At 71.1% G+C, this 111,111-nt stretch carries 102 protein-coding genes and 1 tRNA gene (2 of these 103 only partly in view); 58 read left to right on the top strand and 45 right to left on the bottom strand.

Annotated features, from left to right (window positions below; all coding sequences use genetic code 11):
* Positions 1-377: the start of an indolepyruvate oxidoreductase subunit beta family protein gene (locus tag WDZ95_RS03385; RefSeq protein WP_425776190.1), read on the bottom strand. Its footprint begins 1,210 nt before the window's first position; the window shows 377 of its 1,587 coding nt (coding positions 1-377); it begins with the start codon at positions 375-377; its stop codon lies off the left edge, out of view.
* A 4-nt stretch (positions 378-381) separates the two neighbouring features.
* A complete protein-coding gene (locus WDZ95_RS03380; protein WP_166227258.1) occupies positions 382-2,538 on the bottom strand; it encodes an indolepyruvate ferredoxin oxidoreductase subunit alpha in 2,157 nt (718 codons plus the stop codon).
* Between the two features lie 92 nt (positions 2,539-2,630).
* Here WDZ95_RS03380 and WDZ95_RS03375 point away from each other — a divergent pair, with 92 nt between their 5' ends.
* Positions 2,631-3,539 carry a LysR family transcriptional regulator gene (locus WDZ95_RS03375; RefSeq protein ID WP_425776189.1) on the top strand — a complete coding sequence of 303 codons (909 nt, stop codon included), beginning with the start codon at positions 2,631-2,633 and terminating at the stop codon, positions 3,537-3,539.
* Positions 3,540-3,554: 15 nt separating this feature from the next.
* On the opposite strand, the gene WDZ95_RS03370 is transcribed toward WDZ95_RS03375, so the two are convergent.
* The 5 genes from WDZ95_RS03370 to WDZ95_RS03350 form a co-directional block, all read right to left on the bottom strand.
* Positions 3,555-5,228 carry a tetratricopeptide repeat protein gene (locus WDZ95_RS03370; protein ID WP_425776188.1) on the bottom strand — a complete coding sequence of 558 codons (1,674 nt, stop codon included), beginning with the start codon at positions 5,226-5,228 and terminating at the stop codon, positions 3,555-3,557.
* 98 nt (positions 5,229-5,326) lie between these two features.
* Complete coding sequence (locus WDZ95_RS03365; RefSeq protein ID WP_425776187.1) at positions 5,327-7,429, bottom strand: hypothetical protein; 2,103 nt, start codon at positions 7,427-7,429, stop codon at positions 5,327-5,329.
* Positions 7,430-7,527: 98 nt separating this feature from the next.
* Complete coding sequence (locus WDZ95_RS03360) at positions 7,528-8,358, bottom strand: urease accessory protein UreD (protein ID WP_425776186.1); 831 nt, start codon at positions 8,356-8,358, stop codon at positions 7,528-7,530.
* A gap of 40 nt (positions 8,359-8,398) precedes the next feature.
* Positions 8,399-8,905 carry a nucleoside deaminase gene (locus tag WDZ95_RS03355; RefSeq protein WP_425776185.1) on the bottom strand — a complete coding sequence of 169 codons (507 nt, stop codon included), beginning with the start codon at positions 8,903-8,905 and terminating at the stop codon, positions 8,399-8,401.
* Positions 8,902-9,933, bottom strand: a complete 1,032-nt coding sequence (locus WDZ95_RS03350; RefSeq protein WP_425776184.1) for an ABC transporter substrate-binding protein — start codon at positions 9,931-9,933, stop codon at positions 8,902-8,904. Before WDZ95_RS03350 ends, WDZ95_RS03355 begins: the two co-directional genes overlap by 4 nt.
* Positions 9,934-10,249: 316 nt before the next feature.
* Here WDZ95_RS03350 and WDZ95_RS03345 point away from each other — a divergent pair, with 316 nt between their 5' ends.
* Positions 10,250-11,269: a Rieske 2Fe-2S domain-containing protein gene (locus tag WDZ95_RS03345; RefSeq protein ID WP_425776183.1), complete on the top strand. Its 1,020-nt coding sequence runs from the start codon at positions 10,250-10,252 to the stop codon at positions 11,267-11,269.
* Positions 11,270-11,376: 107 nt separating this feature from the next.
* Here the strand turns inward: WDZ95_RS03345 and WDZ95_RS03340 are convergent, their stop codons facing one another.
* Positions 11,377-12,246 carry an EamA family transporter gene (locus WDZ95_RS03340; RefSeq protein WP_425776182.1) on the bottom strand — a complete coding sequence of 290 codons (870 nt, stop codon included), beginning with the start codon at positions 12,244-12,246 and terminating at the stop codon, positions 11,377-11,379.
* Between the two features lie 114 nt (positions 12,247-12,360).
* Here WDZ95_RS03340 and WDZ95_RS03335 point away from each other — a divergent pair, with 114 nt between their 5' ends.
* The 3 genes from WDZ95_RS03335 (at position 12,361) to WDZ95_RS03325 (ending at position 14,170) form a co-directional block, all read left to right on the top strand.
* The gene (locus WDZ95_RS03335) at positions 12,361-12,858 is read left to right on the top strand and encodes a Fur family transcriptional regulator (RefSeq protein ID WP_425776181.1); all 498 of its coding nucleotides are present in this window, start codon (positions 12,361-12,363) and stop codon (positions 12,856-12,858) included.
* Between the two features lie 31 nt (positions 12,859-12,889).
* The gene (locus WDZ95_RS03330; protein WP_425776180.1) at positions 12,890-13,135 is read left to right on the top strand and encodes a hypothetical protein; all 246 of its coding nucleotides are present in this window, start codon (positions 12,890-12,892) and stop codon (positions 13,133-13,135) included.
* A 78-nt stretch (positions 13,136-13,213) separates the two neighbouring features.
* Positions 13,214-14,170, top strand: coding sequence for an AEC family transporter (locus WDZ95_RS03325; RefSeq protein WP_166227248.1), 957 nt, complete (start codon positions 13,214-13,216; stop codon positions 14,168-14,170).
* A 12-nt stretch (positions 14,171-14,182) separates the two neighbouring features.
* On the opposite strand, the gene WDZ95_RS03320 is transcribed toward WDZ95_RS03325, so the two are convergent.
* Both WDZ95_RS03320 and WDZ95_RS03315 read right to left on the bottom strand, forming a co-directional pair.
* Positions 14,183-14,635: a TM2 domain-containing protein gene (locus tag WDZ95_RS03320; RefSeq protein WP_166227247.1), complete on the bottom strand. Its 453-nt coding sequence runs from the start codon at positions 14,633-14,635 to the stop codon at positions 14,183-14,185.
* Entirely contained in the window at positions 14,635-15,165 is a 531-nt protein-coding gene (locus WDZ95_RS03315; RefSeq protein WP_425776179.1) for a GNAT family N-acetyltransferase, read from the bottom strand. The genes WDZ95_RS03320 and WDZ95_RS03315 overlap by 1 nt, the downstream gene beginning before the upstream one ends.
* 164 nt (positions 15,166-15,329) lie before the next feature.
* On the opposite strand from WDZ95_RS03315, the gene rpsP reads away from it, so the two are divergent.
* The 6 genes from rpsP to WDZ95_RS03285 all read left to right on the top strand — a co-directional run bounded on the left by rpsP (position 15,330) and on the right by WDZ95_RS03285 (position 19,312).
* A complete protein-coding gene (gene rpsP / locus WDZ95_RS03310) occupies positions 15,330-15,584 on the top strand; it encodes a 30S ribosomal protein S16 (RefSeq protein ID WP_166227245.1) in 255 nt (84 codons plus the stop codon).
* An 8-nt stretch (positions 15,585-15,592) separates the two neighbouring features.
* On the top strand, positions 15,593-16,180 hold the full coding sequence (gene rimM, locus WDZ95_RS03305; protein ID WP_425776178.1) for a ribosome maturation factor RimM: 588 nt from the start codon (positions 15,593-15,595) through the stop codon (positions 16,178-16,180).
* Between the two features lie 106 nt (positions 16,181-16,286).
* Complete coding sequence (gene trmD, locus WDZ95_RS03300) at positions 16,287-17,057, top strand: tRNA (guanosine(37)-N1)-methyltransferase TrmD (RefSeq protein ID WP_287468960.1); 771 nt, start codon at positions 16,287-16,289, stop codon at positions 17,055-17,057.
* 164 nt (positions 17,058-17,221) lie between these two features.
* Complete coding sequence (rplS, locus tag WDZ95_RS03295) at positions 17,222-17,578, top strand: 50S ribosomal protein L19 (protein ID WP_166227242.1); 357 nt, start codon at positions 17,222-17,224, stop codon at positions 17,576-17,578.
* Between the two features lie 67 nt (positions 17,579-17,645).
* Positions 17,646-18,332 (top strand): CoA pyrophosphatase, encoded by a 687-nt coding sequence (locus WDZ95_RS03290; RefSeq protein WP_425776177.1) that lies wholly within the window; start codon positions 17,646-17,648, stop codon positions 18,330-18,332.
* Between the two features lie 50 nt (positions 18,333-18,382).
* The gene (locus WDZ95_RS03285) at positions 18,383-19,312 is read left to right on the top strand and encodes a CobD/CbiB family protein (protein ID WP_166227240.1); all 930 of its coding nucleotides are present in this window, start codon (positions 18,383-18,385) and stop codon (positions 19,310-19,312) included.
* 10 nt (positions 19,313-19,322) lie between these two features.
* On the opposite strand, the gene rsgA is transcribed toward WDZ95_RS03285, so the two are convergent.
* Genes rsgA through WDZ95_RS03270 form a run of 3 tightly spaced genes read right to left on the bottom strand, consistent with a single transcriptional unit; the run spans position 19,323 to position 21,842 of the window.
* Complete coding sequence (gene rsgA / locus WDZ95_RS03280; protein ID WP_425776176.1) at positions 19,323-20,237, bottom strand: ribosome small subunit-dependent GTPase A; 915 nt, start codon at positions 20,235-20,237, stop codon at positions 19,323-19,325.
* A complete protein-coding gene (locus tag WDZ95_RS03275; protein WP_166227238.1) occupies positions 20,237-20,557 on the bottom strand; it encodes a 4a-hydroxytetrahydrobiopterin dehydratase in 321 nt (106 codons plus the stop codon). Before WDZ95_RS03275 ends, rsgA begins: the two co-directional genes overlap by 1 nt.
* 22 nt (positions 20,558-20,579) lie before the next feature.
* Positions 20,580-21,842, bottom strand: coding sequence for a M48 family metallopeptidase (locus WDZ95_RS03270; protein WP_425776175.1), 1,263 nt, complete (start codon positions 21,840-21,842; stop codon positions 20,580-20,582).
* A gap of 43 nt (positions 21,843-21,885) precedes the next feature.
* Here WDZ95_RS03270 and orn point away from each other — a divergent pair, with 43 nt between their 5' ends.
* The 3 genes from orn to WDZ95_RS03255 all read left to right on the top strand — a co-directional run bounded on the left by orn (position 21,886) and on the right by WDZ95_RS03255 (position 26,240).
* Complete coding sequence (gene orn, locus WDZ95_RS03265; protein ID WP_425776174.1) at positions 21,886-22,470, top strand: oligoribonuclease; 585 nt, start codon at positions 21,886-21,888, stop codon at positions 22,468-22,470.
* Between the two features lie 62 nt (positions 22,471-22,532).
* Positions 22,533-24,113, top strand: coding sequence for an inorganic phosphate transporter (locus tag WDZ95_RS03260; RefSeq protein WP_425776173.1), 1,581 nt, complete (start codon positions 22,533-22,535; stop codon positions 24,111-24,113).
* A 267-nt stretch (positions 24,114-24,380) separates the two neighbouring features.
* On the top strand, positions 24,381-26,240 hold the full coding sequence (locus tag WDZ95_RS03255; RefSeq protein WP_166227234.1) for a DEAD/DEAH box helicase: 1,860 nt from the start codon (positions 24,381-24,383) through the stop codon (positions 26,238-26,240).
* A 51-nt stretch (positions 26,241-26,291) separates the two neighbouring features.
* Here the strand turns inward: WDZ95_RS03255 and WDZ95_RS03250 are convergent, their stop codons facing one another.
* The gene (locus tag WDZ95_RS03250) at positions 26,292-26,915 is read right to left on the bottom strand and encodes a hypothetical protein (RefSeq protein ID WP_425776172.1); all 624 of its coding nucleotides are present in this window, start codon (positions 26,913-26,915) and stop codon (positions 26,292-26,294) included.
* 102 nt (positions 26,916-27,017) lie between these two features.
* Entirely contained in the window at positions 27,018-27,491 is a 474-nt protein-coding gene (locus tag WDZ95_RS03245; RefSeq protein WP_425776171.1) for a MarR family winged helix-turn-helix transcriptional regulator, read from the bottom strand.
* Positions 27,492-27,583: 92 nt separating this feature from the next.
* Here WDZ95_RS03245 and WDZ95_RS03240 point away from each other — a divergent pair, with 92 nt between their 5' ends.
* From WDZ95_RS03240 to WDZ95_RS03230, 3 genes are all read left to right on the top strand, one after another.
* Positions 27,584-28,558: a tripartite tricarboxylate transporter substrate binding protein gene (locus WDZ95_RS03240; RefSeq protein WP_166227231.1), complete on the top strand. Its 975-nt coding sequence runs from the start codon at positions 27,584-27,586 to the stop codon at positions 28,556-28,558.
* A gap of 5 nt (positions 28,559-28,563) precedes the next feature.
* On the top strand, positions 28,564-29,775 hold the full coding sequence (locus WDZ95_RS03235) for a flavin-dependent oxidoreductase (protein WP_425776256.1): 1,212 nt from the start codon (positions 28,564-28,566) through the stop codon (positions 29,773-29,775).
* Positions 29,776-29,931: 156 nt separating this feature from the next.
* Positions 29,932-31,959 (top strand): ATP-binding protein, encoded by a 2,028-nt coding sequence (locus tag WDZ95_RS03230; protein ID WP_425776170.1) that lies wholly within the window; start codon positions 29,932-29,934, stop codon positions 31,957-31,959.
* A 4-nt stretch (positions 31,960-31,963) separates the two neighbouring features.
* On the opposite strand, the gene WDZ95_RS03225 is transcribed toward WDZ95_RS03230, so the two are convergent.
* On the bottom strand, positions 31,964-32,788 hold the full coding sequence (locus WDZ95_RS03225) for a response regulator (RefSeq protein ID WP_425776169.1): 825 nt from the start codon (positions 32,786-32,788) through the stop codon (positions 31,964-31,966).
* 135 nt (positions 32,789-32,923) lie between these two features.
* Between WDZ95_RS03225 and WDZ95_RS03220 the strand changes: the two genes are divergently transcribed.
* The 4 genes from WDZ95_RS03220 (at position 32,924) to WDZ95_RS03205 (ending at position 36,198) form a co-directional block, all read left to right on the top strand.
* Complete coding sequence (locus WDZ95_RS03220) at positions 32,924-33,385, top strand: helix-turn-helix domain-containing protein (protein WP_166227228.1); 462 nt, start codon at positions 32,924-32,926, stop codon at positions 33,383-33,385.
* A gap of 95 nt (positions 33,386-33,480) precedes the next feature.
* Positions 33,481-34,062: a TetR/AcrR family transcriptional regulator gene (locus tag WDZ95_RS03215; protein ID WP_425776168.1), complete on the top strand. Its 582-nt coding sequence runs from the start codon at positions 33,481-33,483 to the stop codon at positions 34,060-34,062.
* Between the two features lie 88 nt (positions 34,063-34,150).
* Complete coding sequence (locus WDZ95_RS03210; RefSeq protein ID WP_425776167.1) at positions 34,151-34,852, top strand: SDR family oxidoreductase; 702 nt, start codon at positions 34,151-34,153, stop codon at positions 34,850-34,852.
* 2 nt (positions 34,853-34,854) lie between these two features.
* Positions 34,855-36,198, top strand: a complete 1,344-nt coding sequence (locus WDZ95_RS03205; protein WP_425776166.1) for an MATE family efflux transporter — start codon at positions 34,855-34,857, stop codon at positions 36,196-36,198.
* A gap of 12 nt (positions 36,199-36,210) precedes the next feature.
* On the opposite strand, the gene putA is transcribed toward WDZ95_RS03205, so the two are convergent.
* Positions 36,211-39,738, bottom strand: coding sequence for a bifunctional proline dehydrogenase/L-glutamate gamma-semialdehyde dehydrogenase PutA (putA, locus tag WDZ95_RS03200; protein WP_425776165.1), 3,528 nt, complete (start codon positions 39,736-39,738; stop codon positions 36,211-36,213).
* 95 nt (positions 39,739-39,833) lie between these two features.
* On the opposite strand from putA, the gene WDZ95_RS03195 reads away from it, so the two are divergent.
* The 4 genes from WDZ95_RS03195 (at position 39,834) to WDZ95_RS03180 (ending at position 43,548) form a co-directional block, all read left to right on the top strand.
* The gene (locus WDZ95_RS03195) at positions 39,834-40,307 is read left to right on the top strand and encodes an Lrp/AsnC ligand binding domain-containing protein (RefSeq protein ID WP_425776164.1); all 474 of its coding nucleotides are present in this window, start codon (positions 39,834-39,836) and stop codon (positions 40,305-40,307) included.
* A gap of 274 nt (positions 40,308-40,581) precedes the next feature.
* Positions 40,582-41,088 (top strand): TRAP transporter small permease, encoded by a 507-nt coding sequence (locus tag WDZ95_RS03190; protein ID WP_166227222.1) that lies wholly within the window; start codon positions 40,582-40,584, stop codon positions 41,086-41,088.
* Entirely contained in the window at positions 41,078-42,379 is a 1,302-nt protein-coding gene (locus WDZ95_RS03185) for a TRAP transporter large permease (RefSeq protein WP_287468945.1), read from the top strand. The genes WDZ95_RS03190 and WDZ95_RS03185 overlap by 11 nt, the downstream gene beginning before the upstream one ends.
* Complete coding sequence (locus WDZ95_RS03180) at positions 42,376-43,548, top strand: alpha-hydroxy acid oxidase (protein ID WP_425776163.1); 1,173 nt, start codon at positions 42,376-42,378, stop codon at positions 43,546-43,548. Before WDZ95_RS03185 ends, WDZ95_RS03180 begins: the two co-directional genes overlap by 4 nt.
* Here WDZ95_RS03180 and WDZ95_RS03175 read toward each other — a convergent pair.
* Positions 43,535-44,458, bottom strand: a complete 924-nt coding sequence (locus tag WDZ95_RS03175) for a LysR family transcriptional regulator (RefSeq protein WP_287468942.1) — start codon at positions 44,456-44,458, stop codon at positions 43,535-43,537. The two genes, WDZ95_RS03180 and WDZ95_RS03175, sit on opposite strands and share 14 nt — an antisense overlap.
* 112 nt (positions 44,459-44,570) lie before the next feature.
* Between WDZ95_RS03175 and WDZ95_RS03170 the strand changes: the two genes are divergently transcribed.
* The 3 genes from WDZ95_RS03170 to WDZ95_RS03160 are packed head-to-tail and all read left to right on the top strand — an operon-like array spanning position 44,571 to position 49,228.
* The gene (locus tag WDZ95_RS03170) at positions 44,571-46,691 is read left to right on the top strand and encodes a thiamine pyrophosphate-dependent enzyme (protein WP_425776162.1); all 2,121 of its coding nucleotides are present in this window, start codon (positions 44,571-44,573) and stop codon (positions 46,689-46,691) included.
* Entirely contained in the window at positions 46,688-48,178 is a 1,491-nt protein-coding gene (locus WDZ95_RS03165) for an indolepyruvate oxidoreductase subunit beta family protein (protein ID WP_425776161.1), read from the top strand. The genes WDZ95_RS03170 and WDZ95_RS03165 overlap by 4 nt, the downstream gene beginning before the upstream one ends.
* Positions 48,179-48,208: 30 nt before the next feature.
* On the top strand, positions 48,209-49,228 hold the full coding sequence (locus tag WDZ95_RS03160; RefSeq protein WP_425776160.1) for a TRAP transporter substrate-binding protein: 1,020 nt from the start codon (positions 48,209-48,211) through the stop codon (positions 49,226-49,228).
* A gap of 46 nt (positions 49,229-49,274) precedes the next feature.
* Here the strand turns inward: WDZ95_RS03160 and WDZ95_RS03155 are convergent, their stop codons facing one another.
* Positions 49,275-50,051: a helix-turn-helix transcriptional regulator gene (locus tag WDZ95_RS03155; RefSeq protein ID WP_425776159.1), complete on the bottom strand. Its 777-nt coding sequence runs from the start codon at positions 50,049-50,051 to the stop codon at positions 49,275-49,277.
* Positions 50,052-50,237: 186 nt separating this feature from the next.
* Between WDZ95_RS03155 and WDZ95_RS03150 the strand changes: the two genes are divergently transcribed.
* From WDZ95_RS03150 to WDZ95_RS03115, 8 genes are all read left to right on the top strand, one after another.
* Positions 50,238-51,218 carry a Bug family tripartite tricarboxylate transporter substrate binding protein gene (locus WDZ95_RS03150; protein WP_425776158.1) on the top strand — a complete coding sequence of 327 codons (981 nt, stop codon included), beginning with the start codon at positions 50,238-50,240 and terminating at the stop codon, positions 51,216-51,218.
* Between the two features lie 93 nt (positions 51,219-51,311).
* A complete protein-coding gene (locus tag WDZ95_RS03145; protein ID WP_425776157.1) occupies positions 51,312-53,168 on the top strand; it encodes an acyl-CoA synthetase in 1,857 nt (618 codons plus the stop codon).
* On the top strand, positions 53,165-53,977 hold the full coding sequence (locus WDZ95_RS03140) for an enoyl-CoA hydratase/isomerase family protein (RefSeq protein WP_425776156.1): 813 nt from the start codon (positions 53,165-53,167) through the stop codon (positions 53,975-53,977). Before WDZ95_RS03145 ends, WDZ95_RS03140 begins: the two co-directional genes overlap by 4 nt.
* A 26-nt stretch (positions 53,978-54,003) precedes the next feature.
* Complete coding sequence (locus WDZ95_RS03135; protein ID WP_425776155.1) at positions 54,004-54,825, top strand: SDR family NAD(P)-dependent oxidoreductase; 822 nt, start codon at positions 54,004-54,006, stop codon at positions 54,823-54,825.
* A 57-nt stretch (positions 54,826-54,882) separates the two neighbouring features.
* Positions 54,883-55,836 carry a LysR family transcriptional regulator gene (locus WDZ95_RS03130; protein ID WP_425776154.1) on the top strand — a complete coding sequence of 318 codons (954 nt, stop codon included), beginning with the start codon at positions 54,883-54,885 and terminating at the stop codon, positions 55,834-55,836.
* Positions 55,837-55,938: 102 nt separating this feature from the next.
* On the top strand, positions 55,939-57,354 hold the full coding sequence (gene tcuA, locus WDZ95_RS03125) for an FAD-dependent tricarballylate dehydrogenase TcuA (protein WP_425776153.1): 1,416 nt from the start codon (positions 55,939-55,941) through the stop codon (positions 57,352-57,354).
* Positions 57,341-58,516 (top strand): tricarballylate utilization 4Fe-4S protein TcuB, encoded by a 1,176-nt coding sequence (tcuB, locus tag WDZ95_RS03120; protein WP_425776152.1) that lies wholly within the window; start codon positions 57,341-57,343, stop codon positions 58,514-58,516. The genes tcuA and tcuB overlap by 14 nt, the downstream gene beginning before the upstream one ends.
* Positions 58,517-58,545: 29 nt before the next feature.
* On the top strand, positions 58,546-59,523 hold the full coding sequence (locus tag WDZ95_RS03115; protein WP_425776151.1) for a Bug family tripartite tricarboxylate transporter substrate binding protein: 978 nt from the start codon (positions 58,546-58,548) through the stop codon (positions 59,521-59,523).
* On the opposite strand, the gene WDZ95_RS03110 is transcribed toward WDZ95_RS03115, so the two are convergent.
* Positions 59,510-62,008 (bottom strand): cation-translocating P-type ATPase, encoded by a 2,499-nt coding sequence (locus WDZ95_RS03110; protein WP_425776150.1) that lies wholly within the window; start codon positions 62,006-62,008, stop codon positions 59,510-59,512. The two genes, WDZ95_RS03115 and WDZ95_RS03110, sit on opposite strands and share 14 nt — an antisense overlap.
* Positions 61,978-62,400, bottom strand: a complete 423-nt coding sequence (locus tag WDZ95_RS03105; protein ID WP_166227209.1) for a universal stress protein — start codon at positions 62,398-62,400, stop codon at positions 61,978-61,980. Before WDZ95_RS03105 ends, WDZ95_RS03110 begins: the two co-directional genes overlap by 31 nt.
* A gap of 162 nt (positions 62,401-62,562) precedes the next feature.
* Here WDZ95_RS03105 and WDZ95_RS03100 point away from each other — a divergent pair, with 162 nt between their 5' ends.
* On the top strand, positions 62,563-63,378 hold the full coding sequence (locus WDZ95_RS03100) for an alpha/beta fold hydrolase (RefSeq protein ID WP_425776149.1): 816 nt from the start codon (positions 62,563-62,565) through the stop codon (positions 63,376-63,378).
* 168 nt (positions 63,379-63,546) lie between these two features.
* Here WDZ95_RS03100 and WDZ95_RS03095 read toward each other — a convergent pair whose 3' ends face one another.
* The 3 genes from WDZ95_RS03095 to WDZ95_RS03085 all read right to left on the bottom strand — a co-directional run bounded on the left by WDZ95_RS03095 (position 63,547) and on the right by WDZ95_RS03085 (position 66,395).
* Positions 63,547-64,434: an SDR family oxidoreductase gene (locus WDZ95_RS03095; protein WP_425776148.1), complete on the bottom strand. Its 888-nt coding sequence runs from the start codon at positions 64,432-64,434 to the stop codon at positions 63,547-63,549.
* 37 nt (positions 64,435-64,471) lie between these two features.
* On the bottom strand, positions 64,472-65,332 hold the full coding sequence (locus WDZ95_RS03090; RefSeq protein WP_425776147.1) for a helix-turn-helix domain-containing protein: 861 nt from the start codon (positions 65,330-65,332) through the stop codon (positions 64,472-64,474).
* A gap of 139 nt (positions 65,333-65,471) precedes the next feature.
* Entirely contained in the window at positions 65,472-66,395 is a 924-nt protein-coding gene (locus WDZ95_RS03085; RefSeq protein ID WP_425776146.1) for a LysR family transcriptional regulator, read from the bottom strand.
* 100 nt (positions 66,396-66,495) lie between these two features.
* Between WDZ95_RS03085 and wrbA the strand changes: the two genes are divergently transcribed.
* Positions 66,496-67,134, top strand: coding sequence for an NAD(P)H:quinone oxidoreductase (gene wrbA / locus WDZ95_RS03080; RefSeq protein WP_425776145.1), 639 nt, complete (start codon positions 66,496-66,498; stop codon positions 67,132-67,134).
* Positions 67,131-68,453, top strand: coding sequence for a CynX/NimT family MFS transporter (locus WDZ95_RS03075; protein WP_425776144.1), 1,323 nt, complete (start codon positions 67,131-67,133; stop codon positions 68,451-68,453). Before wrbA ends, WDZ95_RS03075 begins: the two co-directional genes overlap by 4 nt.
* Before the next feature lie 533 nt (positions 68,454-68,986).
* On the opposite strand, the gene WDZ95_RS03070 is transcribed toward WDZ95_RS03075, so the two are convergent.
* A complete protein-coding gene (locus WDZ95_RS03070; protein WP_425776143.1) occupies positions 68,987-69,385 on the bottom strand; it encodes a tautomerase family protein in 399 nt (132 codons plus the stop codon).
* A gap of 138 nt (positions 69,386-69,523) precedes the next feature.
* Between WDZ95_RS03070 and WDZ95_RS03065 the strand changes: the two genes are divergently transcribed.
* Positions 69,524-70,444: a LysR family transcriptional regulator gene (locus WDZ95_RS03065; protein ID WP_425776142.1), complete on the top strand. Its 921-nt coding sequence runs from the start codon at positions 69,524-69,526 to the stop codon at positions 70,442-70,444.
* A 31-nt stretch (positions 70,445-70,475) separates the two neighbouring features.
* Here WDZ95_RS03065 and WDZ95_RS03060 read toward each other — a convergent pair whose 3' ends face one another.
* Both WDZ95_RS03060 and WDZ95_RS03055 read right to left on the bottom strand, forming a co-directional pair.
* The gene (locus WDZ95_RS03060) at positions 70,476-70,844 is read right to left on the bottom strand and encodes a DUF1428 domain-containing protein (protein ID WP_166227206.1); all 369 of its coding nucleotides are present in this window, start codon (positions 70,842-70,844) and stop codon (positions 70,476-70,478) included.
* A 95-nt stretch (positions 70,845-70,939) separates the two neighbouring features.
* Positions 70,940-71,212: a 2Fe-2S iron-sulfur cluster-binding protein gene (locus tag WDZ95_RS03055; RefSeq protein WP_425776141.1), complete on the bottom strand. Its 273-nt coding sequence runs from the start codon at positions 71,210-71,212 to the stop codon at positions 70,940-70,942.
* Positions 71,213-71,252: 40 nt separating this feature from the next.
* Between WDZ95_RS03055 and WDZ95_RS03050 the strand changes: the two genes are divergently transcribed.
* Genes WDZ95_RS03050 through WDZ95_RS03020 form a run of 7 tightly spaced genes read left to right on the top strand, consistent with a single transcriptional unit; the run spans position 71,253 to position 77,325 of the window.
* A complete protein-coding gene (locus tag WDZ95_RS03050) occupies positions 71,253-71,600 on the top strand; it encodes a hypothetical protein (protein WP_425776140.1) in 348 nt (115 codons plus the stop codon).
* Between the two features lie 46 nt (positions 71,601-71,646).
* The gene (locus tag WDZ95_RS03045; RefSeq protein ID WP_425776139.1) at positions 71,647-72,465 is read left to right on the top strand and encodes a helix-turn-helix domain-containing protein; all 819 of its coding nucleotides are present in this window, start codon (positions 71,647-71,649) and stop codon (positions 72,463-72,465) included.
* 12 nt (positions 72,466-72,477) lie between these two features.
* Positions 72,478-72,852, top strand: a complete 375-nt coding sequence (locus WDZ95_RS03040; RefSeq protein WP_425776138.1) for a VOC family protein — start codon at positions 72,478-72,480, stop codon at positions 72,850-72,852.
* A 13-nt stretch (positions 72,853-72,865) separates the two neighbouring features.
* Positions 72,866-74,278 (top strand): MATE family efflux transporter, encoded by a 1,413-nt coding sequence (locus WDZ95_RS03035; protein WP_425776137.1) that lies wholly within the window; start codon positions 72,866-72,868, stop codon positions 74,276-74,278.
* Entirely contained in the window at positions 74,275-74,868 is a 594-nt protein-coding gene (locus WDZ95_RS03030) for a uridine kinase family protein (protein ID WP_425776136.1), read from the top strand. Before WDZ95_RS03035 ends, WDZ95_RS03030 begins: the two co-directional genes overlap by 4 nt.
* A 34-nt stretch (positions 74,869-74,902) precedes the next feature.
* The gene (locus WDZ95_RS03025; protein WP_425776135.1) at positions 74,903-76,258 is read left to right on the top strand and encodes a hypothetical protein; all 1,356 of its coding nucleotides are present in this window, start codon (positions 74,903-74,905) and stop codon (positions 76,256-76,258) included.
* A gap of 2 nt (positions 76,259-76,260) precedes the next feature.
* A complete protein-coding gene (locus WDZ95_RS03020; protein WP_425776134.1) occupies positions 76,261-77,325 on the top strand; it encodes a hypothetical protein in 1,065 nt (354 codons plus the stop codon).
* Positions 77,326-77,336: 11 nt separating this feature from the next.
* Here the strand turns inward: WDZ95_RS03020 and WDZ95_RS03015 are convergent, their stop codons facing one another.
* The 7 genes from WDZ95_RS03015 to WDZ95_RS02985 form a co-directional block, all read right to left on the bottom strand.
* Positions 77,337-77,687, bottom strand: coding sequence for a DUF2894 domain-containing protein (locus tag WDZ95_RS03015; RefSeq protein ID WP_425776133.1), 351 nt, complete (start codon positions 77,685-77,687; stop codon positions 77,337-77,339).
* Positions 77,680-78,366, bottom strand: coding sequence for an OmpA family protein (locus WDZ95_RS03010; RefSeq protein WP_425776132.1), 687 nt, complete (start codon positions 78,364-78,366; stop codon positions 77,680-77,682). The genes WDZ95_RS03015 and WDZ95_RS03010 overlap by 8 nt, the downstream gene beginning before the upstream one ends.
* The gene (locus WDZ95_RS03005) at positions 78,366-80,063 is read right to left on the bottom strand and encodes a hypothetical protein (RefSeq protein ID WP_425776131.1); all 1,698 of its coding nucleotides are present in this window, start codon (positions 80,061-80,063) and stop codon (positions 78,366-78,368) included. The genes WDZ95_RS03010 and WDZ95_RS03005 overlap by 1 nt, the downstream gene beginning before the upstream one ends.
* 10 nt (positions 80,064-80,073) lie before the next feature.
* Entirely contained in the window at positions 80,074-80,700 is a 627-nt protein-coding gene (locus tag WDZ95_RS03000) for a DUF3348 family protein (RefSeq protein ID WP_425776130.1), read from the bottom strand.
* Positions 80,701-80,821: 121 nt separating this feature from the next.
* Positions 80,822-80,897: transfer RNA gene (locus WDZ95_RS02995), tRNA-Ala, on the bottom strand.
* Positions 80,898-80,924: 27 nt separating this feature from the next.
* Positions 80,925-81,833 carry an NAD(P)-dependent oxidoreductase gene (locus WDZ95_RS02990; RefSeq protein WP_425776129.1) on the bottom strand — a complete coding sequence of 303 codons (909 nt, stop codon included), beginning with the start codon at positions 81,831-81,833 and terminating at the stop codon, positions 80,925-80,927.
* A gap of 105 nt (positions 81,834-81,938) precedes the next feature.
* A complete protein-coding gene (locus WDZ95_RS02985) occupies positions 81,939-82,673 on the bottom strand; it encodes a GntR family transcriptional regulator (protein ID WP_166227194.1) in 735 nt (244 codons plus the stop codon).
* Between the two features lie 112 nt (positions 82,674-82,785).
* Between WDZ95_RS02985 and WDZ95_RS02980 the strand changes: the two genes are divergently transcribed.
* Positions 82,786-83,667, top strand: coding sequence for an alpha/beta hydrolase (locus WDZ95_RS02980; RefSeq protein ID WP_425776128.1), 882 nt, complete (start codon positions 82,786-82,788; stop codon positions 83,665-83,667).
* Between the two features lies 1 nt (position 83,668).
* Here WDZ95_RS02980 and WDZ95_RS02975 read toward each other — a convergent pair whose 3' ends face one another.
* Positions 83,669-84,646 carry a GMP reductase gene (locus tag WDZ95_RS02975; protein ID WP_425776127.1) on the bottom strand — a complete coding sequence of 326 codons (978 nt, stop codon included), beginning with the start codon at positions 84,644-84,646 and terminating at the stop codon, positions 83,669-83,671.
* 147 nt (positions 84,647-84,793) lie between these two features.
* On the opposite strand from WDZ95_RS02975, the gene WDZ95_RS02970 reads away from it, so the two are divergent.
* Positions 84,794-87,166, top strand: a complete 2,373-nt coding sequence (locus WDZ95_RS02970; protein ID WP_425776126.1) for a UvrD-helicase domain-containing protein — start codon at positions 84,794-84,796, stop codon at positions 87,164-87,166.
* A gap of 54 nt (positions 87,167-87,220) precedes the next feature.
* Here the strand turns inward: WDZ95_RS02970 and WDZ95_RS02965 are convergent, their stop codons facing one another.
* Complete coding sequence (locus tag WDZ95_RS02965; RefSeq protein WP_425776125.1) at positions 87,221-89,365, bottom strand: PhoX family protein; 2,145 nt, start codon at positions 89,363-89,365, stop codon at positions 87,221-87,223.
* Between the two features lie 78 nt (positions 89,366-89,443).
* On the bottom strand, positions 89,444-90,376 hold the full coding sequence (gene asd, locus WDZ95_RS02960; protein WP_425776124.1) for an archaetidylserine decarboxylase: 933 nt from the start codon (positions 90,374-90,376) through the stop codon (positions 89,444-89,446).
* A 65-nt stretch (positions 90,377-90,441) separates the two neighbouring features.
* On the opposite strand from asd, the gene WDZ95_RS02955 reads away from it, so the two are divergent.
* On the top strand, positions 90,442-92,091 hold the full coding sequence (locus WDZ95_RS02955; protein ID WP_425776123.1) for an aminotransferase class III-fold pyridoxal phosphate-dependent enzyme: 1,650 nt from the start codon (positions 90,442-90,444) through the stop codon (positions 92,089-92,091).
* Between the two features lie 205 nt (positions 92,092-92,296).
* Here WDZ95_RS02955 and WDZ95_RS02950 read toward each other — a convergent pair whose 3' ends face one another.
* Complete coding sequence (locus WDZ95_RS02950) at positions 92,297-92,902, bottom strand: hypothetical protein (RefSeq protein WP_166227187.1); 606 nt, start codon at positions 92,900-92,902, stop codon at positions 92,297-92,299.
* Between the two features lie 175 nt (positions 92,903-93,077).
* Between WDZ95_RS02950 and WDZ95_RS02945 the strand changes: the two genes are divergently transcribed.
* A complete protein-coding gene (locus tag WDZ95_RS02945; RefSeq protein WP_425776122.1) occupies positions 93,078-94,337 on the top strand; it encodes a glycosyltransferase family 4 protein in 1,260 nt (419 codons plus the stop codon).
* Positions 94,338-94,378: 41 nt separating this feature from the next.
* Complete coding sequence (locus WDZ95_RS02940) at positions 94,379-96,322, top strand: PhoX family protein (protein WP_425776121.1); 1,944 nt, start codon at positions 94,379-94,381, stop codon at positions 96,320-96,322.
* A gap of 66 nt (positions 96,323-96,388) precedes the next feature.
* Here WDZ95_RS02940 and WDZ95_RS02935 read toward each other — a convergent pair whose 3' ends face one another.
* Genes WDZ95_RS02935 through WDZ95_RS02925 form a run of 3 tightly spaced genes read right to left on the bottom strand, consistent with a single transcriptional unit; the run spans position 96,389 to position 98,503 of the window.
* The gene (locus WDZ95_RS02935; protein ID WP_425776120.1) at positions 96,389-97,183 is read right to left on the bottom strand and encodes a BPSS1780 family membrane protein; all 795 of its coding nucleotides are present in this window, start codon (positions 97,181-97,183) and stop codon (positions 96,389-96,391) included.
* On the bottom strand, positions 97,180-98,175 hold the full coding sequence (locus tag WDZ95_RS02930; protein WP_425776119.1) for a homoserine kinase: 996 nt from the start codon (positions 98,173-98,175) through the stop codon (positions 97,180-97,182). The genes WDZ95_RS02935 and WDZ95_RS02930 overlap by 4 nt, the downstream gene beginning before the upstream one ends.
* Positions 98,176-98,182: 7 nt before the next feature.
* Positions 98,183-98,503, bottom strand: coding sequence for a hypothetical protein (locus tag WDZ95_RS02925; RefSeq protein WP_166227182.1), 321 nt, complete (start codon positions 98,501-98,503; stop codon positions 98,183-98,185).
* A 77-nt stretch (positions 98,504-98,580) separates the two neighbouring features.
* Here WDZ95_RS02925 and polA point away from each other — a divergent pair, with 77 nt between their 5' ends.
* The 3 genes from polA (at position 98,581) to WDZ95_RS02910 (ending at position 103,308) form a co-directional block, all read left to right on the top strand.
* On the top strand, positions 98,581-101,370 hold the full coding sequence (gene polA / locus WDZ95_RS02920; RefSeq protein WP_425776118.1) for a DNA polymerase I: 2,790 nt from the start codon (positions 98,581-98,583) through the stop codon (positions 101,368-101,370).
* Between the two features lie 63 nt (positions 101,371-101,433).
* On the top strand, positions 101,434-102,333 hold the full coding sequence (locus tag WDZ95_RS02915; protein ID WP_425776117.1) for a dienelactone hydrolase family protein: 900 nt from the start codon (positions 101,434-101,436) through the stop codon (positions 102,331-102,333).
* A gap of 138 nt (positions 102,334-102,471) precedes the next feature.
* Positions 102,472-103,308 carry a ZIP family metal transporter gene (locus WDZ95_RS02910; protein WP_425776116.1) on the top strand — a complete coding sequence of 279 codons (837 nt, stop codon included), beginning with the start codon at positions 102,472-102,474 and terminating at the stop codon, positions 103,306-103,308.
* A 6-nt stretch (positions 103,309-103,314) separates the two neighbouring features.
* Here WDZ95_RS02910 and WDZ95_RS02905 read toward each other — a convergent pair whose 3' ends face one another.
* The 4 genes from WDZ95_RS02905 to WDZ95_RS02890 all read right to left on the bottom strand — a co-directional run bounded on the left by WDZ95_RS02905 (position 103,315) and on the right by WDZ95_RS02890 (position 108,963).
* Entirely contained in the window at positions 103,315-105,915 is a 2,601-nt protein-coding gene (locus tag WDZ95_RS02905; RefSeq protein WP_425776115.1) for a PAS domain S-box protein, read from the bottom strand.
* Positions 105,902-106,753, bottom strand: a complete 852-nt coding sequence (locus tag WDZ95_RS02900) for a sulfurtransferase (RefSeq protein ID WP_166227177.1) — start codon at positions 106,751-106,753, stop codon at positions 105,902-105,904. The genes WDZ95_RS02905 and WDZ95_RS02900 overlap by 14 nt, the downstream gene beginning before the upstream one ends.
* Before the next feature lie 69 nt (positions 106,754-106,822).
* Positions 106,823-107,713 (bottom strand): DMT family transporter, encoded by an 891-nt coding sequence (locus WDZ95_RS02895; protein ID WP_425776114.1) that lies wholly within the window; start codon positions 107,711-107,713, stop codon positions 106,823-106,825.
* 89 nt (positions 107,714-107,802) lie between these two features.
* Complete coding sequence (locus WDZ95_RS02890; protein ID WP_425776113.1) at positions 107,803-108,963, bottom strand: aromatic ring-hydroxylating oxygenase subunit alpha; 1,161 nt, start codon at positions 108,961-108,963, stop codon at positions 107,803-107,805.
* Positions 108,964-109,207: 244 nt separating this feature from the next.
* Here WDZ95_RS02890 and xseB point away from each other — a divergent pair, with 244 nt between their 5' ends.
* The 3 genes in view from xseB to dxs are tightly spaced (at most 16 nt apart) and all read left to right on the top strand, a layout consistent with a single transcriptional unit that may run on beyond the window.
* Positions 109,208-109,459, top strand: a complete 252-nt coding sequence (gene xseB, locus WDZ95_RS02885; RefSeq protein ID WP_166227174.1) for an exodeoxyribonuclease VII small subunit — start codon at positions 109,208-109,210, stop codon at positions 109,457-109,459.
* Positions 109,456-110,355 carry a polyprenyl synthetase family protein gene (locus WDZ95_RS02880; protein WP_425776112.1) on the top strand — a complete coding sequence of 300 codons (900 nt, stop codon included), beginning with the start codon at positions 109,456-109,458 and terminating at the stop codon, positions 110,353-110,355. Before xseB ends, WDZ95_RS02880 begins: the two co-directional genes overlap by 4 nt.
* Before the next feature lie 16 nt (positions 110,356-110,371).
* Positions 110,372-111,111, top strand: partial view of a 1-deoxy-D-xylulose-5-phosphate synthase gene (dxs, locus tag WDZ95_RS02875; protein ID WP_425776111.1) — the 5' portion only. 1,192 nt of this gene lie beyond the right edge of the window; 740 of the gene's 1,932 nt are visible here — the first part of the coding sequence; its start codon is at positions 110,372-110,374; its stop codon lies off the right edge, out of view.

Below are 111,111 nucleotides of genomic sequence, written 5' to 3'. Positions count from 1 at the left end.
CCGTCGCCCATCACCATCTTCTCGGCGGTGGTGAGTGCGCGCGAGGACGAGCTGATCACCAGCGTGTGCCCGGCCGAGGCCAGGCCGTTGGCGATCTGGCGGCCGGTTTCGAGCAGCTCGGACGACACCAGCGCGTCGAGCCGGCCCGGCAAGGGGTTCAGGCCGAACACCGGGCGGCGGCCGCCGAGCTGCGCGAGCGGCACCGGAAAGACCTCGAGGTAGTAGGTGGTGGCGCCGGTGCGCTGGGCCACGCCGGGGATGCTGGTGGCCTGGGCCGCGTAGCCCGCGTGGCGCGCGGTGTCCACGAGCCAGTCGGTCAGCGTGCCGCCGCCTTCACCGCCGAGGGCGCAGAGCAGGAGGGAAATGGGTTGGGTCATGGCGTCAGGCCTGCAGCATGCGGACGAAGGGGGCGCGCAGGGCGTCGAGCAGGCGCTCGTGCCAGCGCGGGTTCTGCACCACCTCGGCGCGGTAGAACGAGGGGCACAGCGTGGCGGCGTGCGCGTTGGCTCCGCACAGGCCGCAGCCCACGCAGCCGTCGATCACCGTGGCCACGGGGTCGACCTTGAGCGGGTCGGGGTTGTCCTTGAGCGTGAGCGTGGGGCAGCCCGAGAGGCGGATGCAGGCGTGGTCGCCGTTGCACACGTCTTCGTCCACGCCGTACTTCACGCGCACCACGCGCTCGCCGCGCTTGAGCAGGCCCGCGATCCAGGGCTTGATGCGGCGCTGGCGTTCGAGCTGGCATTCGCCCTCGGCGACGATGACCTTGAGGCCCTGGAAGTCGGTGGTGAAGGCCTCGGTGAGCGTGGCGCGCACCGTGTCGACCTCGTAGGTGTGCACCGTGCGCAGCCACTTCACGCCCAGGCCCTTCAGGGTGGTCTCGATGGTCTGGTTGACGTGGGCGAGGCTCTGCGCCTTGTTCTCGGCCTGCTCCTTGGCCTCGTCGGCCGGCGTGGAGATGATGTCCTGCGTGCCGGTGGCCGAGGTGTAGCCGTTCTTGAAGATCAGCAGCACCGCGTCGTCGCCGTTGAAGAGCGCGCTCTGCACGCCGGTGAGCAGGCCGTTGTGCCAGAAGCCGCCGTCGCCCATCACCGAGAGCACGCGCCGGCGCATCAGCGGCGACACGCCCGCGCGGCTGGCCAGGCTCATGCCGTAGCCGAGGATGGAGTGGCCGAACGAGAAGGGCTCGAAGGTGGCGAGCGCGTGGCAGCCGATGTCGCCGGCCACGTGCACCGGGCCCACGTCCTGCTGCGCGAGCTTGAGCGCCGAGAACACCGGGCGCTCGGGACAGCCGATGCACATGCCCGGCGGCCGCGCGGGCAGCGGCGTGCCCAGGGCCTTGGCCACATCGGCGCGGCGCTGCGCATTGCCCTGCAGCCAGGCGCGCGCCGAGGCCAGCGCGTTCGTGTCGTCGGCCAGGTAGCGCTCGACGAAGCCGGCCAGGCCCTGGGCCATGACCTCGGCCGTGTATTCGCCCGCGCTGGGCAGCAGGTCTTTGCCGTGCAGCGGGGTGGCGATGCCGGCACGGCGCAGCAGCGTGGCGAGCTCCTGCTCGATGTACTCGGGCTGGCCTTCTTCGAGCAGAAGCACGGCGCGCTTGTCGTCGCAGAAGCGTTCGAGCTGCTCGGGCACCAGCGGGCTCGTCACGTTGAGCACCAGCAGCGGGATGCGGCTCTGGCCGAAGGCGTCGGCCAGGCCGAACTGCTGCAGCGCGCGGATCAGCGTGTTGTAGAGGCCGCCCTGCACGATCAGGCCCAGGTCCTTGTGCTCGCCGTCGAACAGCTCGTTGAGGCCGTGCTCGGCGATGTAGCGGCGCGCCGCGGGGATGCGCTGCTCGCCCTTGAGCTTCTCGTGGCGGAAGGTCACGGGCGGGTGGGCCAGGCGCATGTAGTCGAAGCCCGCCGGCTCCTGCATCAGGCGCTGGGTGGAGATCGCGGGCGCGACGTTGTCCTTGGCCTCGAAGCTGCCGCGGACGTGGCAGGCGCGGATGCGCAGCTCCATGATGGCCGGCATGTTGGACGCCTCCGAGAGCCGGAAGCCGTGCTCGACCATGTGCACCATCTGCGCGAGGTCGGGCCGCGGGTCGAGCAGCAGCATGCCGCTCTTGAGCGCGTAGGCGTGGGTGCGCTCCTGGATCACGCTCGCGCCCTCGCCGTAGTCCTCGCCCACCACGATCAGCACGCCGCCCGTGACGCCCGGCGAGGCCAGGTTGGACAGCGCGTCGGCCGCCACGTTGGTGCCCACGATGGACTTCCAGGTGACCGCACCGCGGATCGGGTAGTGGATGGACGCGCCCAGCATGGCCGCGGCCGAAGCCTCGTTGGAGCAGGCCTCCACGTGCACGCCGAGCCGGTCGAGGTAGGGCTTGGCCTGCACCATCACGTCGAGCAGGTGCGAGACCGGCGCGCCCTGGTAGCCGCCCACGTAGGACACGCCCGACTGCAGCAGGCCTTTGGTGATCGCGAGGATGCCTTCGCCGTGGAAGGTATGGCCCGCGCCGAGCTGGAGGGACTGGATCTCCTCGCCGAATGAAACTTCCAAGCGCCTGTCTCCGTGGGGTGTTTAGCCGGACGAGTATGGGCGCTGACGCGCCATCCATCCATACAATGAGGCGACTATCGGATATGAACAACATGCATGTCAAAGACCTCGACCTGAACCTGCTGCGGTTGTTCGCCGAGGTCTACCGCGCCGGCAGCGTGAGCCGCGCGGCCGAGCGCCTGGGCCTGACGCAGCCGGCCGTGAGCCACGGCCTCACGCGGCTTCGCCTGCTCGTGAAGGACCCGCTGTTCATGCGCGCGCCCGGCGGGGTGCGGCCGACGCCGCGCGCGGTGGCGCTGGCCGACGCGGTGCAGGACGCGCTCGACACGCTCGAAGGCGCGCTGGGCCGCACCAGCGTGTTCGACCCCGCCACCTCGCGCCACCTGTTCCGCATCCACATGAGCGACATCGGCGAAGGCCGCTTCCTGCCCGAGCTCATGGCCTGGCTGCACGTGCAGGCGCCGGGCGTGCGCGTGGCCACGCTGCCGGTGCCGCACGCGGTGCTGGCCGAATCGCTCGACGCGGGCGCGATCGACTTCGCCTTCGGCTTCCTGCCGCAGGTGCGCGAGACGCGGCGCGCCGAGCTGCTGCGCGACCGCTACGTGGTGCTGCTGCGCAGCGGCCACCCGCAGCGCGCGCGGCTGCAGGGGCTGCGCGGGGCGGCGCAGCTGCGGGCGCTGCAACAACTCGATTTCGTGGCCGTGCGCGCGCACGCCGACACGCTGCGCATCCTGCAGCGCACCGGCCTGCAGGAGCGCCTGCGCCTGACCACCGAACACTTCATGGTGCTGCCCAGCATCGTGCAGGCCACCGACCTGTGCGGGGTGATGCCGCGCAACATCGCGCGCGGTTTCGTGCAGGCCGGCGGCTGTGCGGTGGTGGAGCCGGCCTTCGAGGGCGCGGCCTTCAGCGTGTCGCTGCACTGGAGCCACCGCTTCGAGGCCAACCCCGCGCACCGCTGGTTCCGCGAAGGCGTGGTGGGGCTGTTCGCCCAGGCTTGAGCGCCGCGCGCGGTCTCAGGCCGCGGGGGCCGCGTCGAGCAGGCCGGCACGCTCGGGCTTCCTGAAGCCGCTGGACAGCGGCACCGCGCCGGTGCTGTGGCCGGTGTGCTCGCCCAGGCGCAGCGAGGCCATGCGGTAGAGGCCGCGCAGCGTGTCCACGCGCTGCTGCAGCGGCCCGCGCGCGACGATGCGTTCGCCATAACGCTGCAGCACCTGGTGCGCCGATTCGATGAGCTTGGCGTTGCACAGGCGCTCGGCCTCGCTCAGCAACTGCTCCACGGTGCCGCCCGGGTCGCCCTTGAGGCTCAGGCGCATGGCTTCTTCGGAGATCTTGAGCACCTGCGCGTGGCCGCTGGCCAGGGCCTTGGTCCAGGCGGCCTGGCCCTTGGCGGCGCAGCCCAGCAGTTCGCTCATGGCGCGGCTGGTGCCAAAGCGCAGGGCGATCGCGTTGACCACGCCCTCGGCGTCGGGCGGCGCGGCGCCGCGATCGACCATGCGCGTCATGAGCGTGAGCAGGTTGCACGCGGTCTCGACGTCGAAGGCCGGATCGCGCACCTGCTTCATGAACTCGGTGGCGATGGCCTGCACCTCGGCGTTGTTCCTGTGGTGCAGCGCGTTGATGGCGGTGGCGAAGCGGTGCAGCCGGCGCGGGCGCTCGGGTTCGAAACTGCGGTCGGCGTTGCGCGCGAGCTGTTCCACGCAGCGCTGCAGGCCGCGCGTGTCGTTGTTGTCAAAGCGCGCGAGCGCGAGCAGCACCAGGGCCTGGGGGTCGAACAGCTTGGAATCGACGCCCAGGCGCGCGGCGCGGTCGAGCAGTTCCACGCCCTCGGCGCGGTCGCCGCCATAGAAGGCCAGCATGCCGTGCTTGAGCAGCCGGCTCACGGCCGAGGGCGTGAGCCGCGTGGCCATGGCGTAGGTGGACAGGGCCTGCTCGAAGTTGCCGAGCTCGAAATGCGCGCGGCCCATCACGTCGTAGGCGTCGGCGTAGCCGTCGTCGTCGGCGAGCAGGGCTTCGAGCGTGGTCACGGCCTTGGCGGGCTGGCCCGCTTCGAGCTGGGCCCGGGCCACGCCCAGGCGCGCCCAGGGCAGGGTCTTGGCCGCGATCACGGCTTCGTAGAGCTGGCGCGCTTCGTCCAGGCGGGCGCCGCGCAGCAGCAGCTCGGCGCCGATGCGCGCGGCGTAGAGCCAGTAGTCCTCGCGCGCGTGGAAGCGTTCGAGGCACAGCGTGGCGGCGCGCTCGAAGTCCTGTTCGTCGATGGCGCTGAAGATCGCCTGCAGCGCGCGCTTGCGGGCGCGCGCGCTCAGGATGCTCTCGCCCAGGCGCGCGCCGGTGTGCGGCTTGAGCAGGTAGGCGTCGAGCGCCGACTCGGCGGCTTCGGCCACCTTGCTGTAGCTGGCCTCGGCGGTGAGCATGATGAACACCGTGTAGAAGGGCAGGATCTGCTGGCGGCGCAGGTCGTCGAGCAGTTCCTGGCCCGAGCCGCTTTCCTTGTCGAAGCGCTGTTCGCACACGATGACGTCGAAGCGCTGGGCCTCGAGCTTGCGGCGGGCGTCGTTCACGCGCGCGCATTGCGACACGTGGCCCACGCCGAGCTCGCGCAGTTGCGCAACGATGATGGATCGCGATTGCGCGTTGCCCTCGATCACGAGGGCCTGCGATTCGTGCAGGGGGTTGTCGAGAAAGCGCATGCGGACACCTCGGCCCACCGGGCCGTGCCCGGATTCTGCGGCGGCGACCGGCGGTTGATCGCGGGAACTGGCGGGCAAGGGCCGGCCAGTTCAACGCTTCAGACGCGCTCGCCAGGCAGGGGCCCGGCGGGCCCGGCGGGCGTTTCGAAGGCCTCTGCGAACACGCGGCGCAGGCGCTCCCATTCGTCCGCGGTGTCGGCACCGGAGCGCACCGACAGGATGCGCGCCACGGTGTCGCGCCGCGTGCCGGCCGCGATGCGCGGGTGGAGCGCGAACGCGGTCTGCAGCGGCAGCGTGGTGCGCGTCACCGGGCCCGAGACGAGCTTGAGCTTGTCGGCCTCGTACAGCGCGTTGAAGGCGCTGAGCAGCACCGCGGGGTCGAGCTCGTCGAGCAGCGGGCCGGTGGCGAAGCGTTCGCCCTCGTCGGTGAGGCCGCAGCCGTGGCGCAGCGCGGCCAGCGTGCCGTCGTGCAGCGCGACGGGCAGGTCGTGCGCGGCGCTGCAGGGGGCGTCGGGCCACGGCGCCAGGGTCAGGGCGACGAGCTGGCTGGTATGCGCGAGCAGCGCGAGATCGGTCGCGGTCCAGGGTTCGTCGGCCGCGGGCAGGGCCTTCAGGAGCGCGAGCAGTTCGGTGGCCGTGCACACGGGGACGTCGGGCCCCAGTTGCCGCAGCAGGTCGGTCTGCTGCTGCACCGTGGTGGCGATCTCGATGGCCTTGGCCGCGAGGTCGGCGGCCTGGGCCGCCTCGGTGCCGGCGTTCTGGCGCAGCTGGTCTTCGAGGGTGGTGCTCTGCCGGATCTTGGGCGTGAGGGTCTGCAGCACGCCCAGCTGGGCGCTCACCTTCTGTTCGAGCGCGGTCACGAGCGGTGTGGAAAAGCGCTGCCATTCGCCGAGCAGGGGTTCGCCGGCCTCCTGGGCCAATGCGGTCCTCCAGCGCAGCGTGTCGACCTGGCGATGCAGACCGGGCATCTCGCCGCCCAGCTCGTGCACCATCGAGGCGATCTCCTGCACCTGGTCGGCACAGGCCTGGGCGCCCGCGTGCGACATGGCGCTGAGCCGCGCCATGTCGCACGCCTGTTCACCGAGCCGGTCGACGTTGTGGCTCAGCTGCCGGGTTCTCGCGTAGAGGTTGGCCTTGACCAGCTTCACCAGCGCCTGCCAGCGCGCCAGCGCCTGCCGGACCGCCGGGTGCTCGGGGTGGGTGGCGGCGAAGTCCGCCATGCGCAGCGTGTGGGCCTGGAGCGCCTGGACGTCGCGCAGGTGCTGCACACCGGCATCGCACAGCGCCTGGGCCTGCACGTCGATCGGGAACCGGGGCAGCGATTTCACGACGCGCTCGACATGCTCGTCGGTGGGGTTGTACTGGCTGGGCTCGATCGAGGGGTCTTGCACCCAGAACAGCACCATGAGCAGATCGATCGGCAGGCGCTGCAGCGGCAGGTGCGGCGCGTGCAGGGGCAGCAGGGCTTCGTAGACCTCGTTCAGCGAGATGAGGCAGCCCGGTTGCAGCGCCGCGACCAGCAGGCCCTGCAGGCGCATGGCGGTGGCGCGCGGGCCTTCGCGCTCGAGCCTTTCACTCAGCGCGTGGCCGGGCTGCATCAGCGGCCGCAGGGCCGCCACCAGCGCGTCGGTCTCGAAATGCGTCCAGCGGATGGCCTCGATCGCGGCCCGGCGCTGCGCGGCCCACTCGGGGGCCGCGGGCAGGGCGGGCGCGGGCCGGGCCTTTTCTGCAAAGCCGACCCCGACCTGGTCGTAGTCGTCGCCGTGGTCGATCAGGCTGCGCCGCAGCGCCTGGTTCAGGCAGAGCCCGCGCCAGGCGTGGTCGGCCAGGGGCCCGAGCGCTCGCTGGCCGCCGCCGGCCTGCACCCAGGCGATGAAGTAGTCGCACTGCACCGGTGTCAGGCGGTGGGCGGCCAGCACCGCGGCCGACCACAGGCCCGCGGGGGCGTGCGGCGGCAGCAGCCATCGCAAGGCATCGGTCAGGGCCTTGTCCGAGTCGCCCTGGGCGAGGTCGTGGAACAGCTGCTGGAGCGCCTGCTGGCACCGGGCCGGATCCTGGGCGAGGGCCTCGCGGGCCAGCTTGGCAAGCCCCTTGGGCCCGTCAGCGGGGTCGGGTTCATCACCGGTGCGGCGGCGTTTGTCGGCGGGCAGGGCGGAGGAACGGGAGCTTGATGTGGGGCTGGGGGAGCGGCTGCGGATCATGGGCGTTGACGGTTGGACGCACCGGGCGGTGCAGGCGGCGGGGTGCAGCCTGTGTCGTGCCATGCTCCGGGGAGTTCCAGGGCCGTGGGCCCGCGCGCTCACACGCGCCAGATGCGTGGCGGCTCGGCACCCGTATTCCAGGCGAGGCGGCGCAGCCGCGCCCAGGCCGCTTGAAAGGCCGCCATCAGCGGCTCGACCTGCGGCGCCAGCGCGCGCACCACGATCAGGCGCGCATCGGGGCTGGTGGCGCCCGCGAACACGCTGGCGTCGGCGCCGTGCAGGGCCTCGCGCGCGGCCTCGAGCAGGGCTTCGCGCGCCGCGGGCTCGCGGGGTGTGCCGCTGGCCAGCCACAGCGTGCCGAGCGCGCGCTGGCCCGCCAGGCCCACGGGGCCGTCGAGCAATCGCGTGTCGCCCGCATCGATGCGCGCGCGCTCCAGCCACACGCCGGGCCACTCGATCTGCTGGTGCAGCACGCCGCGCACGAAGGGCTCGCCCGCGGCCGGCAGGCCGAGCGCGCACACGTCCCAGCCCAGGCATTCGGCGCCCGGGTCGAGCTGCAGGCTCAGCGTGTTGCGCGCGATGCAGTCGGGGTAGGCGATGGTTTCGAGCGGCAGCCATTCGAGCCGCGCGCCTGCGGCGAGCTGCAGCCGCACGCGCTGCGCGGCCTCGGGGCCGTTGCTGCGGTAGAAGCGCGTCGCGCCCGGGGTGGCGATGAGGCCGTGCGCGCCGCCGTCCACGCGCACGCCGATGTCCAGCGTGTCGCCGCCCACGAGCCCGCCCGGCGGGTGCACCACCACGTTGTGGCAGATGCCCTGGCCTTCGGGGTAGAGGCTCTTGAGGATGCGCAGCGGGCCGCTGTGGCGGTGCTGCAGCGTGGTGCGCCCGCTGGCGCTCTGGTAGTGCAGGTCGAGGGAGGCGTGCCAGGGCATGCGGGGAGTGTAGGCGGCGCACCGCCCCGGGGTGGGTGGCTCAGGCCTTCCAGAAGCCGCGGTGCGCTTCGCTGGCCTCGCCGATCAGCGCGGGACCGATGCAGGCGATGGGGTGGGGCGAGGCCGCGAACACGTCGCGGCACGAGAGCTCGGCGTCGCGCTGCTCGGCGCGCTCGCCGCGGAACACGCGCAGGCGCACCGCGTCGATGCCGTACACCACGCGGCCAATCGCGCTCCAGAAGATCGCGCCCGCGCACATCACGCAGGGCTCGGCCGACGAGTACAGCGTGGCGCGCGCGAGCACCTCGCGCGGAAAACGGTTGCCGAGCTGGCGCACCGCGTTGGTTTCGGCGTGGCCGGTGCAGTCGCCGGTTTCGCCGGTGTTGCAATAGGCCTCGGCGAGCACCGTGCCGTCTTCGCCGATCACCACCGCGCCGAAAGGGCGGTTGCCGCGCTCCCGCGCGGTCAGCGACCAGGCGATGGCCTGGCGCAGGTAGCGGCCGTCGCGTTCGTCGACCGCGACCTCGTCGGGCAGATCGGTGCTCATGCCTTCAGCGTCCGCTCGTTGAGCGAGGGCAGGAAGCCGCGGTGGAAGATGCCCTCCGCGCCGGGGCGGGTCTTGAGCTTGTAGACCTCGCTCACCTCGTCCACCTGCTGCTCCAGCGTGCGCTTGAGCACGTCGCCCAGGCCGTGGCTGCGCGTGTCGGGCGCGGCGATGTACTCGCGTGTGATGCGCCAGCGTTCGAGCTCCACGGCTTCCACGAGGATGGGCTCGCGCGCCTTGGTGGCGGCGATGGCCGCGGCCGGGTCGTTGAAGGCTTCCTGGATGCCGCGGTTGGTGGCCCGCAGGAAAGCCGCGACCGCGCCCGGGTTCTGCGTGATCAGCGCGTTGCCCGCGAGGATGGCGTTGCCGTAGAGGTTCACGCCGGCGTCGGTGTAGCGCAGCACCGAGAGCTCGTCGAGCTTCATGCGCGCGAACAGCGAGACGGCCGAGTCGTGGAAATAGGTGGCGGCGTCCACGTCGCCGCGCACCATCACGTTGTCGCGCTGCGAGAAGTCGGTGGTGGTCCAGGTGAAGAAGTCTTCGTTCACGCGCAGCCGGCGCGCCACCATGGGCCAGGCGCGGCGGGTGGACTCGACCGCCGCGGCCGCGACCTTCTTGCCCTGCAGGCTCTTGAAGTCGCCGGTGATGCCGCGGTCCTTGCGGCCGATGATCGCGAAGGGCGCGCGGTTGTAGTACTGGTACACGGCCTGCACCGCGGGCGTGCCGCCGTTGGCGGCCTGGAATTCGATCAGCGAGCTGATGTCGCCCAGGCCCATCTGGTAGGCGCCGCTCACGATGCGCGTGATGGACGCGACCGAGCCCGAGCCCACGTCGATGCTCACGTCCAGGCCCTCGGCCGCGTAGTGGCCGCGCTGCTGCGCGAGAAAGAAGGGCGCGGTCTGGCCCGTGACGCGGAAGTCGAGCGTGAACTTGATCGGGGTGGGCTTGGGCGCTCCCTGGGCCCACACGCTGGGCAGGGCCAGGGTGGCAGAGGAGGCGAGGGACTGGGCGAGAAAGCGGCGGCGCTGCATGCGGTTCTCCGGCGGGCTGTGAGCGATCCGGCGCGCGCAGGCGCCGGGGCAACCGAGCAATTTCCGGGCGGTGCCTGGTGGGGCGGTCCGCTGAACGCTTCTACTCTTGCGGCTGGTGTTTGCACGAGCCGTGCCAGCCCGCGTTGCACCGCGCCGGTGCGCGCGGTGCACAGCCGTGGGGGGCCGCGGTGGTCTGCGTCTTGCTAGAGTGCGGGCTGAGAGTAGAAGCGTTCAGCCCGCCCCGTGCCCACGGCCCGCGCGAGCAGGAAATTGCTCTTGAGCCCCCCGTTCAAGCCATTTCCGCAGGAGTGCTTCCATGCTCGTCACCCAACAACCCGTCTTCCGCCGCCATTGGCACGCCGTGATGCCGCTCGCGGACCTGCAGGACGGCCCCAAACCCTTCACGCTGCTGGGCGAGAACATCGTGCTCTTTCTCGACGAGCACGGTGAGCCCGCCGCCCTCAAGGACCGCTGCTGCCACCGCACCGCCAAGCTCAGCAAGGGCTGGTGCAAGAACGGCAAGCTGCAGTGCGGCTACCACGGCTGGGTCTACAACCGCAGCGGGCGCGTGATCGAGATTCCGCAGTACGGCGCGGACCGTGAGATTCCCAAGGACTACGGCACCCCGGCCTATGCCTGCACGGCGCGCTACGGCTATGCCTGGGTGGCGCTGGAAACGCCCGAGGCCGAGATTCCCGAGATGCCCGAGTTCGGCGCACCGGGCTGGCGCACCATCTTCCAGTTCCACGAGGTGTGGCACACCAGCCCGGTGCGCGCGCTGGAGAATTCGTTCGACAACTCGCACTTCAGCTTTGTGCACCGCGCCACCTTCGGCGTGGCGGCGCAGCCCAAGCCGAGCAAGTACGAGATCGTCGAGAACGGGCAGGGCTTTTACGCCGAGACCGTGATCGACGCGGCCAACCCGCTGCGCTTCCAGCGCATCAGCGGCGTGAAGGACCCGATCACGCAGCGCCACATGCGCAACGCCTACATGCAGCCGTTCTCGCGCCGGCTCGACATCGAGTACCCGAGCGGGGTGCGGCACGTGATCATCAACTGCTTCACGCCGATCGATGATGGCCGCATCCAGCTGTGCCAATGGCTGTTCCGCAACGACACCGAAGAAGACTGCCCGGCGCAGATGCTGATCGACTTCGACGCCGAGATCACGCGCGAGGACAAGGAGATCCTGGAGTCGACCGACCCGGACGCGGTGGTGGACCTGCGGCGGCGCGGGGTGGAGTTTTCGATGGACTCCGACCGGCCGGGCATCCTGATCCGGCGGCAGCTGATGGCGATGCTGGCGGCTGCGGGCGAGGGGGAGGTGCATCGCTGAGGTGTCGGTGCTCGTGGCGTTTCGCGCGTGGCACCTCGCGCACCCCCGCGATCGCCGGGTGCGCCCCTGCGCGAATGGCCCCCGGCCCGCCGCGCCGGCCCGCTCGCTCAGTGTCCCTTCCGCCACCGCGGCCAGAACACGATCACCGCCAGGCCGCCCAGCACCAGCGCGCAGGCGCCCAGCTTCCAGGCCGGCATGGCCTCGCCCAGGCTCAGGGCCGAGGCGCTCATGCCGAACACCGGCACCAGCAGCGCCATGGGGGTGACCGTGGCCGCGGGGTGGCGTGCGAGCAGCCAGTTCCACGCGCCGTAGCCGAACAGCGTGTTGCCCACGGCCTGCCAGGCCACGCTGGCCCACACCACGCCATCGGCCGCGCGCAGCGACTGCGCGATGGCCGCGGGGCCTTCGGTGAGCAGCGAGAGCAGCAGCAGGGGCGGCACCGCGAACACGCTGCTCCAGACCATGAAGTGCAGCATGTTCACGGGCCCGAGCGACTTGATGACCAGGTTGGCGCAGGCCCAGAAGAAGGCCGCACCCAGGATCAGCCCCAGGCCGAGCAGGGTCACGGTGGCGTCGAGGTTGGCGACGATCACGCCCAGCCCCAGCAGCGCGAGCGCCAGCCCCGCCAGCTGGAAGCCGCGCACGCGCTCGCGCATGAGCCACAGCGACAGGCCGATGGTGAAGAACACCTGCATCTGCACCACCAGCGACGCGAGCCCGGGTGCGATGTGCCCGTTGATGCCCAGGAACAGCAGGCCGAACTGGCCCGCGCCCAGCAGCACGCCGAAGGCCGCCACCGAGCGCCAGGGCGCTGCGGGCCGCGGCACGAACAGCAGCCAGGGCAGGGCCGAGAAAGCGAAGCGCAGGGTCGCGAACAGGAAAGGCGGCAGACCGTCCAGGCCCCAGCGGATGACGACGAAGTTGGTGCCCCAGACCGCGACGACGGCGAGGGCGAGCAGCAGGTGCGAGGTGGGCAAGGGCGGGACCGGCGGTGGGTGAGCGGGCAGTGTAGTCAGTGGCCCGCGGGGCCGCGGTCCGGCCCGGGACATGCGGTTATTATTCGCAACTCGATTGCATTAAGAGAGCTGCCCATGCCCCGCCCGTCCGCCGAAGCCGACGCCGTTCCCGAGCACGTGCAGGCCCGGCTCGACGCCGCCGGCCTGCGCCGCACGCTGGCCACGCGCGCCGTGCTGGGCGTGTTCCTCGCGCGGCCGGGCCAGGGGCTCACCCACGCCCAGGTGCTGCAGGCGCTGCACCAGCGCGGGCACGAGCCCAACCGCGTCACGCTCTACCGCCTGCTCGACCGCCTGGCCGCCTGCCAGGTGCTCGCGCGCCACAGCGACGACCGCCGCACCTGGCGCTTCACGCTGCAGGGCGCCGAGGCCGGCGCGCGCGCGGCGCCGCTGGTGCCGCGCTTCGAGTGCCGCCGCTGCGGCCAGGACCGCGCGCTCGGTGCACTGCCGGCCGCGGGCCGCGGCTGGCTGCGCGCGTTGCAGCGCGGCCTCGCCCGGCAGGGCGACAGCGTGGAGCGCGTGGAGCTCGCGCTGCGCGGCGTGTGCGCGCCGTGCAGCGCCGGCGGCGGCGCCTGATCCTTTTCTTCCGGAACCCATGACCATGACCATGATCAAGACCCTTGTGCTCTGTGCCCTGATCCCGCTGCTGACCCTGGGCAGCGCCCACGCCCAGCATTCGCAGCAGGAAACGCAGGAAGACGTGCAGCGCCACCGCGCGATGGCCCGGGCGCACGAAGCCGCGGCCAAGTGCCTCGAAGCGGGCAAGGGCGAGAAGGTCTGCCACGCCGAGCTCGCGATCGCCTGCAAAGGCCTGGCCATCGGCAAGACCTGCGGCATGCGTCATGCGCACTGAGCCGATGCACTGAGCCGATGCACTGAGCCGACGCACTGAGCCAGCGGCCGGTGCGCAGCGCGGCGATACCATCGCCGGGTGAACCTCGCCTCGCACCCCGTCTTCGTCTCGCTCACCCCCGTGTTCCTGCTGGTCGGCCTGGGCTTCATGGCCGGCCGCCTGCAATGGATCCGCGAGGCCGCGCTCAAGGACCTGTCCAACCTGGTCTTCATGGTGCTGATCCCGGCGCTGCTGTTTCGCACCATGAGCGCGGTGCGCTTCGAGCAGCTCGATCTGCGGCCCATGCTGGCGTACTTCCCGTCGACGCTGCTGCTGCTGGGCCTGTGCGTGTGGCGCCACGGCGCCACCACGCGCAGCGTGGTGCTGGGCCTGGCCGCCACCTTCTCGAACATGGTCATGATCGGCATCACGCTGATCGAACTGGCCTATGGCAAGCAGGGGCTGGTCACGCTGCTCACGCTGGTGTCGGTGCACGCGCTGATCCAGTTGAGCGTGGGATCCATCGTGCTCGAGCTCATCGTCGCGCGCGAAGCGCGCGCCCAGGGCGGCGAGGCGCGCCGCCTCTGGGCCACGGTGGGCTCGGTGGCGCGCGGCACCTTGATACACCCGATTCCGCTGCCCATCATCAGCGGCCTGCTGTTCGCACAGACCGGCTGGTCACTGCCCGGGGTGGTGGACAAACCGCTGCAGCTGCTGGGCAGCGCCTTCGGCCCGATCGCGCTGGTGCTGGTGGGTGTGAGCCTGGCGGCCACGCCGCTCAAGGGCCACTGGCGCGCCGCGCTCGAGGTGGTGGCGGCCAAGAACCTGCTGCTGCCGCTGATGGTGGCGGTGGGCGCGTGGTCGGTGGGGGTCACGGGCCTGCCGCTCACGGTGGTGGTGGTCACCGCGGCGCTGCCCGTGGGCGCCAACGTGTTCCTGTTCGCGCAGCGCTACCAGACTGCGCAGGAACTCACCACCGCGACCATGGGCCTGTCGACGCTCGCGGCGCCGCTCACGCTGAGCCTGGTCATGGGGCTCATGGCCTGGCTCAACTGAGACCGGGGTGCGTCACTGGCTGATCTTGCGCGCCTCTTCGACCTGGTACTCGAAGTAGCGCTGGATGCCGAAGGCCAGGCTGCCCATGAAGGCAATGGTGCCCACGAGCAGCGCCATCACGAGCGCGCCGATGGTGAGCCAGTTGGTGCGCGCCGCGGCCTGACCGGGCGCCTCGGGGTTGAACCAGCGGTCCCATTTTTCGGCGTCGCTGAGCGCGTAGACGATGCCCGTGAGGCAGGCGGCCGCGATGCTCAGGCCCAGGAAGGGGATCAGCACCCACGAGAGCTTGTCGTCCTGACCGTAGGCGAGCACGCGCTCGACGCCGTACCAGCCCAGCGCCGTGGGCAGCGGGTGCAGCCAGCCGATCCAGTCGCCCAGGCCGCGCAGGTAGAAGCGGTGCAGACCCAGCGAGCCGCCGACCAGGGCCAGCCAGACCGCCACGGTCTTGTTCTTCGCGCGCGCCATCAGCCCTCCTGCGGCGGTGTGGTGTCGGCCGCGCCGATGGCTTTTTCCATCAGCACGATGTCCAGCCAGCGGCCGAACTTCCAGCCGCAGGCCCTGACCACGCCGATCTCGCTGAAGCCGAGCGCGCGGTGCACGCCCACCGAGCCCGCGTTCGCGGAATCGCCGATCACGGCCATCACCTTGCGGATGCCCGAGCGTTCGAGCACCGCGATGAGTTCGGCCAGCAGCAGCCGGCCCAGGCCGCGGCCCGCGGCCTCGGGCGCGAGGTAGATCGAGTCTTCGACCGAGAAGCGGTAGGCCGGGCGCGGCTTGAACCAGTTGCCATAGGCGTAGCCGATGACCGTGCCGTTGTCGTCTTCGAGCACCAGCCAGGGCAGCTGCTTGCCCAGCACGTCGGCGCGGCGCTGCGCCATCTCGGCCTCGGTCGGCGGGGTGGTTTCGAAGGTGCCGGTGCCGTGCAGCACGTGGTGGGCGTAGATGCGGGTGATGGCGGCGAGGTCTTCGTCGCGGCTGGGTCGGATGAGCGGCATGCGGCGTGGGAATCTGGGGTGCGCGCGGGCACCGGGCTATAATCGCGGGCTTTGCAGCGTTTCGCTGGCCGGGTGGTCAGTCGTGTGTCTCAAGCGCTGCAGGAATCAACCGGGGTGTGTGCACAAGCCAAACCCCCGGTGAGCAACCACCCGAAGGATAAATCATGGTCGTCATTCGACTCTCCCGCGGCGGCGCCAAGGCCCGTCCGTTCTACAACATCGTCGTGGCCGACAAGCGCGCCCGCCGCGATGGCAAGTTCATCGAACGCATCGGCTTCTACAACCCCCTGGCCAAGGGCGGCGAAGAAACCCTGCGCATCGCCCAGGACCGCCTGACCCACTGGATCGGCGTCGGCGCCACCCCGTCCGACACCGTGGCCCGCCTGGTCAAGCAGGCCGCCGCCAAAGCCGCGGCCTGATCGCGGCCATGAGCGACGCCCTGGTCGCGTCGGCCCTGCCGGCCGACGCCGTCGAACTGGGGCGGATTCTCGATGCCTGGGGCATCAAGGGCTGGGTCCGCATCCAGCCCCACAGCGCCGACACCGAGGCGCTGTTCGCCAGCTCCGACTGGTTCCTGCAGCCGCCCGAAGCCCGCTTCGCGCGCGGCTTTTCTGCTTTCACGGGCTGTGTGGCCGTGCGCGTGGCCGACCTCAAGGTGCATGCCGATGGCCTGGTGGCGCGCTTCGACGGTGTGGCCGATCGCAACGCGGCCGAGGCGCTCAAGGGTTGCCGCATCAGCCTGCCGCGCAGCGCCTTTCCCGAGCCCACCGAGGGCGAGTACTACTGGGTCGACCTGATCGGCCTCGAGGTGTTCAACCGCGAGGGCGTGCACCTGGGCGTGGTGCGCGACCTCATGAACACCGGGCCCACGTCGGTGCTGGTGCTCGAATACACCGAGACCGTGGACGGCGCCGAGCGCTCCGCCGAGCGCATGATCCCCTTCGTCGATGCGTACATCGACGCGGTCGACAAGGCGCAGCGCCGCATCACCGCCGACTGGCAGACGGACTACTGACCCCCACGCTCCGCCGCTGCGCGGGTCGCTGCCCCCCGAGGGGGCTGACCCGCCTTGGGGCGGCCCGGCGGCGGATTGTCTCTCTCGAACCGCACAATCACCGTCCATGCGCTTCGACGTCATCACCCTGTTCCCCGAGCTCTTCGAGCCCTTCCTCGCGCACGGCATCAACCGCCGCGCGTTCGAATCGAAGCAGGTCGACGTGCGCCTGTGGAACCCGCGCGATTTCGCCGATGGCAACTACCGCCGCGTGGACGATCGCCCCTTCGGCGGAGGCCCGGGCATGGTCATGATGGCCGAGCCGCTGTGGCGCTGCCTGCAGGCGATCCGCGCCGAACGTGCCGAGCCCGAGGCGGCGCGCGCGCCCGTGGTGCTGTTCTCGCCCATCGGCGAGCGCCTGGCGCACGCGGGCGTGGAGGCCTGGTCCGCCAGCGCCGGCGCGGTGCTGGTCTGCGGCCGCTATGAAGGCATCGACCAGCGCTTCATCGACGCCTGCGTCGACCGCCAGATCAGCCTGGGCGACTTCGTGCTCTCGGGCGGCGAGATCCCGGCCATGGCGCTGCTCGATGCCGTGGCCCGGTTGCAGCCCGGCGTGCTGGGTGACCAGGGCAGCCACCAGCAGGACAGCTTCAACCCCGCGCTCGACGGCCTGCTCGACAGCCCGCACCACACGCGGCCCGAGGTCTGGCAGGGCCCGGCCGGCCCCATGGCCGTGCCCGAGGTGCTGCTGGGCGGCCACCACGAGCGCATCCAGCGCCACCGGCGCGAGCAAAGCCTGGCGCTCACCGCGCGCCTGCGCCCCGAGCTCATCGCACAGGCCCGCGCGCAGGGACGCCTGGGGCCCGACGACGAGCGTTTCCTGCGCGGCCTGGGCTGAGCCGGGCGCCTGGCTTTCCCGGGGTTGGCCAGTCTGGCTATAATGATCGGCTTTTCGATCCTCTGGCCGGCCGCCGCGACCGGGATCGCGCCCGCCGTTCAGGCGCTGGCGCACCGGATTCGCGGCCTTTAGTGCAGCGCGGCCACGATCGTGGAACAGGAACCATGAACCTCATCCAGACCCTCGAGCAGGAAGAAATCGCCCGTCTGGGCAAGACCATCCCGGCCTTCGCCCCTGGCGACACCGTGATCGTCAGCGTGAACGTGATCGAAGGCACCCGCAAGCGCCTGCAAGCCTATGAAGGCGTGGTGATCGCCAAGCGCAACCGCGGCCTCAACTCCAGCTTCATCGTGCGCAAGATCTCCAGCGGCGAAGGCGTGGAGCGCACCTTCCCGCTGTACAGCCCGCTGATCGCCAAGATCGAAGTCAAGCGCCGCGGTGCCGTGCGCCGCGCCAAGCTGTACTACCTGCGCGACCGCAGCGGCAAGTCGGCCCGCATCAAGGAAAAGCTGGGCGCCTGATCGCCGCATGTCCCCGAAAGCCGCTCTCCGGAGCGGCTTTTTTGTGCGCGCCACACCCTGTTCCACCATGTCCAGCACGCGCCTGCCGCCTTTTGATCCCCGCACCGTGCCCGTGGTCGCCACCGGCGCGAGCGAGGGCCTGCTGCCCGCCCCCGCGCACCGGCTCACGCCCGAAGGGTTGCGCAGCCAGTTCCAGGTGCCGCCTGCGTGGGCGCCCGAACTCGTGCGCGAGCGCCGCTTCGCCGACCGCGAACCGGCCGACGCCGCGGTGCTGCTGCCCCTGGTGCAGCGCGAGCACCTGAGCCTGCTGCTCACGCAACGCACGGCCCACCTGTCCACGCACTCGGGCCAGATCGCGTTCCCGGGCGGCAAGGTCGACCCCGAGGACGCCGACGCCGTGGCCGCTGCGCTGCGCGAGGCCCATGAGGAGATCGGCCTGAGCGCCGACCACATCGAGGTCGTGGGCACGCTGCCCGAGTACATCACCGGCACGGCCTTTCACATCACGCCCGTGGTGGCACTGGTGCGGCCCGGCTTCGAACTGCGGCCCAATCCGCACGAGGTCGACGACGTCTTCGAGGTGCCGCTGCCCTTTCTGATGGACCCGCGCCACCACCGCCGGCACGCCTTCGCTTTCGAGGGTGCGGTGCGCGAGTGGTACTCCATGCCCTGGCACGACGGTCGCCAGGAGCGCTTCATCTGGGGCGCGACCGCGGGCATGCTGCGCAACCTCTACCGGTTCCTGTCGGCCTAGTTCGTGGCCCGTGCGGCGCACCGATACGGTGCCCCACTATCATGCAGGGCATGGGATTCCTGGCCATTCTGTTGGCGCTGCTGATCGAACAAGCGCGCCCCTTGTCTTTCGACAACCCCGTTCATGCGGGCCTGCGCGGCTGGAGCCGCAGCGTGCGCCGCAACCTTGACGCGGGCGAGCGCTCGCACGGCTGGATCGCCTGGCTGCTTGCGGTGGGGGTACCGGGTCTGGTGGCGGCGCTCGTGTACCACGGCCTGTGGCAGATCAGCGGCTTCCTCGCGTTCGCCTGGACCGTGGCCGTGCTCTACGTGACCCTGGGTTTCCGCCAGTTCAGCCACCACTTCAGCGAGATCCGGCGCAGCCTGGAGGAGGGCGACGAGCGCACCGCGCGCGAGCAGCTCGCGTCCTGGTTGCGCGTGGACGCGAGCAGCCTGCCGCGCGCCGAGTTGCTGCGCCAGGTGATCGAGCATTCGGTGCTGGCCGCGCACCGCCACGTGTTCGGCGTTTTCGTGTGTTTCATCGTCTTCTGGATCGCGGGCCTGGGCCCCGCGGGCGCGGTGGTCTACCGGCTCGCCGAGTACCTCTCGCGCAACTGGCGCGCGCGCCCCGACGGCACGCCCAGCCTGCCGCTGCGCGAGGCCGCCACCACCGCGTGGCGCTGGCTCGACCACATCCCCGCGCGCATCACGGCGCTGGGGTTTGCGGTGGTGGGCAACTTCGAGGAAGCGGTGGGCAGCTGGCGCGCCGATGCCGAGCGCTTCGCCCCGGGCAGCGACGGCGTGGTGCTGGCCGCCACCTCGGGCGCGATGAACGTGCGCCTCACGCCGCAAGACCCCACGGTGGTCGAGCCCGACGAGACCGACCCCGGCGCGCGGCCCGAGCCGCAACTGGCCCACCTGGGCAGCGTGGTGGGCCTGGTGTGGCGCGCGGTGGTGCTGTGGATGCTGCTGCTCGCGCTGCTCACGCTCGCGCGCGTCTGAGCCCGCGGCCTCAGTAGGTGGGTTTGGCCGCGAGCTCGTCGAACAACTCGCCGTACAGGCGGTAGCGGGTTTCGTCGATCGCGAGCGGATCGCTCGCCGGGTCGGTGCCCACGTGCGGCCGCAGGCCGCAGCCCGGCTCGTGCCGGTGAGTGCAGTTGTGGAAGCGGCAATCGCCCAGCGTGGCGCGCAGGTCGGGCATGAGGCGCGCGAGTTCGGGCGCTTCCAGGTGGTACAGGCCGAAGGCCTGGAAGCCCGGCGAGTCGATGAGCGCGCTCTGGCGCTCGGCGTCCATCCAGTACCAGGTGGTGGTGGTGGTGGTGTGGCGGCCCGAATTGAGCGCGCGCGAGATCTCGCCGGTCTGCGCGCCCGCCTCGGGCACCAGCCGGTTCACCAGCGTGCTCTTGCCCACACCCGAGGGCCCGAGCACCAGCGTGCTGCGGCCGCGCAGCCGCGCATGCAGCGCGTCCAGTCCGTGGTCGGTCTTGAGGCCCAGCGGCAGCACCGGCGTGCCCATGCGCCGGTGCGGTTCGAGCCGGGCCCAGGCCTGTTCGAAGGGCGCCCCGAGGTCGTGCTTGTTGAGCACGATCAGCGCTTCGATGCCCGCGGCCTCGGCCGCGATCAGCGCGCGCGCGAGCTGCATGTCGGAGAACACCGGATCGGCCGCGAGCAGCACCAGCACCTGGTCGAGGTTGGCCGCAAACGACTTGGTGCGCATCTCGTCCTGCCGGTAGAGCAGGTTGTCGCGCTCGAGCACCTGCTCGATCAGGCCCTCGTCGCCGCTGTGCGACCAGCGCACGCGGTCACCCACCACCACGCTGCTTTTCTTGCCCCGCGGGTGGCAGAGGATGCGCTGGCCATCGTCGCCTTCGACGAGGCAATGGCGGCCGTGCGCCGCCACCACCCGCCCGGCGAACGTGCTGCCCATCAGCCCTTGAGCAGCGCGTTGACGGCCGCGGCGCAGAACATGTCGCTGACCGAGATGCCGTTGACGTCGTGGGTGTTGAAGCGCACCGTGACTCGGCTGTAGCCGAAGGCCACGTCGGGGTGGTGGTCCTCGCGGTGCGCGATCCAGGCCACGGCGTTCACGAAGGCCATGGTCTCGTGGAAATTGGCGAAGCCGAATTGGCGCTCGATCGCGCCGTCGATGAGTTTCCAGCCGTCGGCGGTGTCGCCGTTGAGCTGGCTCAGCTGCGTGACGATCTCGGTGGCATTGAGCGCGCGGCGGTTCTGGTGGATCGGATTCATGGCGGTGCGGGAAACGGGCCGCTCAGGCGGCCGACAGGCGCGCCAGGCGTTCGCTGGCGGGCGGGTGGGAGTAATAGAAGCGCGCGTACACCGGGTCGGGCGTGAGCGTGCTGGCGTTGTCCTTGTAGAGCTTGAGCAGCGCGCTCGCGAGGTCGCTGCCGCGGGTCTTTTCCATCGCGAAGGCATCGGCCTCGAACTCGTGGCGGCGCGAGAGCTGCGCCATCAGCGGCGACAGGAAGTAGCTGAACAGCGGCACCACGAGCAGGAACAGGATCAGCGCGAGCGCATCGTTGGGCGTCTGCATCGAGGGCTCGACGCCCAGGCCGTTGTAGAACCAGGCCTGCGACGCGGCCCAGCCCAGTGCCGCGAAGCCCAGCAGGCTGAGCGCGAACAGCAGCGCGATGCGCTTGTGGATGTGGCGGCGCTGGTAGTGGCCCAGCTCGTGCGCGAGCACGGCGTCGATCTCGTCGGCGTTGAGCTGCTGCAGCAGCGTGTCGAAGAACACCACGCGCTTGGCCGCACCGAAGCCGGTGAAGTAGGCGTTCGCGTGGGCGCTGCGCTTGCTGCCGTCCATCACGTACAGGCCTTGCGCCGAGAAGCCGCAGCGCGCCATCAGGGCGTTCACCCGGTCCTTCACCGCCGCGTCGGTGAGCGGCTCGAACTTGTTGAAGAGCGGGGCGATCAGCGTGGGGTAGAGCACCAGGGCCAGCAGGTTGAAGGCCATCCACACGCCCCAGGCCCAGAGCCACCAGGTGGGACCGGCCGCGCCCATGAGCCAGAGCACCAGCGCCACCACCGGGCCGCCCACGAGCACGCCCACCAGCAGGCCTTTGAGGCCGTCGGCGATCCACAGGCCCAGGCCCATCTTGTTGAAGCCGAAGCGCGCTTCGAGCCGGAAGGTGGCGTACCACGACAGCGGCAGGCCGATCAGCCCGCCGATGAGTGCGAAGGCGCCGATCAGGGCGAGCTGCTGCCACAGGCCCGGACCCAGCAGCGCGAGCAGCGCCTGGTTGAGCAGGTCGAGGCCGCCAAGCAGGGTCCAGCCCACGAGCACCGCGGCCTCGAAGGCCGTGGTGAGCAGGCCGAATCGGGTCTTGGCGATGGTGTAGTCGGCCGCCTTGCGGTGCGCTTCGAGCGGGATGGTGGCGTCGAAGGGGGCGGGCACGGTGTGACGGTGGCGCGCCACGTGGCGGATCTGGCGGCTGGCCAGCACGGTGCGCGTGAGCAGCCCCAGGGCGAGCAGGGCGCAGAAGACGGCGGTGAAGGCGAGGGCGGCGGTGTCCATGAGGGTGCCAAGTCTAGCGGGGACGATCAGAGACAATCGCCCGATGACTTCGAATCCCGCCACGGACATCACCCCGCCCGCCACCCTGGCCAAGAGCGACCAGAACCTGGTCTGGATCGACTGCGAGATGAGCGGCCTCGACCCGGAAAAGGAGCGCCTGCTCGAGATCGCGGTGGTCATCACCGGCCCGCAGCTCACGCCGCGCGTCGAAGGCCCGGTGATCGTGATCCACCAGAGCGAGGCCGTGCTCGACGCCATGGACGCCTGGAACAAGGGCACCCATGGCCGCAGCGGCCTGATCGACAAGGTGCGCGCGAGCACCGTGAGCGAGGCCGAGGCCGAGCAGCAGCTGATCGACTTCATTGCCCGCTTCGTGCCCAAGCAGGCCTCGCCGCTGTGCGGCAACACCATCGGCCAGGATCGCCGCTTCCTCGTGAAGTACATGCCCCGGCTCGAGGGCTACCTGCACTACCGCAACGTGGACGTGAGCACGCTCAAGGAGCTGGCCAAACGCTGGAATCCGGCCGTGGTCGATGCGTTCAAGAAGCGCCAGCTGCACACCGCACTGGCCGACGTGCACGAGTCCATCGACGAGCTCGAGCACTACCGCGCGCACTTCCTGCGCTGACCCGGCGCCGGGGTGCTCCCGGCGAATACATGACAATACGGTGACATTCACACCGTGTTCACATGAAGAAGAAGTCCCGTACCTTCCTGGATCGCCACTTCGAGGCGCTGCAACTGGCCACCGCGGTGGCCTTTCTTCTGCTCGTGGGGCTCTACGCCTCGCTCACCGGTGCGTCGGGCACCGGGCTGGGCCAGGGCGCCGTCTGGCTGCTGATTGTCGCGGCCGCCGTGGGGGCCTACATGGCCATGAACATCGGCGCCAACGACGTGGCCAACAACATGGGCCCGGCCGTGGGCTCGGGCGCCATGACCATGGGCTGGGCCATCGTGGTGGCCGCGGTCTTCGAGGCCCTGGGCGCCATCGTGGCCGGCGGTGACGTGGTGGGCACCATCAAGGGCGGCATCATCGATCCGGCCGACATCGCCGACCCGACCCTGTTCGCCTGGGTGATGTTCTCCGCCCTGCTCGCGGGCGCCCTGTGGCTGAACCTGGCCACCGCGCTGGGCGCGCCGGTGTCGACCACGCACTCCATCATCGGTGCGGTGATGGGCGCAGGCATTGCCGCGGGCGGCTGGGGGCTGGTGAACTGGTCCACCATCGGCGCCATCGTGGCGAGCTGGGTGATCTCGCCGCTGGCGGGTGCGCTGATGGCTGCGGCCTTCCTCTACGTGATCAAACGCAGCGTGACCTACCGCACCGAGAAGACCGAGGCCGCCGCGCGCGTGGTGCCCATCCTGATCGCGCTCATGGTCTGGTCGTACACCACCTACATGCTGCTCAAGGGCGTCAACCAGGTGGTGAAGATCGACTTCGTGGTGGCGGTGATCGCCGGCCTGCTGTTCTCGGTGCTGGTCTGGGCCCTGGTGCGCGGGCCCATTGCGCGCGCGGCCCTGCGCCAGGACAACAGCAAGGACGGCGTGAACCAGCTGTTCATGTGGCCGCTGGTCTGCTCGGCCGCCTTGCTGAGCTTCGCGCACGGCGCCAACGACGTGGCCAACGCCGTCGGCCCGCTGGCCGCCATCTACGAGGCCGTGAAAGCCGGCGCCATCGCCACCAAGGCCGGCACGCCGATGTGGATCATGGTGCTGGGCGCGCTGGGCCTGTCGGTCGGTCTGGCGCTGTACGGTGCCAAGCTGATCCGCACCGTGGGCAAGGAGATCACCGAGCTCGACCAGATGCGCGCCTACTCCATCGCCATGGCCGCCACCGTCACGGTCATCGTCGCCTCGCAGCTCGGCATGCCGGTGTCCACCACCCACATCTCGATCGGCGCGGTGTTCGGCGTGGGCTTTCTGCGCGAGCTGCTCAAGGTCAACTACGCCAAGATGGAGGCCACGGTGCGCGCCGGCCACCAGGGCGCCGACCGTGAGGAGGTCGAGGCCTACATGCAGCGCTTCGAGGCCGCCGAGGTGCAGGAGAAAAAGCGCATGCTGGCCGAGATGAAGCAGCGCGCCAAGGTGCGCGGCCTCGATGGCGCGGTGTTCGCGAAAGACGAGCGCAAGGCCTTCAAGAAGGCCTACAAGAAGGAGATCGTCAAGCGCTCGGTGGTGATGCGCATCGTGGCGGCCTGGATCGTCACCGTGCCGGCCACCGCGGTGCTCGCGGCCCTGCTGTTCCACCTGGTGGCCGCGGTGCTCGGCTGACCGAAGGCTAGGGTTTTCCCGCGATCTGTGCGACAATCGCGGGCTTCGCTGGCAACGGCGAAGAAACTTGTGCATTGGCCTCACACACCCGGCCCCTGAACACCGCCACCGATTCCGCGTGCGCGAGCAGGGGCCACCGCTTCCGGGCGGACCGTTTGTGGTTGATGTTTTGTAACCACGAACGGATCCGACGCCCCGGGGCTTGAATCTCCCCTTCGCGCGGCATTCGGTCATTGGCGCCCATTTTTTCCGGGCGCAGGAACGAACATGAGCGACGCTTTCGAAGCGCGCGGCGACGCATCGCCCGCGACCTCCCCTGAACAACAAGCCCCCGAAGCGCCCGAGATGGCCGCGACGCCGGTGGACGCGAGCGCGTTCGCCGAGCTGGGCCTGGCGCCCGAACTGGTCGCCGCGGTGGCCGACCTCGGCTACTCGCAGCCCACGGCCGTGCAGGCCCGCGTGATGCCCCTGGCCATCAAGGCCGAAGGCGCCGAGCGCTACGCCGACCTGATGGTGTCGAGCCAGACCGGCAGCGGCAAGACCGCGGCCTTCCTGCTGCCCGTGCTGCACACCCTGATCCAGCAACAGGCCGCACGCGCCGAAGCCGAGCGCGCCGAGCGCGAACGCCTGGTGGCCGAGGCCCTGGCCCGCGGTGAAGCGCCGCCCAAGGCGCCCAAGCGCCAGAACCCGCTGCTGGCGCGCAACTTCAAGGCCGCCACGCCCGGCGCGCTGGTGTTGTGCCCCACGCGCGAACTCGCCCAGCAGGTGGCGCACGACGCCATCGACCTGGTGCGCCACTGCCGCGGCCTGCGCATCGCGAGCGTGGTGGGCGGCATGCCCTACCAGCTGCAGATCCAGCGCCTGCAGAACGCCGATCTGGTGGTCGCCACGCCGGGCCGCCTGCTCGACCTGCAGCGCTCCATGCAGCTCAAGCTCGACCAGGTGCAGTTCCTGGTGGTCGACGAAGCCGACCGCATGCTCGACCTCGGCTTCTCCGACGACCTTGCCGAGATCAACGCGCTCACCGCGCAGCGCCGCCAGACCATGATGTTCAGCGCCACCTTCGCGCCGCGCATCCAGCAGCTCGCCATGCGCGTGATGCACGACGACGGCGCCCACGTGCAGAAGGTGCAGATCGACTCGCCGCAGGAAAAGCACGCCAACATCAAGCAGGTGCTGTTCTGGGCCGACAACGCCGAGCACAAGCGCAAGCTGCTCGACCACTGGCTGCGCGATGCCTCCATCGACCAGGCCATCGTGTTCGCGAGCACGCAGATCGAGTGCGACGGCCTTGCCGGTGAACTGCAGCAGGCCGGCTTCGCGGCCGTGGCGCTGCACGGCGCGCTGAGCCAGGGCCTGCGCAACCGCCGCCTGATGGCGCTGCGCAATGGCCAGGTGCAGATCCTCGTGGCCACCGACGTCGCCGCGCGCGGCATCGACGTGCCCACCATCACCCACGTCTTCAACTTCGGCCTGCCCATGAAGGCCGAGGACTACACGCACCGCATCGGCCGCACCGGCCGCGCGGGCCGCGACGGCATCGCCGTGACCTTCGCGGAATTCCGCGACCGCCGCCGCGTGTTCGACATCGAGGCCTACACCCAGCAGCGCTTCAAGCCCGAGGTCGTGCCCGGCCTGGAGCCGCGCGAGCGCGCACCCCAGCCCGAGCGCGCCGGTGGCCGCGGCCGCCCCAACGGCGGTGGCGGCGCCGGCCGCTTCAACGCCCGTGGCGGCAACGACCGCTTCGGCGGCGACCGCCGCGGTGCGCCCGCGCGCGGCCCGCGCTTCGAAGGCCGCGACAGCGCGCCGCGTTTTGAAGGCCGCGACAGCGCTCCCCGCTTCGACCGTGACAGCGCCCCGCGTTTCGACCGCGATGCCGCGCCGCGTTTCGAACAGCGCTTCGACCCGCGCGACCGCGCGCCGCGCTTCGAGCAGCGCGACGCCGCGCCGCGTTTCGAGCCCCGTGGCGGCGAGCGCGTCGACGCCCGTGGCGAGCGCGCCGCGCCGCGCCAGGACAAGCGCTTCGATCCGCGCTTCGACAACCGCGCCCCGGCGCGCCCCGGTGCACGTCCGAGCGGCTTCGGTGACCGCCCGGCGTTCAACGACCGCCCGCGCCGCGGCCGCTGATCCGGCGCCTTCCTGCTGCAACGGGCCTTCGGGCCCGTTGCCGTTTGCGGCTCAGGCGTCGCTCCACTCGAGCACCTCCCAGGCGCCCTCGAGCAGCGGCGCGCCGAGCACCCGTGCCAGGTCCAGCCCCAGGCGCTGCAGCTGCCAGGGGTGCTCGCAGCCGTCCAGCGCCGTGTCGCTGGCGCGCTCCACCGTCCAGGTGGCGCGCGCGCTGTCGACGCGGCCGAAGCTCAGCGCCGGTGCCGCGCCCGCGCGCGGCGCCACGTGCAGCAGGTACTGGCCGCACAGCAGCAGGCGTTCGTCGGTGGGCTGGCCCGCGTCGTCGCGCCGCGCGAGCGCGATGCGCGGCCCCTGCGATGCCGGCAGGCGCTCCCACACCGCGAGGTGGCGGTCGTGCAGACCCGTCTGCACGATGCGGTCGGGCGTCTGGAACACGTTGTGCGGCGCGCCTGGTCCTTCGTCGCACACCGAGGCGGCCTCGGCGCTGCGGCCCAGCGAACCGTGGTGGCCCGCGGTCTGCACCCAGCGCACCCAGGTGCCGGTGTCGCGGCCGGCCGGCGTCTCCAGCAGGGTGCGCGCCCACACGCCCTGGTAGGCAGGCGGCACGCGCGCCGGGGCCAGCGGCGGCGCGCCCATGCCCGCCATGGCGGTCTCGCGGTTCTCCCTGATGTGCACGGCGCTGCCTCCTGCGGGTGTCGGTTGTCCGAATCGGTGCGGGCTTGGCCGCACCGGCTTCGCCCCCAAGCAGGCATAGCAATCAGCGGGCCAACCCCGCCCTCAGGCCTTGGGCGCGTGCAGCGGCACGAAGGGCGCGCGCGCCTCGTCGGCCAGTCCGTCGGTGAGGGTCTGCAGCAATTCGATCAGCTGGCGGCGCTGCTGGGGCGACAGCGGCGACAACAGCCGCTGGTAGGCGCGCTCCGCGGGTTCGCGCGCGGCCGCGTGCAGATCGCGCCCCTGCGGTGTGAGGCTCACCGTCATCTGGCGCCGGCTCACGCGCGAGCGCTCGCGCTGCACCAGACCGCGTTCTTCCAGGCCCTTGAGCACCCGCATCACCGTGACCTTGTCGAAGGCCAGGGCGCGCGCCAGGCGCGTCTGGTCCAGCCCCGGCTCGGCCGCCAGCACCGTGAGCACGCCGTACTGGGCCGGCGTGAGGCCGACCTCGGCGCACGCGCTTTCGAACACGGCGGCCGAGATCTGGTGCGTGCGGCGCAACAGGAAGCCCGGCCGTTGGTAAAGGTCGCTCAGCGTCATGGTGGTGGTGTGGAGGGACGCGGGATTCTACGGATGATGCGGTTCGTGATTCGGCGGATAGTAGGAAGCATGCTTACGTTTGGAGTGTGTCCATGGCCTTGCTGAACTCCCCTGCTCGCCGCCGCCTGCTGGGTGCGGCATTGTTGGCTTCGGCCGGCGTGGCGGCCGCCCAGAGTGCCGACGCACCGCTGCGGTTGATCGTGCCCTTCACCCCGGGCACGGGCATCGACCTGATCGCGCGCACGCTGGGGCCGCGCCTGTCCGAGCGGCTCAAGCGGCCGGTGGTGGTGGAAAACCGCGCGGGCGCGTCGGGCAACATCGGCACCGAGGCGGTGGTGCGCGCCGCGCCCGACGGCAGCACGCTGCTGGTGAGCGTGAACACGCTGGTGATGAACCGCAGCCTCTACCCGCAACTGGGCTTCGACCCGGTGCGCGACCTGCAGCCCATCGGCCTCACGAGCTGGGGCCAGCTGATCCTGGTCACGCACCCGCGCACCGGCTACAAGAGCGCGGCCGACCTCGTCGCCGCCGCCCGCCAGGCACCGGGCAGGCTCAACTACGCCTCGCCGGGCGTGGGCACGCCGCACCACCTGTCCATGGAACTGTTCAAGAACACGGCCCGGGTCTTCCTCACGCACATTCCCTACCGCGGCACCGGCCCCGCGGTGAGCGACCTCATCGGCGGCCAGGTCGACGCCATGTTCCTGCCGATCCACGTGGCGCTGCCGCAGGTGCGCAGCGGCCGCCTGGTGGCGCTGGGCATCGGCAGCGACAAGCGCCACCCGCTGCTGCCCGATCTGCCCACGCTGGCCGAAGCGCGCGCGGGCAACGTGAACGTGGACATGTGGTACGGCGTGTTCGCGCCCAAGGGCATGCCCGCGTCCCAGGTCGCCATGCTCAACCGCGAGATCAACGACATCCTGCGCAGCGACGAGGTGAAAAAGGCCTTCGAAGGGCAGGGCATGGATCCGGCCACCGACACGCCCGAGGCCTTCGGCCGTCTGGTGGCGCAGGACGCGGACCGCTGGGCCGCGCTGATCAAGGCCCAGAGCATCAAAGCCGAATGAGCGCGCTGAAGATCGCCGTCGTCGGGGGCGGCATTGCGGGCCTGGCGTTCGCGCTCGCGCTGCACCGGCGCGGCCTGGCCTGCGAGGTGTACGAGGCAGCACCCGAGATGAAGGAGCTGGGCGTGGGCATCACGCTGCTGCCGCACGCCGTGCAGGAGCTCGACACGCTGGGCCTGCTCGGCGAGCTCGAGGCCATCGCCATTGCCAACCGCGAAAGCGTGTTCTTCAACCGCTGGGGCCAGTTCGTCTACAGCGAGCCGCGCGGGCGGCACGCGGGTTATGCGCTGCCCGAGCTGGGCATCCACCGCGGCCGCCTGCACGGCGTGCTCTGGCGCGCGGCGCTGCAGCGCCTGGGCGCCGCACGGCTGCACACCGGCCGGCGCCTGCAGGGTCTGTCGCTGGGCGGGCGCGACGCCACGCTGCGCTTTCACGACGGCAGCCAGGTGCAGGCCGATCTGGTGGTGGCCTGCGACGGCGTGAACTCGGCCGTGCGCCGGCACTTCTTCCCCGAGGACCGCGTGTGCTACGCGGGCATCAACACCTGGCGCGGCGTCACGGTGCACAAGCCCATCCTCACGGGCCAGAGCTACCTGCGCATCGGCAGCATCGACACCGGCAAGATGGTGATCTACCCCATCGTGGACAACGTCGACGGTCAGGGCAACCAGCTCATCAACTGGGTGGCCGAGATCCGCGACCCCGCCGCGCGCATGAACGACTGGAACCAGCCCGGCCGGCTCGACGACTTCCTGCCCACCTTCGCCGCCTGGCGCTACGACTGGCTCGACGTGCCCGCGCTCATCACCGGCGCGCAGCAGATCTTCGAGTACCCCATGGTCGACAAAGACCCGCTGCCGCGCTGGCGCCACGGCCGCGTGACCCTCATGGGCGACGCCGCCCACCCGATGTACCCGCGCGGCTCCAACGGCTCGGCCCAGGCGCTGATCGACGCCCGAACCCTGGCCGACGCGCTCGCCGACACCCCCGCCGACCCCGAAGCCGCGCTGGAGCGCTACGAGGCGGCGCGCCGGGAGGCCACGGCGCGCGTGGTGCAGACCAACCGCACCCTGCCGCCCGACTTCATCATCATGAAGGCCGACGAGCTCAGCGGCGGCCAACCCTTCGGCCGCATCGACGACCTCATCAGCCAGGACGAACTGCGCGCCATTTCGGAGCATTACAAGCAGGTGGCCGGGTTCTCGCTCAAGGCCCGCTGAGGCGCCGTGGCGCATTTCCGACGGATGCGCCGGTGCTTGCGCTTCAGCGGTGGCGTACCGGGCCGGTAATGTGGCAATGTCCGCGGTCGAGACACCCCCATGGGTGTCGGAGCCCCTGTGCCCCAACCCACGCCCTCTTCGTCGCCCGCACCTGCCGTGCGCGTCCTGCGCTACGGTGGCGATGAGGCCTTTCCCCCATTCGAATCGCTCGACGCCCAGGGCCGCCCCGTGGGTTTCCACGTCGACCTGCTGGCGGCCCTCGGGCGCGAGCTGAACGCCACCATCGAGGTGTCGCTGCAGCCCTGGCCGGCCACCATCGAGGCCTTCCGGGCCGGGCGGGTCGACCTGGTGGCCATGGTCGAAACCACCAACCGCCGCGCCTTCGCGCGCTTCCTGCGCAGCCACGCGGCGCCGCTGCACGCGGTGTACCTGCCCGCCGGCGCCGCGGCGCCGCGCGCGCTGCAGGACCTGCAGGGCGTGCGCCTGGCCGTGCTCGACTCCGAGCCCATGCGCGAGAGCCTGGCGCGTTGGCTCTCGGGTGTGCGCGACCCGCTGCGTGTGGCCTCGCCGCAGGCCGCGCTCGACGCCGTGCAGCGCGGCGACGCCGACATGGCCCTGCTGCCGCGCTCGTACGGCGATCCCCTGCTGGCCGCCATGCCCGGCCTGGTCGCCGGCGAGCGCAGCTTCAGCCTGCAGACCTATGCCTTCGCCGTGCCGCCGGGCCGCGAGGCGCTGCGCACCGAACTGCAGGCCGCGATCGACCGTCTCGAAGCGAATGGCACGCTGCCGGCGCTGCGCGAACGCTGGCTGCCGGGCGAATCGGCCTTTGCGCACACGGAGCGGCTGGCCATGGCGCGCGACCTGCGCGTGCAGCAGCGCTGGACCTGGGGCCTGGCCGCGGGCGCCTCGGTGCTGCTGCTCGGATCGGCCTGGGCGCTTGCGCGCCGCGGCCGCGCCGTGGCGCGCGAGCGCCGGCAGCGCCATGCCGCCGAGCAGGCCCTGCGGCACGCGCAGGAACTGCTGGACCGCACTTTCCAGCGCAACCCCGAGCCCATGCTGCTGATCGACCACCGCAGCGGCGTGGTGCGCGACGCCAACGCCGCCCTGGCCGCGCTGCTCGGCGTTCCCGTCGAAGACCTCGTGGGCCAGACCCTGCGCGGGCTCGCCCACCACGCCGACCGCCTCGCGCTGCAGGGCATGGTGAACGCCATCAACACCGACGGCCTGTTCGACGGCCTGCCGCTCACCGTGACCCACCGCGACGGCACGCGCCGCGCCTGCCTGGTGCACGCCGAGCGGCTGCACGTGGGCGAGGCGAGCGCGGTGCTGTGCATCGTGCGCGACGTGAGCGGCCGCCTCGCGAGCGACGCGGGCTTTCGCCTCGCCTACGAGCAATTGCGCGACGAGGCCGCCCGCGAGGTGGGCGAGGCACCCCAGGCCCTGCAAGCGCCCGAGCCCCTGCCCGGCGAGGAGCGCGCGCGCGAGTTCACGCGCGCCGTCGCCCACGACCTGCGCGCGCCGCTGCTGGCCATCCAGGGCTTCGTGAGCCTGCTGCGCGAGCGCCTGGCGCTCGGCTACACCGACGAGGCGCTGGAGTACAGCGAGCAGGTCGAGAAGGCCACGCGCCGCATGAACGCCATGATCGAGGCGCTGAGCCACCTGGCCCAGGTGGAGCAGCGCGAGCAGGTGCGGCAGACCATCGACATGCGCGCCTTGTGCGAAGACACCTGGCGGCTGGTGCAGGCAGCCGATCCGCAGCGGGCGGTGGATGTGCGCATCGACGCACTGCCGCCGGCGCTGGGCGACCCCGACCTGGTGGCGCAGGTGTGGCAGAACCTGTTGCACAACGCCTGGAAGTACAGCCGCCGCAACCCCGAGGCGCGCGTACGCATCGACAGCCACAGCGAGGGCCTGCGCACCTGGTACCGCGTGACCGACAACGGCGTGGGCTTCGACATGGCGCGCGCCCAGCACCTGTTCCAGCCGTTCCGGCGCATGCACCCCTCATCGCAGTTCGAGGGCAGCGGCGTGGGCCTGAGCATGGTGCAGCGCATCGTGCGCCACCACGGCGGTCAGGTGCACCTGCGCAGCCAGGTGGGGGTGGGCACGGTGGCCGAGTTCACGCTCGACCCGGAACCCCCGGCGGCGCGGCCGCCGCAGACCGCCGCGCCGGCCGAGGCCTGAGGGCTCAGCCTTCGCCGCTGATGGTGACCAGCAGCTGGATCACCTCGGCGCACTCTTCCTGAATGCGCTGGATCGGGTAAACCTCGTCCGCGCCCGCGTCGGCGGGCAGGCGCTCGCGCAGCACCTCGGCCTGCGACAGGATGGCCGACATGCGCTCGAACAGCTCCGAGGTCACGGCGTGCACGTCGATCGGCGGGGCCGCGTCGGCGGCCGCAGCGGGCGCGGCCGGCGCGGTCGGCGTGGCAGGCTCGGCCTGGGCCGCTTCGGCCGCCGCCTGCGCGCGCGCCGTGGGCGACTCGGTCGGCCAGTTGATCATGGTGGGTTCGAAATCGGGCTGGTCGCCGCGGGCGGCCGCGGGCGGCGCCGGCCGCGGAGCCACCGCCGGTGCCGCGGCCCGGCGTTCGGGCAGCGGGCGGTCGTCGAGTTCGATCAGCTCCATGCCCTCGCCGCTGAGGATCTGCTGCACGCGCATGCGGATCAGGTCGCGGTCGATGGGCTTGGTGAAGAAGTCGAGCACGCCCGCGGCGAAGGCGCGCTGGCGGTGGCTGGCGTCGTTGTGCGAGGTCACCATGACCACCGAGGTGTGGTCGAGCTCGCGGTTCTCGCGCATGCGCTCGATCACGGCGTAGCCGTCGAGGTCGGGCAGTTCGGCGTCGACCACCAGCAGATCGGGCTTGTGCTGGGCCAGCTTGGCCAGGGCGTCGTCACCGCGCACGGCGAAATGCAGCTGGGCGAAGTCGAGCAGGGTGCGGGCCAGCAGGTGCACCATGCCGGGATCGTCATCGACGATCAGCACCTTGTGGCGTTGGGGCGCCGCGGGGGTGGTCATCGGCAAACTCCTGGTAGTGACGGCAAAGGCCGCATGGTCGCACACGAGCGCGCATTGAGGGGGACCCAAGGGGTTTCGGCAGCGCGGGCGACAACTTGAGTGTGGCGCGCAGGACGCAAGAGTAGGATGCGCGCCATGCCCAACCTCGCCGACACCCTCAAAGCCGAAATCGCCCGCGTGGCGCGCAAAGAACTCAAGGGCGAGGTCCAGTTCCTGCGCAAGGCCGTGGCCCACCACCGCAGCGAGATCGCGGCCCTCAAGCGCGAGATCAAGGCGCTGCAGTCCAACGGCCGGCAGTTGGGTCGGCGCCTGCAGCAGGCGCCCGCCGCGGCCCCGCAGCCGGCCCCGGCCGACGCGGCGCCGCGCCGGCGGGGCCGCCAGCCCGCGCCCTACAGCGCCGAGGCCTTCGCCGCCACGCGCCGGCGCCTGGGCCTCACGCAGGCCCAGATGGCGCAGCTGCTCGGGGTCTCGCCGCTGTCGATCTACAAGTGGGAATCGGGCCAGGTGATGCCGCGTGCCGCGCAGCTCGCGAAGATCGCCGGCCTCAAGAAGATGGGCGTGCGCGAGGCGCGCCGCCGCCTCGCCGAAGCCGCCTGATCGGGCCTGGCGCGCTCGCCTTGGGTGAATGGCCCTCGAAATATGATGGTCATCATAATGGCGCAGAATCGCGGCCTGCCCGAAACCCTCCCGCCATGGACACGCCCCTCAGCCGCAAGGAACAGACCCACGACCGCATCCTCGATGTGGCCGCGGGCGTGATGCGCGCGCACGGCTTCGACGGCGTGGGCGTGGCCGACATCATGAAGCGCGCGGGACTCACGCACGGCGGCTTCTATGCGCACTTCGCCTCGCGCGACGCGCTGCTCGCCGAGGCACTGGAGCGCGCCGGCCACGACAGCCGCAGCCGACTGCAGCGCGCGATCGACAAGGTCGGCGACGCGCCGGGCGAGCGCTTCCGCGCACTGGTCGAGGCCTACCTGTCCGAGCGCCACCTCAAGTCGCCCGACAGCGGCTGCCCGGTGGCCGCGCTGGCCTCCGAGATGCCGCGCCAGTCCGAGGCCGTGCGCGCCGCGGCCGCGCGCCGCATCGCGGGCCTGACCGACGCGGTCGCGGCCACGCTCGGCACCTCACGCGGCCGCGACGACGCGGCCATCGTCACCTCGCAGCTCGTCGGCGCGCTGCAGACCGCGCGGCTGCTCGGCGACAACGCCCAGGGGCGCCGCCACCTGGCCGCCAGCCGCGCCTTCCTGCTCGAACGCTTCGGCGCCCACTGATCCGTCCGTCCCCGCACGCGCCCCCGGGCGCTTTTTTGCAAACCTTCAATATGACGATCGTCATATTGAAGCCACCCAGGAGTCCCTCATGCAGATCCAGAACGCCACCGTCCTCATCACCGGTGCCAACCGCGGCATCGGTCTGGCCTTTGCGCGCGAAGCACTCGCGCGCGGCGCGCGCCGCGTGTACGCCGCGAGCCGCCAGCTCGGCGCGGTCACGCTGCCCGGCGTCACGCCGCTGCCACTCGACGTGACCGACCCCGAGCAGGTGGCGCGCGCCGTGCGCGAGGCCGGCGACGTGACGCTGCTGATCAACAACGCGGGCGTGGCCGAGACCGGCGGCTTCCTGGCGGACACGACACTCGAATCCACGCGGCGCCAGCTCGAGGTCAACTTCTTCGGCATGCTGCGCATGAGCCAGGCCTTCGCGCCCGTGCTCGCGGCCCACGGCGGCGGGGCGCTGCTCAATGTGCTGTCCATCGCGAGCTGGATCAACCGCCCGCTGCTCGGCACCTATGGCGCCACCAAGTCGGCCGCCTGGGCGCTCACCAACGGCCTGCGGCACGAGCTGCGCGCACAGGGCACGCAGGTCACCGCGCTGCACATGGGCTTTGTGGACACGGCGCTCACGCACGGCATCGACGCACCCAAGTCCACGCCCGAGGCCATCGTGGCCCGGGCCTTCGACGGCCTCGAAGCCGGCGCCGACGAGGTGCTGGCCGATGCGCTCACGCAGCAGGTCAAGGCCTCGCTCTCGAGCGCCACGCCGGCCTACCTCGCCGCGGCCTGAGCATGGACGCCACGCGCCTCATGCTCGGCGGCCCGGTGCTGCCCACGCTGCTGCGGCTGGCCGCGCCCAACGTGCTCGGCCTGTTCGCCGCCACCGTGGTGATCGGCTTCGACGGCTACATCGTGGGCCGGCTCGGCGCCGACGCGCTGGCCGGCGTGGCGGTGGTGCTGCCGCTGGCCATGCTCATGCTGCACATGTCGGCCGGCGGCCTGGGCGGCAGCACCACCGCGGTGGTGGCGCGCGCGCTCGGCGCGGGCGACGCCGCGCTGGCCACGCGCCTGGCGCAGCACGCGCTGGTGCTCGGGCTGATCGCCTCGCTGCTGTTCACTGCGCTGTTCGCCACGCCGCTGGTCTACCGCGCCATGGGCGCGCAGGGCGCGGTGCTGCACGAAGCGGGCCGCTACGCCGGCGTGCTGTTCGCGGGGGCCGCGGCGATCTGGGGCGTGAACGTGCTCGCGGGCGTGGCGCGCGGCGCGGGCCACATGGGCGCGGCCGCGCTCGCGCTGCTGGGCACCACGGCGCTGCACCTGCTGCTGTGCCCGCTGCTGGTGTTCGGCGCCGGGCCGGTGCCGGCGCTGGGCGTGGCGGGCGCGGCGGCGAGCACGGTCACGACCAACGCCGTGGCCGCGCTCGCGCTGCTCGCCTGGCTTTCGCGGCTGGGGCGGCGCGTGCGCCTGCTCGGGGTGCCGTGGACGCTGGACCGCGAGGGTTTCCGGCCGATCCTGCGCATCGCCTTGCCCTCGGCGCTCAACCCCTTGCTCAGCAACGGCTCGATCGCCTTCGCCACCGCCTACGTGGCCGGCTTCGGCAGCCTGGCGATCGCGGGCTACGGCATCGCGGCGCGGCTCGAATACATCCTGGTGCCCGTGGCCTTCGGCGTGGGCAGCGCGCTCACCGCCATGGTCGCGACCAACCTGGGCGCGGGCCAGGCGCCGCGCGCCAAGCGCGTGGCCTGGACCGGCGCGGCCCTGGTGTGGGCCCTCACCGGCACGATCGGCCTCGTGGCCGCGCTGTGGCCGCAGTTGTGGATGGCCGCGTTCAGCGCCGACCCCGCGGTGCAGGCCGCGGGCGCGGGCTACCTGCGCGTGGTGGGCGGCGCCTATGGCTTCTTCGGCCTCGGCCTGGCGCTGTTCTTCGCCTCGCAAGGCGCGGGCCGCCTGCTGTGGCCGCTGGTGGCGAGCGCGCTGCGCCTGCTGGTGGTGGGCCTGGGCGGCTGGCTCGCGTTGCACGCGCTGGGCGCGGGGCCGCAGGCGCTGTACGGCGTGGTGGCCGCGAGCCTGGCGCTCATGGGCCTGACGCTGGCCTGGGCCACGTGGCGCAGCAACTGGGGCGCAGCGCCACACTGACCGGCCGCGCTTTCAGCCAATGCTCATGAGCGTGGCGTTGCCCCCGGCCGCCGCCGTGTTCACGCTCAGCGCGCGCTCCACCACCAGGCGCTCTGCGGGCAGCTGCGTGTCGCCGGGCGCGAAGCGCTCCACCGGCACCACCGGGCCATCGCGCGCGGCCAGGGCCTGTTGCACGCGGCGCAGCGCGTCGAGATCGCCGTGCAGCAGCACGAGGTCGAAGGCCACACCGGGCGCGGTCCAGTCGCGCGCGAGCATGACGCGGGCGCGCGTGTCGGCCGGCAGTGCGCGCCACGTCGCCTCGGCCTCGGCCGGCCACAGCGCATGGCCGCCCGCCGCGAGCACGGCGCGCGTTTGTGTGAGGCGGTCGGCCTCGCTGCCGGCCAGGCACAGCACGCGCTCGCGCGGCACCAGCCGGTACAGGTTGCGCTCGCCCGTGGGGCCCGCGAGGCACTGGCCTTCGCCGCTGGCGGCCAGCGCGGTGGCGCGTTGCGCGCCATCGGCGGGCCGCTGCGACAGCAGGCGGTACAGGTAGAGCGGGCCGCCGGCCTTGGGCCCCGTGCCCGACAGGCCTTCGCCGCCGAAGGGCTGCACGCCCACCACCGCGCCCACCATGTTGCGGTTCACGTAGACGTTGCCCACGCGCGCCGCAGCCAGCACGCGCGCCACGGTTTCGTCGATGCGCGTGTGCAGGCCCAGCGTGAGGCCGTAGCCGGTGGCGTTGATCTGCGCGAGCAGGGCGTCGAGCTCGTCGCGGCGGTAGCGCAGCAGGTGCAGCACCGGGCCGAACACCTCGCGCCCGAGCTCGCCGAGGTGACCAATCTCGATCAGCGTGGGCGGCACGAAGTGGCCCGGCGGCAGCGCTTCGCCCGCGCCGTGCCACGCCTGGTGCACGCGGTGGCCGCGCGCGCGCATCGCGTCGATGTGGCGCTGGATGTTGGCGTGCGCTTCGGCATCGATCACCGGGCCCAGGTCGGTGGCCAGCCGCGCCGGGTCGCCCACGCGAAGCTCGGCCATCGCGCCCAGCAGCATCCCGGTCACGCGATCGGCCACGTCGTCCTGCACGCACAGCACGCGCAGCGCCGAGCAGCGCTGGCCCGCGCTGTCGAAGGCCGAAGCGATGGCGTCGGCCACCACCTGCTCGGCCAGGGCCGAGGCGTCCACGATCATCGCGTTCTGGCCGCCGGTCTCGGCGATCAGCGGCACCGGCCGGCCCCGCGCGTCAACGCGGCCCACGAGCGCGCGCTGCAGCAGCCGCGCGACCTCGGTGGAGCCGGTGAAGAGCACGCCCATCACGCGCGGGTCGGCCACCAGCGGGGCGCCGACGGTGGCGCCGTCGCCGGGCAGCAGCTGCACCGCTTCGCGCGGCACGCCCGCGTCCCACAGCGCCTGCACCGCGGCCTGCGCAACCAGCGGCGTCTGCTCCGCGGGCTTGGCCAGCACCACGTTGCCCGCCGCGAGCGCGGCCGCCACCTGGCCCATGAAGATCGCGAGCGGGAAGTTCCAGGGGCTGATGCAGACCACGGGCCCGAGCGGGCGGTGCGTGTCGTTGTGAAACTGCTCGCGCACCTGGGCCGCGTAGTAGCGCAGGAAGTCCACCGCCTCGCGCACCTCGCCCACGGCGTTGGCCGCGGTCTTGCCCGCTTCGTGGATCAGCAGCGCCATGAGCGCGGGCCTGTCGCGCTGCAGCCGGTCGGCCGCGGCCTCGAGCCGCTGCGCGCGCTCGGATGCGGGCACCGCGGCCCAGGCGCTCGCGTGGTCGGCGGCGCGCTGCAGCGCGGCGGCGATCTCGCCGGCGCTGGCGTCGGGCACACGCTGTCGTGGCTGCAGCGGCGGCCGCTGCGCGGCCTCGGCCAGTTCGTGGGCCAGCTCGCGCAGCTGCGCTTCGTTGGACAGGTCCAGGCCCGTCGAATTGCGCCGCGCCGCGCCATACAGGTCGACCGGCAGCGGGATGGCCGGGTGCGGAAGCCCCAGCGTGCCCTCGTCGCGCGCCATGGCCTCGATGGCTTCCACCGGGTCGCGCACGAGTTCGTCGAGCGGCACGCCCGGGTCGGCGATGCGGTGCACGAACGAGGTGTTGGCCCCGTTCTCGAGCAGCCGGCGCACCAGGTAGGCCAGCAGCGTTTCGTGCGTGCCCACGGGTGCGTAGATGCGGCAGGGCCGGCCCAGGCCACCCTGTTCGGGGCTGCGCACCACGGGCTCGTACAGCGGCTCGCCCATGCCGTGCAGGCACTGGAATTCGTACTGCTCCGGATGCCACGCGCCCGGGTCGGCGAGTTCGTGGATGGCCGCGAGCGTGTGCGCGTTGTGCGTGGCGAACTGCGGGTAGACGGCCTGCGGCGCCGCGAGCAGGCGGCGCGCGCAGGCGATGTAGGCCACGTCGGTGTAGGGCTTGCGCGTGTACACCGGGTAGCCGGGCAGGCCGTCGAGTTGCGCGCGCTTGATCTCGCTGTCCCAGTACGCGCCCTTCACCAGCCGCACCATGAGCCGGCGCTGGCTGCGCGTGCCGAGGTCGATGAGGTGCTCGATCACCGCGGGGCAGCGCTTCTGGTAGGCCTGCACCACGAAGCCCAGGCCGTTCCAGCCGCGCAGCGTCGGCTCGAAGCAGAGCCGCTCGAGCAGGTCGAGCGAGAGCTCGAGCCGGTCGGCCTCTTCGGCGTCGATGTTGAGTCCGATGCCGTGCTGCCGCGCGAGCGTGCACAGCCGCAGCAGCACCGGGTAGAGCTCGTCCATCACGCGGTCTTGCTGCGCGCGGCTGTAGCGCGGGTGCAGGGCCGAGAGCTTGATCGAGATGCCCGGGCCCTGGTACACGCCGCGGCCCGCCGAGGCGCGGCCGATCGCGTCGATCGCGTCTTCGTAGGCGAGGCGGTAGCGCGCCGCATCGTGCGCGGTCAGCGCGGCCTCGCCGAGCATGTCGAACGAGTAGCGGAAGCCCTCGGCCTCGCGCACACGGGCCTTGCGCAGGGCCTCGGCGATGGTCTCGCCGGTGACGAACTGCTCGCCCATCAGGCGCAGCGCCATGTCCACGCCGCGGCGGATCAGCGGCTCGCCCCCCAGGCCCACGAGCCGCGCGAGCGCACTCGACAGGCCGGACTCGCTGTGCGTGGCCACCAGCTTGCCGGTGATGAGCAGGCCCCAGGTGGCCGCGTTCACGAACAGCGAGGGGCTCTGGCCCAGGTGTGCGTGCCAGCGGCCCTGCGCGATCTTGTCGCGGATCAGCGCGTCGCGCGTGGCGGTGTCGGGAATGCGCAGCAGCGCCTCGGCCAGGCACATGAGCGCCACGCCCTCCTGCGACGACAGCGCGTATTCCTGCAGCAGGTTCTGCACCAAGCCCGCGCGGCCCGCCGAGGCCTTGCGTTCGCGCAGGCCTTGCGCGAGCCGGCGCGCCAGCGCCTGCGTGGCCTGCGCCGTCGCGGCGGGCAAGCGCGCGGCGGCCACCAGGGCCGGCAACAACTCGGGTTCGGGCGTGCGCCAGGCCGCGGTGATGGCGCGGCGCAGCGGGGTATCGGCCAGGGGGGAGGGCGGGGTGAGCAGGGTGTCCATGAATGGGCAGGAAGCTGTGCAATGGCAGCAGTCTCTTGCATATTTCATGGCATATTGTTCGGAAATTCCGTGTTTCAGCCGAATGATTCACCACCATGCCCGACGTGAGCGAACTCGACCGCATCGACCGCCGCATCCTGCAGACCCTGCAGGACGATGGCCGCATCGCCAACCTCAAGCTCGCCGAAGCGGTGGCCTTGTCGCCCACGGCGGTGCTGGCGCGCGTGCAGCGGCTCACGCGTGAGGGCTACATCCTGGGCTACGAGGCGCGGCTGAACCCGGCCCTGCTGGGCGCGGGCCTGCTGGTGTTCGTCGAGGTGCTGCTCGACCGCACCACCACCAACGTGTTCGAGCAGTTCCGCGCCGCGGTGCAGGTGCGCCCCGAGATCCTCGAATGCCACATGGTCGCGGGCGGCTTCGACTACCTCGTGAAGACGCGCGTGGCCGACATGGAGGCCTACCGCCGCTTCGCCGGCACGGTGTTGTGGCAGCTGCCGGGCGTGCGCGAGACGCGCACCTACGCGGTGATGGAAGAGGTGAAGAGCTCGGCCAAGCTGCACCTGGGCTGAGCGCCTTCGCCCATCGATCCGGTCGCTGTTGCACATAGACGGCGATCGGACCGCGATCGCACGGCGATCGCCATCGCCTTGTACCGCCTTGCGCCGCCGCGCACATCGACGCCATCCATGCGCCGCATCGTTGCGGTCTATTCGACAGCGCGCAGCCTCACCCATACAGTCCGGTCCCGCCAAGAAGGCCGGCCAGCGCAGGCCGGTCACACAACAACGGAGACACGACGATGGGCCTGAACCCTTCCAACAACGACACGACGAAGGGGGCGCCGTGAAGCGTTTGCTCTCCCTCGTCGAAACCCTGGCCGCGCTCGCGCTGCTGCTGATCGCGCTGCTCACCGCGGCCAACGTGTTCGTGCGCTACTGCTTCGACTGGCAGATCCCCGACTGGTTCGACGGCACGCAGATGCTGCTCGGTGTGGCCATGTTCTGGGGCATCGCCATCGCCACCTACTACGGCAACCACATCGCGGTCGACCTGCTGTGGGAAGCGCTGGGCCGCCGCGGCCGCCTGTGGATCGACCTGCTCGCCACCGCGATCACGCTGGCCTTCCTCGTGCCGCTGGCCTGGATGGTGTGGGTGAAGGTGGGCGGCACCGGCAGCCAGAGCACCATGGACCTGCGCCTGCCGCTGGTGTGGTTCTACAGCGCCGGTGCGGTCGGCGCCACGGTGGCCGCGGGGCTGGCGCTGGTGCGCCTGCTGCAGCTGCCGCTGGGCCGCGAGGCCCGCCTGGACGACGCCGAAGGCGCGAACGCGGAGGCCGTCCATGGATCGTGATCTCGTCGCCCTGCTGGGCTTCGTCGGCATGTTCGCGCTCATGGCGCTGCGCGTGCCCATCGGCGTGGCCATGGGCATCGCGGGCGTGGCGGGCTTCGGCGCGCTCGCCGGCTTCACGCCCGGCCTGAACCTGCTGGCCAACGTGCCGCTGTCGGTGCTCACCGACTACAACCTCATCGTCATTCCCATGTTCATCCTCATGGGGGCCTTCGCCTCGCACTCGGGCATGAGCGCCGAGCTGTTCGCGGCCGGCAGGGCCTGGCTGCACCACCGGCGCGGCGGTCTCGCGCTCGCGTCCATCGCGGCCTGCGGCGGCTTCTCGGCCATCAACGGCTCGTCGGTGGCCACGGCCGCCACCATGACCCAGGTGGCCCTGCCCGAGATGCGCCGCGCGGGCTACGAGCCCGGCGTGTCCGCGGGCCTGATCGCCGCGGGCGGCACGCTGGGCATCATGATCCCGCCCTCGGTGATCCTGGTGCTCTACGGCCTCATGACCGAGGTCGACATCACCCAGCTGTTCGCGGCCGGCGTGGTGCCGGGCCTCATGGCGATCGCGTTCTACGCCATCACCGTGGCCATCATCGCGCGCGTGCGGCCCGAGTGGATGCCGCGCGGCGAGCGCCACGGCTGGGGCGAGCGCCTGGCCTCGCTCAAGCCGCTGTGGGCCGTGGTGCTGCTGTTCGTGTTCGTGCTCGGCGGCATCTACGGCGGCCTGTTCACCGTGCAGGAAGCCGCGGGCGTGGGCGCGGCGGGCACGCTGCTGATCGGCATCGCGCGCGGCCGGCTGCGCTGGCCGCAGATCAAGGGCGCGCTGATCGGCGCGCTGCGCGTGTCCTCGGCCATCATGACCATCGTGGTCGGCGCCTACCTGTTCGGCTACTTCCTCACCATCACGCAGTTCACGCAGAACGCGGTGGCCTTTCTCGTGCACCTGCCCATCGGCCCCTACGGCGTGCTCGCGCTCATCATGGTGGGCTACCTGATCCTGGGCGCGGTGATGGACGAGCTCGCGATGATCCTGCTCACCGTGCCCATCGTGTTCCCGGCCATGGTGCAGCTGGGCTTCGACCCGGTGTGGTTCGGCGTGATCGTGGTCATGGCCGTGACCTTCGGCATGATCTGCCCGCCCGTGGGCATGAACGTGTTCGTGATCAATTCGATCGCGCGCGACATGTCGCTGGGCCGCATCTACCGCGGCACCATGCCCTTCATCGCGGCCGACGTGCTGCGCCTGCTGGTGCTCTGCGCCTTCCCCTCGCTCTCGCTCTGGCTGCCCGGCCTCATCGCATGAGCCTGCGCACCGACGATTTCCGCGCCCGCGCGCGGCGCTACCTGCCGCGCTTCGTGTTCGACTACGTGGACGGCGGCGCCGAAGACGAGCGCTGCCTGCGCCGCAACCGCGACGACCTCGACGCGCTGCGCCTGGTGCCGAACTGCCTGCGCGACACCAGCGCCATCGACACCGCGGTCGAGGTGTTCGGCCGGCGCTGGGCGCATCCGGTGGGCGTGGCGCCCGTGGGCTTCAACGGCCTGGTGCGCCCGCAGGGCGACGTGCTGCTCGCGCGCGCGGCGGCCGCGCAGGGCCTGCCCTTCGTGTTGTCCACGGCGTCGAACGCGCGCCTGGAGGCGGTGCGCGCGGCCGCGCCCGAGGCCGTGCTGTGGATGCAGCTCTACGTGATGGGTGAACGCGCCATCGCCGAGCAGATCGTGCGCCGCGCCAAGGCCGCGCGCTTCGAGGCCCTGGTGCTTACGGTGGACGTGCCCGTGAGCGGCCTGCGCGAGCGCGACGTGCGCAACGGCTTCCGGCTGCCGTTTCGCCCCGGCCCGCGCATGCTCTGGGACCTGGCCAGCCACCCGGCGTGGTCGCTGGGCATGGCGCGCCAGGGCGCGCCCGGCTTCGTGAACCTCTCGGAACACGCCGATGGCGCGGCCTCCGCCCAGGTGCAGGCCGCGCTGCTCGCGCGCGCCATGGACCGCAGCCTGGTGTGGGACAGCCTGGCCTGGCTGCGCGGCCTCTGGAGCGGGCCGCTGCTGCTCAAGGGCGTGCTGCACCACGGCGACGCGCGGCGCGCGCTGCAGGCCGGTGTGGACGGGCTCATCGTGTCCAACCACGGCGGCCGCCAGCTCGACGCCGCGCCCTCGAGCATCTCGGTGCTCGGCGGCATCCTGGACGCGGTCGAGGGCCGCGTGCCGGTGTTCGCCGACAGCGGCTTTCGCCGCGGCAGCGACGTGCTCAAGGCGGTGGCGCTGGGGGCGCGCGGCGTTTTTCTGGGCCGCCATGCGGTGTGGGGCCTGGCGGCGGGCGGCGAGGCCGGCGCGCGCGAGGCGCTTGCGCTGATCGGCAGCGAGATCGAACGCACGATGACGCTGATGGGCGCGGCCTCGCTGCGCGAACTCGGGCGCGGTCAGCTCGCGCCGGCCTTCGCCGAGGCGCTCACAGCCGGGTTCACAGCCCGCTGAGCGAGCGCCGGACCTCGTCGCGCAGCCACTTGTGCGCCGAGGCGTTTTCCTGCCGCGCATGCCAGTGCATGCGCACCTCGAAATCGGGGATGGGTACCGGCAGTTCGGCCATGCGCAGGCGGCGCTGGCTCACGAACAGCTCGGCCACGCGGCTGGGCAGCACCACCACGAGGTCGCTGTCTTCCACCAGGCTGGGCAGCACCGAGAACTGCGGCACCAGCGCCACCACGCGGCGCTGCACGCCGCGCTCGGCCAGCGCGCCGTCGATCAGCGCATGGCCCGACGAGGGCGAGGTGACCATGACATGGCGCGCGCGGCTGAAGGTGTCGAGGTCGATCACCGCGTCGGTGCACGGGTGGTCGTGCGCCAGCAGGCACACGTAGCGCTCGCGAAACAGCAGCTCGTTGCGCGTGTGCGTGTGCAGGCTGGGCAGGTTGCCGATGGCGAGGTCGAGCGTGCCGCGTGCGAGCTCGTCGAGCAGCGTGTCGTTGAGCTGCACGAACTCGGCCTGGATGCTGGGCGCCTCCACCTGGAAGCGCTTGAGCAGCGGCGGCGTGAAGAACAGCGAGCCGATGTCGGACAGCGCGATGCGAAAGCGCCGCGTGGAGTGCAGCGGCTGGAAGCTCGCGCGCGAGTCGAGCGTGCCCTCGATGGCCATGAGCGCCACGCTCAGTTGCTCGTGCAGCCGTTCGGCCACCGCGGTGGGCACCAGGCCCGCGCTGCCGCGTGAGAACAGGCGGTCGTTGTAGAGCACGCGCAGGCGCGCCAGCGCGTGGCTGATGGTGGGCTGCGTGAGGTTGAGCCGCTCCGCGGCCTGGGTGACGCTGCGGGTCTCGTAAATCGAGACGAAGGCGCGCACGAGGTTCAGGTCGAAGCGGGTGGGGATGTCGTCTGCCGGGGTCTTCGCCATCTTGTTGTTCGATGTGTAACAAGGATTCTATCGATAGGATTTATGCGGCTCGCTCCCTAGCATCCGCGGACAACACCAGCGCCCCCGGCGCATTCCACGGAGACATTCACGCATGGAGCGATCGTTCGCTGCCGAGGTCCGGTCGCTGCGGCTGGCCGGCGGCCAGACCTTTCACGGCGAGGGCATCCTCGCCGTCACCAAAGCCCTGCTGCAGTCGGGTGTGAGCTACATCGGTGGCTACCAGGGCGCGCCGGTCTCGCACCTCATCGACGTGCTCGGCGACGCGCGCGAGCTGCTGCAGGAGCTGGGCGTGTACTTCGAGGCCAATGCCTCCGAGGCCGGCGCCGCCGCCATGCTGGCCGCGTCCATCCACTACCCGGTGCGCGGCGCGGTCACCTGGAAAAGCACGGTGGGCACCAACGTCGCGTCCGACGCGCTGTCCAACCTCGCGTCGGCCGGCGTCACGGGCGGCGCGCTGATCATCCTCGGCGAGGACTACGGCGAGGGCTCGTCCATCATCCAGGAGCGCACCCACGCCTTCGCCATGAAGTCGCAGATCTGGCTCATGGACCCGCGGCCCAACCTCGGCTCCATCGTGGACGCGGTGGAGCGCAGCTTCGAACTCTCGGAAGCGAGCAGCACGCCCGTGATGCTGCAGTTGCGCATCCGCGCCTGCCACGTGCACGGCCACTTCGAATGCAAGGACAACCGCGCGCCCGCGGTCTCGCTGCGCCAGCCCATCGAGCAGGCCGCCTTCGACTACGGCCGCATCAACCTGCCGCCTTCGATCTACCAGCACGAGCGCCAGAAGGTCGAGCAGCGCTGGCCGGCCGCGCTGCGCTTCATCCGCGAGGCGGGCCTCAACGAGCGCTTCGACGGTGAGCTCGGCGACGTGGGCCTGATCGTGCCCGGCGGGCTCTACAACGGCCTGATCCGCGGCCTGCAGCAGCTCGGCCTGGCCGATGCCTTCGGCCAGTCGAAGCTGCCGATCTACGTGCTCAACGTGGTGTACCCGCTGGTGCCCGACGAGCTGCTCGATTTCTGCCGCGACAAGCAGGCCGTGCTGCTGGTGGAGGAGGGCCAGCCCAACTACATCGAAGACGCGATCCACGCGGTGCTGCGCAAGGCCGGTGTGGCCACGCGCGTGCACGGCAAGAACGTGTTCCCCATGGCGGGCGAGTACACCGGCGACGTGGTGCTCGAAGGCCTGGCGCGTTTCCTGGAACTCGAAACGCCCGCCGGCCTGGCGCTCACGCCGGTCACGGCGCGGGCGCGCGCGCTGCGCGAACACAAGGCGCAGGCGGGCAGCGCCATCGGCGCGCCCGTGCCCACGCGCCCGCCGGGCTTTTGCATCGGCTGCCCCGAGCGGCCGGTGTTCTCGGCCATCAAGCAGATGCAGCAAAAGCTCGGCCAGGTGCACGTGAACGCCGACATCGGCTGCCACACCTTCGGCTCGCTGCCGCCCTTCAACGTGGGCAGCACGGTGCTGGGCTACGGCCTGGGTCTGGCGAGCTCGTCGGGCGTGGGTCCGCTCATGGCCAACCGCACCGTGAGCATCATGGGCGATGGCGGCTTCTGGCACAACGGTTTCACCAGCGGCGTGGTCAACGCGGTCTACAACGGCCAGGACTCGGTGCTCGTGATCCTGCAGAACGGCTACACCTCGGCCACCGGCACGCAGGCCATTCCGTCCTCGCCGTCGCAGCCCGCGGCCAAGCCGCTCACGCTGGACATCGAGAAAGCGCTGCGCGGCGTGGGCGTGCAATGGATCCGCAAGGTGGGCAGCTACCAGGTGGAAGAGATGGTGAAGGTGCTCGAAGAGGCCATGTCCACCGAAGAAGGCGGGCTCAAGGTCATCATCGCCGACGGCGAATGCCAGCTCGAACGCCAGCGCCGCATCAAGCCGAAGCTGGCCGAGCAGCTGCAGCGCGGCGAGCGCGTGGTGCGCACGCGCTTCGGCATCGACGACGACGTGTGCACCGGCGACCACTCGTGCATCCGCCTCTCGGGCTGTCCCTCGCTCACCATCAAGCCCAACCCCAGCCCGCTGCGCACCGACCCCGTGGCCGCGGTGAACACCGGCTGCGTGGGCTGCGGCCTGTGCGGCGAGAACGCGCACGCGGCCGTGCTCTGCCCCTCTTTCTACAAGGCCGAGGTGGTGCAGAACCCCGGCGCCTTCGAACGTTTCATGGCGCGCGTGCGCGGCGCCCTCATCGAAAGGCTCGCGGCATGACGCAACCCCTGTGCATCCTCATCGGCGCCATGGGCGGCGAGGGCGGCGGCGTGCTGGCCGACTGGCTCATCGACGCCGCCATGGAAGCGGGCTTCCCGGTGCAGAGCACCTCGGTGCCCGGCGTGGCCCAGCGCACCGGCGCCACCACCTACTACGTCGAGATCTACCCCGAGAGCCGCGCCGCGCTGGGCGGGCGCGAGCCGGTGCTCTCGCTCACGCCCACCGTGGGTCAGGTCGATCTGGTGGCCGCGTCCGAGCTCATGGAGGCCGGCCGCGCGATCCAGAACGGCTACGTGCACCCCGAGCGCACGCTGCTGGTGGCCTCGACCCACCGCGAGTACGCGGTGTCGGAAAAGGCGGCCATGGGTGACGGCCGCTTCGACAGCGGCCGCGTGCTCGACGCCGCGCAGCGCCAGGCGCGCGCGAGCGTGCTGCTCGACATGCGCGCGCTCGCGCAGCAGCACGGCACCGTGATCAACACCGTGCTGTTCGGCGCCATGGCCGGCTCGGGCGTGCTGCCGTTTGCGCGCGAGGCCTGCGAACGCGCCATCGAGCGTTCGGGCAAGGCGGTGAAGGCCAGCCTGCGCGGTTTTGCCGCCGGCTTCGACGCCGCCCAGGGCCGCGTGCAGGCCACGCAGCAACTCGCCGAGGGCGTGAAGGGCCTGCACGAACTGCCGGCGCGCGTGCGCGCGCTGCCCGAGCCGCTGCACGCGGTGGTGGCCGCGGGCGTGGCCCTCACCACCGGGTACCAGGACGCGCGCTACGCCGAGCAATACCTCGACACCGTGCAGCGCGTGCTCGCGGCCGAGCAGGCCTCGGGCCGCGACGGGCATGAGCGCCTGGACGTGACGCGCGAGACCGCGCGCCACCTGGCGCTGTGGATGGCCTACGAAGACGTGATCCGCGTGGCCCAGCTCAAGACGCGCAAGGAGCGCCTCGACCGCGTGCGCCGCGAGGTGGGCGCCAAGCCCGGCGAACCCTTGCTCACCACCGAATACCTCAAGCCCGGCCTCGACGAGATCGCCTCCCTGCTGCCGCCCGCGCTCTCGCGCTGGTTCCGCCGCGCCACCGAGGGCCGCACCTGGAACCGGGGCCTGCACGTGCGTACAGACACGCTGCGCGGCTTTCTCATGCTGTGCGTGCTGCGTTCGCTCAAGGGTCTGCGCCGGCGCACCGCGCGCTTTGCCGAGGAACACGCGGCCATCGCGCGTTGGCTCGCGGCCATCGAGTCCCGCATGCACGAGGCCGCGGCGCTGGAGATCGCGCTCGCGGGCAACCTCGTCAAGGGCTATGGCGACACGCACCGGCGCGGCCACCGCAACCTCGGCGCGCTGCTGGACGAAGCCGCGCAGGGTGCACCGGCCGAACGCCTGAAGGCGCTGCGCCAGGCCGCGCTCGCCGACCCCGAAGGCCGGCAGCTCTCGGGCGTGCTCGGCCGCCCGCTCGTGCAACCCATCCGTATCGTGCGCCGCCCGGTGCGGCCCTGATTTTTTCCACCCACCACAAGAGGAGACAAGGTGTTCAAAACCGCAACCATCCAAGCCGCCGCGCTCGCGCTCGGCCTCGCCGCCGGCGCCGCACAGGCGCAGGACAAACCCGTCGAGCTCAACTTCGGCCACTGGCTGCCGGGCACGCATTCGCTGTCCAAGACCGGCTTCGAGCCCTGGGCCAAGTCGGTCGAGGCCGCGTCCAAAGGCAGCATCAAGGTCATGCTGTTCCCGGCGCAGCAGCTCGGCAAGGCGCCCGACCACTACGACATGGCGCGCGACGGCATCGCCGCGATGACCTGGGTGAGCCCGGGCTACCAGGCCAACCGCTTCCCCATCTTCGCGGCCTCCGAGCTGCCCTTCATGAGCGCGCGCCCCGGCCCGGGCTCGGCCGCGCTCGACGCCTGGTACCGCAAGTACGCCGAGAAGGAAATGAAGGACGTGAAGTACTGCTTCGCGCACCAGCACATCGGCACGCTGCATTCCAAGAAACCCATCACCGACCCGGCGCAGATCCGCGGTATGAAGATCCGCCCGGCCAACGGCACCGTGGCCTCGTTCGTGACGCTGCTGGGCGGCACCAACGTGAGCGTGTCGGCGCCCGAGTCGCGCGACGCGCTTGAAAAAGGCATTGCCGACGCCATCACCTTCCCCTGGGATTCCACGCTGAGCTTCGGCGTGGACAAGGCGGTGAAGTTCCACAACGACATGCGCCTGTACAGCGCCAACTTCGTCTGGGTGATGAACCCGTCCTGGTACGGCAAGCTCAGCGCGGCGCAGAAGAAGGTCATCGACGACCACTGCAGCAACGAGTGGGCCGCCAAGGTCGGCGCGGCCTGGGGCGACTTCGAGGACTCGGGCCAGGCCAAGCTCGAAAAAGCCGCGGGCCACACCATCGTGAAGCTCACGCCCGCACAGCAGGAAGCCTGGCACAAGGCGGCCGAGCCGCTGTACCAGCGCTGGGCGCAAGACGTGCAACGCGCCGGCGGCAACGCGGATCAGATCCTGGGCGAGCTCAAGCGCGAGCTGGAGAGCCGCAAGGCGAACTGAGTCAGGGGCCGCCGCGGACGCGGCGGCCTGATGCTCCCACGGCCGCCTAAACCGCCCCCGGCCGGCTCACCAGCGCGAACAACTGGTTGCGGTGGTGGATGCCCAGCCGCTCGAAGGCGCGGTTGCGGTAGGTCTTCACGGTGCCGGCCGACACACCCATGTCGGCCGCGATGCCGTCGTAGGTGAGGCCCTTGAGCAGCCGCTCGCAGACCTCGCGCTCGCGCCGCGTGAGCGCATCGAGCGCGCTGCGCGTCTGCGTGGCCACCGACGACAGCGCGATGTGGCGCTTCACGCACGCGAGCAGCAGCGAGGTCGCGCTGCCCACGGCATCGATCTCGTCGTCGCTGAAGGGCCGCTCGCCTTCGTGGCGGTAGAGGTTCACCGAGAGCAGGCCGGGCTCGCTGTCGCGCCCGATCAGCGACAGGCGCTCGCGCAGGCCCGCGCGGGTGTAAATGCGCTCGCGGTGCGGCCGCGGGATCTCGCGCGCGTTCCAGTGCACCAGCATCTCGGGCGTGTGGCGCGCCTGGTCGCGCGCGGCCACGAAGGTCTGGTCGCGCTGGTAGAGCGATTCGCGGTAGGTCTTCCACGAGTCGCCCGTGTGGTCGGGCAGGCGGTAGGTGCCCGAGGCGGGCATGGACGGCGGCCGGTCGTCGTGCAGCCGGAACACCGACCACGAGGACACCAGCAGCAACTGGTTGAGTTGCGCGAGCGCGCGCTGGCCGAAGTCGTCGGCGCCCACGGTGCCGATGAAGCCGGTGAGCGTGTCCAGCGCCGCGCGCGGGGCGGGCCGCGACGGGGCAAGGGGCAGGGGAATGAGCTGCATGCGCTTCCAGACAGTACTGTATGGAACTCTACGCGCGCTCGCGCGGTGCGCGCCCCGGGGTTTCCCCGGGTTTTCCCTGAAGCGCGGCGGGGCGCAGCGCGCGTTTTGTCTCCCTCTCGGTAGACAGCCCGCGGCCGCGGCCGTGGCCACACTGGGGCTCCCGAACCCTTCTCCGGAGACAAGACCATGAGCCTTTCGCGCCGCCACTTCGTGGCCGGCACGGCCCTGCTGGCCGCCGCCCAACTGCCCGTCACCGCCCTGGCCCAGACCTACCCTGCGTACCCGATCCGCATCGTGGTGGGCTACCCGCCGGCCACCGCGCCCGACGTGCTCGCGCGTTTCCTCGCGCAGCGCATGGCCGAGCTGCTCAAGCAGCAGGTGGTGGTGGACAACAAGCCCGGCGCAGGCGGCCAGATCGCGGCGCAGACCGTGGCCAAGGCCCAACCCGACGGCTACACCCTGCTGCTCGGCGAGGTGGGCTCGATCGCCATCGCGCCGCCCGCGTTCAGCAAGCTGCAATACGACCCGACCAAGGAACTCACCGGCGTGAGCGAGGTGGGCAAGGTCGACCTGCTGCTGGCCGTGCCCGCGAACTCGCCGCACCAGACCGTGGCCGACTTCGTGAAAGCCGCCAAGGCGCGCGGCGACAAGATCAACTTCGGCACCTTCGGCGCGGGCAGCCCGGGCCACTTCGGCGCCGAGGTCTTCGCCGAGGCCGCGGGCTTCAAGATCGAGCCGGTGCACTACCGCAACACCGGCGACGCCGTGACCGGCATCATCAACGGCGACGTGGCCGGCGCCTTCGTGTCGACCGCGCTGGGCGCGGCGCAGATCAAGGGCGGCAAGATGCGCGCGCTGGCCACCAGCGCGCCCGTGCGCTCGCCGCTGCTGCCGCAGGTGCCGACCATGATCGAGGTGGGCTACCCCAAGATGGACGTGTCGGCCTGGTTCGCGCTGATGGCGCCCGCGGCCACGCCGCCCGCCGTGCTCGACCTGCTGGCGCGCGAGGCGGCCGCGGCGGTGCAGTCGCCCGACACCAAGGCCAAGATCGTCGAGGCCGGCTTCAGCGTCACCGGCCTCTCGCGCGCCGACACCGACCGCATGCTGCGCGCCGAGTACCCGCGCTGGGCAGGGATCGTGAAAGCATCGGGCTTCCGCGGCGACTGAACGAAATGCGCCCCCACGCTCATCACTCCGTGTATTCGCTGCCCCCCGAGGGGGCGCAAGCCTCCCTTGGGGCGGCCCGGCGGGAGGCTTGACATGCAGCGCCACCGTATTGAGACCCTCGCCGACGTGGCGGCCATCGGCGCGCTGCCGTATGCGCAGTTCATGCCGCACACGCACGTGTACGACGCGCTGCGCGCCGCGGCGCTGCGGCACGCCGATCGCCCGGCCATCACCTACGTGCGCGAGCCCGACCCGGCGCAGCCCGTGCAGACCTGGCGCTACGCCGAACTGCTCGAGCGCATCCACCGCACCGCCAACCTGTTCGCCGCGCTGGTGCCGCCCGATGCCGAGGGCCGGGGCCCGCGCGTGGCCATGCTGCTGCCCAACATCCCCGAGGCGCACCTCACGCTCTGGGGTGGCGAGACCGCGGGCGTGGTGTGCCCCATCAACTACCTGCTCGAGCCCGCGCACATCGCCGAGCTCGTGCAGACGTCGGGCTGCCAGATCCTGGTGGCCCTGGGCCCGCACCCCGAGCTCGACATCTGGAGCAAGGCCAGCGCCGTGGCGCGCGAATGCCCGGGCCTGCAGCACGTGTTCGCCGTGGGCGGCGCGCCCGGCGCGCGCGACTTCATGACCGCGGTGGACGCCATGCCCGGCGACGCGCTCGCGCCCGCCATCACCACCGGCGCCGACCGGCTGGCCGCGCTGTTCCACACCGGCGGCACCACGGGCGCGCCCAAGCTCGCGCAGCACCGCCACAGCAACCAGCTGCATTCCTCGTGGTGCGCGGCCCAGTTCTACGCCATGGACGAGCGCGACACGCTGCTCAACGGCTTTCCGCTGTTCCATGTGGCCGGGGCCTTCGTGTACGGCCTGTCGGTGCTGCTCAGTGGCGCGCAGATCGTGCTGCCCACGCTGCTCGGCCTGCGCAACACCGGCTTCATGCAGCGCTACTGGGACTTCGTCGAGCAACACCGCGTGAGCCTGCTCGCGGCCGTGCCCACGGTGATGGGCACGCTGCTCAAGCTCGAACCGGGCCAGGCCTCGCGCGGCTCGGTGCGCGCGCTGCTCACGGGCGGCTCGCCGCTGCCCAACGAACTCGCGCAGGCCTTCGAGCGCCGCTACGGCATCGCCGTGCGCAACATCCTGGGCATGACCGAGTGCGCGGGCGTGGTCAGCATCGAGCCCTTCCTGGGCCCGCGCACGCCGGGCTCGTGCGGCCTGCCGCTGCCCTACACCGAGGTGGTGGCCGTGAACGCCGAGGGCCAGCGCTGCGCGCCCGGCGAGAGCGGCATCGTGCGCCTGCGCGGCCCCAACGTGGGCCCGGGCTACACCGACGCGCGCCGCAACACCGGCACCTTCGACGACCAGGGCTGGCTCATCACGGGCGACATCGGCCACATCGACGCCGAAGGCCGCGTGTTCATCACCGGCCGCGCCAAGGACGTGATCATCCGCAGCGGCCACAACATCGACCCGCAGCAGATCGAAGAAGCGCTGCTGCAGCACCCCGATGTGATGGTGGCCGCGGCCGTGGGCGAGCCCGACGAGTACGCGGGCGAGGTCGCGGTGGTCTACGTGTCGGTGCGCCCGGGCGCATCGGTCACGCCCGAAGAACTCTCGGCCTTCGCGAACGCGCGCATTCCCGAGCGGCCGGCCTACCCCAAGCGCGTGCAGATCGTGCCCAGCGTGCCGCTCACCGCGGTGGGCAAGGTGTTCAAGCCGCGCCTGCGCGCCATGGCCTGCGAAACCGCGCTCGGCGAGCGCCTGGCCAGGGCCGGGCTGGCCGACGCGTTCGAGATTCGCGTGGCCGATGCCAGCAGCGGCCTGCAGGTGCTGTTCGCCGCGCGCAGCGCCGAGGCGGCCGCGCAGCACGCCGAGGCCGTGCGGGCCATCATGGCGCCATTCCCGCTGGCCTACCGCGTGGCGGTGCAAGGAGAAGACGCATGAGCGAAGGCCAGGTCCGTTTCGAGACGCAGGGCGACATCGCCGTGTTCACGCTCGACGCGCCCGCGTCGCGCAACGCGCTCACGCCGCGCATGCTGTGCCAGCTTGCCGACCACGTGGTGGCCTTTGCGCAGAGCCCGTCGCTGCGCGTGGCCATCCTCACGGGCAGCGGCGACAAGGCCTTCTGCGCGGGCGGCGACCTTGCGCGCACGCTGCCGCTCATGAGCGGCGACCGCCAGCCGCAGGACGCGTGGGACCACCGCGTGCTCAACGAGCCGCTGGTGATGGCCGCCTCGGGCCTGCGCGACTACCCGCTCGACAAGCCCGTGATCGCCGCGGTGAACGGCGCCTGCATGGCCGCGGGCTTCGAGATCCTGCTCGGCACCGACATCCGCCTGTGCGCCGAGCACGCCACGTTTGCGCTGCCCGAGGTCAAGCGCGCGCTGATCCCCTTCGCGGGCTCGCTCGCGCGGCTGCCGCGCCAGATCCCGCAGGCCGTGGCCATGGAGCTCATGCTCACGGGCGATGCCATCAGCGCCGCCGAGGCGCAGCGCCTGGGCCTGGTGAACCGCGTGCTGCCCGCGGCCGAGCTGATGCCGCAGGCCCTGGCCCTGGCCGCGAAGATCGCGCGCAACGGCCCCGTGGCCGTGCAGGCGGTCAAGCGCACCGTGGTGGCCGCCAGCGGCCTGCCGCTCGATCAGGCCTACCGCCTCGAGGACGAGGCCAAGGCCCGGGTGATGGCCAGTGCCGACGCCCGCGAAGGCCCGCGCGCCTTCATGGAAAAACGCGAACCCGTCTACCGCGGGCACTGAACCTCCACCTACCGGGCGAGAACCCCATGAAGCTCCAGAACAAGATCGCCATCGTCAGCGGCTCGGGCCGCGGCATCGGCCGCGCCACCGCGCTCAAGCTCGCCGCCGAAGGCGCCACCGTGGTCGTGAACGACCTCGACGCCGCGCTGTGCGAGCAGGTGGTGGCCGAGATCCGCGCGGCCGGTGGCCAGGCCTCGGCCTGCGCCGGCAGCGTCACCGACCCGGCCTTCGGCGCGCGCTTCGTGCAGGCCGCGCTCGACAACCACGGCGGGCTCGACATCATCGTCAACAACGCCGGCTACGCCTGGGACGGCGTGATCCAGAAGATGAGCGACGAGCAGTTCGACGCCATGCTGGACATCCACCTCAAGGCGCCGTTCCGCATCCTGCGCGCCGCGGCCGGCCACCTGCGCGAAGCCGCCAAGCGCGAGAACGCCGAAGGCCGGCGCGTGCAGCGCAAGGTGGTCAACGTGTCGTCCATCGCGGGCATCCTGGGCAGCGCGGGCCAGACCAACTACGCCGCGGGCAAAGCGGGCATCGTGGGCATCACGCGCACGCTCGCGCGCGAGTGGGGCCGCTACCACGTGAACGTGAACGCGGTGGCCTTCGGCTACGTGGTCACGCGCATGACGCAGGCCGTGGACAAGGGCAGCGCCACGCAGGTCGACATCGAAGGCCGCGCCATTCCCGCCGGCATCCCGGCCGAGCAGGTGCGCGCGCTCGAAGCGCAGATTCCGCTGGGCCGCGGCGCGAGCACCGAAGAGGCCGCGGGCGCGATCGCGCTGCTCTGCTACCCCGAGAGCGACTACGTGTCGGGCCACGTGCTCATGGCCAGCGGCGGGCTCTGAGGCGCGCGGGCGCGGGCCCGTGCCCGACAATGCGCGCTGTCCCACCGCCCGCCCGCCATGGAACTGCGACAGCTGCGCTACTTCGTCCGGATCGTCGAACTCGGCTCCATGAGCCGGGCCGCGGCCGAGCTCGACCTCGTGCAATCGGCCCTGAGCCAGCAGATCGGCCGGCTCGAGGGCGAGCTCAGCACGCGGCTGCTGCAGCGCACCCCGCGCGGCGTGCTGCCCACCGAGGCCGGCATGGCCTTCTTCCGCGAGGCCAAGCTCACGCTGCGCCACGCCGACCAGGCGGTGCGCGCGGCGCAATCGGCGCGCCTGTCGGGTTCGGTGAGCGTGGGCCTGGCGGCCACCACCGCGGCGGTGCTGGGCCTGCCGCTCATGCAGGCCATGCGCGAGCGCTACCCCGACGTGCGCCTGCACCTGGTGGAAGGCATGTCGGGCCACCTCGCGGCCCAGCTCAACGCGCGCGAGCTCGACCTCGCCATGCTGTTCGACCCGCACGCGGGGCAGGGCGGCCGCGGCCCCGGCGACCGGCTGCTGGAGCGCCAGCCGCTGTTCACCGAAGACCTGTTCCTCATCACCCAGCGCCGGCGCCGCCGCGCCGCGCGCCTCGCGCTCGCCGACCTGGCCGGTGAAGACCTGATCCTGCCCACCCACCCGCACGGCCTGCGCATCACGCTCGACGCGGCCTTCCAGCGCGCCGGCATCACCCCGCGCGTGGTGCTCGAAGTGGATTCGCTCTCGCTCGTGATGGCCGCGGTGAACGCCGGTCTGGGCGGCAGCCTGCAGCCCTATGCCGCGGTGCACGGCTTTCCCGACGCGAGCGAGCGCTTTCGCCTCTCGCTGATCGACGACCCGCAGATGCGCCGCACCAACGTGCTGTGCAGCCTGTCTGACGACGAGCTCTCACCGGCCGCGCTGGCCACGCGCGTGGTCATCGCCGATTGCGCCAAGCGGCTGGTCGAGGGCGGCGCCTGGCCCGGCACGCGGCCCTGGCATCACAAAACCTGATACCCCCATGCCGGGCGCTCGCTTCCCGGGCGCGCGGTGTCTGCCTAGAGTGCGGGCGTTGCCGGCGGTGGGCCGTCGGCCTACTCCCCGACGAGGCCCGAGGTGGACCCTGATGTTCTGGTGATCGGTGGTGGCAACGCCGCGTTGTGCGCCGCGCTCATGGCGCGCGAGGCCGGCGCGCGCGTGCTTCTGCTCGAAGCCGCGCCGCGCGAATGGCGCGGCGGCAATTCCGCTCACACGCGCAACCTGCGTTGCATGCACGACGCACCGCAGGACGTGCTGGTGGACGCCTACCCCGAAGAAGAGTTCTGGCAGGACCTGCTCAAGGTCACGGGCGGCCTCACCAATGAACACCTCGCGCGGCTCACCATCCGCGCCTCGTCCACCTGCCGCGACTGGATGCGCCGCCATGGTGTGCATTTCCAGCCGCCGCTGTCGGGCGCGCTGCACGTGGCGCGCACCAACGCCTTCTTCATGGGCGGCGGCAAGGCCCTGGTGAACGCCTACTACCGCAGCGCCGAGCGCCTGGGCGTGCAGGTGCGCTACCAGGCGCCGGTGGCACGCATCGAAGTGCGCGACGGCCGCTTCGTGGCCGCCCATCTCCAGAGCGGCGAGCGCATTGCCGCGCGCGCCTGCGTGCTCGCCGCGGGCGGCTTCGAGTCGAACCGCGACTGGCTGCGCGAGGCCTGGGGGCAGAACGCGCGCGGCGAATGGCCGGCCGACAACTTCCTCATCCGCGGCACCGCCTACAACCAGGGCGTGCTGCTGCGCCACCTGCTCGACGACCACCGGGCCGACGGCATCGGCGACCCGACGCAGGCCCACATGGTGGCCATCGACGCGCGCGCGCCGCTCTACGACGGTGGCATCTGCACCCGCATCGACTGCGTGTCGCTGGGCGTGGTGGTGAACCGCGAGGCGAGGCGCTTCTACGACGAAGGCGAAGACTTCTGGCCCAAGCGCTACGCCATCTGGGGCCGCCTGGTGGCCCAGCAGCCGCAGCAGATCGCCTATTCCATCATCGACGCCAAGGCCATCGGCCGCTTCATGCCGCCGGTGTTCCCGGGCGTGAAGGCCAACAGCCTGCCCGAACTCGCGCGCCAGCTCGGCCTGGACGAGGCCACCTTCATGCAGACCCTCGACGACTACAACGCCGCCTGCCGCGTGGGCACCTTCGACCACACCGCGCTCGACGACTGCCACACCGAGGGCGTGACGCCCGCCAAGACCCACTGGGCCCGCCCCATCGACACCGCGCCCTTCTACGGCTACGCGTTGCGCCCGGGCGTGACCTTCACCTACCTGGGCCTGAAGACCGACGACACCGCCGCCGTGCGCTTCAACGACACGCCCAGCGACAACCTCTTCGTGGCCGGCGAGATGATGGCCGGCAACGTGCTGGGCAAGGGCTACACCGCGGGGGTGGGCATGTCCATCGGCACCGCCTTCGGCCGCATCGCGGGCACCAACGCGGCCAAGGCCGCTCTGAAACAGGGAGCGTTGCATGCAGGCGCTTGAAGCCCTGGCGCGCGACGCGCGCCAACTCGCCAACGGCCAGCCGGTGCCGCTCACCCCCGCCGAAACCGAGGTGGCGCGGCAACTGCAGATCTGCAACGCCTGCCGCTACTGCGAAGGCTTTTGCGCCGTGTTCCCGGCCATGACGCGCCGGCTCGAATTCGGCAAGGCCGACGTGCACTTCATGGCCAACCTGTGCCACAACTGCGGCGCCTGCCTGCACGCCTGCCAGTACGCGCCGCCGCACGACTTCGCGGTGAACGTGCCCCAGGCCATGGCCCAGGTGCGCGGGCAGACCTATGCCGACTACGCCTGGCCGCCCGCGCTGGGCCGGCTGTACCAGCGCAACGGCCTGGTGCTCTCGGTGGCGCTGGCGCTGGGCATCGCGCTGTTCCTGCTGCTGGCCGCGGCCACGCAGGGCAGCCTGTGGGCCGACGCCGCGCGCGGCGACTTCTACCGCGTGTTCCCGCACAACCTGCTCGTGGGCCTGTTCGCGCCGGTGTTCCTGTTCGTGGTGTTCGCACTCGGCATGGGCGTGCGCCGCTTCTGGCGCGACATCACGCCCGTGACCGGCGGCGTGCCGGTGCAGGCCCCGGCCGCGGCCGAGGCCACGCACGACGTGCTGCGCCTGAAGTACCTCGACGGCGGCCACGGCGAGGGCTGCCACAACGACGACGAGGCCTACACGCTCTCGCGCCGGCGCTTCCACCACCTCACCTTCTACGGCTTCGTGTTGTGCTTTGCGGCCACCAGCGTGGCCACGCTCTACCACTACCTGTTCGGCTGGGTGGCGCCCTACGACTTCCCGAGCCTGCCCAAGCTGCTCGGCGGCGCGGGCGGGCTGATGCTGGTGCTGGGCACCGCGGGCCTGTGGCGCCTGAACCTGCGCCGCCACGAACGCCATGGCGACCCCGCCCAACGCCCCATGGACCGCGCCTTCATCGCGCTGCTGTTCCTCACCGGCGCGAGCGGCCTGCTGCTGTGGTGGGGCCGCGGCACCCCGGCCATGACGCTGCTGCTGTGCGCGCACCTGGGCGCGGTGATGGCCCTGTTCGCCACGCTGCCCTACGGCAAGTTCGCGCACGGCATGTTCCGCACGGCGGCGCTGCTGCGGCATGCGGTGGAGAAGCGCCTGCCCAACCCGGTGGGTCTGGGCGCCGACTGAGTGATTTTCCCAACCGAGAGAGCTCCACGATGACCACACGACAACTGCTGCGCGCTTTCGCGCTCACCGCCGCCGCGCTGACCCTGGCCAGCCCGGCGCCCGCGCAGGACTTTCCGCCCAAGAAGCCGGTGACGCTGGTGGTGGGCTTTGCCGCCGGTGGCGCGGCCGATGCCGCGGCGCGCCTGATTGCGAAGAAGCTCGCGGCCAACATCGGCCAGTCGGTGGTGGTGGAGAACAAGGGCGGCGCGGGCGGCAACATTGCGCACCAGTACGTGGCCAACGCCGCGCCCGATGGTTCGGTGCTGCTGTTCGGCTCCATCGGCCCGCTCACGATCGCGCCGCACATCATGAAGGTGTCGTACGACCCCTTCAAAGACCTCGCGCCCGTCTCGGGCGGCGTGAACTTTCCCAACGTGCTCGTGGCGCACAAGGCGCTGGGCGTGAAAACGCTGGCCGAGTTCGTGGCGCTGGAAAAGAAGAAACCCAACACCCTCGACTTCGCGTCCACCGGCGCGGGCTCGGCGTCGCACCTGGCGGGCGAGCTGTTCAACCAGCGCGCGGGCATTGCCATGGTGCATGTGCCCTACAAGGGCGGCGCGCCCGCGCTCAATGACCTTCTGGGCGAACGTGTGGCTTCCTACTTTGCGGCGCCGCCCACGGCGCTGCCGCACGTGGAAACCGGTGCCCTGGTGCCCCTGGCCACCACCGGCCTCACGCGCCCGGCCTACCTGCCCAACATCCCCACCGTGGCCGAAGCCGGCTACCCGGGCTTCGAGGCTTTGAACTGGTATGCCTTCGTGGCCCCGGGCAAAACGCCTGCGCCTTTGCTCGACCGCTGGAACCAGGAGATCGTGAAGGTGCTCAACGACGCCGAGGTGAAGGGCGCTCTCAACCAGCACGGCCTGACGCCCCAACCCACGACCCGCGCGGAACTGACGGCGTTCATGCGCAAGGAGGACGCGAAGTGGGGGGCGATCGTGCGGGAAAGAAACATCAAGGCGAACTGAAGGGCTTCGCGGCGGCGGCGGCGAGGCGGCGCGCCGCCACCGCCGTGAGCACGAACGCCAGCCCCACCAGGCCCCAGTCGGCCGCGTGCAGCGGCCGCAGCCCCAGCCACGCGCTGGCCGCCGGCAGCTGCACCAGCAGGCCCAGCGAGAACAGCGTGCCTGCCACCAGCCCGCGCGGGCTCGCCCGGCGCAGGCCCGCGAGGCCGGCGGTGAAGCCGGCGCTGGCCGCCAGCAGCACGCCCAGCGCCATCGCGCGCGCGTGCTCCACCTGGCGGTCGGCGCCCAGCGCGTGCAGGTAGCTCCCCACCACGGCCACGCTCACCAGCCCGCCGATCAGCACGATCGCGCCCCAGGCGCCGGCCGAGAAGAAACGCGCGCGCCGGTGGTGGTGCTGCACCGGGGCGAGTGGGCCCGCCGCCGGCAGGCCCTGGAAGGCCAGCAGGGCGGTGGGGTGGATCACCAACTCCAGCCACACGATGTGGATCGGCAGCAGCAGCAGCGGCAGGCCCATGAGCGGCACCGCAGCAGCGGCGGCCACGAGCGGCAGGTGCACGAGCAGCAGGTAGGCGAACGCCAGCCGCAGGTTCTGGAACAGCTGGCGGCCTTCGCCCACCGCGTGCACGATGGTGCGGAAGTTGTCGTCGAGCAGCACCACCGGCGCCACCTCGCGCGCGCTGCGCGTGCCGCGTTCGCCCATGGCCACGCCGACGTCGGCCTGGCGCAGCGCGGGCACGTCGTTCACGCCGTCGCCGGTGACGGCCACCAGCTCGCCGTCGGCCTGCAGCGCCTGCACCAGCGCGAGCTTCTGCGCGGGCGTGGCGCGGGCCACCACGTGAACGCCGCCGTGCGCGCGCAGCGCGGCCGCGGCGTCGTCGCCCGGGGCCAGCACGATCACCCGGGGCTGGCCGCCCCCGAGCCCGATCTCGCGCGCAATGGCCTCGGCGGTGCTCGGGAGGTCGCCGGTGACCATGATCACGCGCATGCCGGCGGCCACGCAGTCGGCAATGGCCTCGCGCACGCCGTCGCGCACCGGGTCTTCGAACGCCAGCAGGCCGACGAGGCTGAAGCCCTCGGCGGGTTCGGTGTCGGGCGCCGCGTCCGCGGGCAGCGCGCGCCGCGCGCAGGCGATCACCTTGTGCCCCGAGCGGGCGTAGGCCTCGATGCGCTCGGTCCACGCCGCGCGTTCGGCCTCGGTCAGCGCGCACAGGGCCATCACGGTTTCGGGCGCGCCCTTGGTGAAGGCCGTGGTGGTGCCGTCGGCCAGCCGCAGCACGGCGGTCTCGCGGCGCCGCGCTTCGGTGAACGGGAATTCGGCCAGCCGCGTGGCGGGCGGCAGGGGGCCGGCGGCCGCGTGCAGCGCCTGATCGAGCGGGTCACCGCTGTCGGGGCGGGCGGCGAAGGTGGCGCTCTGCAGCACGGTGTCTTCGTCAAGGCCATCGGCTGGCGCGCGATGGGCCAGCACCAGCGTGCCGGCGGTGATGGTGCCGGTCTTGTCGGACACGATGCAGCTCACGCGGCCGATGTTCTCCACCGCCACCGCGCGCCGCACCAGCGCCTTCTTGCGCGCCAGCCGCAACACCCCCACACCGAGGAAGCCGGTGTACACCACGGGAAACTCCTCGGGAATCGCCGCCACGGCCAGGGTCACCGCGCTCAGCAGCGCATCGATCCAGCCGTGCCCGTGCCACAGCCGTATGGCGGCGAGGGCGGCGCACATGAGCAGGGCCACGCCGAGCAACACCAGCACCAGCTGGCCGATCGCGCGCTGCAGCGGGGTGGCGGCGTGGCTGCCCTCGGTGGCCGAGCGCGCGATCGCGCCGTAACGCGTGTCGCCCCCGGTCTCCACGATGCGCAGCCGCGCCTGGCCGGTCAGCAGCCGCGTGCCCGCACGGCCCCGGTGCAGCTCGGGCACCTGGCGCTCCGTGGCCGGTGCATCGGTGTCCAGGGCGCGCTTGGGCACCGGCAGCGATTCGCCGGTCAGCGTCGACTCGTCCACCTGCAGCCCGTGCCCGCCGACCAGCAGGCCATCGGCGGGAAAGTAGCCGCCCGGTGTCACCGCCACCAGGTCGCCGGGCACGAGCTCGCGGGCCGCGATGTCTTGCCACTGCCCATCGCGCAGCACGCGCGCCGAACTGGCCAGCCGGCCCGCCAGGGCCGCCGACGACGCCGACGTGCGCCGGTGCAGCCACGCGTCCATGCCGAGCAGGGGCGCCAGGGCCAGCAGCAGCGTCAGCGATTCGGTGTACTGCCCCAGCAGCGCGAACAGGCCCGAGGTGAACGCCAGAAACCACAGCATGGGGTCGCGCGCGGTGTCGCGCGCCACCACCTTCCAGCCGCTTGCGGTGGGCGCCACGATGTCGTTGAAGCCGTGGCTGCGCAGGGCCTCCTGGGCCTGCGCCGAGGTGAGGCCCTGTGCGGTGTCAGCGTCATCGGCGTCATCTGCGCCGGCGGCGCTCAGCGCACCAGCAGCACCGGTGTGCGGCATGAGGCCAGCACCTTGGTGGCCACCGAGCCCATGACCAGGCCGGCCAGCGCGCCGTGCCCGTGCGAGCCCAGGATGACCATGTCGAAACCCTCGCGGTCGGCCATGCGGGCGATGGCCGATGCGGCGCTGCCCATGCGGTGGACGAAGCGCGCTTTCAGCTGGTGTTCGGCGAAGAACGCGCGCACCGGGCGCAACACCGTCTCGGCGTCATCGCGGTACAGGGCCTGCACCTGCGGCCGGTCGACGAAGGCGGCGGCGCGGTGGGGCAGGGGCAGCACGCAATGCAGCACCGTGTAGCGGTGTTGCGGCCCCAGCCATTGGGGCTGGCTGGCGATGAAGGCCAGCACGCGCTGGGTGTAGGGACTGCCGTCCACGGCGACGAGGATCTTCAAGGCGAGGCCTCCATTGGGGTTCTGACCAGTATGGTCCGCGGCGCGCCTGCAGATCAAGCCCGCTGCGCTGCACATTCCTTCACGCATGCCATCGCCGCTGCGCGCCCCGCGCGGTGAAGGCGCGGTGTATCGTGGCCCCTCGTTTCACAGGGGGAGCTGAACATGATCTTTGACCGCATCAACCGCCGTTTTCTGTGGCAGGCGACAGCGCTGGTGGCCGCCGCGCTGTTGTGGCTCTGCGCGGCGTCACCGGCGCGCGCGCAGGCCGCCGACAAGGCCTGCGCCGTGGTGCTCATGCACGGCAAGTGGGGCAACCCGCAAGCCATTGGCTTCTTCGGCCGCCGGCTCGAGCCGGCGTGCACGGTGAAGTCCATCGACATGCCGTGGTCGGCGCGGCGCGGCTACGACGTGCCCTACCCGCAGGCGCTCGAACAGATCGCCGACGAGGTGCGCCAGTTTCGCGCCCAGGGCTTCCAGCGCGTGCTGCTGGCCGGCCACAGCTTTGGCGCCAACGCGGCCCTGGCCTACATGGCGCAACACGGCGATGCCGATGGCGTGATCGCCCTGGCGCCCGGGCATTCACCCGCGTTCACCTACCGCCGCGGCATTGGCCGCGAGGCGGTGGACGAAGCGCGCGCCAAGGTGGCCGCGGGCGAGGGCGCGGCCATGCTCACCATGGCCGACCTCAACCAGGGCCAGACCCGCAACGTGCGCATGCGCGCCGACGTGCTGCTGAGCTACTTCGACCCCGAGGGCCTGGGCCACATGCCCGGCACGGCCGAGCGCTTCAAGAAGGCCGTGCCGTTTCTGTGGGTGATCGGCACGCAAGACCCGCTCTACCCCGCGGGCGAAGCCTTCGCCTACGCCAAGGCCCCGCCGCACCCCGCGAGCCGCTACCTCGTGGTGGAGGCGGGGCATGTGAATACGCCGGATGTGGCGGTGGAGCAGGTGAAGGGGTGGATTGCGGGGTTGCCGTGAAGGGGGGCTGCTTTGCAGCGTTATCGGACATAAGTGTTGTGGGCTTGAACGGCTGCTTTCAAGCGATAGACGGTCCACTAAGTCGGAGCGCTAGCGAGCTAGCCGCGGCCAAATCGCGAGCTTGACAAGCTTAGGTCGGTGTAACCGCAACCGTAGCAGTCCAGGCGGTCATAGCGCGTCCAGCTCGAATGGCGGGACCATCCGGCCGTCGATGTCGGTGAAGCCGTACAACCGCGCCAGATCGCCCACACGGAGCACATTGCCGCTACGCTCCAGTACCTTGGGATCGCTGGCGAGTGCAACGATCGCACGCCCCAGGTAGCGGGGCGACTCCGTACGGGCTAGCGCCGGCTGCTCGTGCCAGCGGGTCTCGTCGGTCTGATGGCTGGCCAGAACGAACTCCGTGCGCATCCAGCCTGGAGACACTGCCACCGAGGTCACACCGTGCGGTCTGAGGTCTTGTGCCATGCCAAAGGCCAGGCGCGTCATCGCGGCCTTGGCAAGGTCATAGAACAGGTTGCCGCGCATGTATTTGTCGCCGTCCCAGAAGGTCGTGGTCACGATCAGCCCCTGACCCTGGCGAACGAAGATCGGCGCGGCCAGCCGGCTTGAAAGGAGATGGTTGCGAACGCCGCGATCGAACATCGCGTCCCATTGCACCATCGGGCGCTCCCAGAATGGAGCCTGGAACACGCCGTCGAAGGCCTCGTGCCCGCCCCAGGCGTTGTTGATCAGCAGGTCCAGGCGCCCGTGTTCGTGCTGCACTCGATCGAAGAGCGCCTGGACCTGCGCTTCGTCGGAGTGATCACAGGAGACGGCGATGCCGCGTCCGCCGGCACGTGTCACCTCCTCGGCTGTCTCGTCGATGCTGCCCGGGACACGGTGCAGGTTGGACAGTGAAAGAATCTGCTCGTAGCCGGGCGCTGGCTTCGCACGCCGGCTGCGCCCGGTGACGTACACCGTGGCGCCGGCAGCGCCCAGTTCGATGGCGCAGCCGCGGCCCGCGCCGCGACTGGCGCCGGTCACGACGGCAATGCACGATTGAAGTCTCTTCATGGATGTCGGCGGGAGTCGGTTAAGGGTGTCGGCGACCTTAGTCGGCAGGCTCGCCCGCCGTATTGGAAGAATCCGAAACGACACGCCGCAGGAACTGCGGCGGCGTCAAGCCGCACAGCACGCGGAACTCGTTGATCATGTGCGACTGGTCGTAATACCCATGTTCCAGCGCGATTTGAGCCCACTGCGGCGTTTGGGTCATCCTCAAGAGTCGAAGCGTGCCATGCAGGCGTTGCAGGCGGCGCCAGGCGCTGGGTGCCAGGCCGATCTGCGCAGCGAATAGTTGTTGCAGCCGCCGTTCGCTAAGGCCCAACTCGGCGGCCAGCGCCCGAACTGAGATACCTCCAGCGTGTGCCTGCAGGCGGCCTGCGGCATGCGCCACCCATTGCCGGGAACCCAAGTCCACCGGTCGGTGCATCGCACACAGCGCGGCCAGGATGACCCCGACCCGCGTGGTGTCGTCGGCTGCTGCGGCCAGTTGCTCAGGCAGATCGCGACGTGCCCTTGGCGAGAGGTCGCTCCAAGGTACGGTGCGACCCGCCAGCTCGTCGGCCGGGACACCCCACAGCGCCATAGAGGCCCCGGGCTCCAGCATGATCGAGAGGCCGTGCATGTGCCCGCGCATTGACAACACGACGGGACTGACGCTTGCACCGGCAACATGGACCGCGGCTGCGCCGCCTTGCAACAGGACAAGCACGCGCGACGCGCCGTCAGGAATCACCCGCTCGACGACCTCGGCGCCCGGCGCGAACCGCTCTTCGTAGGCGGTCACATGGGTCACCACCGACCGCAAGGGGGCGGGCAGGGCGAACCCCCGGAGCGTACTGGCCGGGACAGTGGTCCCCGGGGCACACGGAGGGTCATCGGGCAGTCGAAGAAACAAGCGCTCGGGCATGCACTATCCGGTCGATTCGCCAGAGCTTAGCTGCATGGATCGAGCCTTTGCTCTGAAGATCGAACGCTCACGACGGGCGAAAGGAGATTCACGCCAGACCGTAGGCCAACCTGCCCGCGACGCATGAAGTTGCGCTGCGTCAAGCGCTGCCACCCGCTGAGTGCCGAGCCAGCAGTTCGTCCCGAAGTGCGGTCGCCGCAGGGCCTCGCACACGGTCGCGCCGGTACACCACGTAAGCCTGCTCGCGCGACTCGCCCGCAGGTCCGAGGCTGCGTGCAGGAAGCTTCACGAGCCGGCCATCGTCGAGTGCCCTTTTCACCGTCCACAGCGGCAGCCGGCCCCAGCCGAGGCCGGCCTCGATGAGGGTCAGCTTGGCCTCCTGCGTGCCGACCCGACAGGTCTGTGGCGACAGCACGTTGAAATCACGCCCCGTCGACATTGCGGTCGGGTCGCTCAGCACGATCTGCAGGTGCTCGGAGATGTCTTCGAGGCGCAGGCGTGCGCGCTGGCGAACGCGATCGGCGAGCGCATGGCTAGCGGCAACGATAGGCACAACGGCGACGGTACCCAGCGGCTCCTTGATAAGCCGAGCATCGTTCAAGTCGTCACCAACTGTCACCGCCAGTGCGCACTGACCGTTCAGCAAGGCCATGAGCGGCCCTCCCAGGGGTGCCACCTGCAACTGCGTGCGCACACTAGGGAAGCGCTGGTGCATGGCGAGCAAGGCCTCGCCGACAACTGGCAGCGGAAACAAGGTATCGACGACGACAGGCAGTTCAAGCTCCAGTCCCATGCCAACGCCCTGTGCACGGGCACGCATTGTGTCGACCTTGAGCAATACCGCGCGTGCGTCTTCCAGCAGTGCGATGCCAGCCGGCGTTAGCACTGGGCGCCGGCCGCTGCGGTCGAACAGTCTGATGTCGAGCTCGGCCTCCAGGCTCGCCACGGCATGGCTCACCGCCGATTGCGCGCGCCGAAGCCGCGCCGCCCCGGCACGGAAGCCGCCAGCTTCGGCGATGGCCACAAAGGTGCGCAACTGGCCAAGGGTCAAGGCGTCGATCACAGATCTATTCAATTGATCAATAAGGTCGAAATTATGTGACTTCCGTCGATCGGAGCAAAGGTTCAAAGTGCGTCTGTCGAACCTAGATGGAGGAAACCACATGACGATCCAACCCCGTGTGCTGGTGCTGTACTACTCATCGTACGGCCACGTGGAAACCCTGGCGCACGCGGTGCGCGAGGGCGCCGAAGAGACAGGGGCTGAGGCCCGGATCAGACGCGTGCCCGAGCTGGTGCCGCCGCAGGTAGCCGAGCGAGCGGGCTACAAGCTGGCGCAGTCTGCACCCGTCGCACGCGTAGAAGAACTGGCCGAGTACGACGCAATCCTCTTCGGAACGCCCACGCGCTTCGGCACTATGGCCGCGCAGATGAAGAACTTCATCGACCAGGCGGGCGGGTTGTGGGCGCGGGACGCGCTGGTCGGTAAGGTGGGCAGCGTGTTCACCTCGACGGGCTCGCAGCACGGCGGGCAGGAAGCCACACTGCTCACGAGCCATGTGCCCCTGTTGCACCTGGGCATGCTCATCGTCGGGCTGCCCTACAGCTTCAAGGGGCAGAACCGCATGGACGAGATCACAGGTGGTAGCCCTTATGGAGCGTCGACCATCGCCGACGATGGGCAAGGCGGCGACAGGCCGCCAAGCGCGAACGAGCTCGCGGGCGCGCGCTTCCAAGGCGCACATGTGGCTTGCGTGGCGCGCGACCTGTTGCTCGGACGGCGGGCCCGGGGAGCCGTATGAGCGTGCCGAAGGCCATCGCCCCAGCCTCCCAATGGCCCGCGATCTTGCTGCTGGTCGGCGCCGGACTGGTTTCCGCCGTGCAGCTTGCCAAAGTACCGGCGGCCATGCAGGCAATACAGGCCGCTCTTGGCATGCCACTGGAGCGGGCGGCCTGGCTGCTCTCCGCCTTCGGCGTCGTGGGCGCGTTGTTCGGCACGGCCATCGGCACGGCGACCGACAGGCTAGGCGCGCGCCGCACGCTGGTGGCCGGCCTCGCATTGCAGGGTGCGGCATCGGCTGCCGGCGCATTGGTTCAGGGTGCGCCACTACTGATCGCGAGCCGGCTGGTCGAAGGTGTTGGATTCCTCGCGGTAATCGTTGCCGCTCCTGCATTGATCGCGCGTGTCGTTCCCGCCTCGCGCGCCGCTGGGCCGATGGCGGCTTGGAGCAGCTTCATGCCCGCCGGCATGGCGCTCGTGCTGCTGGCCTCGCCGTGGTTGCTGATTGCGGGCTGGCGGGCGCTTTGGTGGGTGAGCAGCGCGCTCGCCTTGGCTTATGCGGCACTGGCCGCATGGTGCGCACCACGCGACGCGAGCCAGCGTCCGCCCGCAAGAGACCGTGCCTTACCTTTACACCGCACCTTGCTCGCGCGGGGCCCGCTCGCCTTGATGTTGCTGTTCATGCTTTACGCCGGCTCGTGGTTCGCCTTGTTCGGACTGTTGCCGGTCGTGCTGGAAGGCGGCCTCGCTGCCACGCCGGCGCAAGCAAACATGCTAACGGCGCTTGCCATTGCGAGTGGTGGCATCGGTAACCTGGCGGGCGGCGCCCTGCTCGCACGGGGCATGCGGCCGGCCACGCTGGTCGCCGGAACGCTGGGCGTGTGCGCCCTACTCGCGCTGGCCGTGGCCACGGAATCGCTCGGCGCCTGGACACGCTACTGGCTCGTCGTCGCATTCGCCACCGTCGCCGGTTGTGTGCCACCGGCGCTCTTTGCCGAAGCGTCGGTGCAGGCACCCCATGAGTCGACGCTGGGCCTGACCATCGGGATGATGATGCAGGGCAACAACCTCGGGCTGGTCGCCGGTCCGGCGGCAGGCGCTGCGCTCACCGTCATGGGGGGCTGGCCCGCGCTGGCAGCCGGCGTTGCTGCGCTGGCGGGAGCGGGCATCGTGGGAGCGGTGTGGTTGTTGCCCAAGCCCGTGGCCGCCATGCAAACGCGGCGGCTCGCTGAGGCCACATCGCCGCCGGCTGAAGCCCGCCCCACGGCAAGCAGCCGAACAGAACCTCTTGCAACCGGAGCCGATAGCGTAGGCCCAGGTCACCGACAGCGCAGCACATGAACGCTCCGTGGTCCTGTCACGGTCGCGTGAGTCGTAGAGCTGCAACCTGCGCGGACCACAACTCGTCGCTAAGCCAGGGCGCCGCTGATCTTGCGAGAGTGGAGCGACGCATGAATCAAGCCAAGCAACGTCCCATTAAACGAGGCCTTGATCGCCGAGCAGTGAAGAGCCCTCGAGGAAGGTTGGGTCACGCAGAGAAACTCGATTCCATGGCCGGGAGAGTGGACATCGTTACCGCAATCGGGCAGCAGAGATCGTACGTATGGAGTTCAGGCGGAATCTCACGCGGCTCGTCGCTATCTCGTCCGTCCTGGATCCCGCCCCATGAGAAGCCGGCCTGTTGAGGCTTCCGCCTGTAACCGCTGCTCTCGCGAGCGAGTGTCTGCGTCGGGTCGGCGGCCGCCGTCGAGATACTCGCTCGCGAGAGACCGCAGTCAGTCTCAAGCAGACAAGCTCCACTCAATCGCGGCGCCTCCCCGCTCAAGGCACTTCCAGCGACTCGCCAGCGCGTGCGCCGCGCCTGTCTCTTCTCCTCAAGCCCCAGGATGCTGGTGCCGAAACTCCTGCGTCTTGCCGCCAAAACCATAGGCCGCGGCCCGCACGTCTTCCACATGCACATAGCTCTCGTGGTGCAGCGGGCCCAGCAGCGTTTCGAATCTTTCGAACGCTTCGGCGATGTAGCGCGCCTTCTCGGCCTTGGTGTTGGTCTCGTCCACCACCTTCACGTCGAAATAGAAGCTCGCGAGCTGGTGCTCCGCCAGCGATTTGCCGGCGACGAACCAGTCCCGCGGGTCGACGTAGTCGATCACCACCGCGGTCAGGTCTCGCCGCTTGCCGAGTACGCGGGTGGTCAGTTCGAGCAGCATCTCGGTGATGCGCCCGGAGAGTTCCGGTGTGCGCGCCGCGCCGATCTTCACGTTGAGAATGGGCATGTCAGGCTCCTTGGTTGTTGAGGGGTTGGTGCACGGACTGTAGGCAGCCCGGCACCGGCCGGAAACCGCCGCCGGGCACAATCGGTTTTGCTTGCCAAGCAAAGCCGGAATCCGGCACACCACACAAGGAGCCCCGCGATGAGTCCCTTCCTGCCCGACCCGGTGGACCTGCGCTGGCTGGTGCGTTCGCTGGAGCTGAAATCTTTCTCGGCGGCGGCGCGAGAGATGGGTGTGGCGGTGTCCGTCGTCTCGCGCGGTGTCGATCGCCTTGAAGCAGGCTTCGGCATTTCGCTGCTGCGCCGCTCCACGCACGGTCTGTCGGCAACACCCGAAGGCGCCGAACTCGTGCAGGGTGCGCGCGACGTGCTGGGCCGGCTCGATGAGATGGCCGCCGCGTTCGACAAGCGACGCCACCGGGTGGCCGGCACGGTGCGGCTGGCATCCAGCCAGGAGATTTGCGAACAGCTCGTCGTGCCGCAGCTCGCCACGCTGCGCGAGCGGCACCCGGCGCTGCGCATCGAGCTCGTGGCCGACGACCGCGTGGTCGATCTCGCGACTGACGGCATCGATGTGGCGCTGCGCACCACGCTGGGCAACAGCGAGGCGGTCGTCGCGCGCGAACTGGGGTCGTTCGAGCGCCGCCTGTACGCCTCGCCCGACTACCTGCGCCGGCACGGGCACCCGGCCGAGCCGGCCGAGCTGCACCAGCACCACACCGTCACGCACACCGCGCAAGGGCCCACCGTGACCTGGGCGTTCCGCCAGGGCGGGCGCAAACTCAACATCGCCGTGGCCTCGCAACTCGCGGCGAGCAGCACGGCCTTGCTGCACCGCGCACTGGTGGCCGGCGCCGGCATCGGCATGCTGTCGCAGCCCATGGCCGCGGCCGACGTGCGGGCAGGCCAGCTCGTCGAAGTGCTCAAGCCCTTCGCACCGAAAAAGCCTTACACCCTGTACGCCGTCTCATTGCCGAACCGGCGCACCGCATCGCGCGTTCAGGCCGTCACGGCCTTCCTGCAGGAAGCGGCGCGCAAGTCCTGGGGCCTGGCAGGGCGCTGAACGGCGCGCGGGCGGCGCGCCGCGGCGCGGCTCAAGCCTTCACTTCAACCACCTGCTCGAAGCCGCCGAAGATCATGCGCTTGCCGTCGAAGGGCATGGGCGGATTGCCTGGTGCCGACGGGTCCATGCGCGGGTCTTCCATCATCTTTTTCATGCCCGCGTCGCGCGTGGCCTTGTCCGGCCACTCCACCCACGAGAACGCCACCGTCTCGTCGGCCGTGGCCTGCACGGCCCGGCGGAAATCGGTGAGCTTTCCGTCGGGCACGTCGTCGCCCCAGCCTTCGATCACGCGCAGGGCGCCCAGCTCGATGAAGATCGGGTCGAGCTGGCGCGCGTGCTCGATGAACTTCTGCTTGTTGGCCGTGGGAACGGCAATGACGAAACCATCGATGTAGGACATTCCTTGACTCCTGTTGGGTTGTCGGGCCGGTGCCCTCGCCAGAGAGCACCCCCGTCCCCACGACGGTCGACCGGGCGAGAAATCGACATCGCCCCTCAAACCTTCGCCAACACCACATCTCCCACCGCCCGCGCCACACACGGCAGGCAATAGCCCTCTGCCTTTTCTTCGGCGCTCAGGCCGGGCCACGGAATGTCGTAGCGCACCTGGCCCTGCAGCAAGCGCGCCATGCACGTGCGGCAGGTGCCGTTGCGGCACGACACCGGCCAGGCGATGCCCGCGCGCGCGAGCGCCGTGAACAGGCTGGTCTCGCTGTCGGTCGGTGCTTCTAATGCCTGGCCATCGATGCGGATGCGGAAGGTGTTCATGCGCGGGCAAAGGGGAAGGGCATGCGCTTAAACTTTTTGCATGACGCTGGAGTACTGGAAGTATGACGCGGGCACCGACGCCGTCGCCCCGCTGGTGATCCCTGCGGCCCTGGGCCGCGCCCGCACCTTCGACCTCGATGCCACGCTGCAGGTCCGCGTGCAGGCGCAGGCCAGTGATCCCTGGTTCGAGTTGAGTGTGGAGGTCGATGGCCAGCGCTGGTGGGCGCGCCGCGTGCCGGCGCAAAACCCGGGCGACACCGACGGCCTGGACTACCACTGCCGCCTCACCGTCGAGGCCGATGCCGATTGCCGCGTGCGCGCCAAGGCCAACGGCCAGGGCGTGCGGGTGCTGTCGCTGGTGCTGGAGGCCCGCGAAACGGCGTACTGAACCGGGCCGTGACCGTGTAAGGTGTTGCCCCTTCGCTGTCACGCGCATGCCCACCCCGCCGCACGCCCACGCCCGCCCCGGCGCGCAAGCCCTGCGCCCGTCGCGCGCGCTCGCGCCCTTCGTGGACCACTACTGGTTCGGCAGCGGCCGCGACGCGGCCGTGGCCACGCTGCGGCCCGATGGCCGGGTGGACGCGGTGCTCGCACACGGCGCGCGCGGTGCGGCGCTGTCGGTGCATGGCTCGGTCACGGTGCGCACCGAACTCGCCTTGCAGGCCGACGCGCTGTACCTCGGCATCCAGTTCCGCGCCGGGCAGGCGCGGCACTTTCTGCGCGTGCCCACGCCGCTGCTCACCGACGGCGCGCTGCCAGGCGAAGACGCCTTCGCGCCCGCGCTGCCACGCCTGCTCGATCTCAGCGACCCGCTGGCGGCCGTGCGCGCGGTCGAGTCCGCGCTGCTGCAGCACCTGGGGCGCACGCCGCCCCAGGCCTCGCGCGCCGACGCGCTGGTGGCGCGCATCGAGGCCACGCGCGGCGCCGAGCGCATCGAAGCGCTGGCCGATCGCTTCGGCATCGGCCGCCGCCAGGTCGAGCGTTGTGTGCTGGAGGCCGTGGGCCTCACGCCCAAGGCCTTTGCGTCCATCGAGCGCTTCAACCACGCGGCGGCCTGCCTGCGCGCGGGCCTGCCGCCGGCCCAGGCCGCGTTCGACGCCGGCTACGCCGACCAGAGCCACCTGCACCAGGCCTTCCGGCGCTACGCGGCCACCACGCCCACGCGCTATGCGCGCGGCGAGGTCGCATTTCTTCAAGACGGCAAGCGCGTGCCCGACGACCATGCCGGGCATCGCAACCCCTGTCCGATCTGAAGGAGTGAAACCATGACGCTGTGGACCGGCATCGTCACCGAACACGTGCTCGCCTCGCGCGATTTCTACACCCGCCTTTTCGGCGCCGACGTGGTCTACGAAGGCGAGGGCGCGTGGTTCGTGCTGCTGCGCCTGGGCGAGCGCGAGCTGGCCTTCATGCGACCGGGCCTGGACACGCAGGCCCCGATCTTCCAGGGCGCGTACGGCGGCCAGGGCATGTGGCTTGCCCTCGACGTGGACGACGCCGAGGCCGAGCACCGCCGCCTCGTGGCCCTGGGCGCGCCCGTGGTGCTGCCGCTGCGCGACGAGCCCTGGGGCGATCGTCACTTCGTGCTGCGCGACCCGAACGGCATCGGTGTCGACATCGTGCAGCGGCTCGCCGCCTGAACCCGTTTTGCTCATGACACCCACCGACACCACCGCCCCACCGCCCTCGCTCTGGGCCGATCTGCGCGCCGCGCTGCGCGGCACGCAGGCCGACTACACGCGCATCCCGCTCAAGCGCGCGGTGCTGCTGCTGGCCATTCCCATGATGCTCGAGCTCGTGCTCGAGTCCACCTTCGCGGTGGTCGACATCTTCTTCGTCGCCCAGCTCGGCGCATCCGCCGTGGCCACGGTGGGCCTCACCGAGACCTACCTGTTCCTGCTGTACTCGGTGGCCATGGGCCTGGCCACGGCGGTCACGGCCATCGTGGCGCGGCGCGTGGGCGAGCAGCGCGGCGAGGCGGCCGCGCTGTCGGCGGTGCAGGCCATCGTGCTGGCGGTGCTCGTGTCGCTGCCGGTCACGTTCGCGGGCATCTTCTGGGCGCAAGACCTGCTGCGCCTCATGGGGGCCGACGCCTGGGCCATCGAGCACGGCTACCGCTACACGCAGTGGATGCTGGGCGGCAACCTCGTGATCCTGCTGCTGTTCGTGATCAACGCGGTGTTTCGCGGCGCGGGCGACGCGGCCACCGCCATGCGCGTGCTGTGGGTGGCCAACGCGGTCAACATCGCGCTCGACCCGCTGCTCATCTTCGGCCTCGGCCCCATACCGGCCATGGGCGTGGAGGGCGCGGCCATCGCCACCAACATCGGCCGCGGCGTGGGCGTGCTCATGCAGCTGTGGATCCTCGCGCGCGGCAGCGAACACCTGCGCCTGACGGCCGCGAGCCTGCGCTGGGACGGCGCCACGCTGCTGCAGATCGCGCGCACCTCGCTCGGCGGCATCGGCCAGATGATCATCGCCATGACGGCCTGGGTGTTCCTCATGCGCATCCTGGCCAGCCTGTCGACCGAAGCGGTGGCGGGCGCCACCATCGCCATGCGCGTGATGATGTTCACCCTCATGCCCGCGTGGGGCATGTCGAACGCCGCGGCCACGCTGGTGGGCCAGAACCTGGGCGCGGGCGACGCCGCGCGCGCCGAGGCCGCGGTGTGGCGCATCGGCTGGATGAACATGGTGTTCACGCTCGCGGTGTCGGTGGCCTTCTTCTTCGCGCACGACGCCATCATCGGCCTGTTCACCGACGACCCTGCGGTGGTCGCGGTGGGTGGCGAATGGCTGTCCATCCTCGCGTACTCGTACTTCGTGTACGGCTGGTGGATGGTGGCCGTGCAGGCCTTCAACGGCGCGGGCGACACGCTCACGCCCACCTGGATCAACTTCGTGTTCTTCTGGCTGATCCAGCTGCCGCTGGCCTGGGCGCTCGCGCTGCCGCTGGGCTGGGCGCACTCGGGCGTGTTCTGGGGCGTGTTCGTGTCGGAAACCGCGGTGGGTCTGTTCACGCTGTGGCTGTTCTCGCGCGGCGGCTGGAAAAAGGTGACGGTGTGACGGACCGCCCCGTGCCCGTGTGGCAGCTCGGCGCGCATCCGCTGGACGAACTCGTCGCGCACATCCGCGCGCTGCCACGCACGGACCGCCCGGTGTGCGTGGTGGCCATCGACGGCCGCAGCGGCAGCGGCAAATCCACCCTCGCACAGGCACTGGCCGAGGCCTTGCCGCCCGCGCGCGTGATCGAGGGCGATGACTTCTACAGCGGTGGTGTCGATCTGCGCCACGACACACCCGCCGAACGCGCAGCGGCGTGCATCGACTGGCGGCGACAGCGCGAGGTGCTCACGGCCCTGCGCGCCGGCCGGCCCGCCACCTACCGCGCCTTCGACTGGGACGCCTTCGACGGCTCGCTGTGCGCCACCGAAACGCGCGTGGCCCCGGCACCGCTCGTGGTGCTCGAAGGCGTGTACAGCGCGCGCGCCGAACTGGCCGACCTGCTCGACCTTCGCGCCGTGCTCGGGGTGGACGACGCGCTGCGCGAGCAGCGCCTGCGTGCGCGCGAAGGCGGCATCGGCCCCTGGGAGCGGCAGTGGATCGAGGCCGAAGTGCCGTATTTCGCGCGATTGCTCGCGGGCGTTGAGCGCTAGAGTCGACGCACCTGAACAAGGGAGGAAACCACACATGTTCGGCATGTTCGAAACGGCACGGCCCGGGCGGGCCTGGGGGCGGTCGGGCTTGGCGGCGGTCGCGCTGGGCATTGCGGCGGCTACGCCCGCACCGGCGCAGACCCCGCCGCAGACGGCCGCGGCCCTCCCCACGGTATTGCGCCTGTTGTGCGAAGAAGCGGCCGCCGGTGCGGCGGTGACCCTCAATGGCGAAGCGCGCGGCGAATGCCCGGCCGACGGCCCGCTCGACCTGATCGTGGTGCCCGGCAACTACCGTTTGCGTGCGGCCAAGCCGGCCGGCCCGGACCAGGAACGCGTGTTCGAGAAAGAGCTGCGCATCCTGCCGGGCACCTTGCCCCGCCAGGAGGTGCTGCTCGGCACCGCGCGGCCCACCGCCGACGCCCAGCGCCGCCAGGCCGAGCAGCAGGCACTGGCGGAGCAGGCGCGCGAGAAAGCGCTGCGCGAAAGAGCGGCCATCGAACGCCCCATCGACGACGCCCTGGCCGCCCACGACGCGCGGCACGGCCTGTTCTGCTTCGCGGTGCAGCGAACCAGCTGGCGCCACAAGCGCGCGGTGTCACCGGTGTGGGAAACCCCCACCGCGGGCGACAAGGGCCGGCCGGCGCAACTCGCCGCGCTGCGCGGCTTCGTCGAAGCCCTGCACGCCGCCGACAACGACTGGTTCGCCTGGTCCGGCTACGCCCAGGGCGGCGCCGAGCCCGAGCCGCGCTGGGACCGGCCGACGGACACCGCGTCCATCGAAGGCGCGCTGACCGCGGTGCTCGTGAACGCACGCCAGCTCTCGTTCGGGCGCGGCATCGAGGAGCAGGACGTGACCCAGCGTTGCTACAGCACGGCCGAGCAGGCGCATCTGGCGCGCCGCTGGTACGCCGGCAAGATGGGGTCGCTGGCGGTGCTGCCCCCCGGCAGCCGGCCGGCGCCGCCACCGCAGGCGGTGACGCCCGGGCGCCTGTTCTGCACCGCCGCCGTGCGCGTGGGCGACACCGCGCGCCAGGTGCGCAGCGGCGTGTGGACGCCCGGCGGGGCCACGCTGACCGACCAGCAGCTGTTCAACGCGTTCGCGACCTTCAGCAACGCGGTCCAGACCAGCGACCCTGCGCAGTGGCCTGCCCCGATGCGCGGCCCCATCGACGGCACCTGCGACGTCAAACCCGGGCTGTCGAGCAAGTGCGTGGCCCGCTTCGAAAGCGCCGGCCGCAAGGACATCCAGGGCGACATCGCCTGCCTGCCCGACGCGATGTCGGCCTTTCAGCAGCGCCAGGCTTACAAGGCCGCGGCGCTGCGCGACAAGGTCGTGAGCGACGACGTCGAGTGGGCGCCCGCGGGGGCCACCCGCATCGAAAGGCCCTGACCATGACCCACGCATTCCCGTTCCTGGCGCGCCGCCCGTTGGCCCTGTTGCTGGCCGCGCTGCTGAGCACCGTGCTGTCGGCCCTGGCCGCGCCCGCGCGGGCGGCTCCCAACGCCCCGGCCGCGGGCGACGCGGCCCACCTGCAGGGCCTGGTCTCGCAGCTCGACGCCATGGACCGCGCCGAGCTGCTGGACCTGCTCGACCAGGCCGACCGCTGCACGCTGGCGCGCGACTTCGACTGCGCCGAGGCGCGCCACCGCCGCGCGCGCCTGTACGCGCACCAGCAGCGCGACCGCGCCTGGCTGGCCAAATCGAAAGCCTTCCTCGAGGAAGAGCGCGAACTGCAGGCGCGCGAAGAGAAACGGCGCGAGCGCGAGGCGCAACGCCTGGCGCTGGAAGACGAATGCGCGCGCTTTTGCCCCGTGCCCGCGCAGTACCGCCAGTGCGTGGCGGGCCAGCGCTACGTGGGCAACTGCACCGACGGCAGCCCCACGCCCAGCCTGGCCGACGGCATGCGCGAAGGCTTCGCGTCGGCCATGAACGGGGCGCAGCGCCTGAACAACATCCACAACCAGGCCATGAACCGCCTGCAGGACACCCAGGCCGAGCAGCGGCGCGCCACGGCCCGCGATGAAGAGGCGCAGCAGACCCGCCGCACGCAGCAGGCGGCGCTGGCGCGCGAACGCCAGTCGCAGGCCCAGGCACCCGCACCGTCGCAGGCCGCCGCGCCCACCCGGGCCGAAGCGCCGCTCTACACCTTCAACTGGCCGGGCAGCCTGAGCTCGGACAGCATGCACGCGTCCGAGGCCGAGGCGCGCGCCGAGGTCGCGCGCCTGGCCGAGCGCGCGCGCCGCGGCGAAACCGAGCCGACGAAGATCCAGCGCGGCCTCATTCCCGACGCGGTGTCCTACGAGTGGGTCAAGACCGGCCCGACCCAGTGCCGGCCGAACACCAGCGGTGGCAAAACCCTCTGGTGGTGCTGGGCCGACACCGAGTACCGCGTGGTGTCGCGCGCACCGCGCCCCAGCGGCGGCAACAACGCGCCGGCCGCGGGCGTGGCGCGCTGAACGCGGCGCCGCTACTGGCGCGCCGCCTTCTTCGGCTTGGCCGCGGGCTTGAGCCGCGCGCCGGCGTCATCGAGCCACAGCAGGGCTTCGGTGTGCGCCATGAAGCGGCGCAGGTAGTCGGGCGAGAGCTCGGTGAGCAGGCCCAGGGTGCGCAGCACCAGCATGTGCGAATTGAGCGGGCCCGCGTTTTCGGCGCCGCGCCGCACCGCCTGGTGCACGGCCTCGACCGCGCTCAGGCGGGCCCAGCTCTCGTGAAAGGCCGCGGCGCTGCGCAGCTCGCCGCGCGCGGTGGCCGAGCGGCCCGTGACCCGCTCGATGTGGCGGTTGAGCTCGGTCAGCGGCGCGGCGTGCGGCTTATTCACGCGGGGCCCCGCTTGCGGCGGTGGACGAGGCCGTGGGGGCGGGCGTGCGCGGCACGGGCGCCATTTCCACGCGGCGGTTGAGCGCGCGGCCTTTTTCGTCGGCGTTCGAGGCCACGGGCTGTTCGGCGCCGAAGGCGGCGCTGAACACGCGCTGCGGCGGCATGCCTTCCTGAATCAGCGCGCGCGTGACCGTGAGCGCGCGCTGCGCCGAGAGTTCGAGGTTGTCGGCGAAGCGCTGGTTGCTCGCGTGCACCGGGCGGTCGTCGGTGAAGCCGCTCACCATCAGCATCTCGTCGCGCTCGCCCAGGTACACCTGCAGCGGCGGCACCAGGCTCTTGAGGATCTGCCGGCCCTCGGGGCGCAGCTCGTCGGAGTTGAGCGCGAACAGCACGCTGCCGCTGATGCCGATGCGGCCGTTGTTCAAGGTGACGCGCCCGCTTTGCAGCGGGATCGCGAGCGCCTTCTCGAGCGCCATGCGGCGCTGCTCCTCCTGCTCGCGCTTGCGCACCTCGGCCTGCAGGCTGTTCACCAGGTCCATCTGCACCACGAGCACGCCGACCAGGATGAGCACGAAGGCGCCCACCAGCCCGGCCATGAGGTCGCCGAAGGCGGCCCACACGGGGGCCTGGTGCTCGGCGTGTTCGGCGTCGTCGCCGTGGCGGTCGTCCAGCCCCAGCATCAGGCGGCCTTGCGGGTGTCGGGCTGGCCGCGCAGGCGGCGCAGGTCTTCGACGATGCCTTGCTGCGCGCTGATGCTGAGGTCGACCACCTCGCGCGCCTGCGCCACGTAGTAGGCGAGCTGTTCGTCGCTGCGCGCCATCGATTGCGCGAGCGCGTCCTGAATGGCCTGCAGGCTTTGCATGAGCGCGTGGTTGCTGTCGCTGAAGCGCTGCACGCCCTGGCCGAACGCTTCGCCGAGCTGCGCGAGGCCGGTGGCGCTGGTCTGGATGCGCGCGGCCACGTCTTCGGCGTGCACGGCCTGCGCGCCCACGGTGTCGGCGAATTGGCGGCCCACCTGGTCGAGCACCGCGCCGGCCGAGCCGACCAGGGCTTCGATCGCGGCGCGCTGCCCGTCGGTGGTCTGCTGCACGCGCTGCAGCAGGGCGTCGATCTGCTGCATGAGCGTGGCGCGTTCCTGCAGCGCGGCGTTATCGCGCTCGCTCAGGCGGCCGAGTTCGCGGCGCAGCTGCGCCATCACCTCAGCCGCCGCGCGCGGGGCTTCGGCGGCGCTGTCGATCAGGCGGGCCATGGGCGCTTCGAGCGCCTGGCCCAGCTGCGTGAGCTGGGCCCCGGCCTGCGCGTTGAACGCGGCCTGCTGCTCGCCCAGGCGCTGCAGCGCGGCCTCGCCGCGCGCGTCGAACCGATCGGCCAGGGCCTGCACCTGCTCGGCCACCGTCGCGCTCACCCGCGCGTGCAGTTGTGCGGCCTCGTGCGCCACGCGTTCGTGCAGCCGCGCGCTGTCTTGCGCCATGCCCGCCATGGCCGTGCTCACCACGGGCGTCAGGTGCTCGCCGGCCGCGCGCGCACCGGCCTCCAGGCCCTGGCGCAGCGATTGTTCGACCGAGCGCGCGAGCTCGCGGTAGGCCGCGTCGGCGCGGTCGAGGAAGGCGCCCTGGCGCGCAAGCAGTTCTTCATCGAGCCGCTGGCCGCGCTGCTCCACCTGCGCCACCAGGGTCTGCAGCTGCGCCACCACCGCGGGCAGGGCCTGGGCCTGCTGCTGCAGCGCGTCGACCGTGGCCTGGCGCTGGTGCGCGAGCGAGAACGCGCGGAAATGCGTGGCCACGCGCGCGTCGAGCAGGCGCAGCGCCTCGGCGCGCTCGCGGCGCGCGATGGCCGACATCAGGCCCAGCATGGCCGAGGTGGCCACGCCCACCACCGAGGTGCCGAAGGCCAGGCCCAGGCCCTTGATGGGCGCGGCCAGCGCGGTGCGGATGGCCTGCAGATCGGCCGAGCCTTCGAGCGTGAACACCACGCCCTTGAAGGTGATGACCATGCCCAGGAAGGTGCCCAGCATGCCCAGCATCACGAGCAGGCCGATGAGGTAGGGCGTGAGCGCCAGGCCGGGCAGGGCGCCGCGCTCGGTCTCGATGCGCTGGCGCACGGCGGCCTGCAGCGCGGCGGGCACGCGCGGCAGCCAGTCGTCGAGCGCGGCCAGGGGCTGCGGCACCTCGGCCAGTGCGTGCACCAGGCCCGCGGTGGCCTGGCGGTGGCGCTGCAGCTCGTGCGCGCCCACGAGGTAGGCCGCGCCGATCAGCGCGGTCATGGCCAGGGCCAGGGCGCTGGTGCCGATGAAGCCCAGGCCCACCCAGGCGAGGGACGCGAGCCCGAGCGCGAAGGCGGCGGCGAAGAAAAAGCGGTTCAGGGAAGCACGGTTCATGGGCGGGGCGTCAGGGGGTGGGGCCGGCCTGCTCGAAGGCTTCGACCAGGCCGGTCACCGGTTGCAGGCGCAGGTCGAGCTCGGCGCGCAGCGCCTGTTGCAGCTCGGCTTCGAAGGTGGCGGGCCAGGTCTCGGGCTCGCTCTGGCGCAGCTGGTCGAAGCGCGCCTTGAGGAACTGGGGCACGTCGGCCAGCAGGCGCTGCTCGCGCCCGCCGAGCAACTGGTCGAGCGTGGCGTCGAGCTGGGCCAGCCGGGCCAGTTGCGGCGAGGCGGCCGCGAGCGTCTGGCGCGCGTGCTGGCGGAAGGCGTCGATGGCGGTTTCCATGCGCCGCTGCAGCGCGAGGCAGCGCTGGTGCGTGGGCGCGAAGCTGGTGTCGTCGGCCGCCAGCGGCAGCGCGGGCGGGGCCGCGATGCCGTGTTCGAGCGTGTCGCGCAGGGCCTGCAGGGCCGGGCGCAGGCCGGGCCCGGCCGCGCCGGGGCGGGTGGCGCGCCGCTGCGCCGGGGCGGCCTGGATGGCCTGGTGCGCCGCGTGCAGGGCGATCGCATCGCGCACGTTGAGCCAGCCGCCCAGGCGCTCGGCCAGGTCCTGCCGCGGGGCGTCGGCGGGCGCGGGCAGCCAGGCGGCGAGCTGTCGCACCAGAGCGGTTCGGTGGGCTAGGGGGCGCAAGAAACGGTCCTCGGCGCGGCCACGGGGCGGATCCGGCGGCGCTGGCCAGAAAGAACAAAGGGCCTTGGTGAACAAGGCCCTTTGGCAATGGTGGTGGAGACGAGGAGGATCGAACTCCCGACCTTCGCATTGCGAACGCGACGCTCTCCCAGCTGAGCTACGTCCCCACGAAAAACCGCATTTTAGCCACAAGCTCAGACCATGCCGTTGCGCCGGGCGAGTTCGACGAACAGCGCGGAGTGGTCGAGGTCGCCCACGCCCTGTTCGACGGCTTCGGCGAAGAGCCGCTCGAACAGGCCGGTGATGGGCGCCTCGAAGCCGAGCTCGCCCGCGGTGGTCATGGCGTTGCGCATGTCCTTGAGCTGCACGGTCATGGCGGCGCGCTTGGTGAAGTCGCGCTCGACCATGCGCTGGCCGTGCACCTGCAGCACGCGGCTCTCGGCGAAACCGCCGCCGATGGCCTGGCGCACCTTGCCCATGTCGGCGCCGCCCTTCTCGCACATCAGCAGCGCCTCGGCCACGGCGCCGATGGTGATGCCCACGATCATCTGGTTCGCGAGCTTGGCGAGCTGGCCCGCGCCGTGCGGGCCCACGTGCGTGGGCCGGCCCAGGATCTCGAACACCGGGCGCGCGCGCTCGAAATCGCCCGCCTTGCCGCCGGCCATGATGGCCAGCGTGCCCGCCTCGGCGCCCACGGTGCCACCCGACACGGGCGCGTCCACGTGGCCCAGGCCCAGCGCGGCCAGGCGCTGCGCGTGGTCGCGCGCCTGGCGCGGCAGGATGGACGACATGTCCACCACCAGGCCGCCGCGCGCCAGGCCGGCGGCCGCGCCCTGGCGGAACAGCACGTCGTCCACCACGTCGCCGTTTTCCAGCAGGGTGATCACGATGTCGGCCCGGCCGGCCGCCTCACCGGGCGTGTCGGCCACGTGCGCCCCGAAGGGCAGCAGCCGCTCGGCCTTGCTGCGCGAGCGGTTCCACACGCTCACGCGGCAACCGGCTTCGCACAGGCGGCGTGCCATGGGGAAGCCCATGAGGCCGATGCCGAGCACGGCCACGCGCAGTTCGGTCTGAGGGGTGGGGTCGGGGGTGTTGTCGCTCACGGGTGTCTCGCTGGCGGGTGGCGCCGGATTCTAGGGAAGTGCTCAAAAAAAACGCGGTCACCGACCAGGGCCGGGACCGCGCGCAAGTGGATCGCCCGGGCCTTTTCAGGACCTGCGACGACCACGGAGTTGATCGGTACCAGGGGCGCCGCCGCTGTCGCCGCCCCCGAGCTGGTCTTGCAGCGCCTGCGCCGCCTTGCCGGTGTGATCGCCCATGAGCCGCACGGCGGTGTCGGCGTCGCCTTGCGCGATCGCGTCCACGATCGCTTCGTGTTCGTCCCAGACCGGGCGGCGCAGGTCGTCGGACTGCAGGGCCAGGCCCATGGCGCGGCGGATGTGGTGCAGGTGCAGCTGCGCGCTGCGCTCGATGAAAGGGTTGCCCGCAGCGCGGTAGACCGCGGCGTGGAACGCGATGTCGGCCTCGATCAGGGCCTTGAGGTCGCCGCGCCGGTCGGCCGCGTGGCCCTGATCGATCAGCGCGCGGTCGATGCGCGCGCGGCGCTCGGCCGCCAGGCGCACGGCGAGCGCGTCGAGCGCCGCGCGCACCTGGTAGACCTGGCCGATCTGGGCCGGATCGAGCGGGGCCACCTGCAGGCCGCGCGTGCGCTGGCCCGCGCCCTGGGCCAGCAGCGGGGCATCGAGCACAAAGCCGTCTTTCTTGAGCAGACGCAGCGCCTGCATCACGGGCTGGCGCGACACCGCAAGCCGCTCGGCCAGCTCGTCCTGCGTGATGCGCCGGCCCGGCGGCAACGCGCCGGTGCTGATCGAATCGAGCAGCGCGACGTACACCTGCTCGACCAGGTCGGGCGAGGTTTCGATGCGGTGCAGCTGGGCCGTCATGGCGGGTTTCTGAATTCCGTATACAGAATTCGCAAAGCATACCCGATGGGGGTATGCCGGGGTGTCGCCTCCGGTCGAAATACGGGGAACCCCCATGACACAATGCCCCGCCATGGACCTGAGTTTCAACCGCGACCCCGCCTGGCTCGACAGCGAATACAACAACCGTGCCCTGGTGCCCGAGCACCCGGCCATCTTCGAGCGCTGGGCCCGCGACTCGCAGGCCGCACGCCAGCAAGGCCCGGCGCTGATCGACCTGCGCTACGGTCACGGCCCCGGCGAATCGCTGGACATCTTTCCCGCGCAGGGCCGCGGCGGCGCGGCGGCCCCGGTGCTGTTCTTCATCCACGGCGGTTACTGGCGCAGCCTCGACAAGGCCGACCACTCGTTCCTCGCGCCCGCGTTCCAGCGCCTGGGCGTGTGCGTGGTGGTGGTCAATTACGCGCTGTGCCCGGCGGTGACCATTCCCGACATCACGCTGCAGATGGTGCAGGCCCTGGCCTGGACGCACCGCCACATCGGCGTGCACGGCGGCGACGCCACGCGCATCACGGTGGCGGGGCATTCGGCGGGCGGCCACCTGGCGGCCATGATGCTGGCCTGCCGCTGGGCCGAGGTGGGCGCCGACCTGCCGCCCGCGCTGGTGCGCAATGCGCTGTCGGTCTCGGGCGTGTTCGATCTGGAGCCCGTGCGGCTGGCGCCCTTCGTGGCGCCCTCGCTGCGGCTCACGCCCGCGCAGGTGCAAAAGGCCAGCCCCGCGCGCCTGCCTTCGCCGGGCCTGCGCGAGGGCCGCGGCCGGCTCTACGCCGTGGCCGGGGGGGCAGAGAGCAGCGAGTTCCGGCGCCAGAACGCCTTGATCCAGCCCGCCTGGGGCCGCGACACCGTGCCGGTCTGCGAAGACCTGCCGGGCCTGAACCACTTCACGGTGCTCGACGCGCTGATCGAGCCCAAACACCGGCTGCACGCGCTCGCGCGCGAGCTGCTCGGCGTCTGAATCACATCAGCAGGTGCTCGCCGGCGTTGTCGCCGCCGAGGATCACGTAGTTCACCTTGCGGATGTCGAGCAGCTTGGTGCCGCCGGCATAACTGATCGAGCTCTGCACGTCCTGCTCCATCTCGGTCAGCGTGCGTGCGAGCGGGCCCTTGATGGGTTCGAGGATGCGCTTGCCCTCGACGTGCTTGTACTCGCCCTTGTTGAAGTCGCTGGCCGAGCCGTAGTACTCCTTGTAGAGCACGCCGTCGACTTCAACGGTCTGGCCCGGTGATTCCTCATGGCCCGCGAACAGCGAGCCGATCATCACCATGCTCGCGCCGAAGCGCACGCTCTTGGCGATGTCGCCGTGGCAGCGGATGCCGCCGTCGGCAATGATGGGCTTGGTGGCCACGCGCGCGCACCACTTGAGCGCGCTCAGTTGCCAGCCGCCGGTGCCGAAGCCGGTCTTGAGCTTGGTGATGCAGACCTTGCCCGGGCCCACGCCCACCTTGGTCGCGTCGGCGCCCCAGTTCTCCAGGTCGATCACCGCCTCGGGCGTGGCCACGTTGCCGGCGATCACGAAGGTGTCGGGCAGGCGGGCCTTGAGGTGGGCGATCATCTCCTTGACGCTGTCGGCGTGGCCGTGCGCGATGTCGATCGTGACGTACTCGGGGCGCAGGCCTTCGGCCACCAGCGCGTCCACCGTGGCGTAGTCGGGCGCCTTCACGCCGAGCGAGATCGACGCATAACAACCCTTGGCCTGCATGTCGCGCACGAACTTCACGTTGTCCAGATCGAAGCGGTGCATCACGTAGAAGTAGCCGTGCTGCGCCAGCCAGGTGCAGATGGACTCGTCGACCACCGTCTTCATGTTGGCGGGCACCACGGGCAGGCGAAAGCGCCGCCCGCCGAGCTCCACGCCGGCGTCGCACTCCGAGCGGCTTTCCACGCGGCACTTGCGCGGCAGCAGCAGGATGTTGTCGTAGTCGAAGATTTCCATGGTGGTCCAGGCAAAAAAATACCGGGCACAGAAAACCTGGGCCCGGTGCGCGATTCTAGGCCGATGTGCACCGGCGCGCCGCTTATGGTGTGCATATGCCCGCGCGTATGGCGTGGTCGGGCCGTGGGCCCTTTCTACAATCGCCCGATGTCGCCGGATCTGTTCTCGTCCCCCGTGTCCCCGCTCGTGAGCGGCCTCAACCCCGAGCAGGCCGCGGCCGTCACGCTGCCGGCCGAACACGCGCTCATCCTCGCGGGCGCGGGCTCGGGCAAGACGCGCGTGCTCACCACGCGCATCGCCTGGCTGCTGCAGACGGGCCAGGTCGGCCCGGGCGGCGTGATGGCCGTGACCTTCACCAACAAGGCCGCGCGCGAAATGACCACGCGCCTGTCGGCCATGCTGCCGGTGAACGTGCGCGGCATGTGGATCGGCACCTTCCACGGCCTGTGCAACCGCCTGCTGCGCGCGCACCACCAGGCCGCGGCCCTGCCCGCCACCTTCCAGATCCTGGACACGCAGGACCAGCTCTCGGCCATCAAGCGCCTGTGCAAGCAGCACAACGTGGACGACGAGCGCTTTCCGCCCAAGGAGCTGCAGTGGTTCATCGCGGGCGCGAAGGAAGAGGGCCTGCGCGCGCGTGACGTGCCCGCGCGCGACGAAGAAACCCGCCGCAAGGTGGAGCTGTACGCGCTCTACGACGAGCAGTGCCAGCGCGAGGGTGTGGTCGATTTCGGCGAGCTCATGCTGCGCAGCTACGAACTGCTGCGCGACAACGACGCGCTGCGCGAGCACTACCAGCGGCGTTTCCGCCATGTGCTGATCGACGAGTTCCAGGACACCAACAAGCTGCAGTACGCCTGGCTCAAGCTGTTCGCGCCGCCGCCGCTCGAAGGCCTGGGCACCGGCACCGGCGCGGTGTTCGCGGTGGGCGACGACGACCAGAGCATCTACGCCTTTCGCGGCGCGCGCGTGGGCAACATGGCCGACTTCGTGCGCGAGTACCGCGTGCGGCACCAGATCAAGCTCGAGCAGAACTACCGCAGCGTGAGCAACATCCTCGACGCCGCGAACCACCTGATCGGCCACAACCAGCGCCGCCTGGGCAAGAACCTGCGCACCGACGCGGGCGCCGGCGAGCCGGTGCGCGTGAACGAGGCCGTGAGCGATTTCGCCGAGGCGCAGTGGCTGGTCGAGGAGATCAAGGCCCTGGTGCGCGAAGAGGTGCCGCGCAGCGAGATCGCGGTGCTTTACCGCAGCAACGCGCAAAGCCGCGTGGTGGAAACCGCGCTGTTCAACGCCGGCCTGCCGTACCGCGTGTACGGCGGCCTGCGCTTCTTCGAGCGCGCCGAGATCAAGCACGCGCTGGCCTACCTGCGGCTGATCGAGAACCCGCGCGACGACACCAGCTTCCTGCGCGTGGTGAACTTCCCGCCGCGCGGCATCGGCGCGCGCAGCATCGAGCAACTGCAGGACGTGGCGCGCGCCGCGGGTTGCTCGCTGCACGACGCGGTGAGCGCCGTGACCGGCCGCGCGGGCGTGGCCATCGGCGGCTTCGTCGCGAAGATGGACGTGATGCGCGAGCGCAGCGAGGGCGCGAGCCTCAAGGACATCATCGAGCTGGTGCTCGAACACAGCGGCCTGATCGAACACTACCGGCAGGAGCGCGAGGGCCAGGAGCGGGTGGAGAACCTGGAAGAACTCGTGAACGCGGCCGAGAGCTTCGTGATGCAGGAGGGCTTCGGCCGCGACGCCGCTGCGCTCACGCAAAGCCCCGCGAGCCAGGGGCTCGACCCGAACGCGCCGCCGCTGGCCGAGCCGATCGCCGACCCCGCGCCCGACGCCGACACCGGCGAGACCCTGAGCCCGCTCGCGGCCTTCCTCTCGCACGCGGCGCTCGAGTCGGGCGACAACCAGGCCCAGGCCGGCCAGGACGCGGTGCAGCTCATGACGGTGCACGCGGCCAAGGGCCTGGAGTTCGACTGCGTGTTCATCACCGGCCTCGAAGAGGGCCTGTTCCCGCACGAGAACGCCATGAGCGACCGCGACGGCCTCGAGGAAGAGCGCCGCCTGATGTACGTGGCGATCACGCGCGCGCGCAAGCGCCTGTACCTGAGCCATTCGCAGACGCGGCTGCTGCACGGGCAGACGCGCTACAACCTCAAGAGCCGCTTTTTCGACGAACTGCCCGAGCACTGCCTGAAGTGGCTCACGCCGCCGCAGGCCCAGGGCTGGGGCGGCATGGGCAGCGCGGGCTGGGGCGGGCACCGCGCCATGGGCGCACGCAGCGAGCCGCAGCCCGCCTGGTCGCCGGGCTGGAAGGCCGCGAGCGCCCCCGCGCCCGAGCCCGACCGCGGCACCGCGATCAAGGCCGGCATGGCGGTGTTCCACAACAAGTTCGGCGAGGGCAAGGTGCTTGCGGTGGAGGGCGCGGGCGACGACGCGCGCGCGCAGGTGAGCTTCAACCGCCACGGCACCAAGTGGCTGGCCCTCAGCGTGGCCAAGCTCACCCCCATCGAATGAAAAAAGCCCCCCGGCCATCGCCGGGGGGCTCGCAGGGTGCGATGGCGAGCGGGCTCAGGACCCGATCACCCCGCCATCGTTCTTGGTGATCACGATCGTGGCCGAGCGCGGGCGTTGGCCCGCGCCGTAGCCGGCATTGGACGGCCACTGGCTTTCGTACTTGGCCGGGTCGCCGATGTCGGCCATCTTCGTGTTCTCGCCGGCGTGCTGGATGTTCACGAACAGCGCGCGGCCATCGGGCGTTTCGGTGATGCCGGTGATCTCGGCACCCCTGGGGCCGACGAGGAAGCGGCGCAGCGTGGCCGGCGTCTGCGGCTTGCCCGCGGGCGTGCTGACCTCGCGGCCATCGGCCTTGAGCGTCACGCGGCGGCCGTCGCCCACCTGGCCCGGCAGCGCGGCCAGCAGCATGCAGTTGGTCTTGTCGGTGTAGGCGCCGTCGTCGGTCTCGATCCAGCAGATGCCGGTGGCCTTGCTGAACACCAGGCCATCGGGCGAAGACAGGTCGTTGTCGGCGGTGAGGCTGGAGAGGTTGACCGTGGCCTGATCGGCGTCGGCCTCGGACGCGAAGAGGTAGATGTCCCACCGGAATTTCGCATCGGCGGGGGTGGCCTCGGCCAGACGCACGATGTGGCCGTGCACGTTGCCCTTCTGTTCCTTGCCGGCTTTGAGGTCGGTGTAGGCGCGCGGGTTGGCCGCGTCCACCGTGGCGGGCGTGCGCTGGCTGTTGTTGGTGAGGGTGATGTAGACCTCGCCGTTCTTCGGGTTCACGCCGGTCCACTCGGGGCGGTCCATCTTGGTCGCGCCCGCGGCGTCGGCGGCCAGGCGCGTGAACACGCAAACGTCGGCCTGGGTCTTGAAGTCGAAGCCCTTGTGGGCGGCGATGGCCGGGTTCTTCGGCGACAGCTCGAGCCACTCGCCCGTGCCGTCGGCGTTGAAGCGCGCCACGTACAGCGTGCCGCTGTCCAGGTACTTGTCGCCCGCGGCGAGGCGGTTGCGCGGCTGGGCGTCGGCCGGGTCCCACTTCTCGCTCGACACGAACTTGTAGATGTACTCGCCGCGCGCGTCGCAGCCCATGTAGGCCACCACGGGCTGGCCCGCCACCGGCACGGCGAAGCTCACGTTCTCGTGCGCGAAGCGGCCCAGCGCGGTGCGCTTGGTGAGCAGGGTGTTCGGGTTGTAAGGGTCGAGTTCGACCACGTAGCCGAAGGTGTGGAATTCATTGCGGTAGTCCTCGCGCGCGCTCGCGCCGGTGACGCCGGTGTTCCAGCGCTGGAAGCGGTCTTCGCTGCCGCCCGATTCCCAGCCGTGGCGGCTCGGCGCGCCCGCGCGACGGCCGTAGCGGTTGAAGGCGTTGACCATCTTCGGGTCGTTGCGGCGTGCGTCGTCCTGCGCGTCGCGGAAGAAGTAGCCGAACCAGTTTTCTTCGCCCGACACCAGCGTGCCCCAGGGCGTGCGGCCGGTGCCGCAGTTGTTCACCGTGCCGCGGGCCTTGGTGCCGCCGGGGCTGAAGCGCGTGACCAGGTGCGCGCTGCCCGCGGCGGGGCCGGTGAACACGGCCTCGCTGAGCGTGGTGATGCGCCGGTTCAGCGGCGAGTCCTGGCGCGTGACCCAGCGGCGGCCGTCGCGGCGCACCTCGACCACCGAGATGCCGTGGATCATCAGCTCCTTGTCGATCTCGGCCGCGGGTCGCGGCAGCGTGGACGTGCCGCCGTTGGCGTGGATGAAGAACGACGAGAGCTTCTCGTCCGTGGTGGCCTCGTGGTTCATCGCGAGCACGCCGCGCGACGAGAACGTGGCCGAGGGCTTGCCCTCGGCGTCGAGGCCGAACCACTCGATGCCGTCGTGGTGATCGCCCGCGCGGCGGCCCCATTCGTTGTCGGTGCCGTCGTTCTTGAACGCGGGCACGCCCGCGGCCAGTGGGTCGCCGCCCGCGTAGAGCACCTGCGCGGTGTAGCCGGGCGGCACCACCACGGTGTCGGCCAGGCTGTGGGCCACGGGCTTGAAGCCCAGTTGCGACACCGGGCCCGCGGGGGCGGTGGCTTGGCCCGTGCTCGCGCAGCCGCTCAGCGCGGCGCCACCCGCCACGGCCGCGCCCGCGCCGCCGCGCAGCAGGTGGCGCCGGCTCAGGCGCGCGTTCAGCACGCTGTCGAACGTGGGGTTGGGGCTGCGGTTGGAGTCTTCGTCGTTGAAGTCGATCATGGTCGGGGTCCTCGTGGGGCGGTGCTGCCGTGACCGAATGCTTGGGGTGTTTCGTGAAAGTCACATGACAGCGCGGTGTCATGCCGGGGCTTGTGTGGGCGCTTCGCGACGCAGCAGCGGCTGTCCCATGCGAATGCCCTGGCCGCTGGCCACGCCGGGCGCGAGCGCGAAGCCCGGCGGCGCGAACAGCAGGATGGTCGAGCCGTGCTCGAAGTGGCCCATTTCCTCACCGCGCGCGTACGCCGCGTCGCAGGGCAGTTCGTCGGGCCCGCGGTAGCGCGTGTTCAGCGGCAGCGGCAGCGCGCGCAGGCGCAGGCTGGCGACGAGGATGGCCGCCACCGGCACCAGCAGCAGTGGCGTGCCGTCGGCCAGGCGCGTGTAGAGCGCGGCGCGTTCGTTGCGGCAGAACAGCTTGTGCACGCGCGCGAGCGCGATCGGGTTCACGTTCCAGGTGTCGCCGCTGAAGTGCGTCACGTGCTCGAGCCGCAGCGCGTCGGGCGCGTGGAAGCGGTGGTACATGGCCGAGGTCAGGCGCAAGGTGACGAAGCGGCCGCCGCGCAGGGCCGCGATGGCCTCGCGCGCGCGCGGCGAGTCGCCGATGAGCTCGCGCAGCGTGTACGGAAAACCCTTGGCCTGGAACACCTGGTCCTCGGGGTCGTCGCCCGGCGCACCGATGCGGCCGCACGCGCCCACGATCGCGTCGCAGGGGCTGGTGAGCCACTGCGGGTCGGGGTTCACCGGGCGTGCGCCTTCGCGCAGCTCGCGCGTGAAGCAGTCGTGCAGGCTGTCGAAGCGCTGCTTCTTCGCGTCGCTCAGGTCGAGGTCGGTGAAGGCCTTCCACACCGCCATCGATGCGTCGCGCACCAGCGGCTGGCGGATGCCGCTGAACCAGCCCATGAAGCGCGTGAGCGCCAGGCGCGGCACGCGGTTGGTGAGCAGGAAGTTCAGGTCTTCGTTGAGCGCGAAGCGGCGCACCTGGCGCTGCACGAAGCCCGTACCGTTCTGTCGCATGCTTTTCATCGTTGGGTCATCCGGGGGCCATACAAGTGCGGGATTTCCACGACGCCCCGAACGCCATGTCCCTGCTGTCCTATGCCGTGCCTGCGGGCTCCGCGCTGCTGGCCCTGCCTTACCTGCAACAACGCCTGGCACTCTCGCGCGCCAAGCACCGCTCGCTCGCGGGTCACTCGCGCATGGCCAAGCGGCTCGCGCGCTGGCTGCCCGGCTACGCCTTCGACGAGGCGCGCTGGTTCAGCGCCGACGGCGCCGACAGCGCGCTGGCCGCGCAGCGCCGCGCCGCCTTCGAGCGCTTGTGCACGGCCTACGCCGAGCGCTACGCGAAGACCCTGGCGCTCACTGCGCAGGCGCGCGAAGGCCTGGCCGACCTGCAGCTCACCAGCGCCTACCGCGTGCCGTTCCCCTTCAGCCCCTACCTGCGCGAGCGCCTCAAGGTGGGCGCCTTCGTGCAGGCCGCCAGCGGCGTGCATGTGCAAGATCTCGACGGCAACCGCTTTCTCGACCTCACGGGCTCGTACGGCGTCAACGTGTTCGGCGTGGACGTCTACAAGGCCTGCATGGAAGAGGGCGCGCGCATCGGCCTCGAACTGGGCCCGGTGCTGGGCGCGCTGCACCCGGTGGTGGCGAGCAACGTGCAGCGCCTGCAGGCCGTCTCGGGCCACGAGCAGGTGTCCTTCCACATGAGCGGCACCGAGGCCGTGATGCAGGCCGTGCGCCTGGCGCGCTACCACACGCGCAAGAAGCACCTGGTGCGCTTCTGCGGCGCGTACCACGGCTGGTGGGAAGACGTGCAGCCCGGCCCCGGCAACCCCTTGCCCCCGCGCGAGACCTACACGCTCAAGGACATGGACGAGCGCAGCCTCGCCGTGCTGCGCACGCGCCGCGACATCGCCTGCGTGCTCGTGAACCCGCTGCAGGCCCTGCACCCCAACCGCAACGCGCCCGGCGACGGCACGCTCATGAACGGCCTGCGCAGCGCCGGCTTCGACCGCGCGGCCTACACGCGCTGGCTGCAGCGGCTGCGCGAGGTCTGCACCGAGCGCGGCATCGTGCTGATCTTCGACGAGGTCTTCCTCGGGTTCCGCCTGGCACCGGGTGGCGCGCAGGAATACTTCGGCGTGAAAGCCGATCTCGTCACCTACGGCAAGACCGTGGCCGGCGGTTACCCGGTGGGCGTGGTGTGCGGAAGCGCCGCGCTGATGCAGCGCTTTCGCCCCGAGCGCCCGGCCGACCTGTGTTTTGCGCGCGGCACCTTCAACGCCCACCCGCACGTGATGGGCGGCATGCACGCCTTCTTCGAGCGCCTGGACACGCCCGAGGTGCAGGCCATGTACGCCGGCAGCGACGGGCGCTGGAACGCGCGCTGCGCGCGCTTCAACGCGGCCATGGCCGCCGCGGGCCTGCCGGTTCGTGCGCGCAACCTGCACAGCGTGTGGACGCTCGACTACACGCAGCCGGGCCGCTACCACTGGATGTTCCAGTTCTACCTGCGCTGGCACGGGCTGGCCTTGAGCTGGGTGGGCACGGGGCGGTTCATCTTCTCGCTCAACTTCGATGACGCGGCGTTCGGCGAGGTGGTGCAGCGGTGTGTGGCGGCGGGGCGTGACATGCAGGCGGACGGGTGGTGGACCTTGCCTTCCGGCCTGGATGCCAAGGGGATCTCGAGGCAACTGCGGTCGGAGACTCTGCGGGCACTGTTCGCACGTTGAGGCCTCCTCCGGCGGCTCCGGGTGGCGGCGCCCGGGTCAGTGGCATACCCATAGATCACTTCAGTACACGAGTGTGGGGTGCGCCACGCAGCGACATCAAGGAGGAGGCCCTGCGCAGCAGGGCTGGGGGACAGTCGCGGAGTGGCGCACCCCGCGATCGTGTGCCCGCGAGGTGCATGCCCGAAACCCCCGCGACAACCCCCCATCAACGGTGCTGCCCCACCCCCGGGTCGATCAACTGCCCCTTGAGCAGATAGAACGGCGCCTTGTGGTACAGCTTGATGTCGTGGAACGGGTCGGTGAGGATCTTGGTGGCCCACACCAGCCCGGTCTGGATGTCCTGCAGGAAGAACAGGTGCACCGTGCGGAACAGCAGCCCGCCGATGCCCAGCCCCAGCCACAGCGTGCCCACGTGGCGGATGTAGCCCACGTTGTCGTGGTGCGGCTCGAACAGGCCCAGCACCGAGGGATCGATCCACACCAGCACCGGCACCAGCGCCCACAGCGCCATCAGCACCACCTTGCGGCGCAGGTTGTAGCCCACCTTGATGTCTTCCTTGTACTCGTGCGTGGCCTGGTTCACGTGGTCGTAGCCCTTGGGCTCGAAGAAGAAGTGGCCGGCCTGGCGCGAGGTCATCGAGACCAGCCAGGCGATCAGCGCCGAGATCACGGGGTCGAACCACAGCATCACGTAGGCGATCACGAAGCTGATCGCGCTCACCAGGTGCAGCGTCTGGTTGATGCGGCTGTGGTGGTAGTAGCGGTGGTCGTCCCAGCGCTGGGTCTGCAAGGCATCGAAGAAATCTTTCAAGGCGGGCGCTCCGTGGTCGAAGTCAGGGGAGGGTGACGCAAAGGTCCGCGGCATGGTCGGCCGCGCCTGTGAAAGCGCGGTGACAGTGGCGCCGCGTCACCGCGCTGGCACGCGGGCGTCATCGCGGTGTCGCGCTGTCACACGGCTGTTGCGAAGCGGCCGGAGCATGCGCGCCATGATCACCGCCGACACCGATGCCTTCCTGGTCGAGGAATTTCCCGCTGCGCGGCCCTCGCTGCGCCTGTCGGTCGTGACCGAGACCTGGCCACCCGAAATCAACGGCGTGGCGCTCACGCTGTCGCGGCTCGTGCAGGGGCTGTGCGCGCGCAACCACCAGGTGCAGCTGATCCGCCCGCGGCAGACACGCGCCGATGCCGCGCGCAGCGACGAGGGCTTCGAAGAACTGCTGATGCGCGGCATGCCGATCCCGCGCTACCCCGAACTCAAGCTCGGCCTGCCGAGCAAGGGTGCGCTGGTGCGCGCCTGGACGCTGCAGCGGCCCGACCTGGTGCACATCGCCACCGAAGGGCCGCTGGGCTGGTCGGCGCTGCAGGCGGCGCGCCGCCTGCGACTGCCCGTCACGTCCGACTTCCGCACCAACTTCCACGCCTACAGCCGGCACTACGGCGTGGGCTGGCTCAAGACGCCCATCGCGGCCTACCTGCGCAAGTTCCACAACCTCACGCGCTGCACCATGGTGCCCACGCAGGCGCTGCGCGCCGAGCTGCAGGCAATCGGCTTTCACAACGTGCAGGTGGTGGCGCGCGGCGTGGACACGCAGCGCTTCACCCCCGAACGCCGCAGCGAGGCGCTGCGTGCGCAATGGGGCGCCGGGCCCGACACGCTGGTGATGATCGCCGTGGGCCGGCTCGCGCCCGAGAAGAACCTCGAGGTCGTGGTGCGCGCCCACGAGGCCATGCGCGCGGTGCGCAGCGATGTGAAGCTGGTCTTCGTGGGCGACGGGCCGCAGCGCGCCGCGCTGCAGCAGCGCTGCCCGCAGGCCGTGTTCGCGGGCATGCGCCGCGACACCGACCTGTCGGCCCACTACGCGAGCGCCGACCTGTTCGGCTTCGCCAGCCTCACCGAAACCTTCGGCAACGTGACGCTCGAAGCGCTGGCCAGCGGCCTGCCGGTGCTCGCCTTCGACACCGCGGCCGCGGGCGACTGGGTGCGCCACGGCCACAACGGCTGGCTCGCTGCGCCGCACGACCCCGAGGGTTTCGTGCGGCAGGCCGCGGCGCTGGCGCACGAGCCCGCGCGCGTGCGCCACGCGGCCTCGCAGGCGCGCGCGCAGGTGGCGCCGCTGGACTGGGCGCAGATCGCGCGCCAGGTCGAAGACATCTTCCTGCGCACCACGGGCTGGCCGGTGCTGCCGGGCGCGCGCGACGCGCAAGCGTCATCGGGCTTTCACGGCCCTTTCACGCGCGCTCTCTAGCCTTTCGTTTTTCTCTCGCTCCCAACCCCACAGGACACACCATGACGCATCCGATCGACAGCGAAGACCTGCCCACCAATCCCAGCCACAACGAACACTTCCAGCGCGTGGTGGAACGCGCCGTGAACCGCCGCGGCTTTCTGCTCAAGACCGGCGTGGGCGCCGCTGCCGTGGGCTTTCTCTCGGCCGGCCTCACGGGCTGCGGCGGTGGCGGCAGCGACGCACCGGCGGCGGGCGGCAGCACGCCGCCGGCCGCCGGCCCGCTGCTGGGCTTCACCGCCATCCCCACCGACACCGGTGACCGCGTGACCGTGGCCCCGGGCTACACCGCCACCGTGCTCGCGCCCTGGGGCACGCCGCTGTTCTCCACCGGTCCCGGCTCGACCTGGGTCGGCGACGGCAGCGAAGACGCCGCCGCGCAGGCGCGCCAGATGGGCGACAACCACGACGGCATCCACTACTTCGCCATCAACGGCAAGAGCGACGAAGGCCTGCTCGTGATGAACCACGAGTACACCAACCTCGGCACCCTGTTCACCAACGGCGTGGTCGACAGCCTCGACGACGCCAACAAGGACCTGAACGCGCACGGCGTGGCCGTGGTGCACATCAAGCGCACCGCCGGCACCTGGGCCGTCGTGGTCGACTCGGCCTACAACCGCCGCATCACCGGCAACACGCTCATGCAGCTCACCGGCCCCGCGGCCGGCGACGCGCTGCTGCAGACCAGCGCCGACCCCACGGGCACGGCCGTGTTCGGCACGCTCAACAACTGCGGCAACGGCTGGACGCCCTGGGGCACCTACCTGACCTGCGAAGAGAACTTCAACCAGTACTTCGGCACCACCAACACCGCCAACCCGGGCCAGACGCGCGACGCCAACATGGTGCGCTACGGCCTGAGCAGCGGCACCACCTCGCGCAAGTACGAGCAGTACTTCGACCGCTTCGACTGGCAGAAGGAGCCCAACGAAGCCAACCGCTTCGGCTGGATCGTCGAGATCGATCCCTTCGACGTGAACGCCACGCCCAAGAAGCGCACCGCGCTGGGCCGCATCAAGCACGAGAACGCCGCCTACGCCATCGCCGCCGACGGCCGCGTGGTGGTCTACATGGGCGACGACCAGGCCAACGACTACGTCTACAAGTTCGTGTCCACCGGCCGCTACATCGCGGGCGACATCGTGAACAACCGCAACCTGCTCGACAGCGGCACGCTGTACGTGGCGAAGTTCAACGACGGCGCGACCACCGGCGACATGATGGGCACGGGCGAATGGCTGCCCCTGACCGCTGCCAACCCCGCGCTGTCCGCCTTCAGCTCGCAGGCCGACATCCTGGTGCGCACGCGCCAGGCCGCCGACGCGCTGGGCGCCACGCCCATGGACCGCCCCGAGTGGGTCACGGTGCATCCGCAGACCCGCGAGGTGTACGTGACGCTCACGAACAACTCGGGCCGCGCCACCACCAACGACGCCAACCCGCGCACCGGCAACGTGTACGGCCAGATCGTGCGCTGGCGCGAGGCGGGCAACGACCCGACCGCGCTGACCTTCGAATGGGACATCTTCGTGCTCGCGGGCAACCCCACGATCGCGCAGGCCAACCCGCTCAACAACGGCTCGTCCAACGTCACCGCGGACAACACCTTCAACAGCCCCGACGGCCTGGGCTTCGACAACGCGGGCCGCCTGTGGATCCAGACCGACGGCAACTACAGCAACACCGGCAACTACGCCAACCAGGGCAACAACCAGATGCTCTGCGCCGACCCCGTCACCAAGGAGATCCGCCGCTTCCTCGTGGGCCCGGTGGAGTGCGAGGTGACCGGCCTGACCTTCACGCCCGACAGCAAGACCATGTTCATCAACATCCAGCACCCGGGCGAAGGCGGCAACAGCCACTGGCCCGCGGGCGGCACGGCGCGCCCGCGCTCGGCCACGCTGGTGATCACCAAGAACGACGGCGGCGTGATCGGCACCTGATCGCGGCCTGTGCATGAAAAAAGCCCGCACGGGGAGACCCGTGCGGGCTTTTGCGTGGCAGGCGCTTCAGGCCGCGGTGGAGTCCGTGGCGTCGGTGGCCTCGTCGTCGAAGCGGAAGCTGTCGCGGAAGCTGAACCACAGGGAGGTGTGGAACATCGCCGCCATCAGCAGCACGAGCGGGTAGAGCACCACCTGGAAGGCCGCCGCGCCGCCGAGCAGCGAGCTGATCAGGCCCAGCGCGAGGCCGAAGGCCATGAACACGCCCATCCAGCCCAGGGTGAACACGGTGAGCGCGCCCTTGTTGCCCCAGCAGGCCACGAGGCTGAAGAACAGGCTCTTGGCCGGCTTCACACCGTGCCAGTACACCAGCGGCGGCGCGTGCCAGAAGGCCAGCGAGACCGGCAGGTACAGCAGCATGGCCGCGAGCATGCCCGGGCGCACCACCAGGCCCATGGCCTCGGCGCCCATGTCGCCGGCCTCGGGCGCGGGCAGGGGCGCGGGGCCGCTGAACAGGTTGGCCACGGTGATCACGGCCAGCACCGCGATCGCGTACAGGCCGCCCAGCACCAGCATGGCCCGCGTGCGCTCGGGGCCGCCGCGAAAGGCCAGCGCCAGCACCGTGGGCATGGGGAAGCGCTTGTTTTCGGCCTCGCGCGTGGCGGCCATCAGGCCCAGGGTGGCGGCCGGCACCAGCACCAGCGACAGCGCCGTGCCCACCACGGGCACCAGCGACAGCAGCGAGGCCACCACCATGAACATGAAGAACAGGCCGGTCAGCGCCAGCGGCTGGCGAAAGAAGGTGCGCATGCCGCGCTTGACCCACTGCCAGCCGGTGCCGGCGGTGTTGACGTGCAGTCTCATGCGGCGGCCGTTTCTGCGGGGCGAACGGGCGCCGCCAGCGGCAGGCGCGCGCGCAGCACGCGCTCGAAGTGGCCCGGATCGTGCGGTTTCAGCAGTGCAGCCTCGCGCGGCAGGTGCAGGTCCCACAGGCGCGAGAGCCAGAAGCGCAGCGCGCCCGCGCGCAGCAGGGCCGGCAGCAGCGTGCGCTCGGCGGCGGTGAGCGGGCGCACGCCCTCGTAGGCGCTCAGGAAGGCCTGCTGCAATTCGGGCACGGGCTCGCCGTCGCGCTCGCCGCCGTGGCGCACGCACCAGTCGTTGAGGCACACCGCGAGGTCGAACAGCCAGCTGTCCACGCCCGCGAAGTAGAAGTCGAAGAAGCCGCTCACGGCCTCGCCCTCGAACATCACGTTGTCGCGGAACAGGTCGGCGTGGATCGGGCCGCGCGGCAGGGCCTTGTAGGCGCTGCCCTCGGCGATGTGGTTCTGGTAGGCCAGCTCGGCGCGCAGCAGCGCGGCCTGTTCGGGCGCGAGAAAGGGCAGCACCACGGGCACGGTCTCGTTCCACCAGGGCAGGCCGCGCAGGTTGGGCTGTTGGCGGTCGAAGTCGCGGCCCACCAGGTGCATGCGCGCGAGCAGCGCACCCACGGCCGCGCAGTGCGCCGCGCCGGGGGCGAGCTCGCTCGCGCCGCGCAGTTTGTCGACCACGGCCGCGGGCTTGCCCTGCACCGTGTGCAGGATCTCGCCGCGTGCGTCGGCCGCGGGCTCGGGCACCGGCACGCCGTGCGTGGCCAGGTGCTTCATGAGGTGCAGGTAGAACGGCAGGTGCTCGAACCCCAGGCGCTCGAACACCGTGAGCACGTGCTCCACGGTCTGGCCCTCGCGCTCGCTGGTGACGAAGTAGTTGGTGTTCTCGATGCCGCCCTGGATGCCGCGCAGCTCGGTGAGCGTGCCCAGGTTCAGGCGCTCGAGCAGGGCGGCGGCTTCCGCGAACGGGACTTCGGTGTAGACAGCCATGGCGCGGTCAGAAATCGAGCACGCGCCAGCTGCTGCGCCCCGCATTGCCCGAGGGGCGGCCGTTCTCGCCGGGCGTCTGGCCCGGGGCCAGCGGCTTGATCTGGTAGGCCGGCGCGCCGTTTTTGGGCGTGACCTGGATCGACTGCGTCTGGCCGTCCACACGCAGCTCGTCGATGCGGGTGAGCGCGTCTTCGTTGGTGATGCGCTCGATGCGGTCGCCCGCGGCGCGCTGGGGCGGCGGCGACTCGGCGGGCGGCGTCTGGGCGGCGGCGCTGGCGGCCGTCAGCAGGGCGGCCAGGGCAAGGGCGGGCGGGGCGGTTCGGACCATGCCGGCATTGTAGGCAGCGCGGCCGTGGCCGCGCTGCCGCCCAGGGCTTGGCGCGGCCATCCCCGACAATGGGCGCCATGACGCAAGACCCCGCCCGCACGCTGCTGCTCATCGACGGATCGAGCTACCTCTACCGCGCCTACCACGCCATGCCCGACCTGCGGGCCGTGCCCGGCGACCCGGCCAGCCCGGCCACCGGCGCCATCCGCGGCATGATCAACATGATGCAGAGCCTGCGCAAGGAGGTGCCGGCCGCCTTCGCGGCCTGCGTCTTCGACGCCTCGGGCCCGACCTTCCGCGACGCGCTCTACCCCGAGTACAAGGGCCACCGCAGCCCCATGCCCGACGACCTGCGCGCGCAGATCCCGCCGATCCACGAAGTGGTGCGCCTGCTGGGCTTTCCGGTGCTCGACGTGCCCGGCGTGGAGGCCGACGACGTGATCGGCACGCTCGCGCGCGCCGCCGCCGAACAGGGCTTGCAGGTGGTGATCAGCAGCGGCGACAAGGATCTGGCGCAGCTCGTGAACGAGCAGATCGCCATCATCGACACCATGAGCGGCAAGCGCCGCGACCTCGCGGGCGTGCAGGCCGAGTTCGGTGTGCCCGCCCACCTGATGGTGGACTTCCAGACCCTGGTCGGTGACGCGGTGGACAACGTGCCCGGCGTGGAGAAGGTGGGCCCCAAGACCGCGGCGAAGTGGCTGCTGGAGTACGGCTCGCTCGACGCGCTGGTGGCGCGCGCCGGCGAGATCAAGGGCGTGGCGGGCGAGAACCTGCGCAAGGCCCTCGACTGGCTGCCCACGGGCCGCCAGCTCGTGACCATCAAGACCGACTGCGACCTCAACGGCCATGTGCCCGGCCTGCCCGCGCTCGACGCGGTGAAGATGGGCGAGCCCGACAACGCCGCGCTCAAGGACTTCTACGAGAAGTACGGCTTCAAGTCGCTCGCGGCCAAGGCCGCGGCCGGCCAGGACGCGCCCGTGGCCGGCGGGTCCACCGCGGTGGACCCGGGTGTGACCCAGGGCCTGTTCGACGAGCCGCCCGTGGTCGCGGCCGAACGCCCCGCACTGCGCTACGAGACCCTCCTGAGCTGGGCGCAGCTCGACGCCTGGCTCGCGAAGATCGAGGCCGCCGAGCTCGTGGCGCTGGACACCGAGACCACCTCGCTCGACGAGATGGTGGCCGAGATCGTGGGCATCTCGTTCAGCGTCACGCCCGGCGAGGCGGCCTACATCCCGCTGCGCCACGCGGGGCCCGACGCGCCCGAGCAGCTGCCGTTCGACGAGGTGCTGGCGCGCCTCAAGCCCTGGCTCGAGAACCCCGCCAGGCCCAAGCTCGGCCAGCACGTCAAGTACGACCGCCACGTCTTCGCCAACCACGGCATTCAGGTGCGCGGTTACGTGCACGACACCATGCTGCAAAGCTACGTGCTCGAGGTGCACAAGCCGCACAGCCTGGAGAGCCTGGCCGAGCGCCACACCGGCCGCAAGGGCATCGGCTACGAAGACCTGTGCGGCAAGGGCGCGCACCAGATCCCGTTCGCGCAGGTCGACGTGGCCAAGGCCGCCGAGTACTCGTGCGAAGACAGCGACCAGACGCTGGACGTGCACCGCGTGCTCTGGCCGCGGCTGCAGGCCAACGACAAGCTGCGCTTCATCTACGAACTCGAGATGCAGAGCAGCGAGGCGCTGTTCCGCATCGAGCGCAACGGCGTGCTGATCGACGCGCCCACGCTGGCCGCGCAAAGCCACGAGCTGGGCCAGCGCATCGTGGCGCTCGAGCAGGAGGCCTATGCCATCGCGGGCCAGCCCTTCAACCTGGGCAGCCCCAAGCAGTTGGGCGAGATCTTCTTCGACAAGCTCGGCCTGCCCGTGATCAAGAAGACCGCCACCGGCGCGCGCAGCACCGACGAAGAGGTGCTCGAAAAACTCGCCGAGGACTACCCGCTGCCGGCCAAGATCCTCGAGCACCGCAGCCTGTCCAAGCTCAAGGGCACTTACACCGACAAGCTCGCGCAGATGGCCAACCCGCGCACCGGCCGCGTGCACACCCACTACGCACAGGCGGTGGCGGTCACGGGCCGGCTCTCGAGCAACGACCCCAACCTGCAGAACATCCCCATCCGCACCGCCGAAGGCCGGCGCGTGCGCGAGGCCTTCGTGGCGCCCGCGGGCCACGTGATCGCCAGCGCCGACTACTCCCAGATCGAGCTGCGCATCATGGCCCACATCAGCGAGGACGCGGCCCTGCTGCGCGCCTTCCACGAAGGCCAGGACGTGCACCGCGCGACCGCGGCCGAGGTGTTCGGCGTGGAGCTGGCCCAGGTCAGCAGCGAACAGCGCCGCTACGCCAAGGTGATCAACTTCGGCCTCATCTACGGCATGAGCGCCTTCGGCCTGGCCAAGGCCCTGGGCATCGACAACACCGCGGCCAAGAACTACATCCAGCGCTATTTCGAGCGCTTCGAGGGCGTCAAGCGCTACATGGACGAGACGCGCCAGAGCGCCAAGAGCCGGGGCTACGTGGAGACCGTGTTCGGCCGCCGCCTCTACCTGCCCGAGATCAACAGCCCCAACGGCCCGCGCCGCGGGGCGGCCGAGCGCGCGGCCATCAACGCCCCCATGCAGGGCACGGCGGCCGACCTGATCAAGCTCAGCATGGTCGCGGTGCAGGCCGCGATCGATGCGCAGCAGCGCGGCACGAAGATGATCATGCAGGTGCACGACGAACTGGTGTTCGAGGTGCCCGAGGCCGAGATCGACTGGGTGCGCACCGAGGTGCCGCGCCTGATGGCGGACGTGGCCGCGCTCAAGGTGCCGCTGCTGGCCGAGGTGGGCGTGGGGCCGAACTGGGAAAAGGCCCATTGAGCGCGTGAACCTTCGGCCGCGGTCAGAATCAGCCCCGCTTTCAACCCCACAGAGGAGACACGCATGCTGGACCAGAATCTGACCCGCGACGCCGAGGCGCTGCTGCCCGGTGAAAGCACCGAGCGCGGGGCCACGCGCCGCACCGCGCTCAAGGCCGCGCTGGGTGTGGGCTATGCCGCCGCGGCCACGCCGCTGATGGCGCAGACCGCGATCAAGACGCCCAGCGACGGGCTCACCGTGGGCGAGGTGATGATCGACGTCAACGGCTTCCAGATGCCCGCCTACCGCGCCGCGCCCGCGGGCAAGACCGGCCTGCCCGTGGTGCTGGTGCTGTCCGAGATCTTCGGCGTGCACGAGTACATTGCCGACACCGCGCGCCGCTTCGCGCGCGCCGGCTACCTCGCGATCGCGCCCGAACTGTTCGTGCGCCAGGGCGATGCCCAGGGCTACGGCGAAATGGCCAAGCTGATCGCCGAGGTGATCAGCAAGGTGCCCGACCCGCAGGTGCTGGCCGACCTCGACGCCACCGTGAAATGGGCCGGCGCGAACGGCGGCGACGTGAGCAAGCTCGGCGTGACCGGCTTTTGCTGGGGTGGCCGCCAGGTGTGGCTCTACAGCGCGCACAACCCCGCGGTGAAGGCCGGCGTGGCCTGGTACGGCCGCCTCGTGGGCCAGCAGAACGCGCTCACGCCGAAGAACCCGGTGGACGTGGCCGGCCAGCTGCACGGCCCGGTGCTGGGCCTGTACGGCGGGGCCGACACCGGCATCCCGCTTGACACGGTTGATAAGATGAAAACCGCTTTGGCCGCCGGCAGTGCGGCGGCCAGATCCTCGACCTTCGTGGTGTACCCGGACGCACCGCACGCCTTCCACGCCGATTACCGGCCGAGCTTCCGCAAGGAGCCCGCCGAAGATGGCTGGAAGCGCGCGCTGGCCTGGTTCAAACAGCACGGTGTGGGTTGACCGACACACCCCTGCCGCGCTTCGCGCGACCCCCTCAAGGGGGCGACGCCTGCGGCCCGGCAAAGCCGGTTCCGCGGCGTCCCTCGGTTCGATCGTCCCGCCCGTCGCGCAACTTCAACCGAGCAAAAGAAGCTTCACATGACCTTGTTGGCCATCCTCGTGGGCACCGTCGCGGCCGGTGTCGGCAGCGTGTGGATCGCGGCCCTGCTGGGCTTTGCGATGCTGGCCCGCTACACCCAGCACATGCTGAGCCTGGCGGCCGGCGCGCTCATGGCCACGGCCTTCATGCACCTGCTGCCCGAGGCCTTCGAGAGCGCGGCCGGTGCGCACGAGCTGTTCGCGCTGCTGCTGGGTGGCCTGGTGTTCTTCTTCCTGCTCGACAAGGCCGAGCTCTGGCACCACGGCCACGAGCACGGGCAGGGGCCGGACCACGCGCACGAACACGCCCGGGGCCATGAGGGCCACAGCCATGGGCATGCCCACGCGCACCACCACGGCCACGCCCACGCGGGTGAGCGCCGCGCGGGTGGCTGGGCCGTGCTGCTCGGCGACAGCGTGCACGCCTTCGGCGACGGCATCCTGATCGCCTCGGCCTTCATGGCCGACATGCGCCTGGGCGCGGTGGCCGCGCTCGCGGTGATGGCCCACGAGGTGCCGCACCACATGGGCGACCTGGTGGTGCTGCGCCAGACCTCGGGCACGCAGCGCGCGGCGCTGGTGAAGGTTTCGCTCGCGGGCACCGTCACGGCGCTCGGCGGCCTGGTGGGCTACTTCCTGCTGGTGCGGCTCGAAGAATGGCTGCCGTACTTCCTGGTGGCGGCGTCGAGCAGCTTCGTCTACGTGGCGCTGGCCGACCTGATCCCGCAGCTGCAGAAGCGCCTGGGCCTGCGCGAGACCGTGGCCCAGGTGGCCTGGCTGGTGGCGGGCATCGCCCTGGTCACCGTGGTGAGCGGCCTCGCCCACGCCGGCCATTGAACGGGCCTACGCGGTCGGGCCCTCGCCGAAGCTGAAGCGGAAGGTCGCGCCCACGCCGGGTTCACCGTGCGCGGTCACGGTGCCGCCGTGGCGGTCGATGATGCGGCGCACCGTGGCCAGGCCGATGCCCGTGCCCTCGAACTCGTGCGCGCGGTGCAGCCGCTTGAAGGGCTTGAAGAGCTGGTCGACGTAGGCCATGTCGAAGCCCGTGCCGTTGTCGCTCAGGAAGAAGCGCGGCACGCCGTTCTCGTCCACCCCGTCCTGGCCCCAGGCGATCTCGGCGACCTCGCGCTGGCGCGTGTACTTGAGCGCGTTGCCGAACAGGTTTTCGAGCACGATGCGCGCGAGGTCGGGGTCGACATTGGCCAGCAGGCCCGGCTGCAGGCTCACGCGCACCTGGCGCTGCGGCTCGCGCCCGAGCTCCTGGTCGAGCACGGCGCGCGCGAGCTCGCTGAGATCGATCTCCATGCGGTTGAGCACGCCCTGGCTCACGCGCGCCAGGCCCAGCAGGTCGTTGATGATCGCGCCCATGCGCGCCGAGGAGCTGAGCACGCGATCGAGCAACTGGCGGGTGTCCTCGTCGGCGATCGGCTCGATCTGCTCCTTGAGCAGCTGGGTGAAGCCGTCGATGGCGCGCAGCGGCGACTTGAGGTCGTGCGAGACCGAGTAGGCGAAGGCGTCGAGCTCGGCGTTGAGCTTTTGCAGCTCGGCCGTGCGTTCGCGCACGCGCTGCTCCAGGGTTTCGTTGAGCCGCACGATCTCGCGCTCGCTGCGCAGGCGCACCAGCTCGGCCTTGGCGCGCGCCGCGAAGATCGAGAGCAGGGCCTGGGTGTCGGGCTTGATCGTGAGCGGCTCGCGCCACATCGCGCCCAGCAGACCGATGGCCCGGCCCTCGGCGTCGCGCAGCGCCAGGCCGATGTAGGCCTGGTAGCCCTGGGCGCGCAGCTGGGGCGCGGCGGGGTAGTGGTCGGCCAGGTTCACCGTGCAGCTCATGAGGCCGTCGCGCCGCAGCGTGTCGGCGCAGGGCGTGCCCGCCACGTTGAAGGCGAAGTTGCGGCTCAGGCGCCCGTCGCGCCACACGGCCAGGGTGTCGAGCACGGTGTCGTCGCGCACCTCGGCCACCATCACCATGCCGGCGTCGATGGCGCCGCTCAGGTGCTGCGCCAGCGCGCTGAAGAAGGCCTCGCCGGTCTCGGCGGTCACGCCCTTGGCCACCTCGAGCAGCAGCGCCTCGCGGCGCTTCTCGTCGCTGATGTTGATGCTGCTGGCGAGGATGCAGGGCTCGCCGTCGATCTGGATCACCTCGGCCCAGATGCGGCTGTCGACCAGCGTGCCGTCCTTGTGGCGCATGCGTGTCTCGTAGGCATCGACGTGGCCGTCGCGCACGAGCAGGTCGACGAAGCGCTGGCGTTCTTCGGGGCTGAGCCAGACGCCCATCTCGAGCGCGGTGCGGCCCTTGAGCTCATCGGCCGTCAGGCCCTGCACGCGGTCTTCGGCCCGGTTCACCTCGAGGATGGTGCCGTCGGACAGGCGCGAGAGCGTGAGGTTGAGCGGCGCGAAATTGAAGGCGGTGGCGAACAGCGCCTCCGAGCGGCGCAGGCGTTCGAGCAGCTGCTCGCGGCTGGTCACGTCGGTGACGGTGGAGATGACCAGCCGGTCTTCTTCTTCGCTGCCGGTCTCGCTAGAGATCATGGCCTCGAAGGTGCTGCCGTCGGCGCGCCGGCTGCGGCAGCGGTGGTTGTCGATGGTGCGTTCCTTCGCGAGCCGCTCGACGTAGCGCTCGCGCTCCATCGGGTCGGCCCAGAGGAAGGTGTCCTCGCGGCCCAGCACCTGGTTGCGGCGGTAGCCGAAGCAACGCTCGAAGGCGGGGTTGACGTCGAGGATGGCGCCGTTGCGCGCCGACTGCGCGATCATGGGGCTGGGGCTCGAGCGGAAGATGCGCGTGAAGCGCGCGAGGCTGCGGTCGCGTTCGAGCTCGGTCTGCTGGCGCCGCTCGAGCTCTTCGCGCAGGCGCCGCAGCGCGCGCTGGTTCACGGCCTGGATGTGCATGACCATGAGGCCCGCCGCGGTGAGCGACACCGCCTGCGTGAACCACACGCGCAGGCCGACGCGGAAATCGGGCGGTGGCCCGCCGAAGCCTGGGCCGCTCTCGATGGCGATCAGCACCGCGAGCAGCGCCAGCGTGCCCAGCAGCACCGCCACCAGCGTGCGGCGACCGAGAAAAATGCCTGCGCCCACCACCGCACCCACGAACAGGAAATTGACCGAGGTGCGCACCGAGCCGTAGACCACCACCGAGGCGGTGGCCGTGGCCAGCACGCCAAGGATCACCGCGCCCGCCACCGCCACCGGTGAAAGCCGGCGCTGGCGCAGGCCGTACCAGCAGACCCACGACACCAGGGCCATGAACAGCGCGATCGGGGCCTCGCTGCGGCCCGGGGGCGCCAGCGCGATGTCGAGCAAGGCCACCAGCAGGGCCGCCACGCCCAGGCCCTGGCACATCCAGAGCAGCGCCTGTCTCAGATCGGCCGAATCGGGCAGGTCCACCCGGACCGGTGTGCCCGCCGGCGGCGGCTCGGGCGGCAACGACGGCTCAGCCTCGTGCACGCGGCGTGCCCTCGGTGTTGCACCAGGCGCTCCAGCTGCCGGGGTAGAGCGCGGTGTTGCCCAAACCGGCGATGTGCATGGCGAGCAGATTGGGCACGGCGCTCACGCCGCTGCCGCACTGGTGCACCACGCCGGCCGGGTCGCGCTGGCCGAGCAGGGCCGCGAACTCGGCGCGCAGTTGCGCGGCGGGCTTGAAGCGGCCGTCGGGCAGCAGGTTGTCGCCGAAGGGGCGGTTGAGCGCGCCGGGCACGTGGCCGGCCACCGGATCGAGCGGCTCGACCTCGCCGCGAAAGCGCGCCGCGGCGCGGGCGTCGATCACCGTGGTGTCGGCACGGCCCAGGCGGGCCAGCAGGCCCGCGGTGTCGAGCGCCGGGCTCAGGCTCTCGCCCACGGCGAAGTCGCCCGCGGGGCCGGGCTGCGCGGGGCCGCTGGCCACCGCACCGCCCGCGGCCTTCCAGGCCGCGAGGCCGCCGTCGAGCACCGCCACGGCCGCGTGGCCGCACCAGCGCAGCATCCACCACAGGCGCCCGCTGGTGGCGATGCCCTGGCGGTCGAGCACCACCACCTGCTGGCCGCGCGACAGGCCCAGTGCGGCCATGCGTCGCGCGAAGGCCTCGCGCGAGGGCAGGGGGTGGCGGCCCTCGCTGGCCGGACGGCCCTTCTCGCTCAGGTCGAGGTCCAGGTCCACGTGCAGCGAGCCAGGCAGGTGTTCGGCCTCGAACATCGCGCGGCCGGCGGCGGGGTTCATGAGGTCGAAGCTGCAGTCCAGCACGAGCACCGGGGTTCCGGCGTCGCGCAGCGCCTGCAGTTCAAGGGGCTGGATCAGGGTGGCGAACATGGGCCGATTGTGGAGCACATCGGCGGACCCGCCCGCCCGGGCTTTCCTGCGGGGCCGCAGGGGCGCGCCTCAGGGCTCTTCGGCCGGGCTGCGCGGCACGGTGCGCGCCCGCAGCGCGGTGGCCGCGATGCCGCTGAGCACGATCAGGCCCATGCCCAGCCAGCCGATCAGGGGCAGCCGGTCGCCGAACAGCGTGACGCTGAACAAGGCCGCGAACACGATGCCCGAGTACTGCAGGTTGGCCACCACCATCGTCGCGCCGCGCGAGTACGCACGCGTCATGCAGAGCTGGCCGAACACCGCGAGCAGGCCGATCGGCAGCAGCCACAGCGCGCTCGGCCAGCGCAGCGGCGACACGCCCGAGAACAGCATGCCGAGCAGGCCGGCCACCACGGCGCCGAGCGAGAAATAGAACACCGTGCGCGACTCGGGCTCGCCCACCTTGGACAGCGCCGCCACCTGCAGGTAGGCCAACGCCGCGAACAGGCCCGAGAGCAGGCCCACCAGGCCGCCCAGCGCCTGCGATTCGTTGAAGCTCGGGCGCAGCAGCATGGCCACGCCCGCGAAGCCGGCGATGACGGTGAGGAAGACCGGGGCCTGCTCGCGGATCGGCGCGTCGCGCCCCTGCACCAGCACCGCGCCGCCGAGCAGGAAAGTGGCGATCCACACGCTGCTCATGTAGTTGAGCGTCATGGCCGTGGCCAGCGGCAGCACGGCGATGGCATAGAACCACGCGGTCAGCGAGATGGTGCCGACCACGCTGCGCCACAGGTGCATCAGCGGCACCTGCGTGGCCAGCGAGACGCCCTTCCAGCGCGTGAAGCCCCAGAGGAACAACATGCCCACGAGACCGCGGTAGGCCACGATCTCGAAGGGGTTGAAGTGCGCGGACGCGAGCTTGATGCACACCCCCATGCTCGCGAAGAAGAAGGATGCCAGCAGCATCCAGAGTGCTTGCATCCGTTAGCCCCCACGTTCCGCCGCTGCGCGGGTCGCTGCCCCCCGAGGGGGCGCGTTTCGCCTTGGGGCGGCCCGGCGGCGAAACCAGCTCAACCCGGATACCCCGTGCCCATCTTGGCGCGGTACCACTCGTGGAAGTGCTGCATGCCGTCTTCCATGGGGCTCTGGTAGGGGCCGACCTCGTTGTCGCCGCGCGCGAGCAGGGCCTTGCGGCCCGCGTCCATGCGCTCGGCGATCTCGTCGTCCTCGATGCAGGTTTCCATGTAGGCGGCGCGCTGCGCCTCGACGAACTCGCGCTCGAAGGCGGCGATTTCCTCGGGGTAGAAGAAGGCCACCATGTTGAGCGTCTTGTCCACGCTGATCGGATGCAGCGTGGAGACGGTCAGCACGTGCGGGTACCACTCGACCATGATGTGCGGGTAGTACGTGAGCCAGATCGCGCCGTGCTCGGGCAGCACGCCCTCGCGGTAGCGCATGAGCACGTCGTGCCAGCGCTGGTAGGTCGGGCTGCCGGCCTTGCCGAGCAGGTTCTGCGCGCCCACGGTCTGCACCGAGTACTCGGGCTTGAATTCCCAGCGCAGGTCTTCGCAGGTGACGAAGTTGCCCAGCCCCGGGTGGAACGGGCCCACGTGGTAGTCCTCGAGGTAGACCTCGATGAAGGTCTTCCAGTTGTAGTTGCACTCGTGCAGCTCGACGTGGTCGAGCACCATGCCTTCGAAGCTCAGCTGCTTGAGCGGGCCCATGTTCGCGAGGTCGGCCGCGATGTCGACGCCGTTGTCCTCGAACAGCAGGCCGTTCCACTCGCGCAGCTTGTAGTTGTTGAGGTTCAGGCAGGGGTCTTGCTGGAAGTGCGGCGCACCCAGCAGCTGGCCGGCCGGGCCGCCGCCACGGGGCGTGTTCGTGCCGCTGTAGGTCCAGCGGTGCAGCGGGCACACGATGTTGCCGCCCGCATGGCCGGCGCGCGTTTCACCGAGGTTGCCGCGGCCCTTGAGCATCACGGCCTGGCGGTGCCGGCACACGTTGGACACCAGCTCGATGCCCGAAGGCGTGCGCAGCAGCGCGCGGCCGTCGGCCTCTTGCGGCAGGGTGAAGTAGTCGCCCGTGTCGGGCACCGAGAGAGCGTGCCCCACATACCGGGGCCCCCGCTGAAAGATCGTCTCCAGTTCGCGCTGGAACAGCGCCTGGTCGAAATAGCTCGATACGGAAAGTTGGCTTTTGGCCTGCTGCAGTTGAAGACTCAAATCAGACATGGCGTCCTGGACCTGAAGACTCCCCCTATGAAGGGGCAGGGTAAGCGCTGTGCTCGTCAGACGAATTCGCGCGGGAAGGGTGAAGTGGTGCGTCCCTCCGGGTCCAAAGGACCCGTCGTTTCGGAAAAAAAAGAGGCCGGATTGTACCCCCCATGCAGAGGAGATCCGGGCCGTCCATCGTGGGTGGCTCGTTAGAATCGCCGCTTTGCCGCCCCCACCCCCGGGGGTGTCGCTCGATCCGCTCATGCCCCCTTCGACAACCCGCGCCGCCGCCCCATCGAATGCCCCCGTGGCCGAGAGCTACGAGGCCGCTCTGCAGGAGCTCGAGCAGCTCGTGGCCCAGCTCGACGCCGGCCAGCTGCCGCTGGAGCAGTTGCTCGCGCGCTACCAGCGCGGCGCCGAACTGCTGGCCTTCTGCCGCGACCGCCTGCAGGCGGTGGAGCAGCAGATCCAGGTCTTCGAGGCCGGGCGCACGCAACCCTGGGACGCCGCATGAACGCGGCGCATGCCTTGCCCTTCGCCGACTGGCGCGCCGCGCAGCAGGCCGCGGTCGAGCAGGCGCTCTCGCGCTTCGTGCCCGCCGACGCCCCCGCCGGCCTGGGCGAGGCCATGCGCTACGCCGTGCTCGACGGCGGCAAGCGGCTGCGCCCGCTGCTGGTGCTGGCCACCAGCGCCGCGGTGCAGGGCCATGCCGAGGCCGCGATGCGCGCGGCCTGCGCGGTCGAGCTGATCCACGCCTACTCGCTGGTGCACGACGACATGCCCTGCATGGACAACGACGTGCTGCGCCGGGGCAAGCCCACGGTGCACGTGAAGTTCGGCGAAGCCCAGGCGCTGCTCGCGGGCGACGCGCTGCAGGCCCTGGCCTTCGAGCTGCTGGTGCCCGGCGAGGGCAGCCTGCCCGACCCCATGAGCGCGCGGCTGTGCCGGCTGCTCGCGCTCGCGGCCGGCGCCGACGGCATGGCCGGCGGCCAGGCCGTGGACCTCGCGAGCGTGGGCATTGCGCTCGACCAGCCCTCGCTCGAGGCCATGCACCGCCGCAAGACTGGCGCGCTGCTGCAGGCCAGCGTCACCATGGGCGCCGCCACGGGCGCGGTGAGTGCCCCCGCCCTGGCCGCGCTCACCGATTACGGCGCCCGCCTGGGCCTGGCCTTCCAGGTGGTCGACGACATCCTCGACGTGACCGCCGATTCCGCCACGCTCGGCAAGACCGCGGGCAAGGACGCGGCCGCCGACAAGCCCACCTTCGTCTCCCTGCTGGGGCTCGCGGGCGCCCAGGCCTATGCCGACGCCGCGCTCGCCCAGGCCCACGAGGCTTTGCGCCGCAGCGGCCTGGCCGAGACCGGCACGCTGCACGCCCTGGCCGACTGGGTGGGCCAACGCAACTCCTGAACCGGGGCAACGCCACATGAACGCGAACCACGATCCGTCGACCCAGGCCCCCGCCACCGAACTGCTCGACCGCGTCGACTCGCCGGCCGACCTGCGCCGCCTGCCGCGCGCCCAGCTCGCGCCGCTGGCGCGCGAGCTGCGCCAGTACCTGCTGCACAGCGTGGCGCGCACCGGCGGCCACCTCAGCTCCAACCTCGGCACGGTGGAGCTCACGATCGCGCTGCACTACGTGTTCAACACGCCCGAAGACCGCCTGGTGTGGGACGTGGGCCACCAGACCTACCCGCACAAGATCCTCACGGGCCGGCGCGATCGCATGCACACGCTGCGCCAGCTCGGCGGCATCAGCGGCTTCCCGCGGCGCGACGAAAGCCCCTTCGACACCTTCGGCACCGCGCACTCGTCCACCAGCATCTCGGCCGCGCTGGGCATGGCCATGGCGGCCAAGGCCAAGGGCGAGAGCCGCCGCGCCGTGGCCATCATCGGCGACGGCGCCATGACCGCGGGCATGGCCTTCGAGGCGCTCAACAACGCGGGTGTGGCCGACGGCCGCCTGCTGGTGGTGCTCAACGACAACGACATGTCGATCTCGCCGCCCGTGGGCGCGCTCAACCGCTACCTCGCGCAGCTCATGAGCGGGCGTTTCTACGCCGCGGCCAAGCACGTGGGCAAGCAGGTGCTCAAGGGCGCGCCGCCGCTGTTCGAGCTCGCCAAGCGGCTCGAGGAACAGGCCAAGGGCATGGTGGTGCCGGCCAC

The organism is Hydrogenophaga sp. T2, assembly GCF_049843535.1.
Classification (GTDB): Bacteria; Pseudomonadota; Gammaproteobacteria; order Burkholderiales; family Burkholderiaceae_C; genus Hydrogenophaga; species Hydrogenophaga crocea.
This window is presented reverse-complemented; position numbering and strand designations above follow the sequence as displayed.

Excerpts from the sequence above, each read along its gene's own strand:
- WDZ95_RS03360 (WP_425776186.1), bottom strand. The coding sequence starts at position 8,358 with ATGCCCTGGCACGCCTCCCTCGACCTGCACTACCAGAGCGCCAGCGGG.
- WDZ95_RS02965 (WP_425776125.1), bottom strand. The coding sequence starts at position 89,365 with ATGATCGACTTCAACGACGAAGACTCCAACCGCAGCCCCAACCCCACG.
- WDZ95_RS03350 (WP_425776184.1), bottom strand. The coding sequence starts at position 9,933 with ATGCAGCGCCGCCGCTTTCTCGCCCAGTCCCTCGCCTCCTCTGCCACC.
- orn (WP_425776174.1), top strand. The coding sequence starts at position 21,886 with ATGACTTCGAATCCCGCCACGGACATCACCCCGCCCGCCACCCTGGCC.
- WDZ95_RS03255 (WP_166227234.1), top strand. The coding sequence starts at position 24,381 with ATGAGCGACGCTTTCGAAGCGCGCGGCGACGCATCGCCCGCGACCTCC.
- xseB (WP_166227174.1), top strand. The coding sequence starts at position 109,208 with ATGCCCCCTTCGACAACCCGCGCCGCCGCCCCATCGAATGCCCCCGTG.
- WDZ95_RS03320 (WP_166227247.1), bottom strand. The coding sequence starts at position 14,635 with ATGGCGCGCGCGAAGAACAAGACCGTGGCGGTCTGGCTGGCCCTGGTC.
- WDZ95_RS03180 (WP_425776163.1), top strand. The coding sequence starts at position 42,376 with ATGAGCCTGCGCACCGACGATTTCCGCGCCCGCGCGCGGCGCTACCTG.
- WDZ95_RS03010 (WP_425776132.1), bottom strand. The coding sequence starts at position 78,366 with ATGCTGGGGCTGGACGACCGCCACGGCGACGACGCCGAACACGCCGAG.
- WDZ95_RS03075 (WP_425776144.1), top strand. The coding sequence starts at position 67,131 with ATGAGCGTGCCGAAGGCCATCGCCCCAGCCTCCCAATGGCCCGCGATC.
- WDZ95_RS03145 (WP_425776157.1), top strand. The coding sequence starts at position 51,312 with ATGCAGCGCCACCGTATTGAGACCCTCGCCGACGTGGCGGCCATCGGC.
- WDZ95_RS03345 (WP_425776183.1), top strand. The coding sequence starts at position 10,250 with ATGCTCGTCACCCAACAACCCGTCTTCCGCCGCCATTGGCACGCCGTG.
- polA (WP_425776118.1), top strand. The coding sequence starts at position 98,581 with ATGACGCAAGACCCCGCCCGCACGCTGCTGCTCATCGACGGATCGAGC.
- rsgA (WP_425776176.1), bottom strand. The coding sequence starts at position 20,237 with ATGGGCAGCACGTTCGCCGGGCGGGTGGTGGCGGCGCACGGCCGCCAT.
- WDZ95_RS03135 (WP_425776155.1), top strand. The coding sequence starts at position 54,004 with ATGAAGCTCCAGAACAAGATCGCCATCGTCAGCGGCTCGGGCCGCGGC.
- WDZ95_RS02955 (WP_425776123.1), top strand. The coding sequence starts at position 90,442 with ATGTCCCTGCTGTCCTATGCCGTGCCTGCGGGCTCCGCGCTGCTGGCC.
- WDZ95_RS02890 (WP_425776113.1), bottom strand. The coding sequence starts at position 108,963 with ATGTCTGATTTGAGTCTTCAACTGCAGCAGGCCAAAAGCCAACTTTCC.
- WDZ95_RS03045 (WP_425776139.1), top strand. The coding sequence starts at position 71,647 with ATGCCCACCCCGCCGCACGCCCACGCCCGCCCCGGCGCGCAAGCCCTG.
- WDZ95_RS03245 (WP_425776171.1), bottom strand. The coding sequence starts at position 27,491 with ATGACGCTGAGCGACCTTTACCAACGGCCGGGCTTCCTGTTGCGCCGC.
- rpsP (WP_166227245.1), top strand. The coding sequence starts at position 15,330 with ATGGTCGTCATTCGACTCTCCCGCGGCGGCGCCAAGGCCCGTCCGTTC.
- WDZ95_RS02945 (WP_425776122.1), top strand. The coding sequence starts at position 93,078 with ATGATCACCGCCGACACCGATGCCTTCCTGGTCGAGGAATTTCCCGCT.
- WDZ95_RS03195 (WP_425776164.1), top strand. The coding sequence starts at position 39,834 with ATGCCCGACGTGAGCGAACTCGACCGCATCGACCGCCGCATCCTGCAG.
- WDZ95_RS03240 (WP_166227231.1), top strand. The coding sequence starts at position 27,584 with ATGGCCTTGCTGAACTCCCCTGCTCGCCGCCGCCTGCTGGGTGCGGCA.
- WDZ95_RS03115 (WP_425776151.1), top strand. The coding sequence starts at position 58,546 with ATGACCACACGACAACTGCTGCGCGCTTTCGCGCTCACCGCCGCCGCG.
- WDZ95_RS03020 (WP_425776134.1), top strand. The coding sequence starts at position 76,261 with ATGACCCACGCATTCCCGTTCCTGGCGCGCCGCCCGTTGGCCCTGTTG.
- WDZ95_RS03270 (WP_425776175.1), bottom strand. The coding sequence starts at position 21,842 with ATGGACACCGCCGCCCTCGCCTTCACCGCCGTCTTCTGCGCCCTGCTC.
- WDZ95_RS02930 (WP_425776119.1), bottom strand. The coding sequence starts at position 98,175 with ATGGCTGTCTACACCGAAGTCCCGTTCGCGGAAGCCGCCGCCCTGCTC.
- WDZ95_RS03090 (WP_425776147.1), bottom strand. The coding sequence starts at position 65,332 with ATGCCCGAGCGCTTGTTTCTTCGACTGCCCGATGACCCTCCGTGTGCC.
- WDZ95_RS02980 (WP_425776128.1), top strand. The coding sequence starts at position 82,786 with ATGGACCTGAGTTTCAACCGCGACCCCGCCTGGCTCGACAGCGAATAC.
- WDZ95_RS03335 (WP_425776181.1), top strand. The coding sequence starts at position 12,361 with ATGCCCCGCCCGTCCGCCGAAGCCGACGCCGTTCCCGAGCACGTGCAG.
- rimM (WP_425776178.1), top strand. The coding sequence starts at position 15,593 with ATGAGCGACGCCCTGGTCGCGTCGGCCCTGCCGGCCGACGCCGTCGAA.
- WDZ95_RS02895 (WP_425776114.1), bottom strand. The coding sequence starts at position 107,713 with ATGCAAGCACTCTGGATGCTGCTGGCATCCTTCTTCTTCGCGAGCATG.
- wrbA (WP_425776145.1), top strand. The coding sequence starts at position 66,496 with ATGACGATCCAACCCCGTGTGCTGGTGCTGTACTACTCATCGTACGGC.
- WDZ95_RS02985 (WP_166227194.1), bottom strand. The coding sequence starts at position 82,673 with ATGACGGCCCAGCTGCACCGCATCGAAACCTCGCCCGACCTGGTCGAG.
- WDZ95_RS03065 (WP_425776142.1), top strand. The coding sequence starts at position 69,524 with ATGAGTCCCTTCCTGCCCGACCCGGTGGACCTGCGCTGGCTGGTGCGT.
- rplS (WP_166227242.1), top strand. The coding sequence starts at position 17,222 with ATGAACCTCATCCAGACCCTCGAGCAGGAAGAAATCGCCCGTCTGGGC.
- WDZ95_RS03365 (WP_425776187.1), bottom strand. The coding sequence starts at position 7,429 with ATGATCCGCAGCCGCTCCCCCAGCCCCACATCAAGCTCCCGTTCCTCC.
- WDZ95_RS02915 (WP_425776117.1), top strand. The coding sequence starts at position 101,434 with ATGCTGGACCAGAATCTGACCCGCGACGCCGAGGCGCTGCTGCCCGGT.
- WDZ95_RS03225 (WP_425776169.1), bottom strand. The coding sequence starts at position 32,788 with ATGACCACCCCCGCGGCGCCCCAACGCCACAAGGTGCTGATCGTCGAT.
- WDZ95_RS03040 (WP_425776138.1), top strand. The coding sequence starts at position 72,478 with ATGACGCTGTGGACCGGCATCGTCACCGAACACGTGCTCGCCTCGCGC.
- WDZ95_RS02925 (WP_166227182.1), bottom strand. The coding sequence starts at position 98,503 with ATGGTCCGAACCGCCCCGCCCGCCCTTGCCCTGGCCGCCCTGCTGACG.
- WDZ95_RS03210 (WP_425776167.1), top strand. The coding sequence starts at position 34,151 with ATGCAGATCCAGAACGCCACCGTCCTCATCACCGGTGCCAACCGCGGC.
- WDZ95_RS03375 (WP_425776189.1), top strand. The coding sequence starts at position 2,631 with ATGCATGTCAAAGACCTCGACCTGAACCTGCTGCGGTTGTTCGCCGAG.
- WDZ95_RS03275 (WP_166227238.1), bottom strand. The coding sequence starts at position 20,557 with ATGAATCCGATCCACCAGAACCGCCGCGCGCTCAATGCCACCGAGATC.
- WDZ95_RS03220 (WP_166227228.1), top strand. The coding sequence starts at position 32,924 with ATGCCCAACCTCGCCGACACCCTCAAAGCCGAAATCGCCCGCGTGGCG.
- WDZ95_RS03050 (WP_425776140.1), top strand. The coding sequence starts at position 71,253 with ATGACGCTGGAGTACTGGAAGTATGACGCGGGCACCGACGCCGTCGCC.
- putA (WP_425776165.1), bottom strand. The coding sequence starts at position 39,738 with ATGGACACCCTGCTCACCCCGCCCTCCCCCCTGGCCGATACCCCGCTG.
- trmD (WP_287468960.1), top strand. The coding sequence starts at position 16,287 with ATGCGCTTCGACGTCATCACCCTGTTCCCCGAGCTCTTCGAGCCCTTC.
- tcuB (WP_425776152.1), top strand. The coding sequence starts at position 57,341 with ATGCAGGCGCTTGAAGCCCTGGCGCGCGACGCGCGCCAACTCGCCAAC.
- WDZ95_RS03140 (WP_425776156.1), top strand. The coding sequence starts at position 53,165 with ATGAGCGAAGGCCAGGTCCGTTTCGAGACGCAGGGCGACATCGCCGTG.
- WDZ95_RS03110 (WP_425776150.1), bottom strand. The coding sequence starts at position 62,008 with ATGCCGCACACCGGTGCTGCTGGTGCGCTGAGCGCCGCCGGCGCAGAT.
- WDZ95_RS03155 (WP_425776159.1), bottom strand. The coding sequence starts at position 50,051 with ATGCAGCTCATTCCCCTGCCCCTTGCCCCGTCGCGGCCCGCCCCGCGC.
- WDZ95_RS02910 (WP_425776116.1), top strand. The coding sequence starts at position 102,472 with ATGACCTTGTTGGCCATCCTCGTGGGCACCGTCGCGGCCGGTGTCGGC.
- WDZ95_RS03035 (WP_425776137.1), top strand. The coding sequence starts at position 72,866 with ATGACACCCACCGACACCACCGCCCCACCGCCCTCGCTCTGGGCCGAT.
- WDZ95_RS03330 (WP_425776180.1), top strand. The coding sequence starts at position 12,890 with ATGATCAAGACCCTTGTGCTCTGTGCCCTGATCCCGCTGCTGACCCTG.
- WDZ95_RS03290 (WP_425776177.1), top strand. The coding sequence starts at position 17,646 with ATGTCCAGCACGCGCCTGCCGCCTTTTGATCCCCGCACCGTGCCCGTG.
- WDZ95_RS02935 (WP_425776120.1), bottom strand. The coding sequence starts at position 97,183 with ATGAGACTGCACGTCAACACCGCCGGCACCGGCTGGCAGTGGGTCAAG.
- WDZ95_RS03315 (WP_425776179.1), bottom strand. The coding sequence starts at position 15,165 with ATGCCGCTCATCCGACCCAGCCGCGACGAAGACCTCGCCGCCATCACC.
- WDZ95_RS03150 (WP_425776158.1), top strand. The coding sequence starts at position 50,238 with ATGAGCCTTTCGCGCCGCCACTTCGTGGCCGGCACGGCCCTGCTGGCC.
- WDZ95_RS03165 (WP_425776161.1), top strand. The coding sequence starts at position 46,688 with ATGACGCAACCCCTGTGCATCCTCATCGGCGCCATGGGCGGCGAGGGC.
- asd (WP_425776124.1), bottom strand. The coding sequence starts at position 90,376 with ATGCGACAGAACGGTACGGGCTTCGTGCAGCGCCAGGTGCGCCGCTTC.
- WDZ95_RS03285 (WP_166227240.1), top strand. The coding sequence starts at position 18,383 with ATGGGATTCCTGGCCATTCTGTTGGCGCTGCTGATCGAACAAGCGCGC.
- WDZ95_RS03005 (WP_425776131.1), bottom strand. The coding sequence starts at position 80,063 with ATGAACCGTGCTTCCCTGAACCGCTTTTTCTTCGCCGCCGCCTTCGCG.
- WDZ95_RS03355 (WP_425776185.1), bottom strand. The coding sequence starts at position 8,905 with ATGAGCACCGATCTGCCCGACGAGGTCGCGGTCGACGAACGCGACGGC.
- WDZ95_RS03215 (WP_425776168.1), top strand. The coding sequence starts at position 33,481 with ATGGACACGCCCCTCAGCCGCAAGGAACAGACCCACGACCGCATCCTC.
- WDZ95_RS02975 (WP_425776127.1), bottom strand. The coding sequence starts at position 84,646 with ATGGAAATCTTCGACTACGACAACATCCTGCTGCTGCCGCGCAAGTGC.
- WDZ95_RS03060 (WP_166227206.1), bottom strand. The coding sequence starts at position 70,844 with ATGTCCTACATCGATGGTTTCGTCATTGCCGTTCCCACGGCCAACAAG.
- WDZ95_RS03100 (WP_425776149.1), top strand. The coding sequence starts at position 62,563 with ATGATCTTTGACCGCATCAACCGCCGTTTTCTGTGGCAGGCGACAGCG.
- WDZ95_RS03185 (WP_287468945.1), top strand. The coding sequence starts at position 41,078 with ATGGATCGTGATCTCGTCGCCCTGCTGGGCTTCGTCGGCATGTTCGCG.
- WDZ95_RS03070 (WP_425776143.1), bottom strand. The coding sequence starts at position 69,385 with ATGCCCATTCTCAACGTGAAGATCGGCGCGGCGCGCACACCGGAACTC.
- WDZ95_RS03205 (WP_425776166.1), top strand. The coding sequence starts at position 34,855 with ATGGACGCCACGCGCCTCATGCTCGGCGGCCCGGTGCTGCCCACGCTG.
- WDZ95_RS03370 (WP_425776188.1), bottom strand. The coding sequence starts at position 5,228 with ATGCGCTTTCTCGACAACCCCCTGCACGAATCGCAGGCCCTCGTGATC.
- WDZ95_RS03095 (WP_425776148.1), bottom strand. The coding sequence starts at position 64,434 with ATGAAGAGACTTCAATCGTGCATTGCCGTCGTGACCGGCGCCAGTCGC.
- WDZ95_RS03260 (WP_425776173.1), top strand. The coding sequence starts at position 22,533 with ATGAAGAAGAAGTCCCGTACCTTCCTGGATCGCCACTTCGAGGCGCTG.
- WDZ95_RS03170 (WP_425776162.1), top strand. The coding sequence starts at position 44,571 with ATGGAGCGATCGTTCGCTGCCGAGGTCCGGTCGCTGCGGCTGGCCGGC.
- WDZ95_RS02970 (WP_425776126.1), top strand. The coding sequence starts at position 84,794 with ATGTCGCCGGATCTGTTCTCGTCCCCCGTGTCCCCGCTCGTGAGCGGC.
- WDZ95_RS03055 (WP_425776141.1), bottom strand. The coding sequence starts at position 71,212 with ATGAACACCTTCCGCATCCGCATCGATGGCCAGGCATTAGAAGCACCG.
- WDZ95_RS03175 (WP_287468942.1), bottom strand. The coding sequence starts at position 44,458 with ATGGCGAAGACCCCGGCAGACGACATCCCCACCCGCTTCGACCTGAAC.
- WDZ95_RS02900 (WP_166227177.1), bottom strand. The coding sequence starts at position 106,753 with ATGTTCGCCACCCTGATCCAGCCCCTTGAACTGCAGGCGCTGCGCGAC.
- WDZ95_RS02880 (WP_425776112.1), top strand. The coding sequence starts at position 109,456 with ATGAACGCGGCGCATGCCTTGCCCTTCGCCGACTGGCGCGCCGCGCAG.
- WDZ95_RS03130 (WP_425776154.1), top strand. The coding sequence starts at position 54,883 with ATGGAACTGCGACAGCTGCGCTACTTCGTCCGGATCGTCGAACTCGGC.
- WDZ95_RS02940 (WP_425776121.1), top strand. The coding sequence starts at position 94,379 with ATGACGCATCCGATCGACAGCGAAGACCTGCCCACCAATCCCAGCCAC.
- WDZ95_RS03025 (WP_425776135.1), top strand. The coding sequence starts at position 74,903 with ATGTTCGGCATGTTCGAAACGGCACGGCCCGGGCGGGCCTGGGGGCGG.